The 109,771-nt window shown below is 62.8% G+C and carries 117 protein-coding genes, 3 tRNA genes, 1 other RNA gene and 1 pseudogene (2 of these 122 cut by a window edge); 60 read left to right on the forward strand and 62 right to left on the reverse strand.

Going from position 1 to position 109,771, the window contains the following annotated elements; all coding sequences use genetic code 11:
* Positions 1 to 265: the final stretch of a squalene/phytoene synthase family protein gene (locus tag K3756_RS07465; protein WP_259992455.1), read on the forward strand. It extends 500 nt beyond the left edge of the window; the window shows 265 of its 765 coding nt (coding positions 501–765); the start codon falls outside the window, past its left edge; its stop codon occupies positions 263 to 265.
* Here K3756_RS07465 and K3756_RS07470 read toward each other — a convergent pair whose 3' ends face one another.
* The gene (locus K3756_RS07470; RefSeq protein WP_259992457.1) at positions 266 to 1,483 is read right to left on the reverse strand and encodes an MFS transporter; all 1,218 of its coding nucleotides are present in this window, start codon (positions 1,481 to 1,483) and stop codon (positions 266 to 268) included.
* Positions 1,484 to 1,578: 95 nt separating this feature from the next.
* Between K3756_RS07470 and K3756_RS07475 the strand changes: the two genes are divergently transcribed.
* The 6 genes from K3756_RS07475 (at position 1,579) to K3756_RS07500 (ending at position 5,779) form a co-directional block, all read left to right on the forward strand.
* Positions 1,579 to 2,313, forward strand: a complete 735-nt coding sequence (locus K3756_RS07475; protein ID WP_259992472.1) for a precorrin-6A/cobalt-precorrin-6A reductase — start codon at positions 1,579 to 1,581, stop codon at positions 2,311 to 2,313.
* Positions 2,295 to 2,936 (forward strand): DNA-3-methyladenine glycosylase, encoded by a 642-nt coding sequence (locus K3756_RS07480; protein ID WP_259992474.1) that lies wholly within the window; start codon positions 2,295 to 2,297, stop codon positions 2,934 to 2,936. The genes K3756_RS07475 and K3756_RS07480 overlap by 19 nt, the downstream gene beginning before the upstream one ends.
* Positions 2,933 to 3,598 carry an alpha/beta hydrolase gene (locus K3756_RS07485; protein ID WP_259992476.1) on the forward strand — a complete coding sequence of 222 codons (666 nt, stop codon included), beginning with the start codon at positions 2,933 to 2,935 and terminating at the stop codon, positions 3,596 to 3,598. Before K3756_RS07480 ends, K3756_RS07485 begins: the two co-directional genes overlap by 4 nt.
* 133 nt (positions 3,599 to 3,731) lie before the next feature.
* Entirely contained in the window at positions 3,732 to 4,316 is a 585-nt protein-coding gene (locus K3756_RS07490) for an HNH endonuclease (protein ID WP_259992478.1), read from the forward strand.
* A complete protein-coding gene (locus tag K3756_RS07495; RefSeq protein ID WP_259992480.1) occupies positions 4,306 to 4,863 on the forward strand; it encodes a hypothetical protein in 558 nt (185 codons plus the stop codon). The genes K3756_RS07490 and K3756_RS07495 overlap by 11 nt, the downstream gene beginning before the upstream one ends.
* Before the next feature lie 31 nt (positions 4,864 to 4,894).
* On the forward strand, positions 4,895 to 5,779 hold the full coding sequence (locus tag K3756_RS07500) for a DMT family transporter (protein WP_259992482.1): 885 nt from the start codon (positions 4,895 to 4,897) through the stop codon (positions 5,777 to 5,779).
* A gap of 17 nt (positions 5,780 to 5,796) precedes the next feature.
* Here the strand turns inward: K3756_RS07500 and xth are convergent, their stop codons facing one another.
* Positions 5,797 to 6,606 carry an exodeoxyribonuclease III gene (gene xth, locus K3756_RS07505; RefSeq protein ID WP_259992493.1) on the reverse strand — a complete coding sequence of 270 codons (810 nt, stop codon included), beginning with the start codon at positions 6,604 to 6,606 and terminating at the stop codon, positions 5,797 to 5,799.
* Positions 6,607 to 6,667: 61 nt separating this feature from the next.
* Entirely contained in the window at positions 6,668 to 6,991 is a 324-nt protein-coding gene (locus K3756_RS07510) for an iron-sulfur cluster assembly accessory protein (protein WP_259992495.1), read from the reverse strand.
* 89 nt (positions 6,992 to 7,080) lie between these two features.
* Between K3756_RS07510 and K3756_RS07515 the strand changes: the two genes are divergently transcribed.
* From K3756_RS07515 to K3756_RS07550, 8 genes are all read left to right on the forward strand, one after another.
* Complete coding sequence (locus K3756_RS07515; RefSeq protein ID WP_259992501.1) at positions 7,081 to 8,226, forward strand: deoxyguanosinetriphosphate triphosphohydrolase; 1,146 nt, start codon at positions 7,081 to 7,083, stop codon at positions 8,224 to 8,226.
* A gap of 55 nt (positions 8,227 to 8,281) precedes the next feature.
* Positions 8,282 to 8,869: a hypothetical protein gene (locus tag K3756_RS07520; RefSeq protein WP_259992504.1), complete on the forward strand. Its 588-nt coding sequence runs from the start codon at positions 8,282 to 8,284 to the stop codon at positions 8,867 to 8,869.
* A 99-nt stretch (positions 8,870 to 8,968) separates the two neighbouring features.
* Positions 8,969 to 10,714, forward strand: a complete 1,746-nt coding sequence (gene argS / locus K3756_RS07525; RefSeq protein ID WP_259992514.1) for an arginine--tRNA ligase — start codon at positions 8,969 to 8,971, stop codon at positions 10,712 to 10,714.
* A 79-nt stretch (positions 10,715 to 10,793) separates the two neighbouring features.
* On the forward strand, positions 10,794 to 11,825 hold the full coding sequence (locus K3756_RS07530; RefSeq protein ID WP_259992524.1) for an SPOR domain-containing protein: 1,032 nt from the start codon (positions 10,794 to 10,796) through the stop codon (positions 11,823 to 11,825).
* Positions 11,822 to 12,829: a beta-N-acetylhexosaminidase gene (gene nagZ / locus K3756_RS07535; RefSeq protein ID WP_259992533.1), complete on the forward strand. Its 1,008-nt coding sequence runs from the start codon at positions 11,822 to 11,824 to the stop codon at positions 12,827 to 12,829. Before K3756_RS07530 ends, nagZ begins: the two co-directional genes overlap by 4 nt.
* Complete coding sequence (locus K3756_RS07540) at positions 12,822 to 13,604, forward strand: ScpA family protein (protein WP_259992535.1); 783 nt, start codon at positions 12,822 to 12,824, stop codon at positions 13,602 to 13,604. Before nagZ ends, K3756_RS07540 begins: the two co-directional genes overlap by 8 nt.
* A gap of 4 nt (positions 13,605 to 13,608) precedes the next feature.
* Positions 13,609 to 14,265 carry an SMC-Scp complex subunit ScpB gene (gene scpB / locus K3756_RS07545; RefSeq protein ID WP_259992545.1) on the forward strand — a complete coding sequence of 219 codons (657 nt, stop codon included), beginning with the start codon at positions 13,609 to 13,611 and terminating at the stop codon, positions 14,263 to 14,265.
* A complete protein-coding gene (locus tag K3756_RS07550; protein ID WP_259992547.1) occupies positions 14,255 to 14,548 on the forward strand; it encodes a hypothetical protein in 294 nt (97 codons plus the stop codon). The genes scpB and K3756_RS07550 overlap by 11 nt, the downstream gene beginning before the upstream one ends.
* 36 nt (positions 14,549 to 14,584) lie before the next feature.
* Here K3756_RS07550 and K3756_RS07555 read toward each other — a convergent pair whose 3' ends face one another.
* The 8 genes from K3756_RS07555 to K3756_RS07590 form a co-directional block, all read right to left on the reverse strand.
* The gene (locus tag K3756_RS07555) at positions 14,585 to 15,661 is read right to left on the reverse strand and encodes a 2'-deoxycytidine 5'-triphosphate deaminase (RefSeq protein WP_259992559.1); all 1,077 of its coding nucleotides are present in this window, start codon (positions 15,659 to 15,661) and stop codon (positions 14,585 to 14,587) included.
* Between the two features lie 64 nt (positions 15,662 to 15,725).
* Positions 15,726 to 15,802: transfer RNA gene (locus K3756_RS07560), tRNA-Pro, on the reverse strand.
* 69 nt (positions 15,803 to 15,871) lie between these two features.
* Entirely contained in the window at positions 15,872 to 17,020 is a 1,149-nt protein-coding gene (locus K3756_RS07565; RefSeq protein ID WP_259992569.1) for a MerR family transcriptional regulator, read from the reverse strand.
* Between the two features lie 4 nt (positions 17,021 to 17,024).
* Complete coding sequence (ihfA, locus tag K3756_RS07570; protein WP_259992579.1) at positions 17,025 to 17,327, reverse strand: integration host factor subunit alpha; 303 nt, start codon at positions 17,325 to 17,327, stop codon at positions 17,025 to 17,027.
* Positions 17,328 to 17,424: 97 nt separating this feature from the next.
* On the reverse strand, positions 17,425 to 18,396 hold the full coding sequence (locus K3756_RS07575; protein ID WP_259992582.1) for a beta-ketoacyl-ACP synthase III: 972 nt from the start codon (positions 18,394 to 18,396) through the stop codon (positions 17,425 to 17,427).
* Positions 18,393 to 19,472 (reverse strand): phosphate acyltransferase PlsX, encoded by a 1,080-nt coding sequence (gene plsX, locus K3756_RS07580; protein ID WP_259992591.1) that lies wholly within the window; start codon positions 19,470 to 19,472, stop codon positions 18,393 to 18,395. Before plsX ends, K3756_RS07575 begins: the two co-directional genes overlap by 4 nt.
* A gap of 42 nt (positions 19,473 to 19,514) precedes the next feature.
* The gene (gene rpmF, locus K3756_RS07585) at positions 19,515 to 19,721 is read right to left on the reverse strand and encodes a 50S ribosomal protein L32 (RefSeq protein WP_259992602.1); all 207 of its coding nucleotides are present in this window, start codon (positions 19,719 to 19,721) and stop codon (positions 19,515 to 19,517) included.
* A 199-nt stretch (positions 19,722 to 19,920) separates the two neighbouring features.
* A complete protein-coding gene (locus K3756_RS07590; RefSeq protein WP_259992604.1) occupies positions 19,921 to 20,475 on the reverse strand; it encodes a DUF177 domain-containing protein in 555 nt (184 codons plus the stop codon).
* Between the two features lie 88 nt (positions 20,476 to 20,563).
* Between K3756_RS07590 and K3756_RS07595 the strand changes: the two genes are divergently transcribed.
* Genes K3756_RS07595 through K3756_RS07605 form a run of 3 tightly spaced genes read left to right on the forward strand, consistent with a single transcriptional unit; the run spans position 20,564 to position 23,666 of the window.
* Positions 20,564 to 21,037 carry an outer membrane protein assembly factor BamE gene (locus K3756_RS07595; RefSeq protein ID WP_259992606.1) on the forward strand — a complete coding sequence of 158 codons (474 nt, stop codon included), beginning with the start codon at positions 20,564 to 20,566 and terminating at the stop codon, positions 21,035 to 21,037.
* Positions 21,038 to 21,096: 59 nt separating this feature from the next.
* A complete protein-coding gene (locus tag K3756_RS07600; RefSeq protein WP_259992608.1) occupies positions 21,097 to 21,819 on the forward strand; it encodes a GNAT family N-acetyltransferase in 723 nt (240 codons plus the stop codon).
* A 35-nt stretch (positions 21,820 to 21,854) separates the two neighbouring features.
* A complete protein-coding gene (locus tag K3756_RS07605; RefSeq protein WP_259992619.1) occupies positions 21,855 to 23,666 on the forward strand; it encodes an ATP-binding cassette domain-containing protein in 1,812 nt (603 codons plus the stop codon).
* Positions 23,667 to 23,747: 81 nt separating this feature from the next.
* Here K3756_RS07605 and K3756_RS07610 read toward each other — a convergent pair whose 3' ends face one another.
* Genes K3756_RS07610 through tyrS form a run of 3 tightly spaced genes read right to left on the reverse strand, consistent with a single transcriptional unit; the run spans position 23,748 to position 26,669 of the window.
* Entirely contained in the window at positions 23,748 to 24,503 is a 756-nt protein-coding gene (locus K3756_RS07610; RefSeq protein WP_259992621.1) for an SDR family NAD(P)-dependent oxidoreductase, read from the reverse strand.
* Positions 24,504 to 24,553: 50 nt separating this feature from the next.
* A complete protein-coding gene (locus tag K3756_RS07615) occupies positions 24,554 to 25,363 on the reverse strand; it encodes a GNAT family N-acetyltransferase (protein ID WP_259992623.1) in 810 nt (269 codons plus the stop codon).
* A 55-nt stretch (positions 25,364 to 25,418) separates the two neighbouring features.
* Positions 25,419 to 26,669 carry a tyrosine--tRNA ligase gene (tyrS, locus tag K3756_RS07620; protein WP_259992633.1) on the reverse strand — a complete coding sequence of 417 codons (1,251 nt, stop codon included), beginning with the start codon at positions 26,667 to 26,669 and terminating at the stop codon, positions 25,419 to 25,421.
* 73 nt (positions 26,670 to 26,742) lie between these two features.
* Between tyrS and K3756_RS07625 the strand changes: the two genes are divergently transcribed.
* Entirely contained in the window at positions 26,743 to 27,849 is a 1,107-nt protein-coding gene (locus K3756_RS07625; protein ID WP_259993515.1) for an anhydro-N-acetylmuramic acid kinase, read from the forward strand.
* Here the strand turns inward: K3756_RS07625 and K3756_RS07630 are convergent.
* The 4 genes from K3756_RS07630 to K3756_RS07645 are packed head-to-tail and all read right to left on the reverse strand — an operon-like array spanning position 27,833 to position 31,038.
* Complete coding sequence (locus K3756_RS07630) at positions 27,833 to 28,255, reverse strand: cupin domain-containing protein (RefSeq protein WP_259992635.1); 423 nt, start codon at positions 28,253 to 28,255, stop codon at positions 27,833 to 27,835. The genes K3756_RS07625 and K3756_RS07630 overlap by 17 nt on opposite strands.
* A complete protein-coding gene (locus K3756_RS07635) occupies positions 28,252 to 28,761 on the reverse strand; it encodes a GNAT family N-acetyltransferase (protein ID WP_259992636.1) in 510 nt (169 codons plus the stop codon). Before K3756_RS07635 ends, K3756_RS07630 begins: the two co-directional genes overlap by 4 nt.
* A gap of 58 nt (positions 28,762 to 28,819) precedes the next feature.
* Positions 28,820 to 30,094 (reverse strand): phosphopyruvate hydratase, encoded by a 1,275-nt coding sequence (gene eno, locus K3756_RS07640; protein ID WP_259992651.1) that lies wholly within the window; start codon positions 30,092 to 30,094, stop codon positions 28,820 to 28,822.
* 41 nt (positions 30,095 to 30,135) lie between these two features.
* Positions 30,136 to 31,038, reverse strand: coding sequence for a DMT family transporter (locus tag K3756_RS07645; RefSeq protein WP_259992653.1), 903 nt, complete (start codon positions 31,036 to 31,038; stop codon positions 30,136 to 30,138).
* Between the two features lie 95 nt (positions 31,039 to 31,133).
* Here K3756_RS07645 and K3756_RS07650 point away from each other — a divergent pair, with 95 nt between their 5' ends.
* Positions 31,134 to 32,192, forward strand: coding sequence for an AbrB family transcriptional regulator (locus tag K3756_RS07650; protein ID WP_259992654.1), 1,059 nt, complete (start codon positions 31,134 to 31,136; stop codon positions 32,190 to 32,192).
* Here K3756_RS07650 and K3756_RS07655 read toward each other — a convergent pair.
* The gene (locus tag K3756_RS07655; RefSeq protein WP_259992656.1) at positions 32,182 to 32,886 is read right to left on the reverse strand and encodes an NYN domain-containing protein; all 705 of its coding nucleotides are present in this window, start codon (positions 32,884 to 32,886) and stop codon (positions 32,182 to 32,184) included. The genes K3756_RS07650 and K3756_RS07655 overlap by 11 nt on opposite strands.
* Positions 32,887 to 33,191: 305 nt before the next feature.
* On the opposite strand from K3756_RS07655, the gene K3756_RS07660 reads away from it, so the two are divergent.
* A complete protein-coding gene (locus K3756_RS07660; protein ID WP_259992658.1) occupies positions 33,192 to 34,532 on the forward strand; it encodes a DEAD/DEAH box helicase in 1,341 nt (446 codons plus the stop codon).
* Between the two features lie 67 nt (positions 34,533 to 34,599).
* On the opposite strand, the gene K3756_RS07665 is transcribed toward K3756_RS07660, so the two are convergent.
* Entirely contained in the window at positions 34,600 to 35,442 is an 843-nt protein-coding gene (locus K3756_RS07665; protein WP_259992661.1) for a tellurite resistance TerB family protein, read from the reverse strand.
* A 126-nt stretch (positions 35,443 to 35,568) separates the two neighbouring features.
* On the opposite strand from K3756_RS07665, the gene K3756_RS07670 reads away from it, so the two are divergent.
* Positions 35,569 to 36,444 carry a DMT family transporter gene (locus K3756_RS07670; RefSeq protein ID WP_259993516.1) on the forward strand — a complete coding sequence of 292 codons (876 nt, stop codon included), beginning with the start codon at positions 35,569 to 35,571 and terminating at the stop codon, positions 36,442 to 36,444.
* A gap of 3 nt (positions 36,445 to 36,447) precedes the next feature.
* Here K3756_RS07670 and K3756_RS07675 read toward each other — a convergent pair whose 3' ends face one another.
* The 4 genes from K3756_RS07675 to mazG all read right to left on the reverse strand — a co-directional run bounded on the left by K3756_RS07675 (position 36,448) and on the right by mazG (position 40,138).
* Complete coding sequence (locus K3756_RS07675; RefSeq protein WP_259992663.1) at positions 36,448 to 37,854, reverse strand: YdiU family protein; 1,407 nt, start codon at positions 37,852 to 37,854, stop codon at positions 36,448 to 36,450.
* 14 nt (positions 37,855 to 37,868) lie between these two features.
* Positions 37,869 to 38,318 carry an N-acetyltransferase gene (locus K3756_RS07680; protein WP_259992665.1) on the reverse strand — a complete coding sequence of 150 codons (450 nt, stop codon included), beginning with the start codon at positions 38,316 to 38,318 and terminating at the stop codon, positions 37,869 to 37,871.
* Positions 38,315 to 39,256 (reverse strand): nucleoside hydrolase, encoded by a 942-nt coding sequence (locus K3756_RS07685; protein ID WP_259992668.1) that lies wholly within the window; start codon positions 39,254 to 39,256, stop codon positions 38,315 to 38,317. The genes K3756_RS07680 and K3756_RS07685 overlap by 4 nt, the downstream gene beginning before the upstream one ends.
* Positions 39,257 to 39,325: 69 nt before the next feature.
* Positions 39,326 to 40,138 (reverse strand): nucleoside triphosphate pyrophosphohydrolase, encoded by an 813-nt coding sequence (gene mazG, locus K3756_RS07690; RefSeq protein WP_259992677.1) that lies wholly within the window; start codon positions 40,136 to 40,138, stop codon positions 39,326 to 39,328.
* A gap of 61 nt (positions 40,139 to 40,199) precedes the next feature.
* Here mazG and K3756_RS07695 point away from each other — a divergent pair, with 61 nt between their 5' ends.
* The 4 genes from K3756_RS07695 to K3756_RS07710 are packed head-to-tail and all read left to right on the forward strand — an operon-like array spanning position 40,200 to position 43,732.
* Positions 40,200 to 41,369 carry a M20 aminoacylase family protein gene (locus K3756_RS07695; RefSeq protein ID WP_259992679.1) on the forward strand — a complete coding sequence of 390 codons (1,170 nt, stop codon included), beginning with the start codon at positions 40,200 to 40,202 and terminating at the stop codon, positions 41,367 to 41,369.
* Positions 41,370 to 42,332, forward strand: a complete 963-nt coding sequence (gene speB / locus K3756_RS07700) for an agmatinase (protein WP_259992688.1) — start codon at positions 41,370 to 41,372, stop codon at positions 42,330 to 42,332.
* Positions 42,329 to 43,276 (forward strand): agmatinase, encoded by a 948-nt coding sequence (gene speB, locus K3756_RS07705; RefSeq protein WP_259992695.1) that lies wholly within the window; start codon positions 42,329 to 42,331, stop codon positions 43,274 to 43,276. Before speB (K3756_RS07700) ends, speB (K3756_RS07705) begins: the two co-directional genes overlap by 4 nt.
* Before the next feature lie 45 nt (positions 43,277 to 43,321).
* Positions 43,322 to 43,732 carry a DUF1499 domain-containing protein gene (locus tag K3756_RS07710; RefSeq protein WP_259992697.1) on the forward strand — a complete coding sequence of 137 codons (411 nt, stop codon included), beginning with the start codon at positions 43,322 to 43,324 and terminating at the stop codon, positions 43,730 to 43,732.
* Here the strand turns inward: K3756_RS07710 and K3756_RS07715 are convergent.
* A complete protein-coding gene (locus K3756_RS07715) occupies positions 43,658 to 43,960 on the reverse strand; it encodes a hypothetical protein (protein WP_259992699.1) in 303 nt (100 codons plus the stop codon). The two genes, K3756_RS07710 and K3756_RS07715, sit on opposite strands and share 75 nt — an antisense overlap.
* 61 nt (positions 43,961 to 44,021) lie before the next feature.
* On the opposite strand from K3756_RS07715, the gene prfA reads away from it, so the two are divergent.
* The 3 genes from prfA (at position 44,022) to K3756_RS07730 (ending at position 46,677) form a co-directional block, all read left to right on the forward strand.
* On the forward strand, positions 44,022 to 45,071 hold the full coding sequence (gene prfA / locus K3756_RS07720; RefSeq protein ID WP_259993517.1) for a peptide chain release factor 1: 1,050 nt from the start codon (positions 44,022 to 44,024) through the stop codon (positions 45,069 to 45,071).
* 17 nt (positions 45,072 to 45,088) lie between these two features.
* A complete protein-coding gene (gene prmC, locus K3756_RS07725; protein WP_259993518.1) occupies positions 45,089 to 45,904 on the forward strand; it encodes a peptide chain release factor N(5)-glutamine methyltransferase in 816 nt (271 codons plus the stop codon).
* A gap of 212 nt (positions 45,905 to 46,116) precedes the next feature.
* Complete coding sequence (locus K3756_RS07730; RefSeq protein ID WP_259992701.1) at positions 46,117 to 46,677, forward strand: DUF4167 domain-containing protein; 561 nt, start codon at positions 46,117 to 46,119, stop codon at positions 46,675 to 46,677.
* 38 nt (positions 46,678 to 46,715) lie between these two features.
* Here K3756_RS07730 and rsmA read toward each other — a convergent pair whose 3' ends face one another.
* The 6 genes from rsmA to lptF are packed head-to-tail and all read right to left on the reverse strand — an operon-like array spanning position 46,716 to position 54,105.
* Positions 46,716 to 47,558 carry a 16S rRNA (adenine(1518)-N(6)/adenine(1519)-N(6))-dimethyltransferase RsmA gene (rsmA, locus tag K3756_RS07735; protein ID WP_259992711.1) on the reverse strand — a complete coding sequence of 281 codons (843 nt, stop codon included), beginning with the start codon at positions 47,556 to 47,558 and terminating at the stop codon, positions 46,716 to 46,718.
* Complete coding sequence (gene pdxA, locus K3756_RS07740; RefSeq protein WP_259992721.1) at positions 47,555 to 48,517, reverse strand: 4-hydroxythreonine-4-phosphate dehydrogenase PdxA; 963 nt, start codon at positions 48,515 to 48,517, stop codon at positions 47,555 to 47,557. The genes rsmA and pdxA overlap by 4 nt, the downstream gene beginning before the upstream one ends.
* On the reverse strand, positions 48,514 to 49,740 hold the full coding sequence (locus K3756_RS07745) for a peptidylprolyl isomerase (RefSeq protein ID WP_259992723.1): 1,227 nt from the start codon (positions 49,738 to 49,740) through the stop codon (positions 48,514 to 48,516). Before K3756_RS07745 ends, pdxA begins: the two co-directional genes overlap by 4 nt.
* Complete coding sequence (locus tag K3756_RS07750; protein ID WP_259992732.1) at positions 49,728 to 51,881, reverse strand: LPS-assembly protein LptD; 2,154 nt, start codon at positions 51,879 to 51,881, stop codon at positions 49,728 to 49,730. The genes K3756_RS07745 and K3756_RS07750 overlap by 13 nt, the downstream gene beginning before the upstream one ends.
* Complete coding sequence (gene lptG / locus K3756_RS07755) at positions 51,881 to 52,978, reverse strand: LPS export ABC transporter permease LptG (protein WP_259992733.1); 1,098 nt, start codon at positions 52,976 to 52,978, stop codon at positions 51,881 to 51,883. The genes K3756_RS07750 and lptG overlap by 1 nt, the downstream gene beginning before the upstream one ends.
* A complete protein-coding gene (lptF, locus tag K3756_RS07760) occupies positions 52,975 to 54,105 on the reverse strand; it encodes an LPS export ABC transporter permease LptF (RefSeq protein ID WP_259992734.1) in 1,131 nt (376 codons plus the stop codon). The genes lptG and lptF overlap by 4 nt, the downstream gene beginning before the upstream one ends.
* Before the next feature lie 154 nt (positions 54,106 to 54,259).
* On the opposite strand from lptF, the gene K3756_RS07765 reads away from it, so the two are divergent.
* From K3756_RS07765 to K3756_RS07775, 3 genes are read left to right on the forward strand one after another with little or no spacing between them, the layout of a single operon-like run.
* Complete coding sequence (locus K3756_RS07765; protein WP_259992736.1) at positions 54,260 to 55,732, forward strand: leucyl aminopeptidase; 1,473 nt, start codon at positions 54,260 to 54,262, stop codon at positions 55,730 to 55,732.
* 5 nt (positions 55,733 to 55,737) lie between these two features.
* Positions 55,738 to 56,196 (forward strand): DNA polymerase III subunit chi, encoded by a 459-nt coding sequence (locus tag K3756_RS07770; RefSeq protein ID WP_259993519.1) that lies wholly within the window; start codon positions 55,738 to 55,740, stop codon positions 56,194 to 56,196.
* A 59-nt stretch (positions 56,197 to 56,255) separates the two neighbouring features.
* Positions 56,256 to 56,387, forward strand: coding sequence for a hypothetical protein (locus tag K3756_RS07775; RefSeq protein WP_259992737.1), 132 nt, complete (start codon positions 56,256 to 56,258; stop codon positions 56,385 to 56,387).
* A gap of 12 nt (positions 56,388 to 56,399) precedes the next feature.
* Here the strand turns inward: K3756_RS07775 and K3756_RS07780 are convergent, their stop codons facing one another.
* The 3 genes from K3756_RS07780 to K3756_RS07790 are packed head-to-tail and all read right to left on the reverse strand — an operon-like array spanning position 56,400 to position 59,536.
* A complete protein-coding gene (locus K3756_RS07780) occupies positions 56,400 to 56,981 on the reverse strand; it encodes a TIGR02281 family clan AA aspartic protease (protein ID WP_259992745.1) in 582 nt (193 codons plus the stop codon).
* 48 nt (positions 56,982 to 57,029) lie between these two features.
* Entirely contained in the window at positions 57,030 to 57,674 is a 645-nt protein-coding gene (locus K3756_RS07785; protein ID WP_259992747.1) for a MarC family protein, read from the reverse strand.
* A complete protein-coding gene (locus K3756_RS07790) occupies positions 57,671 to 59,536 on the reverse strand; it encodes an ABC-F family ATP-binding cassette domain-containing protein (protein ID WP_259993520.1) in 1,866 nt (621 codons plus the stop codon). Before K3756_RS07790 ends, K3756_RS07785 begins: the two co-directional genes overlap by 4 nt.
* Before the next feature lie 101 nt (positions 59,537 to 59,637).
* On the opposite strand from K3756_RS07790, the gene ndk reads away from it, so the two are divergent.
* Positions 59,638 to 60,060, forward strand: coding sequence for a nucleoside-diphosphate kinase (gene ndk / locus K3756_RS07795; RefSeq protein ID WP_259992748.1), 423 nt, complete (start codon positions 59,638 to 59,640; stop codon positions 60,058 to 60,060).
* On the opposite strand, the gene K3756_RS07800 is transcribed toward ndk, so the two are convergent.
* Together K3756_RS07800 and K3756_RS07805 are read right to left on the reverse strand one after the other, a co-directional pair.
* Positions 60,057 to 60,461, reverse strand: coding sequence for a DUF4112 domain-containing protein (locus K3756_RS07800; RefSeq protein WP_259992750.1), 405 nt, complete (start codon positions 60,459 to 60,461; stop codon positions 60,057 to 60,059). The two genes, ndk and K3756_RS07800, sit on opposite strands and share 4 nt — an antisense overlap.
* A gap of 31 nt (positions 60,462 to 60,492) precedes the next feature.
* Positions 60,493 to 60,821: pseudogene (locus K3756_RS07805) on the reverse strand (TfoX/Sxy family DNA transformation protein).
* A 117-nt stretch (positions 60,822 to 60,938) separates the two neighbouring features.
* Between K3756_RS07805 and K3756_RS07810 the strand changes: the two are divergent.
* Positions 60,939 to 62,258, forward strand: coding sequence for a cytochrome-c peroxidase (locus K3756_RS07810; RefSeq protein ID WP_409202426.1), 1,320 nt, complete (start codon positions 60,939 to 60,941; stop codon positions 62,256 to 62,258).
* Here K3756_RS07810 and K3756_RS07815 read toward each other — a convergent pair.
* Positions 62,255 to 63,688: a CRTAC1 family protein gene (locus K3756_RS07815; protein ID WP_259993522.1), complete on the reverse strand. Its 1,434-nt coding sequence runs from the start codon at positions 63,686 to 63,688 to the stop codon at positions 62,255 to 62,257. The genes K3756_RS07810 and K3756_RS07815 overlap by 4 nt on opposite strands.
* A gap of 35 nt (positions 63,689 to 63,723) precedes the next feature.
* Entirely contained in the window at positions 63,724 to 64,989 is a 1,266-nt protein-coding gene (locus K3756_RS07820) for an ROK family protein (RefSeq protein ID WP_259992752.1), read from the reverse strand.
* A 213-nt stretch (positions 64,990 to 65,202) separates the two neighbouring features.
* On the opposite strand from K3756_RS07820, the gene xylF reads away from it, so the two are divergent.
* From xylF to xylA, 5 genes are all read left to right on the forward strand, one after another.
* Positions 65,203 to 66,240 carry a D-xylose ABC transporter substrate-binding protein gene (xylF, locus tag K3756_RS07825; RefSeq protein WP_259992762.1) on the forward strand — a complete coding sequence of 346 codons (1,038 nt, stop codon included), beginning with the start codon at positions 65,203 to 65,205 and terminating at the stop codon, positions 66,238 to 66,240.
* 117 nt (positions 66,241 to 66,357) lie between these two features.
* Positions 66,358 to 67,656 carry a sugar ABC transporter permease gene (locus K3756_RS07830; RefSeq protein ID WP_259992764.1) on the forward strand — a complete coding sequence of 433 codons (1,299 nt, stop codon included), beginning with the start codon at positions 66,358 to 66,360 and terminating at the stop codon, positions 67,654 to 67,656.
* Entirely contained in the window at positions 67,656 to 68,405 is a 750-nt protein-coding gene (locus K3756_RS07835) for an ATP-binding cassette domain-containing protein (protein WP_259992773.1), read from the forward strand. Before K3756_RS07830 ends, K3756_RS07835 begins: the two co-directional genes overlap by 1 nt.
* Entirely contained in the window at positions 68,402 to 69,838 is a 1,437-nt protein-coding gene (xylB, locus tag K3756_RS07840; RefSeq protein ID WP_259992781.1) for a xylulokinase, read from the forward strand. Before K3756_RS07835 ends, xylB begins: the two co-directional genes overlap by 4 nt.
* A 1-nt stretch (position 69,839) precedes the next feature.
* The gene (gene xylA, locus K3756_RS07845) at positions 69,840 to 71,141 is read left to right on the forward strand and encodes a xylose isomerase (protein WP_259992789.1); all 1,302 of its coding nucleotides are present in this window, start codon (positions 69,840 to 69,842) and stop codon (positions 71,139 to 71,141) included.
* A 53-nt stretch (positions 71,142 to 71,194) separates the two neighbouring features.
* Here xylA and K3756_RS07850 read toward each other — a convergent pair whose 3' ends face one another.
* Positions 71,195 to 71,557, reverse strand: a complete 363-nt coding sequence (locus K3756_RS07850) for a hypothetical protein (protein WP_259992790.1) — start codon at positions 71,555 to 71,557, stop codon at positions 71,195 to 71,197.
* A gap of 307 nt (positions 71,558 to 71,864) precedes the next feature.
* Here K3756_RS07850 and K3756_RS07855 point away from each other — a divergent pair, with 307 nt between their 5' ends.
* Positions 71,865 to 72,764 (forward strand): helix-turn-helix transcriptional regulator, encoded by a 900-nt coding sequence (locus K3756_RS07855; RefSeq protein WP_259992792.1) that lies wholly within the window; start codon positions 71,865 to 71,867, stop codon positions 72,762 to 72,764.
* 12 nt (positions 72,765 to 72,776) lie between these two features.
* On the opposite strand, the gene K3756_RS07860 is transcribed toward K3756_RS07855, so the two are convergent.
* The 5 genes from K3756_RS07860 to K3756_RS07880 form a co-directional block, all read right to left on the reverse strand.
* A complete protein-coding gene (locus K3756_RS07860) occupies positions 72,777 to 73,796 on the reverse strand; it encodes an ABC transporter permease (protein ID WP_259993523.1) in 1,020 nt (339 codons plus the stop codon).
* Complete coding sequence (locus K3756_RS07865; protein WP_259992795.1) at positions 73,796 to 74,728, reverse strand: ABC transporter permease; 933 nt, start codon at positions 74,726 to 74,728, stop codon at positions 73,796 to 73,798. Before K3756_RS07865 ends, K3756_RS07860 begins: the two co-directional genes overlap by 1 nt.
* An 8-nt stretch (positions 74,729 to 74,736) precedes the next feature.
* Positions 74,737 to 76,314, reverse strand: coding sequence for a peptide ABC transporter substrate-binding protein (locus K3756_RS07870; RefSeq protein ID WP_259992797.1), 1,578 nt, complete (start codon positions 76,312 to 76,314; stop codon positions 74,737 to 74,739).
* A gap of 191 nt (positions 76,315 to 76,505) precedes the next feature.
* Positions 76,506 to 76,580, reverse strand: a tRNA-Asn gene (locus K3756_RS07875).
* A 59-nt stretch (positions 76,581 to 76,639) separates the two neighbouring features.
* The gene (locus K3756_RS07880; protein WP_259992799.1) at positions 76,640 to 77,569 is read right to left on the reverse strand and encodes an MBL fold metallo-hydrolase; all 930 of its coding nucleotides are present in this window, start codon (positions 77,567 to 77,569) and stop codon (positions 76,640 to 76,642) included.
* A gap of 44 nt (positions 77,570 to 77,613) precedes the next feature.
* Between K3756_RS07880 and K3756_RS07885 the strand changes: the two genes are divergently transcribed.
* Positions 77,614 to 78,933 carry an ATP-binding protein gene (locus K3756_RS07885; RefSeq protein ID WP_259992807.1) on the forward strand — a complete coding sequence of 440 codons (1,320 nt, stop codon included), beginning with the start codon at positions 77,614 to 77,616 and terminating at the stop codon, positions 78,931 to 78,933.
* A gap of 74 nt (positions 78,934 to 79,007) precedes the next feature.
* Complete coding sequence (locus tag K3756_RS07890) at positions 79,008 to 80,210, forward strand: FAD-dependent oxidoreductase (protein ID WP_259992816.1); 1,203 nt, start codon at positions 79,008 to 79,010, stop codon at positions 80,208 to 80,210.
* Positions 80,211 to 80,243: 33 nt separating this feature from the next.
* Here the strand turns inward: K3756_RS07890 and K3756_RS07895 are convergent.
* Positions 80,244 to 80,320 (reverse strand) — tRNA-Ile (locus tag K3756_RS07895).
* 117 nt (positions 80,321 to 80,437) lie between these two features.
* Here K3756_RS07895 and purM point away from each other — a divergent pair.
* Genes purM through rnd form a run of 3 tightly spaced genes read left to right on the forward strand, consistent with a single transcriptional unit; the run spans position 80,438 to position 83,295 of the window.
* Positions 80,438 to 81,484, forward strand: a complete 1,047-nt coding sequence (purM, locus tag K3756_RS07900) for a phosphoribosylformylglycinamidine cyclo-ligase (protein ID WP_259992824.1) — start codon at positions 80,438 to 80,440, stop codon at positions 81,482 to 81,484.
* Entirely contained in the window at positions 81,484 to 82,080 is a 597-nt protein-coding gene (gene purN, locus K3756_RS07905) for a phosphoribosylglycinamide formyltransferase (RefSeq protein WP_259992833.1), read from the forward strand. Before purM ends, purN begins: the two co-directional genes overlap by 1 nt.
* 57 nt (positions 82,081 to 82,137) lie before the next feature.
* On the forward strand, positions 82,138 to 83,295 hold the full coding sequence (rnd, locus tag K3756_RS07910; protein WP_259992844.1) for a ribonuclease D: 1,158 nt from the start codon (positions 82,138 to 82,140) through the stop codon (positions 83,293 to 83,295).
* Between the two features lie 17 nt (positions 83,296 to 83,312).
* Here rnd and K3756_RS07915 read toward each other — a convergent pair whose 3' ends face one another.
* The gene (locus K3756_RS07915) at positions 83,313 to 83,837 is read right to left on the reverse strand and encodes a hypothetical protein (protein WP_259992846.1); all 525 of its coding nucleotides are present in this window, start codon (positions 83,835 to 83,837) and stop codon (positions 83,313 to 83,315) included.
* A 128-nt stretch (positions 83,838 to 83,965) separates the two neighbouring features.
* On the opposite strand from K3756_RS07915, the gene K3756_RS07920 reads away from it, so the two are divergent.
* A complete protein-coding gene (locus K3756_RS07920) occupies positions 83,966 to 84,376 on the forward strand; it encodes a SufE family protein (protein ID WP_259992848.1) in 411 nt (136 codons plus the stop codon).
* Here K3756_RS07920 and K3756_RS07925 read toward each other — a convergent pair.
* The 5 genes from K3756_RS07925 to bmt all read right to left on the reverse strand — a co-directional run bounded on the left by K3756_RS07925 (position 84,373) and on the right by bmt (position 87,606).
* A complete protein-coding gene (locus K3756_RS07925) occupies positions 84,373 to 85,008 on the reverse strand; it encodes a DUF1638 domain-containing protein (protein ID WP_259992850.1) in 636 nt (211 codons plus the stop codon). The two genes, K3756_RS07920 and K3756_RS07925, sit on opposite strands and share 4 nt — an antisense overlap.
* The gene (locus K3756_RS07930) at positions 85,005 to 85,160 is read right to left on the reverse strand and encodes a hypothetical protein (protein ID WP_259992852.1); all 156 of its coding nucleotides are present in this window, start codon (positions 85,158 to 85,160) and stop codon (positions 85,005 to 85,007) included. Before K3756_RS07930 ends, K3756_RS07925 begins: the two co-directional genes overlap by 4 nt.
* A 52-nt stretch (positions 85,161 to 85,212) precedes the next feature.
* Positions 85,213 to 85,731 carry an L-alanine exporter AlaE gene (gene alaE, locus K3756_RS07935; RefSeq protein ID WP_259992854.1) on the reverse strand — a complete coding sequence of 173 codons (519 nt, stop codon included), beginning with the start codon at positions 85,729 to 85,731 and terminating at the stop codon, positions 85,213 to 85,215.
* Entirely contained in the window at positions 85,695 to 86,393 is a 699-nt protein-coding gene (locus K3756_RS07940; protein ID WP_259992856.1) for a B12-binding domain-containing protein, read from the reverse strand. The genes alaE and K3756_RS07940 overlap by 37 nt, the downstream gene beginning before the upstream one ends.
* Before the next feature lie 196 nt (positions 86,394 to 86,589).
* Entirely contained in the window at positions 86,590 to 87,606 is a 1,017-nt protein-coding gene (gene bmt / locus K3756_RS07945) for a betaine--homocysteine S-methyltransferase (RefSeq protein WP_259992866.1), read from the reverse strand.
* Positions 87,607 to 87,797: 191 nt separating this feature from the next.
* Between bmt and purC the strand changes: the two genes are divergently transcribed.
* The 5 genes from purC to K3756_RS07970 are packed head-to-tail and all read left to right on the forward strand — an operon-like array spanning position 87,798 to position 92,656.
* Positions 87,798 to 88,559 carry a phosphoribosylaminoimidazolesuccinocarboxamide synthase gene (gene purC, locus K3756_RS07950; RefSeq protein ID WP_259992875.1) on the forward strand — a complete coding sequence of 254 codons (762 nt, stop codon included), beginning with the start codon at positions 87,798 to 87,800 and terminating at the stop codon, positions 88,557 to 88,559.
* A 52-nt stretch (positions 88,560 to 88,611) separates the two neighbouring features.
* Positions 88,612 to 88,842 carry a phosphoribosylformylglycinamidine synthase subunit PurS gene (gene purS / locus K3756_RS07955; RefSeq protein WP_259992883.1) on the forward strand — a complete coding sequence of 77 codons (231 nt, stop codon included), beginning with the start codon at positions 88,612 to 88,614 and terminating at the stop codon, positions 88,840 to 88,842.
* A complete protein-coding gene (purQ, locus tag K3756_RS07960; protein ID WP_259992894.1) occupies positions 88,842 to 89,510 on the forward strand; it encodes a phosphoribosylformylglycinamidine synthase subunit PurQ in 669 nt (222 codons plus the stop codon). Before purS ends, purQ begins: the two co-directional genes overlap by 1 nt.
* Before the next feature lie 37 nt (positions 89,511 to 89,547).
* The gene (locus K3756_RS07965) at positions 89,548 to 91,317 is read left to right on the forward strand and encodes an ATP-binding protein (protein WP_259992910.1); all 1,770 of its coding nucleotides are present in this window, start codon (positions 89,548 to 89,550) and stop codon (positions 91,315 to 91,317) included.
* Between the two features lie 4 nt (positions 91,318 to 91,321).
* Positions 91,322 to 92,656, forward strand: coding sequence for a sigma-54 dependent transcriptional regulator (locus K3756_RS07970; RefSeq protein WP_259992911.1), 1,335 nt, complete (start codon positions 91,322 to 91,324; stop codon positions 92,654 to 92,656).
* Positions 92,657 to 92,733: 77 nt separating this feature from the next.
* On the opposite strand, the gene K3756_RS07975 is transcribed toward K3756_RS07970, so the two are convergent.
* The gene (locus tag K3756_RS07975) at positions 92,734 to 93,033 is read right to left on the reverse strand and encodes a hypothetical protein (RefSeq protein ID WP_259992913.1); all 300 of its coding nucleotides are present in this window, start codon (positions 93,031 to 93,033) and stop codon (positions 92,734 to 92,736) included.
* Between the two features lie 569 nt (positions 93,034 to 93,602).
* Here K3756_RS07975 and K3756_RS07980 point away from each other — a divergent pair.
* Complete coding sequence (locus tag K3756_RS07980; protein ID WP_259992915.1) at positions 93,603 to 96,374, forward strand: ribonuclease E/G; 2,772 nt, start codon at positions 93,603 to 93,605, stop codon at positions 96,372 to 96,374.
* An 80-nt stretch (positions 96,375 to 96,454) separates the two neighbouring features.
* On the opposite strand, the gene K3756_RS07985 is transcribed toward K3756_RS07980, so the two are convergent.
* A complete protein-coding gene (locus K3756_RS07985) occupies positions 96,455 to 96,679 on the reverse strand; it encodes a sulfurtransferase TusA family protein (RefSeq protein ID WP_259992917.1) in 225 nt (74 codons plus the stop codon).
* 93 nt (positions 96,680 to 96,772) lie between these two features.
* On the opposite strand from K3756_RS07985, the gene K3756_RS07990 reads away from it, so the two are divergent.
* The 4 genes from K3756_RS07990 to K3756_RS08005 all read left to right on the forward strand — a co-directional run bounded on the left by K3756_RS07990 (position 96,773) and on the right by K3756_RS08005 (position 101,137).
* Entirely contained in the window at positions 96,773 to 97,525 is a 753-nt protein-coding gene (locus tag K3756_RS07990; protein ID WP_259992919.1) for a cytochrome c biogenesis CcdA family protein, read from the forward strand.
* A gap of 57 nt (positions 97,526 to 97,582) precedes the next feature.
* On the forward strand, positions 97,583 to 98,812 hold the full coding sequence (locus K3756_RS07995) for a hypothetical protein (RefSeq protein WP_259992921.1): 1,230 nt from the start codon (positions 97,583 to 97,585) through the stop codon (positions 98,810 to 98,812).
* The gene (locus tag K3756_RS08000) at positions 98,809 to 100,158 is read left to right on the forward strand and encodes a cytochrome P450 (protein ID WP_259992923.1); all 1,350 of its coding nucleotides are present in this window, start codon (positions 98,809 to 98,811) and stop codon (positions 100,156 to 100,158) included. Before K3756_RS07995 ends, K3756_RS08000 begins: the two co-directional genes overlap by 4 nt.
* 85 nt (positions 100,159 to 100,243) lie before the next feature.
* The gene (locus K3756_RS08005; protein ID WP_259992934.1) at positions 100,244 to 101,137 is read left to right on the forward strand and encodes a fructose bisphosphate aldolase; all 894 of its coding nucleotides are present in this window, start codon (positions 100,244 to 100,246) and stop codon (positions 101,135 to 101,137) included.
* Here the strand turns inward: K3756_RS08005 and K3756_RS08010 are convergent, their stop codons facing one another.
* The 9 genes from K3756_RS08010 to K3756_RS08050 all read right to left on the reverse strand — a co-directional run bounded on the left by K3756_RS08010 (position 101,138) and on the right by K3756_RS08050 (position 107,262).
* Positions 101,138 to 101,368 carry a ribbon-helix-helix domain-containing protein gene (locus K3756_RS08010; RefSeq protein ID WP_259992936.1) on the reverse strand — a complete coding sequence of 77 codons (231 nt, stop codon included), beginning with the start codon at positions 101,366 to 101,368 and terminating at the stop codon, positions 101,138 to 101,140.
* Positions 101,365 to 101,541, reverse strand: coding sequence for a DUF4169 family protein (locus tag K3756_RS08015; RefSeq protein WP_259992938.1), 177 nt, complete (start codon positions 101,539 to 101,541; stop codon positions 101,365 to 101,367). The genes K3756_RS08010 and K3756_RS08015 overlap by 4 nt, the downstream gene beginning before the upstream one ends.
* A complete protein-coding gene (gene fumC / locus K3756_RS08020; RefSeq protein ID WP_259992945.1) occupies positions 101,538 to 102,929 on the reverse strand; it encodes a class II fumarate hydratase in 1,392 nt (463 codons plus the stop codon). Before fumC ends, K3756_RS08015 begins: the two co-directional genes overlap by 4 nt.
* Positions 102,930 to 102,991: 62 nt before the next feature.
* Positions 102,992 to 103,492 carry an SspB family protein gene (locus K3756_RS08025; protein ID WP_259992953.1) on the reverse strand — a complete coding sequence of 167 codons (501 nt, stop codon included), beginning with the start codon at positions 103,490 to 103,492 and terminating at the stop codon, positions 102,992 to 102,994.
* Positions 103,493 to 103,582: 90 nt separating this feature from the next.
* A complete protein-coding gene (gene chrA / locus K3756_RS08030) occupies positions 103,583 to 104,818 on the reverse strand; it encodes a chromate efflux transporter (protein ID WP_409202427.1) in 1,236 nt (411 codons plus the stop codon).
* The gene (locus tag K3756_RS08035; RefSeq protein ID WP_259992963.1) at positions 104,815 to 105,618 is read right to left on the reverse strand and encodes a chromate resistance protein ChrB domain-containing protein; all 804 of its coding nucleotides are present in this window, start codon (positions 105,616 to 105,618) and stop codon (positions 104,815 to 104,817) included. The genes chrA and K3756_RS08035 overlap by 4 nt, the downstream gene beginning before the upstream one ends.
* A gap of 142 nt (positions 105,619 to 105,760) precedes the next feature.
* Positions 105,761 to 106,109: a transfer-messenger RNA gene (gene ssrA, locus K3756_RS08040) on the reverse strand.
* On the reverse strand, positions 106,110 to 106,463 hold the full coding sequence (locus K3756_RS08045) for a DUF4345 family protein (RefSeq protein ID WP_259992965.1): 354 nt from the start codon (positions 106,461 to 106,463) through the stop codon (positions 106,110 to 106,112). It abuts the tmRNA gene before it with no gap.
* A gap of 64 nt (positions 106,464 to 106,527) precedes the next feature.
* Positions 106,528 to 107,262, reverse strand: a complete 735-nt coding sequence (locus K3756_RS08050; RefSeq protein WP_259992969.1) for a FadR/GntR family transcriptional regulator — start codon at positions 107,260 to 107,262, stop codon at positions 106,528 to 106,530.
* Between the two features lie 148 nt (positions 107,263 to 107,410).
* Between K3756_RS08050 and K3756_RS08055 the strand changes: the two genes are divergently transcribed.
* The 4 genes in view from K3756_RS08055 to K3756_RS08070 are tightly spaced (at most 3 nt apart) and all read left to right on the forward strand, a layout consistent with a single transcriptional unit that may run on beyond the window.
* The gene (locus K3756_RS08055) at positions 107,411 to 108,133 is read left to right on the forward strand and encodes a DUF2182 domain-containing protein (protein WP_409202436.1); all 723 of its coding nucleotides are present in this window, start codon (positions 107,411 to 107,413) and stop codon (positions 108,131 to 108,133) included.
* A 3-nt stretch (positions 108,134 to 108,136) separates the two neighbouring features.
* Positions 108,137 to 108,844, forward strand: a complete 708-nt coding sequence (locus K3756_RS08060; RefSeq protein ID WP_259992972.1) for a DUF1326 domain-containing protein — start codon at positions 108,137 to 108,139, stop codon at positions 108,842 to 108,844.
* The gene (locus K3756_RS08065; protein WP_259992974.1) at positions 108,841 to 109,350 is read left to right on the forward strand and encodes a DinB family protein; all 510 of its coding nucleotides are present in this window, start codon (positions 108,841 to 108,843) and stop codon (positions 109,348 to 109,350) included. The genes K3756_RS08060 and K3756_RS08065 overlap by 4 nt, the downstream gene beginning before the upstream one ends.
* Positions 109,350 to 109,771: the 5' end (the start) of a dimethylsulfoniopropionate demethylase gene (locus K3756_RS08070; protein ID WP_259992976.1), read on the forward strand. It continues 682 nt past the right edge of the window; only the first 422 of its 1,104 coding nucleotides appear in the window; the start codon lies at positions 109,350 to 109,352; the stop codon falls past the right edge of the window. The genes K3756_RS08065 and K3756_RS08070 overlap by 1 nt, the downstream gene beginning before the upstream one ends.

Here is a 109,771-nt window from a genome sequence, read left to right on the forward strand (position 1 = left end):
GCTGGAGGCGGCGGGCCGCGTGCCTTTGCTCGACGGCACACCAGACGGCGTACGGGCCTTGGCGCAAACGGGACTGGCGCGGCTGGCGGACGCGCGTGCCGCGCGGGCGCAGGTCGCCCGCAGTGCGGCCGCGGCCTTCCTGCCGACCGCGGCTGCCGAACCTGTGCTCAAGGCCGCTGTGGCCGATCCGCGATGCGTGGCGGAGGGACGGCTGCCCGATCCGGGGCCCGCGGTCACCTTGCGGGTGGCGCTGGGCCGCTGGTGATCAGGCGATGCGCCGGTTGCGTGTCATCACCAGCCACACGAGCGACCCACCCGCGAGCGCCAGAAACGGGATCATCGCATAGTTGACCGCCTGCCAGCCCTCGACGGCGGATCCGCCCGAGCAATTCATCAATCCGCCGGATGCCAGCGAGGCCATCGTAACACCGCCGAAGACCAGCAGATCGTTGAGGCCCTGCATCCGGCCACGTTCGTGCGGCGCATGTGCGCCCGCCAGCATCGTCGTGGCCCCGATGAAGCCAAAGTTCCATCCCAGACCCAGCAAAATCAGCGCGACAAAGAAATTGCCCAGTTCCACGCCCTGCAATGCGACGACCCCCGCCACCGCAAGGATCGCAATCCCCAGCCCCATGATCCGTTCCACGCCGAACCGCGCAATCAGGTGGCCGGTAAAGAAGGACGGCGCAAACATGGCGAGCACGTGACCGGTCACCACGTTGGAGGCGTCCACCACGGTAAATCCGCAGCCGACAACGGCCAGCGGCGTCGAGGTCATCACAAGGTTCATCAATGCGTAGGATACCATGGCGCATATCACCGCGACCGCGATGCGTGGTGTGGTCAACAGCTCCCACCGGGTGCGGCCCCGTGGCGCATCCTGCGCAGGCACCGGCGGCTTGGGAATGTCGAGAAACACAAACAACAGCATCCCCAGCACGTTGAGCGCCATCGCCGCCAGATAGACCGGAAAGAACCGCATGACCGTGGCGTCGGGGGTGCTGCCGCTCAATATCCCGACCAGCTGTGGGCCGATGATCGCCGAAATAAGGCCGCCTGCCATGACATAGGAAATCGCCTTTGGCCGGAACGTGTCCGAGGCCGTGTCGGCTGCGGCAAACCGGAAAAATCCCTGCGATGACATGTAGATGCCGGTGATGAAGCTGCCGATCAGGAAAATCCAGAAGCTTTCGATCGTCAGCGCATAGGCGCTGATGCCCGCACCCAGCAGGCCGCCAACGGCCCCGATGATGAAACCGGTGCGCCGGCCAAGCCTCTGCATCACCGTCGACAGCCACGGCGCCGTTGTCATGGATCCGAAAACGATCATCGAAATCGGCAGGGTGGCCAGACACACATTGGGCGACAGCTGCTGGCCCGCCAGACCGCCGATGACGAAAATCATGGTAATCTGGCTGCCCAGAAACGCCTGCGCTGCGACCAGAACGGCAACGTTTCTTTTGGCCCGTGTATCGTCGATCATCTGAATGCCTTTCGCTTACGACGTATCGCTAGACCCAAGCCACCGTCGCGGCAACCCCTCTTGCGTGCGGGCGGTCTTGCGCTAATGCTGCGCGGATGACCACCTTGCCCCATATCCTGCTGCTTGCGGGCAGTTTCGAAGCCCGACAGGTCGCCGAAGCGCTTTGCGCGGCGGGCATTGCCTATACGCCTGTGGTGTCTGAATTGCCGCGCGGGGGGCAGCCCCTGCCAAAACCACCGCAACTGCGCGCCTTTGACGGGGCGCAGGGGCTTGGCGCCTTCGTGCAGGAGACAGGGCTGACCGCCATACTCGATGCCAGCCACGTTTTCGACCGCACACTCACCCAACAGGCATTCGGCGCGGCGCGGCGCCTGAACATGCCCTATCTGCGGCTTGAACGTCCCGCGTGGGACGACGCGCAATGCACCTTTGTCCCCGACGTGCGCACGGCCTGTGCTGCGATGACCGCGGGCGCGCGGGCGTTCTGCGCCACCGGTTGGGAAAGCCTGCCGGACATGGCCCGTTTCACCGGGGACCGGATATTCCTGCGCCAGACCCGCCGCCACGACCGGGCAGCCCCGTACCCCTTTGTCAGCCTCAGCTTTGGCGATCCGCCGTTCGATGTGGCGCATGAACGCGCGCTGTTCGCGCGGCTGCGCATTACGCATCTTGTGTGTCGCAACCTCGGGGGCCGCGCCAGCAGGCCGAAATTAGACGCGGCGTTGGCCATGGGGCTGGCGCCGATCCTGATTGACCGGCCGTCACCGCCCGCCGGGCTGCCGACCGTATCGCAAGTGGCGCAGGCCGCGGCATGGGCGGCGGCGCTGTGACGCGGCTCATCACCTGTGACGCGGATGTGGCCGAAGGGGCGGCGTGGCTGGCCGCCCGCGAGCCGCGTTTCGCGCAGGCGTTGGAGCAGATCGGCCCCTTGCCGCTGCGGCTGACGGGCGACGGTTTCGATGCGCTGCTCGGCAAGATCGTGAGCCAGCAGGTCTCCGTGGCCTCTGCCCGCGCCATCTGGGGCAGGGCGCAGGCCGCAGGGCTGACCACCCCCGCCGCCGTGCGCGCCGCGGATGACGCCGCACTCAGGTCCGTCGGGTTCAGCCGTCCGAAAATGAAATACGCCCGCGCACTGGCCGCCGCCGACATCGACTACGCTGCGCTGCGCGATGCCAGTGATGCGCAGGTGATCGAAACGCTCACTGCGGTTCCGGGGATCGGCGTCTGGACCGCGCAGGTTTACGCCATGTTCAGCCTTGGCCGCGCGGATGTCTTTGCCCCCGGTGATCTGGCCCTGCAAGAAGCGGCCCGCATGCTTTTCGCGCTCAACGCGCGGCCCACGCCCGCGGCACTGGCACGCATGGCCGAAGACTGGTCCCCGTGGCGGGCGGTTGCAGCGCGGCTGCTGTTTACGTACTACCGAAGCGAAAAGAACCGGGAAGGACTATCATGACACGGGTGTTGAATTCAGAGCGTCGCGAACCCATCAGCGGCGCGACGCGGTCAGTCGTGGTGTTTTTGCACGGCTACGGCGCTAACGGGGCGGATTTGCTGGGTCTCGCCGATCCGCTGGGCGAGCATTTGCCCGACACGCTGTTCGTGGCGCCCGATGCGCCCGAAATGGTGGCCGGCATGCCCAACGGGTACCAGTGGTTCCCGATCCCGTGGATCGACGGCTCGTCCGAGGAAGAATCCGCACGCGGCATGGCGCAGGCGGTCGAGGATCTGAATGCCTATCTCGATGCGCTGATGGTCGACGAAGACGTGCTGCCCGAACAGGTGGTGCTTTTCGGCTTTTCGCAAGGCACGATGATGTCGCTGCACGTGGCCCCCCGGCGCGAGGATGCGGTGGCGGGGATCGTTGCCTTTTCGGGGCGGCTGTTGTCGCCGGAGACGCTCAAGGACGAAGTGGTGGTGCGCCCGCCGGTGCTGCTGGTGCACGGCGATCAGGACGATGTCGTCCCCCCCCAATCGCTGCCGCAGGCCGCCGAGGCGCTGCAGGAGGCAGGCTGGAGCGATGTCTACGCCCATGTGATGAAGGGCACGGCACACGGGATCGCCCCCGACGGTCTGTCGGTCGCGCTGGCCTTCATGCGCGACAAACTGGGTCTGTAACGCGGCAAACTGCCTGCTGTCCGGGCACCGCGCGCCCTTCGGCTCAAGACTGCGACATCTTGTGGCAAAGCAATGCTTGCCAGCTTCAAACCACGAGATATAGTCAGGTCAAACGGGAAGAGGGCGGTGCAGGATGGACGGCGATTTCAGAACCGAATTTACGCGAAGTCCCAGTCGGCTGAAGGATCGGCCTGCGCTGGTGCTGAACGCCGATTACAGACCGCTCAGTTACTACCCGCTGTCGCTCTGGGCGTGGCAGGATGCGGTCAAGGCCAAGTATCTCGACAGGGTGGATATCGTGGCTGAATACGACGACTGCGTGCACAGCCCCACAACCACCCTGCGGATCCCGTCGGTTGTTGTGCTCAAAGACTATGTAAAACCCCAAAAGCGCGTGGCCTTCACGCGCTTTAATTTATTTCTGCGCGACGAATTCCGCTGCCAGTACTGCGGCGCGCGGGGGGATCTGACCTTCGATCACGTGGTGCCGCGCGCCTCGGGCGGGGTGACGAGCTGGCAAAACGTGGTGGCGGCGTGCAGCCCGTGCAACCTGCGCAAGGGCTCCAAGGCGCTGCACCAGACCGGCTTCAACCTGCGCAAACCACCGCGCCAACCGGGCGCCGAAGAGCTGCGCAACATGGGCCGCAAATTCCCGCCGGGCCACCTGCACGAAAGCTGGATGGATTTTCTCTACTGGGATGCCGAGCTTGAGGCCTGACGACCCGATCCGCGAACCGGCAGACGACCCTTCCAACAATCCCCGCTTTCTCGAGCTTCAGTTCGAGGCCGGCAACCAGCGGATCATGGCGGCGGTGCGCAAGCTCGACCTGATCGAATACGCCGTGATCATCGGCATCGCGGCCGTCTATGCCTTTGCCTTTACCGCGCCAAAGACGACGGGTGTGAGTATTTACCGTTTTGCCCTGTTTCTGCCTGTCGGACTCAGCCTGTTCGCGGCACAGCGCACGCATATGCAGATCCTCTATATCCACGCCTGCGCTGCATATGTGCGTCAGGTCGAACACAAATTGTCGGCGCATTTTGCGGCGTTCGGCCAACCGTTACACCATCAGGGGTGGGAAGAGTGGTACGCCACCCAGACCCACGTCCAGGCGGCCCACCGGCGCTACCGGTTCATCCTGTGGTTCGGGATGCTGGCCCTGACGACGGTGGTTGCCCTGACCTTCGGGTGCGCCACCCCGGCCTGCAACGTGACCGAATGGCTCGATGTGATCCCCAACCGGGCGGTCACGACACCCGATTGACCGCGCTGACCGCTTGCGGCACTTAGCGGGTATGAACACCGTATCCCAGACCACCCGCGCGACATTGATCGTGGTCCTTACGGGGCTGTTGTGGGGATTTTACTGGTGGCCGGTACGGACGCTGGAATCCCTCGGGCTGACGGGGGCGTGGGGGACCGTGGGCATTTCAATCGCGGGGCTGGCCGTGCTGATCCCGGTCGGGTGGCGCAAGCGGCACGTGCTGAGGCACGCGGACCGTATCGGCACCCTGTCGGTGTTTGTAGGGGGCGCGGCCTTCGCGCTGTACTCCATCGGGTTTATCTACGGGCGCGTGGCGCTGGTGATCCTGCTGTTCTTTCTCACGCCGGTCTGGAGTACGCTGATCGCACGGGTCGTGCTGGGGCGCAGCACACCGCTGATGCGGATGATGGCCATCGGCGTCGGCCTGGCAGGGCTGACCGTGATGCTCAGCGCGCAGGGCAATCTGCCGGTGCCGCGCAATCTGGGGGAATGGATGGGGCTGGCGTCGGGGCTGTTCTGGGCCATCGCGTCCACCGGCATCCGCGAACGCTCAGAACTCGGCGCGCCCGAGGCGGCGTTTGTCTTTGTCGCAGGGGCGGCCATCATGGCGGCCGTGCTGGCGCCGCTGCTCGCGCCCTTGCCGCAATCGGTCGAGGTGATGGCCGCCATCCCCGTCGCGGCGGTGACGGGCGTGATCTGGTGGGGCATCTCGATGGGATTGCTGATGTGGGCGACCGCGCGTCTGGATCCGGCACGCACGGGCATCCTGCTGATGAGCGAGGTGCTCGTCGGTGCGGCCTCCGCCGCCGTGCTGGCAAGCGAACACCTCAGCGCGCTTGAAATGACCGGCGGCGCGCTTGTGCTGCTGGCGGGCCTGCTCGAGGTCTGGCCCGAAAGAACCGGACGCGTGGCCTGATCCGTCAGGCCGCAGTCCTACAGATCCAGCTCGACCCAGATCGGAACATGATCGGACGGTTTGTCACGGCCGCGGACATTCTTGTCGATCTGGCAATCGCGCAGATGATCGGCGGTATAGGGACATAGCAGGAAATGATCGATGCGGATGCCGTTGTTGCGGTTCCATGCACCGGCCTGATAATCCCAGAAACTGTAGTGTCCGGGTCCCTGCGTGCGGGCGCGGAACGCATCGGTGAGACCAAGGTTCACCAGCGCACGCCACTTGCCCCGCGACGCGGTGCGAAACAACGCATCTTCGCGCCAGCTGTCTGGCTTGGCGGCATCCTCGGGTTGCGGAATGATGTTGAAATCGCCCGCCATGAGAAACGGTGTCTCTTCGGCCAGCAGCGCCTCTGCGCGGGCGTGCAGGCGGTCCATCCATCCCATCTTGTAGGCGTATTTGCCACCCGCCACGGGGCTGCCATCGTCGTTCAGCTCGACCGGATTGCCGTTGGGCAGATACAGACCACAGATGCGCACCGCATCGCGCGCCCCCACGACCGTCGCCTCGATATAGCGGGCCTGTTCGTCGTCCTCGTCACCGGGCAGGCCGCGCGTGACATCCTCCAACGGCAGTTTGGACAGCAGGGCAACGCCGTTAAACGACTTTTGCCCGTGGGTTTCGACGTTATAGCCGCGCTCTTCAAAAACCTCCCGCGGAAAGGCTTCATCGACCGATTTGATCTCCTGCAGGATCGCCACGTCCGGCTGCGCCTCGTCCAGCCACGCGGGCAGCGCGTCGATCCGGGCCTTGATGCCGTTGATGTTGAAGCTGGCGATTTTCATGGAGGGCTCCTGTCAGGTGTCCCTCATGCTTTGCCGCATTCGGCGCAGCGGGGCAAGACCGCTACATGGAGAACGACGTGCCGCACCCGCAAGACGACGTGGCATTGGGGTTCTCGATCACGAACCGCGCCCCGATCAGTTCCTCGGTGAAATCGATCACCGCATCGGTCAGAAACGGCAAGGACACGCTGTCGATCACGACCCGCTGGCCATCGCCCTCAAGGACCAGATCATCGGTTTTCGCGTCATCCAGTGCAATCTCGTACTGGAATCCCGAACATCCACCGCCCTCGACGGCAATACGCAGCGCCTTGCCCTCGTCGGCGGCACCGATTTCGGACAGACGCGCAAAGGCGCGGGGGGTAACTTTGGGTGGCAGGTTCATGGCGTCGCTCTTCGGTTTCCAAATCGCTGTAACTGCAATATAGAAACCCAGCAGACAGGCTACAAGCACATCGCGGGAGAAGATCACCCATGCGCGCCCCCTATGCTTCGGATCCTGCCACCGCCCGGGGACGGCGTGTGCCAGAGGACGAAAGCTCTTTCCGCTCGTGCTTCCAGCGCGACCGTGACCGCATCATCCACGCCAGCGCCTTCCGGCGGCTCAAGCACAAGACGCAGGTTTTCGTCGAACACGAAGGCGATTACTACCGCACACGCCTGACCCACTCGATCGAGGTGGCGCAGGTGGCCCGCACCATTTCGGGCGCGCTGCACCTGAACGCAGAGCTGACCGAGGCGGTGGCACTCGCCCATGACCTGGGCCATCCGCCCTTTGGCCACACCGGCGAGGACGCGCTGGAAAAGATGATGGCGCCCTACGGCGGGTTTGACCACAACGCGCAGGCGATCAAGATCGTCACCTCGCTGGAGCGGCACTATGCGGGGTTCGACGGGCTGAACCTGACGTGGGAAACACTCGAGGGGATCGCCAAACACAACGGGCCCGTGACCGGCGATCTGCCGCATGCGCTGGCGGACTACAACGCGCTGCATGATCTGGAACTGGACACCCACGCCAGCGCCGAAGCGCAAGTGGCCGCGCTGTCCGATGATATCGCCTACAACAACCACGACCTGCACGACGGCTTGCGGGCAGGGCTGTTCAGCGAGGACGAAATCGCCGCGCTGCCCATGGTGGGGCCTGCCTATGCCGAGGTAGACCGCGTGCATCCCGGGCTCGACAGCTACAGACGGCGCCACGAAGCCCTGCGCCGCGTGTTCGGTGTGATGGTATCGGATGTGATCGAAACCTCCCGCGCGCTGCTGGATGACGCCGGTGCCACCTCCGTGGCCGACATCCGGCATGTGGGCCGTCCGGTGATCCGCTTTTCCGACCCCGTCTGGGCCGAGCTGCGCGAGATCCGGCAGTTCCTCTTTACCCGCATGTACCGCGCCCCTTCGGTGATGAAGATCCGTGCCGAGGTGACAGAAGTGGTGGAGGAGCTGTTTGTCCTGTTTCTGGGCCGACCCGACCTGTTGCCGAAACACTGGGCGCGGGCCGTGAGCGCGGCTGGCGGGGACAAGCTGCTGCTGGCACGGATGGTCAGTGACTACATCGCGGGTATGACCGACCGCTTCGCCTTGCAAGAACACGCCCGCCTGATCGGTGACGGCTAGAACCCGCCCCGCCGCTGCGCTAGGCTGCGGGGATCAGAGACAAGGAAAGACACCGGTGAACGAACCAACATCCGTGACGGCGCAACGCCTGATTGTCGTGGGGGCCTGTGACGGGCTGGGCGAAAGCCTTGTGCGGGCGCTGATGGGCGATCATGCACAGGTCGTGGCGATGGACGCCGACGCCCGCGGCCTTGCCCGCCTGCAAGGGCCGGACGCCGCGCGCGTGCCGACGCTGCCGCTTAAGGGACCACCGGCCGGGGCGCTGGGCCGGATCGGCAACGCCTGGGGTGACGCGCCGCTGCATGGCGTGATCAACCTGATGCCGCTGCGCAGCCCCGGTGAGCTTGATCTCAACCTGTCGGTCTTGCGGGCCATTGCGGGCGGGTTTTATGCGGCACTGCGGGCGCACCGCGCGCAGGTCATCACCGTCGTGGCGCGGCCCGCGAACCCCTCGCAGCTGGCGCAGGCGGGGCTGCTGCCGATGATCCTGCAAGCACAGGACACGCTGGCCCACGATCACGATACACACCGTTTCAACACCGTCAGCCTGCCCAAGGGCGACACCAGCGCGGCGCATCCCACCGTCATGGCGCTTTTGCGCGGGCAGGCGGGGCCGCTGTCGGGCGCGCATCTGCGGCTGTGACGCGGACGGTCGGCCGCGAAACGCACCTTTGCACGCACATTCATTGACGCGGGCGGTGGGGGTGGTATTTGGGGCGCAACCAATCAGTAGAGCACACAAATGAACCTTTTCGCCGATATCCGCAGCCTTGTGATCGACACGCTGGACACGCTTGTCTCGCAAGGCCAACTGCCGCAAGGGCTGAGCTTTGACAACGTCACGGTTGAGCCGCCGCGCGATGCGGCCCACGGCGACATGGCGACCAATGCGGCGATGGTGCTGGCCAAACCCGCCGGGCTCAAACCGCGCGACATCGCCGACGCGATTGCGCAGGTGCTCGTGCAGGACGACCGGATCACTGCCGCTGACGTGGCGGGGCCGGGGTTTCTCAACCTGCGGCTGGCCCCTTCGGTCTGGCAGGGCGTTGCGGGCGCTGTGCTGGCCGCCGGAACAGGCTTCGGGCGCGGCAGCATGGGCGCGGGCAAACGGGTCAACGTCGAATACGTCTCGGCCAATCCCACGGGTCCGCTGCACGTGGGCCATACCCGCGGCGCCGTGTTCGGTGATGCGCTGGCCAGCCTGCTGGACTTTGTCGGCTACGACGTGACGCGCGAATACTACATCAACGACGGCGGGGCGCAGGTCGACGTGCTCGCGCGGTCTGTCTATCTGCGGTATTTGGAAGCCCACGGGCAGGAAGTGGCCTTCGAGGACGGCACATACCCCGGCGACTACCTCATCGCCGTGGGCGAGGCGCTCAAGTCACGGGTCGGTGCCGGCTATGTGGACCAGCCGGAAGACGTCTGGCTGGCCGATGTGCGGACCTTTGCGACCGAAGCGATGATGGATCTCATTCGGGCCGACCTGAAGGCGCTGGGCGTCGAAATCGACACGTTCTTTTCCGAAAAATCGCTCTACGGCACCGGTCTGATCGAAGGGGCCATTGCCGATCTGCAAAACAAGGGCCTGATCTACGAAGGCGTGCTCGAGCCGCCCAAGGGCAAAAAGCCCGAGGACTGGGAGCCGCGCGAGCAGACGCTCTTCAAATCCACCGATCACGGCGATGACGTCGACCGCCCGGTCAAGAAATCCGACGGCAGCTGGACCTACTTCGCCCCCGATATCGCGTATCACTACGACAAGGTGCAGCGCGGTTATGACCTGCTGATCGATGTGTTCGGTGCCGACCACGGCGGCTATGTCAAACGGATGAAGGCGGCGGTGTCGGCGCTATCGGGCGGGACGGTACCGCTCGACATCAAGCTGACGCAGCTGGTGAAGCTGTTCAAGAACGGCGAGCCTTTCAAGATGTCCAAGCGGGCAGGGACCTTCGTGACCCTGCGCGACGTGGTGGATGAAGTGGGCGCGGATGTGACCCGTTTCGTGATGCTGACCCGCAAGAACGACGCGCCGCTGGATTTCGATTTCGACAAGGTGCTGGAACAATCGCGCGAGAACCCGGTGTTCTATGTCCAATACGCCCACGCCCGCGTGTCGAGCGTAAAGCGCAAGGCCGCGCAGGCGGGCATCGACGTAGGCGCGGACGCGCTGGAATCTGCCGATCTGTCCAAGCTTGACCACGACGCCGAACTGGCCCTGCTGCGCAAAGTGGCCGAATGGCCGCGCCTCGTTGAAACCGCGGCCCGCACGAACGAGCCGCACCGCGTTGCCTTCTATCTCTATGAACTTGCAGGAGATTTGCATGGTCTGTGGAACCGCGGCAATGACGATCCGTCGCTGCGGTTCATTCAGGAGGACGATCCTGCAACATCACAGGCAAAAATCGCGCTGGCACAATCCGTAGCAATTGTAATTGCATCGGGCTTGGGTATTCTTGGCGTCACACCGGCCGAAGAGATGCGCTAGGCATCCGGCAGACCGGCGGACGAGCAACCCAAACGATCAGACCCGTGCGGCAATGTACCCTGCGGGCAGCGAGGCAACGATGGCAGATTTTACTCACGTCCCCGAAACCGGGGGCGCGCAAGGCTTTTACCATTCCGGTGCAGAACCCGTGTCGCGGACCGCAACACTTGGCAAGCTGACCAACATGGCCGGGGCCGCCGTGTCGCTGGCGCTGATCGCCGGGGTGTGCGTCTGGGGCTATAAACTGATGGTCCGGGATGTCAGCGGCATTCCTGTCGTGCGTGCGATCGAAGGCGATATGCGTGTGCGCCCCCTCGATCCCGGCGGGCAGCTGGCGCAGCATCAGGGGCTGTCGGTCAACGCTGTGGCCGCCGTGGCCGACGGACGCCCCGCCGACACGGTGCGTCTGGCGCCGCAACCCACCGATCTGGCCGAAGAGGACCAGCCCATGCCGGCGTTGCAGGTCGCGGATGCACCTGAAGTGGTCGATCCGCTGTCACAGGGCGCGCCCCTTGGCGAAGCAATTGCCGTTTCCGCCGATGCGCCGGCCCCCACCAGCGCCGAAATCACCGCGGCCCTGCAATCGGGCGAAGTGCAGGATCTCGTGGCACAGCTGACCGACGGTGTCGCCCCCTTGGCCGCGCTCGACACCGCGCCCGCCACCGTCGCCGCTCCGAGCACCGACGCGCAGGAAATCCCCACGATCACGGCCCCCGTGGATGCCGCAGGCGTGGTGCAAATCTCGCTGCGCCCGCCGGTTGCGCGCCCCACGCGCCCCACAGAGGCGCCGCAGACCGCCACACCCGCAGCCGCCTCCGCATCCGCAGGCAGTACCGATCTCGATCCCGCCAGCCTGCCTGCCGGCACCCGGCTGGTGCAGCTTGGCGCCTTTGACAGCGCCGACATCGCCCGCGAACAATGGGCGCGGCTCAACGGCAAATTCGGTCCCTACCTCGAAGGCAAAAGCCGCATCATCCAGAAAGCCACCAGCGGCGGGCGCACCTTCTACCGCCTGCGCGCGCATGGCTTCAGCGACATCGCCGATGCCCGCCGCTTCTGCTCGGCGCTCGTGGCCGAAAGCGCCGATTGCATCCCGGTGGTGACCAGATGAGCAGGTTCGGCGCGACAATCCTCGACGCGGACGGCCTGCGCCTGACGCGCGAGGAAAAAGCGCTGTTCCGCGATGCCAATCCTTTCGGGTTCATCCTGTTTGCCCGCAACATCGACACGCCCGACCAGGTGCGCGCGCTGACGTCGGATTTCCGCGATGCGGTCGGGCGCAATGCCCCGATCACGATCGATCAGGAAGGCGGGCGGGTGCAGCGATTGCGCGGCCCCACGTGGCGTGAATGGCTGCCGCCGCTGGATTTCGTGACCGCCGCCGGTTCTCGTGCCGCCGAAGCGATGTACATCCGCTTTCGCCTGATCGCGCACGAGCTCTGCGCGCTTGGCATCGACAGCAACTGCGCCCCGATGGTCGATGTTCCGGGGCCGGGGACGCATGAATTTCTCTACAACCGCTGCTACGGAACGGACGTCTCCACCGTCACGACCATGGGCAAGGCCGCGAACGACGGCATGCTCGACGGTGGCGTGCTGCCGGTGATCAAACACATCCCCGGCCACGGTCGCGCCACCGCGGACAGCCACTTTGACCTGCCGCGCGTCAGCGCCAGCCGCGCCAGTCTCGAGCGTGACGATTTCGCCCCCTTCCGCGCCCTGCGCGACACCCCCATGGGGATGACCGCGCATCTGGTCTATGACGCCATCGATGACCGGCCCGCGACACTGTCGCCCAAGGTCATGCAGGCGATCCGCGAGGACATCGGTTTCGAAAACCTGATCATGACCGACGACATCTCGATGAAGGCGCTCACCGGCTCGCTCACCGATCTGTCGCGCGGTGCGCTGGCGGCGGGCTGTGATGTGATCCTGCACTGCAATGCGCCACTGTCCGAACGCGCCGAGGTCGCCAATGCCGCAGGCGAGATGTCGGATGCTGCGCAGTCGCGTGCCGAACGGGCGCTTGGCTACCGCCGAACCCCCGATGATATTGACATTTCCGCCCTCGACGCGCAGCTTTCAAAGCTGTTGGGCGGAGCGGGGCATGGCTGAAACACTCTTTCAGGAAGACAGCCAATCGGTGGCCGAAAGGCTGGCCGCAGAGGCGCTGATCGTGGATGTCGACGGCTTTGAGGGCCCGCTCGATCTGCTCCTGACGCTCAGCCGCACACAAAAGGTCGATCTGCGCAAGATTTCCGTGCTGCAACTGGCCCGCCAGTATCTCGCCTTTGTCGAGAAAGCCAAACAGCTGCGGCTTGAACTGGCCGCCGATTATCTGGTGATGGCCGCGTGGCTGGCGTTCCTGAAATCGCGCCTGCTGCTGCCCCCCGATCCCGCCGAAGAAGGACCATCGGGCGAAGAGCTTGCCGCCCATCTGGCGTTTCAGCTCGAGCGGTTGCAGGCCATGCGCGACGTGGCCGCCCGCCTGATGGCGCGTGACCAGCTGGGGCGCGATTTCTTCGCCCGCGGTCAGACCCAGATGGTCGAGCGGGTGCGCAAGGTCACCTATACCGCGACGCTGCTGGACCTGATGCAGGGCTACGCGCGCATCCGGACCCGCGATGAATTCCGCCCCTTCGTGATGGACCGCGAGGCGGTGTTCACCATGGAACAGGCGCTGGAGCGGATGCGCGGTCTGATCGGCTATGCCGGCGACTGGTCGGACCTGACCAGCTATTTGCCCGAAGGATGGGAAAGCGATCCGGTCAAACGCCGCTCGGCCACCGCCGCGACATTTGCCGCCTCGCTCGAATTGGTGAAAGAGGGGCATCTGGAAATCCGGCAATCGGATGTCTTTGCCCCGATCCACCTGCGCAAGAAAGATTAGGATCATGTCGGAAGATATTGAAACGCCAGAAGAAAGCCTGTTCGAAGCCCCGCCGATGGCCGAACAGGAGCGCATGATCGAAGCCGTGCTTTTTGCCAGCGCGGAGCCGGTGACGCTGAATGATCTCGAGGCGCGCATGCCCCACGGCAGCGACGCCGCCGAAGCGATGGTGCATCTGCGCAAACGCTACGAAGGACGCGGCGTGCAGGTGATGCGCGTGGGCGATGCCTATGCCATGCGCACGGCCGCCGATCTGGGCTTTCTGATGCAAAAGGAAACGGTCGAGGTGCGCAAACTCAGCCGCGCCGCGATCGAAACACTGGCGATCATCGCCTATCACCAGCCCGTCACCCGCGCCGAGATCGAGGAGATCCGCGGTGTGTCCGTGAGCCGTGGTACCGTGGACCAGCTGCTCGAGCTGGAATGGATCCGCTTTGGCCGCCGCAAGATGACGCCCGGTCGGCCTGTCACGTTTGTGGTGACGCAGACGTTTCTGGACCACTTCGGCCTCGAAAACGCGCGCGATCTTCCGGGGCTTAAGGAGCTGCGGTCCGCGGGATTGCTGGAAAACCGGCCCCCCCCCGGCAGCATGCCCCGGATCGGCGAAGGCGAGGATGAGCCGGAAGCCGCCGAGGGGCAGAGCGAACTATTTGAAGACTGACCGCAAAATTGCCTTAATTGTCCCTATATTAGAAACGAACGAGCAAACGGCACCAAAAAGGGCTATCGAAATGAATCAGATTATCAACATGGTCACGCGCCTTTTCATGCGCAAACTGGTCAGCAAGGGTATCGATGCAGGCTTCAACAAGGCATCGAAGATGCGCAAACCCAAGGCAGACGGCGCGCCCCACGACGAACGCCGCCAGCGCCAGGCCGGCCGGCAGGGCGCAAAACAGGCCAAGCAGGCGATGAAAGTCATGCGCCGCGTCAACAAATTCTGAACGGCGTCAGCGTGACGGACGCAAACGCAAGGCGCCTCAGGGCGCCTTGAAGTGTTTGGACAGCTTCAAACCCTGTCCCTGATAGTTCGATGCGATCCCCGCCCCATATAGCTGGGTCGGCGCTTCATCCATCCGCTCGTAGACCAACCGGCCCACGACCTGCCCGTGCTCGAGCACGAAGGGCGCCTCGTGGCAGCGCACTTCCAGCACACCGCGCGACCCCGACCCGCCCGCCGCATCATGGCCAAAGCCGGGATCGAAGAACCCTGCGTAATGCACGCGGAATTCACCCACCATCGCCAGATAGGGAGCCATTTCGGCGGCATAATCGGGCGGGATGGTCACGGCCTCGCGGCTGACCAGAATATAGAATGCGCCGGGGTCCAGAATGATGTGGCCCTTGTCGCTGTGCACTTCTTCCCAGTAATCGGCGGGGGCGTATTCGCCGATCCGGTCCAGATCGATCACCCCCGTGTGCGGTTTGGCGCGGTATCCCACCAGCGTGGTCCCCGCAAGCCGCAGATCGACGCTAAAGCCCAACCCTTCGTCGATCACGGCCTCCCCGTCGACCAGTGGCGTCTGGGTATGTAGCGCGCGCAGATCTTCATCGCTCAGCTGGGCATCACCGGCGCCAAAGCGGATCTGGTTCAACCGCATGCCGGGCCGCACCAGCACCGAAAAGGACCGCGGGCAAATTTCGGCATAAAGCGGCCCGCTGTATCCTTCGGCGATGCGGTCGAATTCCGTACCGCCGTCGGTGATCGTGCGCGTGAGCAGATCGAGCCGCCCGGTCGAGCTTTTGGCATTGGCCACCGCTGAGATGTGCCCGGGCAGGTCCAGCCGCTCCATCAGCGGCACCACGTAAACACAGCCCTTTTCCAGAACGGCACCGTCGGTCAGATCGACGCGGTGCATTTCGAATTCCGACAGACGGTCGGCGACCTTGGCACCGTGACCGGCCAGAAACGACGCCCGCACGCGGTAGGCCACATGCCCCAACCGCAGATCAAGGCTGGCGGGTTGGATCTGCGCAGGCTCAACCGCAGGCTCGGCGGCGATCTGGCCCTCCGCGATCATCACTTCCAATTGCTGGTTCGGGATCACGCCGGGCATCAATGCATCCTTTTGATGTGCAAAACGCCCGCACCGGCAAGGTGCGAGCGTTTTGTGTATGTCGTGGTCGGGCTAGCAGGACTCGAACCTGCGACCTTCCGTCCCCCAGACGGACGCGCTACCAGGCTGCGCCATAGCCCGACATGGGGGCGTTCATACCCGATATGCCGCCGCGTGCAAGGGGGAATTGCGCCGAAAGTCATGCGCCGGTCAGTCTTTTTTGGGGGCCGATTGACGGCGTGCCGCCATCTTGTCACGCAGGGCACTCAACTGCTCGAGCAGGGGCGCCAGATCGGCCGCGGCTGCCGGTGTCACACGCCGCGCGCGGAATGCCGCGCTCAACGCGCCGCTTTCGGCGTGAAACTCTTCTTCGGCCAACATCGGGGGCATGCCGATGTCACGGGGCCGCGACGGGGCAGCCGGCGTGTCGGCGGTGGTTTCCGGCGCGGGCGCTTCTTGCGCTGTGTCGGCGTCCTCTTGCGCGGGGTCGTCCTCGGCAGGGGGGGCGACCGTCTCGATATCCTCCACCTCTGCGGTTTCGGCGGTCTGCGGCATGTCGCTCACATTGTCGGCGCTGTCTTGCGGCGGCGCGGGGGCGGCATCCTCTTCCGGAGCAATCGGTGTCGGTGCAGGCTCTTGCAAGAATGCGGGAAGGGGCGAGATTTCATCCGCATCCGCATCCGCATCCGCATCCGCATCTGCGACCGGCGCAGGGGCGTCGCGCGTCTCTTCCTCCGACGGCTCGGCCCTATCCTCAGACGCGTCCGCTGCGGCCACGGGGGCCTCCTCCGGCGCGGGGGCCGCAGGCGCATCACCAGTTTCAGAGGGGTTGACCTCGACAGTCTCGACCGCAAGTTCGTCAGCGTCAGCGTCAGCGTCAGCGTCAGCGTCAGCGTCAGCGTCAGCGTCAGCGTCAGCGTCAGCGTCAGCCTCAGCCTCAGCCGCGGGTATGTCTTGCGTCTTTTCTTCTTCGGGTGCGGCCACGCGGGCCTCGAAGGGCAGCACAACGCCTACGGGATCTTCCGCTTCGGGGGCTTCCGTCATCGGCGCGTCTTCGATCACCGGCGCATCCTGCGCCTCATCATCCAGCGGGATCGACAGCGCGGCAACATGGCTCATGCCTTCTTCGCGCAGGATCTTCTGAACACCCTTGATGGTCAGCCCGTCGTCGTGCAGCAGTTTCTTGATGCCACCGAGCAATTGCATGTCGGCAGGGCGGTAATACCGGCGGCCACCCGCGCGCTTGATCGGCTTCACCTGCGTGAACTTGCTTTCCCAAAAGCGCAGCACATGCGCCTGGATGCCCAGCCACTCGGCTACTTCGGAAATGGTGCGGAAGGCGTCGGGCGACTTGGACATCGGTTCAGTGCTTGTTGCCGTCCGCGACGCGGTCTTTCATCAGATGCGAAGGACGGAAGGTCAGCACTCGGCGCGGGTTGATCGGCACTTCCTCGCCGGTCTTCGGGTTGCGCCCGATTCGGGCCGACTTGTCGCGCACCGAAAACGTGCCAAAACTCGAAATCTTGACCTGTTCGCCACGCACCAGCGCATCGGACATTTCATCCAGAACGGTCTCTACCAGCTGGGAGCTTTCGTTGCGCGATAAACCGACTTCTCGGAACACGGCTTCACTGAGATCCATACGCGTCAATGTCTTGCTGGTCATAACGTCCCCCAATTTGAGATTGGGCAACTGTGTCGATCTTGGCTTTTGAAGTCAATATCAGTACATTGCGGACTGCGCTGCATTCAACCTATTGGGGTTACCAGCGCAAGACCACCGCACCCCAGGCCAGCCCGCCGCCGATCGCTTCGGTGACCAGAAGATCGCCGCGCTTGATCTGCCCGCGCGCGTGCGCCACCGACAAAGCCAGCGGAATGGAGGCCGCCGACGTGTTGCCGTGATCCTGCACCGTGACGACCACCTGTTCCATCGGCAGGCCCAGCTTTTTCGCGGTGCCCTCGATGATGCGGATGTTGGCCTGATGCGGCACGATCCAGTCGATATCGCCGTCGGATACACCCGCCCGCTCCATCGCGGTGGTGGCGGTCGCGGCCAGTTTGGAGACCGCGTGGCGGAACACCTGGTTGCCCTGCATGCGCAGGTATCCGGTGGTGCCGGTCGACACGCCGCCGTCCACATAAAGCAGATCGCGGTGGCTGCCGTCGGAATTGAGATCGGTCGACAGGATGCCGCGGTCCTGTGCGGTGCCGTCGCCGTCCTGCGCCTCAAGCAGAACCGCGCCCGCGCCATCGCCGAACAACACGCAGGTGCTGCGGTCGGTCCAGTCCATGATGCGGCTGAATGTTTCGGCCCCGATCACCAGCACGCGGCGCGCCTGTCCCGACAGGATCAGCGCGTTGGCATTGCTCAGCGCAAAGACAAACCCGGCACAGACCGCCTGTATATCAAAGGCGAAACCTGTTTTCATGCCCAGCTGCGCCTGTACCATCGTGGCCGCCGAGGGAAAGGTCAGATCGGCGGTGGACGTGGCCAACACAACGGCGTCGACGTCCTGCACGTCGGTTCCCGCCATCTCCAGCGCCGCGCGCGCAGCGGCGGTCGCCATGGAGGATGTCGTCTCGTCGGGGGCGGCGAAATGGCGCCGCTCGATGCCCGACCGGCTGCGGATCCACTCGTCCGTCGTGTCGAGCGATTTCTCGAATTCGGCATTCTCGACAACGCGTTCGGGCAAATAGTGGCCCACACCGGTAACGACGGCACGTAGTGTCATTCTGCCTCTTTCTCGTCTGAGGGGAGGGCCGCGGCCACGCGGGCCGCCAGCTTGTCGTTGAACCCGTTCTCTGCCAGTTGCGCGGCCAGCTTTATCGCGGCCGACACGCCGGTGGCATCGGCGCCGCCGTGGCTTTTGACAACTGTTCCGTTCAGTCCCAGAAACACGCCGCCGTTCACGCGGCGGGGGTCGATCTTGCGCCGCAGACGCATCAGTGAGGTATAGGCCAGCAATGACGCGAGCCGCGACAGCACCGAGTATTTGAACGCCTCGCGCAAGCGGTCCCCGATCAGGCTCGCCGTGCCTTCGCCGGTCTTGATCGCGACATTGCCGGTAAATCCGTCCGTGACGATTACATCGGCGGTGTTGCCGGAAATATCGCCACCCTCTACAAAGCCCACGAACTCGAACTGCGCGGTCTCCTGCTGGTCGCGAATCAGATCATAGGCTTCCTTGAGCTCGGTGCGGCCCTTGTGCTCCTCGGTGCCCACATTCAACAACCCGATGCGCGGCCGGTCGACGTTCAGACCGTTGCGGGCATAGGACATGCCCATCAGCGCAAAGCGCAGCAGATCATCGGCATCGGCCCGCACATCGGCGCCCACGTCCAGCATCACGTTGAAACCCTGGCTGTTGGACGAGGGGTACAGCACCGCGATGGCGGGGCGGTTGACGCCGGGCAGCTTGCGCAGCCGGATCATCGACAGCGCCATCAATGCGCCGGTGTTGCCGCACGATACGGCGACGCTGGCCTCGCCCGACCGGACCGCCTCGATCGCGGACCACATGGAGGTGTCTTTCCCCGACCGGACAACCTGGCTTGGCTTGTCGTCCATCGTGACCACGCCCACCGCCTCGCGGATTTCGCAGCGGTCGCGCAATTCGGGATGCTTGCCGACAAGCGTTTCCAGCTCGGCGCGGGGGCCGTGCAGGATGAACGCAATGTCGGAATTGATCTTGGCGGATATGAGGCAACCGGCAACCACTGCTGCCGGTCCCTGATCGCCCCCCATCGCATCCACCGATATGAGGGTACGTCCGGCTGTCGCGTTTTGCTGATCGGGCTGGGCCGTCATACGGGTGCGAAAGCCTTTGAGTTACCTTTGGTCAGACGCAGCTTATGCCGCGTCTTCGTCGAGATCAATCTCGTCGTTCAGGGCAACGATCTCGTTGTCGTCATAGTGGCCGCATGCCGCGCAAATGTGGTGCGGGCGCTTCAGCTCGCCGCAGTTGGAACATTCGTTGGGGTTCGCTGCACTCAGCGAATCGTGAGCACGACGGTTGTTGCGACGGGATTTGGAAACTTTATTCTGTTGGACAGCCATGTCTGGTGCCTTTGCTCTCGGGGCCATGAGGCAACGCACGATTGCGTCCCGGGCCGTGTTGAAATCGAACTCCCCTAACGGGCGTGGTGTGCGTTTAGGCAATGGCCCGCACGATGTCCAACGCTAATTGGGGGGAGGGCGGCAAAATACTGCGAAATTCTGCCGGCGCAAGCGGCATTTTCGGTGTTTTGCGGGGGTTTCAGCTGTCCTTGTCGTCCTCCAGCCGGGCCTTGAGGTCGGCCAGCCCGGCAAAGGGGCGCGCATCTTCGTCGGTCATCGGTTTCTTGCCCGGCTCGGTCACGGCGACAGAATCGATCCCGGCACCATCCTTGCGCGGATATTCGGGCAGGTTCAGCGCCAGTGCCTCCAGCATGATCGCGGCCGGATCGATGCTCGTGCCCAACGGCTCGCGGGTGTCGTCCTCGGGCATTTCGGCCTCTGGCTCATCGGTTTCGGTATAATCGCGCAGGAACGTGCGTGCCACCGGCGCCTCGATGCGGGTGGTCACGGGCTCCAGCGTCACCACGCAGGGCTGGATCACGGTCGCGCCCAGACGGGCCTGCAGCACCCAGTCGCTCTTGCCCTGGGGCCGCACGTCGCCCTCGAACGACAGCTTGCGCAGCCCGTCGAGCCCCAGCTCCTGCGCGATTGCCTGCAGCTGGGCCTTGTCGGGACGCAGGTTGAAAGCGGTCGGCCCCGACTGGGACAGATCGGAGACACGCAGACTTGTGGTGCTGGGGGACGTGGACGACATGATCTTGTGCTTTCGTTTCTTGAACCATCAACGCAATTTGGTATATGCGAGATAGAAGCCAAGGCGTTAAAGGGCAAGGGGCCGGACAATGCAGAAATATCGCAACGCACGCACCCTGCGTCACGTCATCGTCGCCACCGCTGCGGCCGTGGCCCTGTCGGCCTGTGCGCCGACGATCAAAAATCACGGCTACATTCCGCCTTCCGAAGATCTCGACCTGATCACCGTGGGCGTCGATACACGCGCCAGCGTCGAGGAAACGGTCGGCGCGCCGTCGACCGCCGGTGTGGTCAACAACAGCGGCTTTTACTACGTGCGCAGCCAGCGCAGCACGCTGGGCTTCCTGCCGACACGCGAAACCGAACGCGAAGTGCTCGCGATCAGCTTCGATACCGACGGTGTCGTCACCAACATCGAACGCTTCGGATTGGAACGCGGGCAGGTGGTGCCGATCTCGCGGCGCGTGACCGACGCGGGCGTCGAGAACAAAACCTTCCTGCGCCAGCTTCTGGGCAACCTGTCACGCTTCTCGCCTGCGGGTCTTGGCGGCGGCGGCACCTGATTGCAGCCAGCGCACATCACGGGCCATCGCCCGCATCTGCCGACGGTCGCGGTGGCGCAATGACGCCGCTGCACAAGGGGCGGTACGTATTGCACACAGGGGCCGGCGCAGACGATCTGGCGCAGGCGCGCGCCCTGCGGGCCCTGTGCTTTGGCACCCCGATGCCCGACGGCGACCGCTTCGATGCCGCCAGCCGGCACATGCTGATCCGAGATGCCGACACCGGCGCGCTGGTGTGCTGCTTTCGATTGCGCCTGCTGAACGGGGCCACCCTGCACGACAGCTACGCCGCGCAATTCTACGATCTCGGGCGGCTTGCCGCCTTTGACGGGCCGATGCTGGAACTGGGGCGGTTCTGCATCCACCCCGATTGGCAGGACCCCGACATCCTGCGGCTTGCGTGGGCGGGCATGACGCGGATCGTGGACCGCGATGGGGTGATGCTGATGTTCGGCTGCTCGTCCTTTGCGGGCACCCAAGCCGCCGTACACCGCGATGCCTTTGGCGTGCTGCACGCGCGCCATCTGGCCCCGGCGCGCTGGCGGCCCGGTGTGCACGCGGCCGAAACCGTGCCGCTCGGGACCCTGGGGTCCACGCCCCCCGATCAGAAAAAGGCGCAATCCGGCATGCCGCCGCTGCTGCGGACCTATCTGCTGATGGGCGGCTGGGTCAGCGATCACGCCGTCATCGACCGCGACCTTGGCACGCTGCACGTGTTCACCGGCCTCGAAATCGGCGCCATTCCCGAAAACCGCAAAAGGCTTCTCAGGGCATTGGTGTGATTGACCTTTGCCCCCGCAGGCCCTAGCTGGCGTGCATGGCACGTGCACCCCTTCTTCAGCTCACCGATATTTCACTCACCTTTGGCGGCGATCCGGTCTTTGACGACCTGTCACTCGTGGTCCAGCCGGGCGACCGCATGGCGCTTGTCGGGCGGAACGGATCGGGCAAATCCACCTTGATGAAGGTGATGGCATCCTTGGTGGAGCCCGACCGCGGGGCCGTTGTGACAGGTCCGGGCGTCAGCGTCGGCTACATGGAACAGGATCCCGATCTGGCGGGCTTCGCCACTTTGGGTGATTTTGCCGCCCACGGGCTCGAAGCCTCCGAGATGTACAAGGTCGAACGCGCGGGCGAGGGGCTGAAATTCGACCCCGCCCGCCCGGTGGAAACCGCCTCCGGCGGCGAACGGCGGCGCGCGGCGCTGGCCCGTCTGATGGCGGCCGAGCCCGAACTGATGCTGCTCGACGAACCGACGAACCATCTCGACATCGAGGCGATCGCGTGGCTGGAAACCGAATTGAAAACAACCCGCAAGGCATTTGTCGTCATCAGCCACGACCGCGCGTTCCTGCGCGCGCTCACCCGCGGCACGCTCTGGGTCGACCGGGGCGATGTGCGGCGGCAGGATGTGGGCTTTGACGGGTTCGAGGCGTGGCGCGACAAGACCTGGGAAGACGAGGACATGCAGCGCCACAAGCTCAACCGCAAGATCAAGGCCGAGGCGCGGTGGGCCGTCGAAGGCATTTCCGCACGGCGCAAGCGCAACCAGGGCCGTGTGCGCGCCCTGCAGGACCTGCGCGCCGAGCGCAGCAACCAGATAAAGCGGCAGGGCACGGCAGCAATGGCGCTGGACGCAGGGCCCAAATCGGGCCGCAAGGTGATCGAGGCCGAAAGCGTCGCGAAACGCTTCGGCGACAAACAGATCGTGCGGGATTTCTCGCTCACCGTCATGCGCGGCGACCGGATCGCGCTGGTGGGCCCCAACGGCGTGGGCAAGACGACGCTCCTGAACATGATGATCGGTCGCGAAACACCCGACAGCGGCACCATCAAACTGGGCACCAACATCGCGCTGGCGCTGTTTGATCAGGCCCGTGCCCAACTGGATGGCGACATGTCGCTATGGGACAGCCTGACCGGCGATCCCGACATGCGCGTGTCCGGAAAGGCCGATCAGGTGCTGGTGCGCGGCCAGCCCAAACACGTCGTCGGCTACCTCAAGGAATTCCTCTTCGACGAAGCCCAGGCGCGCGCGCCCGTGCGGTCCCTGTCGGGCGGCGAAAAGGCGCGGTTGCTGCTGGCCAAGATCATGGCCCGCGAAAGCAACCTGCTGGTGCTCGATGAACCGACCAACGATCTCGATGTCGAAACGCTCGACCTGCTACAGGAATTGCTGGGCACATACGATGGCACCGTCATCCTTGTCAGCCACGACCGCGATTTTCTGGACCGCGTGGCCGCCACCACTATCGCCATGGAAGGCGACGGGCGTGCCACGGTCTATGCCGGCGGCTGGTCGGACTATATCAACCAGCGCGGACAGGACGATTTCGCCCAAAGCGTGGTGAAATCCAAAACCGCCGCCCCCAAGGCGGACACCCCGGGCACAAAGCCCAAATCAGGCCTCAGCTTTACCGAAAAGCACCGCCTCGAAGCCTTGCCTGCCGAAATCGAACGGCTCGAGGCGGAGATCGCCAAGCTCGAAGAGCTGATGAGCGACCCCGAGCTTTTCACCCGCGAACCGGTGAAGTTCCAGAAAGCCACCGATGCGCTGGTGGCACGGCACGAAAAGCTCTCCTCCGCCGAGGAAGAGTGGATGCTGCTGGAGGAAAAAGCCGCAGGCTGACGCACGGGTCTTCATCTTGCCCCTAAACTCCGGGGGAGGGTCCGGCCCCGCCGGGCCCCGGGGGCAGCGCCCCCGCCACGCTCACCGCATCCGCAACGCCCCATCAAGCCGGATGACCTCACCGTTGAGATACCCCATGCCAACGATGAAGGCGGCCAGCCGCGCAAATTCCTCCGGATCACCCAACCGCGGCGGGTTGGTCACTTCGGCGGCCAGACTGTCCTGCACATCCTGCGGCAAACCGGCCAGCATGGGCGTCGCGAAAATGCCCGGTGCAATCGTCATCACGCGGATGCGGTCCTTGGCCAGATCCCGCGCCATAGGCAGGGTCATGCCCACCACGCCCCCCTTCGAGGCCGCATAGGCGGCCTGCCCGCGCTGCCCGTCAAAGGCCGCAATAGAGGCGGTGTTGATGATCACGCCACGCTCGCCCCGGGCGTCAGGGTCATTGCGGGCCATCGCGGCCGCGGCCACACGGGCCACGTTGAAGCTGCCCACAAGGTTGATATCGATCGTGCGCTGGAATGGCTCCAGCGGGTGCGGACCCTCGCGGCCCGTGGTCTTGATCCCGACGGCGATACCGGCGCAGTTGACGGCCGTGGTCAGCGCGCCCATCCGTTCGCGGGCCACATCGATTGCCTGTTCCACCGACGCGCTGTCGGTGACATCGGTCTCGATAAAATGGGCCCCGATCTCTTCGGCCACCGCGCGGCCGCGCGTCGCATCGCGGTCCAGCAGGCAAACCTGCGCCCCCTGCGCCGCAAAATGGCGGGCGGTTGCTTCTCCCAGACCCGATGCAGCGCCGGAAATGACCGCTGCCGTTGATTTGATATCCACCCTGAAGGCTCCTTATCTGAACGTGTGTTCAGATAACCACGGCGCGGCGCTCAGGACAAGGGCCGCCACCGCAGCCAGGTGCCACCGGTGACCTGCGCGCGCGCGCCCGCCCGGCGTTTGAACCGCGCAAGGCCCGGCGCCTGCGCGATGTCGGGGCCCAGATCGATCCGCGTCACGCCCAACCGGCGCAGCTGTCGCGCGGCCTGCCACAACAGCAACTGGTGCGCACCTTCGGCGGCTTCCATGCGGTGACCGATGTGATAGCTGGCCCTGCATCCGTGCTGGAGGAACACCATATGGGCCACCGGATGGCCCTGCCGTAGCGCGGTGAACAGATGCGATTGCGCGGGCGACAGGGCGCTGAAGGCCGCCGTCAGCGGCGCGGGCCATAGGGCATAGCCCCGCGCGCGCGCCTGCTGCGCGGCCAGCGCGATGACTGGGTGGTCGGGGGCAAGCGGCCGGTGCAACACCCGCAGCGGTCCCGCTTCCGCCCGGCGCAGCGCGTGCCGCCAATTCTGGTGTAGCGCGGCACGCCGCTCGGCCTCCTCCGGGCGCAGATCGAGCATCCACAGCCGCTTGGCCCGCGCCAGCGGCACACCGGGGTGCGCGGACAGGGGTGTTTCCGGCGACAGGATCAGGGGCAGACGGTGCAATCGCGCCGCGCGCAACAGGTGGGGCAAATCGGCAGGGGGGGCCGCGCGCGGCAGCATCGCCAGCTTTACCCCGAGCAGGCGGCGCACAAGCACCACATGACCACTGTCGAGCGTCACGGGCCGTTCGCCGCAGTGCCGCAACGCGGCCGCAAAGACAGGGTCCTGCAACAGGGCGTGATCGCTTTGGGCGGGGGCTGCGTCAAACATCGCCCCAGCATGGTCCGAAGGTGGTTAAGGCGCGGTTAAGCGCTGCCCGAGCGGGCTAGCCGATCTGCACCAGCGCATGGCGCTTTTTGCCCGCCGACAGCTTGACCGGCGAGGCAAGCGCCCCCGCATCCAGCATCAGGCCCGCGTCGGTCAGCGGTGCGTCGTCGATCCGGGCCCCGTTTTCCGAAATCAGGCGCTTGGCCTCCTTGCCCGTCTTGGCCAGACCGGCCTTGACGATCAGCTGCACAATGGAAATGCCGCCGGCAACCTCATCCGCGCTCAGCGTCAGCGTGGGCAGATCGTCACCCACACCGCCGCGCTCGAACACCTCGCGGGCCGTGGCCTCGGCCGCTGCTGCCGCATCGGCGCCGTGCAACAGGGTGGTGACCTCATTGGCCAGCCGCACCTTGGCCGCGTTAATCTCCGATCCCGCCAGTGCCCCCAGCCGGTCGCATTCATCCACCGGCATCTCGGTATAGAGCTTGAGGAAGCGGCCCACATCGGCATCGGTGGTATTGCGCCAGAACTGCCAGAATTCGTAGGGGCTCAGCATGTCGGGATTGAGCCAGATCGCACCGGATTGCGATTTGCCCATCTTCTTGCCGTCACTGGTGGTCAGCAGCGGCGATGTCAGCCCATAGACTTCTCCGTCGATGACCCGGCGGGTCAGGTCGATCCCGTTGACGATGTTGCCCCACTGGTCGCTGCCGCCCATCTGCAGGATACAGCCATAGCGGCGGTGCAGTTCCATGAAGTCATAGGCCTGCAGGATCATGTAGTTGAATTCTAGAAACGACAGCGACTGCTCGCGGTCGAGGCGGGACTTCACGCTCTCGAACGACAGCATCCGGTTGATCGAGAAATGCCGCCCGATGTCGCGCAGGAAATCGAGGTAGTTCAACCCGTCGAGCCATTCGGCGTTGTTGATCATCATCGCATCCGACGGACCATCGCCATAGCTCAGGTAGGCGCTGAAGACGCGCTTGATGCCCGCGATATTGTCGTCGATCTGTTCGGGGCCCAGCAGGGGCCGTTCGTCCGCGCGGAACGAAGGATCGCCCACCTTGGTGGTGCCGCCGCCCATCAGGGTGATCGGCTTGCCGCCGGTTTTCTGCAACCAACGCAGCATCATGATCTGGATCAGGCTGCCGACGTGCAGCGACTTGGCGGTGGCATCAAACCCGATATACCCCGGTTGCCCGCCCTTCAGCAGCGCCTCGTCCAAGCCCTGATAATCGGTGCAATCGGCGAGAAACCCGCGCTCCATCATCACTGCGATGAAATCCGATTTGGGGTGGTATGTCATGGCGCTTGCCCTTGTCGTGAATAACGGGGCATCTATAGGCCCACAGCAGCCAAAGGAAAAGGCCCGAGCGCGTATGGGAAGTGGCATTGCCAAGACAGGTGTGATTACAGCCGCAGGGGCGATGTCCGGCACGTCGCTCGACGGTGTCGATGTGGCGGTGCTGCGCACGGACGGTCACGACATCCACGGCTTCGGGCGCAGCGGCTACCGCGATTACACCGCGGACGAACGGGCCACGATCGCGGCCGGTTTCGGGCAGTGGCAGGGCACGGAGGTCACGGCGGCGGCCCGGATCGTCGAGGCGGCGCATCTGGAGGCGCTCGCACCTTTCGGGGATGTCGATGTGATCGGTTTCCATGGCCAGACCCTGTCGCACGCACCGCGCACGCATGGCACTTTGCAGGTGGGCGACGGGGCGCTTCTGGCGCGGCGTCTGGGCCTGCCGGTGGTCTGGGATTTCCGCAGTGCCGACGTGGAGCTGGGCGGGGAGGGGGCGCCGCTGGCACCATTCTTCCACCACGCCTGCGCGCGCCATATCGGGGCCGGCGCGCCCGTTGCCTTTCTCAATCTCGGCGGGGTCGGCAACATCACCTGGGTTGATCCGCAGGTCGCGGATCCCGCCGCCCCCGGGGCCTTGCTGGCCTTTGACACCGGCCCCGCAAACGCGCCCATCAACGATCTGGTGCACGAACGCCGCGGGCTGGCCTTTGACGCGGATGGCGCAATCGCGCGCAGCGGTACGGTGGAAACCGGCGCGCTGGAGCTGTTTCTGGCGGAACCCTATTTCGCACGGATGCCACCCAAGTCACTGGACCGGAACGATTTTGCGGAAATGATCAATCTGGTGCGCGAATTGTCGGATGCCGATGCCACCGCCACGCTCACCGCGATGTGCGCCGCGGGCGTGGCCGAAGCGATGCAGCATTGCCCGCAGCGGCCCGCGCGGGTGTTGGTCACGGGCGGCGGGCGGCGCAATCCGGTGTTGATGGAGATGCTGTCGGTCTCGCTCGATTGCGCGGTCGCTCCGGTAGAGGCGGTGGGGCTGGATGGCGACATGCTCGAAGCGCAGGCCTTTGCCTATCTGGCGGTCCGCGTGGCGCGCGGACTGCCGACGTCCTGCGCCAGCACCACGGGCGTGCGCGCGGCCGTGGGTGGCGGCACGATCAGCCTTCCGGAATGACCAGACCGGGATCGAGCGTAAAGCCCTCGAACCTGAAACCCGGCGACACGGTGCAGCTCACAAGGGTATATTCGCCCGTGCTGCGGGCACGCTGCCAATGGTTTTCGGGGACGATGATCTGCGGCGCGCCCGCGTCCAGATCCGGGGTCAGCAGGTGATCGCGCGCAGGCCCCGCGGCGGTCTCGGCAATGCCCAAAACTAGCGGCGCGCCCGCGTGATACAGCCAGATTTCGGTGGCATCGACGCGGTGCCAGTCCGATTGCTCGCCTGCCTTCAGCAGAAAATAGATGCAGGTGCCGGTGGGCCGACCGTCGTTTTGCGCGATCCATGTCTGCCGGTAATGCCCGCCCTCCGGATGTGGTGACAGGTCGAGCTTTTCGATGATCCGGTCGGCAGTCTGGGTCATAGGGGGGCCTCGAAGAACACAAGATGGGGCAGGGCGATTGCGGGGATATCCTGATAGGGCCCGCATTCCGCAAACCCGAGGCTGGCGTAGAGCGCCCGGGCTGGGTGCAGGTTTTTCGACGTATCGAGCACCGCGCGCGCAAACCCGTCCAGGCGGGCCTGCGCCATCAATTCCGTCACGATGCGTGCCGCCACCCCCTGGCCGCGGGCGACCGGATCGACGTAGATGCGCTTGATCTCGGACGTGTCGGGCGACAAGGCATGTGTCATCCCGCAGCCGACCGGCGCGCCATTGAGTTTAGCCAGCAAGATGAAGCCGGTCGGTCGCGCATGCGTCTGCGCCAGCGTATCCATCAGCTGTCGGTATTTCGGCACGGGATAGAAGGTTTCCGTCAGTTCCGCCTCTATGGGCGAGACATCGGCCAGATGGCGGCGGTAATCCCAGCACAGCCGCCGCACGGCGTCGAGATCGGCGGGCGATTGCGGGGGCGCAAGGGTCAGCGTCATTGGCGTGTCCGGAAAGGCGGGCGGCGGCAGGGTGCGGACCGTGCCGCCGCGCATGGGCTTACTTGAGAATGCCGCGGCCTGCGTATTGCGCGGTTTCGCCCAGTTGCTCTTCGATGCGGATCAGCTGGTTGTATTTCGCCAGCCGGTCCGACCGCGCGAGGCTGCCTGTCTTGATCTGACCGCAGTTCGTGGCGACCGCCAGATCGGCGATGGTCGCGTCCTCGGTTTCGCCCGACCGGTGCGACATCACGTTGGTAAAGCCTGCGCGGTGGGCCATATCGACCGCCTGCAGCGTTTCGGTCAGCGTGCCGATCTGGTTGACCTTCACCAGCATCGAATTCGCGGCCTTGCGGCTGATCCCGTCAGACAGGCGGGCGGGATTGGTCACGAACAGATCGTCGCCCACCAGCTGGACCTTGTCGCCCAGTTTCGCCGTCAGCGCGACCCAGCCGTCCCAGTCATCCTCGGACATGCCGTCTTCGATCGAGATGATGGGATAATCCGCACAGAGCGCGGCGAGGTAATCGGCGTTTTCCTCCGAGCTGAGCGTTTTGCCTTCGCCAGACAGGACATATTTGCCGTCCTTGTAGTATTCCGTCGCCGCGCAATCGAGTGCGAGGTGGATGTCATCGCCCGGTTTGTACCCGGCTTTCTCGATGGATTTCAGAATGAAATCAAGCGCGTCACGGGTGGAGCTTATGTTGGGGGCAAAGCCGCCTTCGTCGCCGACGCCCGTGGCCAGACCCGCTGCCGACAACTCCTTTTTCAGTGTGTGGAACACTTCGGAGCCCATGCGGACCGCCTCGCGGATGTTTTCCGCGCTGACGGGCATGATCATGAATTCCTGGATGTCGATGGGGTTATCGGCGTGCTCGCCCCCGTTGATGATGTTCATCATCGGCACCGGCAGCATCCGCGCCGAGGTGCCGCCCACATAGCGGTAGAGCGGTTGCGTGCAGAAGTCCGCCGCCGCTTTGGCCGTGGCCATCGACACGCCCAGAATGGCGTTTGCCCCCAGACGGCCCTTGTTGTCGGTGCCGTCAAGCTCGATCATGCTTTCGTCGATCTCGACCTGATCGGTGGCGTCCATCCCCACCAGCGCCTCGGCGATTTCACCGTTGACCGCGGCGCAGGCTTCCAGAACACCTTTGCCCATGTAGCGCGCCTTGTCGCCGTCGCGCTTTTCGACAGCTTCATGCGCCCCGGTCGACGCACCCGAGGGCACGGCCGCGCGCCCCATGGTGCCGTCTTCGAGGATCACATCGACCTCGACGGTTGGATTTCCCCGGCTGTCGAGGATTTCGCGGGCGTGGATGTCGATAATTGTGCTCATGGGAAGATTTCCTTTAAGTTAGCGCAAACGTCGCGCGTGTCTTAGCGTCCGGGGCCTGCTTTGGCCAGAGTTGCGGGGCGGGTGCCGCGTGTTTTGCGTTCGCGCCACAGGGTGTAGATGCCCGAACCGACGATGATCAGAGATCCCAGCAAGGTCAACGTGTCGGGCCGTTCGCCGAAAAAGGCAATGCCGATCATCAGCGCGAAAATCAGGCGGGTATACCGGAACGGCGTGACAAAGCTGACCTCGCCCACACGCATCGCGGCAACAATCGCGTAGTAGGCAAACACACCGATGCCAAGTGCCAGCGCGAGGAAGATCGTGTTCGTGGCCGTCATCGCCACGGGGGCGGTACCTGTGCCCAGCATCAGCACGGTCCCTGCCGGTACGATGGCAATGAACCCCAGAAAACTCAGCTGCATGGTGGAAAGGGTCTTGGGGATCTTGCGGGTGGCGATGTCGCGGATGGCCAGCCCGATCACGCCCCCCAGTGCAAACAGCGACAGCGGCGTGAACCCTTCCAGTCCGGGCCGAATGATCATCATCACGCCCATGAACCCCACGCCGATCGCGGCCCAGCGGCGCCAGCCCACCGTTTCGCCCAGAAACAGCGCCGCGCCCAGTGTGACGACCAAGGGCGTGGCCTGAAGGATCGCGGAGGCCGAACTGAGCGGCGTGTACACAATGGCCGAGATAAAGCACAGCGTGCCGAACATTTCGCCAAGGGCCCGGATGATGACTGCTGGCGTCAGCATCGCCCACTCGATCACCGCGCGTCCCTGCGCCAGCACAACCGCCCCGAAGATCACGCCACCGCCGATGCCCAGCATGACCATGATCTGGCCCACCGGCACATCCCCAGACATCCGTTTGATAAAGGCGTCTTCGATCGCAAATCCGAGCATCGACAACACCATGAGGGCGGCACCGCGCAGATTGTCCATTCAAAGACCTTTCAGGGGGAAGTGGCAGGGCATGTGCGGGGGTGATGCGCTTTTCGTGCTGGTTGTGCAAGGGTCTGCGTGATAGGTCAGGGGTTATGACTTTGATGCTGGGCCGCACCCGACAGACCGTGCTGACGCTCGCCATCGCCTGTATCGGCGCGGCGCTGGCGTGGCTGGCGGGCGCGCCGGTCTATATCCTGCTGGGGCCTGCCTTTGCGGTCAGCGTGGCGGGGGTTGCGGGCCTGCGCACAGGGATCGACCCGCATTTTCGCGACCTGTGTTTCGTGGTGATCGGGCTGGCCGTCGGGGCAGGGTTCGACCGCGACGCATTGGGCGCGATGATCCGCTGGCCGCTCGCTTTTGCCATGGTGGTCGTGCTCACATGGGCCACGATGATGGCGTGTCGGGCGCTGCTGGCGCGGCGCTTCGGCTACGGACGGCGCGCGGCCCTGCTGGCCTCTGCGCCGGGGCACCTGAGCTTTGTGATCGCCATGGCCGAAGAGGCGGGCGATGACGTGGCGCGTATTTCGATCACGCAATCGGTGCGGCTGGTGATGCTGACGCTGGCGGTGCCGTTCATCGCGATGGGCTTTGGCGTAGACATGGCGGGCTCGCTGGCGCCGCCGGGGCCTGCGTGGTCGGTCCGGACCGTCGCGGTGCTGTTCGTGGTGGCCGTGGCGGTGGGGCGCGTGTTCATGCGGCTGCGGGTGCCCGCGCCGCTGCTGCTGGGCGCGATGATCACGGCGGGCGGGGCACAGCTCAGCGGGCTCAGCAGTGGTGTCATGCCGCTGTGGCTGGTACTGCCTGCGTATCTGGCCCTGGGGGCGCTGATCGGGACACGGTTCTCGGGCGTCAGCCTGCGCTACCTGCGCGACAGCATCGGCGCGGGGCTCAGCATCACGGCCATTGCGGTGGTTTTCGCCGGATTGGCCAGCGTGCCTGTCGCAATGGCGCTCGGCATGCCCGCGGCGCATGTGCTGGTGGCGTTCTCGCCAGGCGGGCTGGAAACGATGGCGGCGATGGGCGTCGTGCTGGGCGTTGTGCCGGGCTTTGTGGCGGCCTGTCATATCACGCGGCTGATGGTGCTGAGCGTGCTGCTGCCGATGATGGCGGGGCGGCCCGATCCAGACCCGCAGGCGCGACTCAGGACTTGAGCCGCACCATCAGCCGATTGCCCGATTTCTGTGTCTCGAGCGCGTCGAGATCGCGCACCAGCGCAGACAGCTTGCCGTGACCATAGCTGCGGGTGTCGAAATCGGGGTGGGCGGCCTGAATGGTCTGGCCGATCAGACCCAGATTATACCAGTCGTCCTCCTGATCGTGCTTTTCCATGGCCGACACGATCAGGGGCAGGGCGGCCGCGGCCCGCTGGGTGCCCTGTGCGCCCTTGCGGTCACCATTGGCCAGATTTTCGATAAAGATGAACCGGTTGACCACGTTGCGCAGCGCCTCGGGCGTTTTCTGCTCACCGATGCCGATGACGGTCAGACCGTCCTCGCGCAGGCGGTTGGCAAGTGCCGTAAAATCGCTGTCCGAAGACACCAGTACAAAGCCGTCAAACCGGCGCGCGTGCAGGATGTCCATCGCGTCGATGACCAACCCGATGTCGGAGGCGTTCTTGCCCTTCGTGTTGGCGGTCTCCTGCACCGCGACCAACCCCAGATCCAACAGCTTGTCGGTCCACGACTTCAACCGCTCGCTCGACCAATCGCCATATACACGGCGCAACGCCGGCTCACCGATGCTGGTGATTTCCCGCAGGATCGCGCTGGCATGTTTGGCGGGGACATTGTCGGCATCAATCAGCACCGCCAAAAGCGGGCGGTCACGGCTGGTGCGGTCGTTCATGGTGGCGGTCTTTCTTTAAGGTGCCCAGAAGGATAGGGCGATTGTGTCGCACGGCCACAACGACACGTTGACTTTCCCCGCGCAAAGCCCCATGTGGGTCCCAGGCGATGCTTCCTGCCGCGTGAGCAGTTGCAGCACGAACCCCGTGACTGCCCCGAGAGGCCGCCTGTTGTTCCCAAAATCACGCGTGGGGCCAAAGCTGGCTGGACGGTTCAGGGCATGTGGCCTTGGGCCGCGATCCGTGCCTGCACGCAGATGATGTGGTTGCCGGTTCTCCCCCGTGCGGCCCAATAAGATTGAGATTTATGAGCGATTTTGACATGATGGAGCTGCCCGCAGCTCTGGTAAAACGACTGTCGGCGATGGGCATGACCGACCCGACCCCGATCCAGAAACAGGCCATCCCGCACGGGCTGAATGGCCGTGACGTGATGGGGCTGGCCCAGACCGGCACCGGCAAAACGGCCGCTTTCGGCATCCCGCTGGTGGCCCAGATGCTGGACATGCCGGGCCGTCCCGCCCCCAAATCCGTGCGCGGTCTGGTGCTGGCACCGACCCGCGAACTGGCTACCCAGATCAGCGAGAACCTGCGCGGTTTCGCCGAGAACACGCCGCTCAAGGTGGCAATGGTCGTGGGCGGGCAGAACATCAACACGCAAATCCGGCGGCTGGAACGGGGCGTCGATCTGCTGGTGGCCACACCGGGGCGTCTGCTGGACCTGATGGACCGCCGTGCCGTACGTCTCGATGACGCGAGCTTTCTGGTGCTGGACGAGGCCGACCAGATGCTCGACATGGGCTTTATCCACGATCTGCGCAAAATTGCGCAAGTCATCCCCGCCGAGCGTCAGACAATGCTGTTTTCGGCCACCATGCCCAAGCTGATGAACGAGATCGCCAACAGCTATCTCAAATCGCCGATCCGCATCGAAGTCTCGCCTCCGGGCAAGGCCGCGGACAAGGTCACGCAAGAAGTGCATTTCATCGCCAAGGCAGAGAAGAAAGAGCTGCTCAAGGAGCTGCTGGCCAAACATCCCGGTGAACGGGCGCTGGTGTTCGGGCGGACCAAACACGGGTGCGAAAAGCTGATGAAGGATCTGGTCAAGGCGGGCTTCGACGCGGCCTCGATCCACGGCAACAAAAGCCAGGGCCAGCGGGACCGCGCCATCGCGGCGTTCAAATCGGGCGATGTGACGGTGCTTGTGGCCACGGATGTGGCGGCGCGCGGGCTCGACATTCCCGACGTCAAACACGTCTATAACTACGAGCTGCCCAACGTGCCCGACAACTACGTGCACCGCATCGGGCGCACGGCACGGGCGGGCAAGGATGGCGCAGCGATCGCGTTCTGCGCCCCCGACGAGATGGGTGAGCTGAAAGACATCCAGAAGACGATGAAAATCTCGATCCCCGTGGCCTCGGGCCGTCCGTGGGAAGCGATGGAAATCCCCGACAAGCCCAAAGGCGGGGGCCGCGGGCGCGGTCGTGGCCGCGGGCGTGGTGGTGCAGGTGGCGGCGGTGGCGGTCGTCCGCAAGGTGCCGCTGGCGGTGGTGCAGCCGCCGGTGCCGGTGCCGGTAAACCCGGCGGTGGCCAGCGCAGACGTCGCGGTGGCGGCGGTGGCGGCGGCAAATCGCGTCAGGCCTGATAGACAATGCCAAAAGCCCCCGCTGCATCGGCGGGGGCTTTCGTTTTCGTGACGCCAGACGCCGCGCTCAGGTGTAAAGCGACGGCACACCCAGTTGCGCGTGAATCTCGTTGACCTGCGCGGGTTGCAGCCCATAGGCGCTCGCCAGCTTGTGCAGGTACTGCGCTTCCTCTCCGGTATCCAGATCAATCGCCAGCACGCTCATCGCATAGACCTGCTGGCCCATGCCCTCGGGGGTATCTGCAACCAGCGCCTCTACGTTCACCGGCGCCTGCATCTGGTCGCGCACAAAGGCGGCCTCGTCAGGGTCGATATCGCCCAGATGCTTGAGCAGCTTTTGCTGCTCGGCGTCATCAAACGTGCCGTCGGACTTCGCCGCCTGGATCATCGCGGCCAGCATCAGACCGGCCGTTGCTTCCTGATCCTGGCTCGGCTGTATTTCCGGCTCGGGCGTCTGGTCGAACTGGCTGTTGAGCACGGCACCAAAGCTGCTGTCGTTGCTCGGGGGCGCTTTCTTGACGGCGCCGGACATCCCGCCCAGCAAACCGCCCGCACCCGCGGCACCGGCCAGACCGCCCAGCAGACCACCAAGCCCGCCGCTGCCCGATGACGCGCCCTGCGCGCCGCCCAGACTTTCCAGCAAACCGCCCAGCCCGCCGGAGCCGAGCCCGCCGCCCGCGCGGCTACCGCCCAACATGCCACCCAGCATATCGTTCAGCCCGCCACCGGCGCCGGCACTGCCACCGGCGGCACCCGCCAGACCACCCAGCAATCCACCTAGACCGCCGCCGCCCGCCTGCGTCGTGCCGGTCTGGCCCTGCTGCTGGCGTCCGCGTTCCATCACGCTTTTCGCGCCCTTGGCCACGGCCACACCAATGGCCACCTTGGCCAGCGTTTTCATCAGACTCATCTCAAATGCCCTCCACTATGCGATTCTCTGTCAGCTAGTCTTGCACAGGCCTTTGGCAATCGCGGTGTGAAAAGGCCCGGGCCATTCACATTGACATTTCTCCGCCGCCCGCAACTGATGCGCAGGATGGAGCGCAAATCACATATTGATACCTTCGGTGCCGTGGCCCTCACGGCCTTCGCGCTGCATCTGGCGTTCAATCAGGTGGTGATCAAGGTAACCGCGGGCGGCTTTGGGCCGGTGTTTGCGGCCGGTCTGCGCTCTGCGGGGGCGGTTCTGGTACTTATGCTGTGGATGCAACTGCGCGGGGTGTCGTTTCGCATCGCCCCACAGGCGCGGCTGTGGGCGGTGGCGTCGGGCGCTCTTTTTGCCTTTGAATTCATGTGTATGTACACCGCTCTTGATCTGACGACGGTCAGCCGGAGCTCGGTGATCTTCTACTCGATGCCGGTCTGGCTGGCGCTGGCCTCTACCGTGCTGATCCCCGATGAGCGGCTCACCCGGCGCAAGGTGCTGGGGCTTGCGCTGGCGATGGCGGGCGTGGCGCTGGCCCTGTCGGACCGCTCTACCGGAAACGCATCCTGGGCGGGGGATCTGCTGGCGCTTGCCGCCGCGCTCAGTTGGGCCGGCATCGCCCTTCTGGTGCGGGTCACGCCACTGGCCGACGTGCCGCCCGAACACCAGCTGATGAGCCAGGTGCTCATCTCTGCCCCGATCCTGCTGCTGCTGGCGCCTTTCGCGGGCGATCTGCTGCGCGACGTGGCGCCGATTCACATTGCGGGCATGGCGTTCCAGATCATCGGCGTGGCGTCGCTGGGCTTTCTGGTCTGGTTCTGGCTGATGAAACGCTATCCGGCCAACAGCGTCGCGTCCTTCAGCTTCATCTCGCCGGTGGCGTCCGTCATCTTCGGCTGGCTGCTGTTGGGTGAACAGATCGGTGCAAGTGTCTGGATTGCCTTGGGGTTGGTCACGGCGGGGATCACCCTGATCAACCGGCGCTGACGCTCAGGTGCCGCAGAACGTGGCGGCCACGATCTCCGATGGCGCGGGCGGTTTGGCCAGTTCCGCATCCGTCTGCTCGAACGGCGTGGCAAGTGCGGCCATCAACCGCTCGAACGGGGCCATGTCGCCCGCAACGGCGGCCTCGATCATCTGCTCGATCCGGTGATTACGCGGGATCACGGCAGGGTTGGCCGCCCGCATCACGCCCGCCGGATCAGGCTCATCCGCGATCCGGTCCGCATGCGCCGTGGCCCATGCATCATACGCGGCCCGATCGGTGAACTGGTCGCGTGCAGCATCGGTGCCCAAAGCCCTGAAACTGTTGGTGAAATCGGCGCCGTCTTTCTGCATCAGATCCAGCAAGCGCTGCACCAGATCCACATCCCCGTCGCGCGGCGTGCGGATCCCGATCTTGGCCGCAAACCGGCGCGCCCATGCTACCTCGATCCGCGCGGGCATGGCGTGAATGATCGCCGTTGCGGCTTCCACGGCGGCGTCCTTGTCCTCGATCTGCTGGATCAGCGCGGTTGCGAATTGGGCCATGTTCCACACCGCAATATTCGGCTGGTTGCCAAAGGCATAGCGGCCCTGCTGGTCGATAGACGAAAACACCCGCCCCATGTGGAAATCATCCATGAATGCACAGGGGCCATAGTCGATCGTCTCGCCCGAAATGGTGCAATTGTCGGTGTTCATCACCCCGTGGATAAAGCCGAAAGACATCCATGCCGCGATCAAGTCGGCCTGCCGGTCGCAAACGTGTTGCAACAGCCCCAGCGGCCCGTCCGCTTCGGGCGCATGACGGGCGATGGCGTAATCGGTCAGGGTCCGCACGTCGTCGATCTGGCCGCGGTGGGCAAAAACCTGAAAACTACCCACCCGCAGATGGCTTGACGCGACCCGTGTCAGCACCGCGCCCGGCAGCATGGTTTCGCGCGCGATGTCCTCGCCGGTGCGCACGGCGGCCAAGGCGCGTGTGGTGGGCACGCCAAGCGCGTGCATCGCTTCCGACACCACGTATTCGCGCAGCACCGGCCCGACCCAGGCGCGCCCGTCACCGCCGCGCGAATAGGGGGTGCGGCCTGAACCCTTCAGCTGAATATCGCGGCGCAACCCATTGGTATCTATCACTTCTCCCAAAAGGATGGCACGCCCGTCACCAAGCTGCGGATTGTAGTTGCCAAACTGGTGCCCGCTGTACAGCTGCGCCAGCGGCGCCGCACCCTGGGGTATCTCGTTACCGCCAAAAACGCGGGCCACCAGTTTGGGGTCAGCCCCCGATATGCCCAGCTCCGCCGCAAGGTTTTCGTTGAAAGCCAGCAGCTTGGGCGACGCAACGGAAGTCGGCTGCAAGCGGGTATAAAACCCTTCCGGCAGGGTAGCATAGCTGTTGTCGAAAGGAATATGCATCACGGTGGTTCCGGTTACAGGCGTTTCGACATGAACATGTAATTGTCGCGCACGGCAAAGCCAGCGCGCTTATAGAGATTGAGCGCGCGGGTATTGGTCTTGTCCACTTCAAGGTGGATCGCCCGCAACCCGCCACCCGCCAGTGCGCGGGGCAGCGCGATCAACGCCTCTGACGCGATGCCACGGCCGCGCACACCGGGTCGGATGAACAATTCGTCGACAATCGCGTCAAGCCCGCCGAATTCCACCGACCAGCCGAATGTGATCACGATATAGCCGATGGGCGCACGCGGCGGGCCCAGCAGGTACACACATCCGTGCGGAATACCGTCCAGCAGTGGTGCGAGGCCCGCGCGGCGCGCCTCGTCGGTCAGCTCGATCCCGGCCTCCGCGTGAAAGGCCGTGACCAGCGCCACCAGCTTTTCCAGATGCTCCGGCGTGGCAAGCGTTAGCGCGGCGCTCATAGCCGGGCCAGCCGGTCGGTCAGCAAGGCAAAGAACCCGTCCGCATCCAGATCACCGATGAACAGGGCGTTGGGCGTGCGGTCGGTCACGCCCCACCAATCGACGACCGTCATGCCCATCGTCAATTCCGATCCTGTCTCGATCTGCACGTTGACACGTCGGCCCGAAAACAGCTCGGGCGCCAGCAGATAGGCGGTCACACAAGGGTCATGCAGCGGCGCGCCCTCGGAGCCGTATTTCGATTTGTCGAACCGCTCGAAAAAATCCGTCATCTCGGCCACCGCGACACCGGCAGGTGTGCCAAGCGCGCGAAACGCATCGTTGCGCGGTTTCGTCACCAGCGCCTTGTGCGTGACATCCAGCGGCATCACCACGATGTCTATGCCGGAATTGAATACGATATCAGCGGCTTGGGGATCGACGTAAATGTTGAATTCTGCCGCGGGCGTGATGTTGCCCACCTCGAAATAGGCACCGCCCATCAACACGATCTGCTGCACCCGTCCGGCAATGTCGGGGGCGCGCTGCAGGGCGGTGGCGATGTTGGTCAGCGGCCCCAACGGGCACAGGGTGACCGTGCCCGCCTCTGCCGCGCGGAGCGTGTCGATGATGAAATCCACCGCGTGACCCTCGGCCAGCGGCATCGTGGGGTCGTCCCAATCAGGACCGTCCAGCCCGGTTTTGCCGTGCACGTGTTCCGCGGTGACCAGCGGCCGTTCCAGCGGCACGTCACATCCGGCAAACACAGGCATGTCGCGTCGCCCCGCCAGCTCGCAAATGATGCGGGCGTTTTTCTCGGTCAACGCCAGCGGCACATTGCCCGCCACGCAGGTGATGCCCAGCACCTCAAGATCCCCGGGGCTGGCCAGCGCCAGCAGAATGGCAACCGCGTCGTCCTGTCCGGGGTCGGTGTCGATGATGATCTTGCGTGGGGGCATGGGCGTGGTCCGTTACTTGGTCGGCGCACCCTGACAAGGGGGCGCGGGCTTGTCCAGCGGCGCGGCCAGTTATGCGCGCTCGTCCGCTTTGACCGCATCCCACAGCGCGTCCATCTCCGCCAGATCGCTTTGGGCCGGGGTCTTGCCCTGTGCCGCCAGCTTGGCTTCGACACCGGCAAAGCGGCGGGTGAACTTGTCATTGGCCGCGCGCAGGGCGGCTTCGGGCTCCACACCCAGATGACGGCCAAGGTTGGCCATGACGAACATCAGATCGCCGAATTCCTCGGCCACCGCATCGGGGCCCAATGTGTTACGGGCCTCGACCAGTTCGGCCGCCTCTTCGCGGATCTTGTCGATGACCTGACCGGTGTCGGGCCAGTCAAATCCGACACGGGCGGCGCGTTTTTGCAGCTTGTAGGCGCGCAACAGCGCGGGCAGCCCCACGGCCACCCCGTCCAGCGTGCCTCCCTGGGCGCGGCCCGCCCGTTCGGCCGCCTTGATCGCTTCCCAGTCGTCAACCTGTTGGGCTGCGGATTTGTCGCGGCTCTCGTCGCCGAAAACATGCGGATGGCGGGCGACCATCTTGTCCGAAATGGCGCGCACCACCGTTTGAAACGAAAACAGGCCGCGCTCCTCTGCGATGGCCGTGTGATAGACCGATTGCAGCAGCAGATCACCCAGCTCGCCTTCCAGATCGGGCCAGTCTTGCCGCGCGATGGCGTCGGCAACTTCGTAAGCCTCTTCAATGGTATAGGGCGCGATGCTGTCGAAATCCTGCTCGATGTCCCACGGGCAGCCACTCTGGGGATCCCGCAACCGGCGCATGATGTGAATGAGCCGGTCAATCCCGGCGTTTTCATCGTGGATCAGGTCGTCTGGCATTGCGGCCCCCGTGTGTTCATGGTCATCTAGATCAACACCAGATTGCATCAGGAGTCGACCCATGCCCATCGTCAACCGCATCGCGGATTTTGCCGCCGACATGACCGCGTGGCGGCGGCACCTGCATACGATCCCCGAACTGGGCTTCGATCTGCCCAAAACCTCTGCCTTCGTGGCCGAGCGCCTGCGCGAAATCGGCGTTGACGAGCTGCACGAGGGCATCGCGCAGACCGGCATGGTGGCCATCATCAACGGGCAGGGCGATGGGCCGACCATCGGGCTGCGGGCCGACATGGATGCACTGCCGATGAGCGAGGCGACCGGTGTCGACTACGCCTCCACCCACGCGGGCAAGATGCACGCCTGCGGCCACGACGGGCACACCGCGATGCTGCTGGGCGCGGCGCGCTATCTTGTCGAGACGCGCAATTTTTCGGGCCGTGTGGCGCTGATCTTCCAACCCGCAGAAGAGGGCGGCGGTGGTGGCGATGTCATGTGCCGCGAGGGCATCATGGACCGCTTTGCCATCTCGCAGGTTTACGGCATGCACAACGCGCCGGGGCTGCCGTTCGGCGAATTCCACATGAAGCCGGGGCCAATCATGGCCGCGGCTGACACGTTTCACATCCACATCACCGGACGCGGCGGTCACGGTGCCCGCCCGCATGAGGCCGCCGACCCCGTGGTTGCGGCCTGCGCCATCGTTCAGGCGATCCAGACCATCAGCAGCCGCAATCTCGATCCCGAACAGCAACTGGTCATCTCGACCACGCAGATCCACACCGGCACCACCGATAACGTCATCCCGGGCGAGGCGTATATCAACGGCACCGTGCGGACCTTTGACAAGGAAGTGCAGGCGATGGTGGTACGCCGCATGGGCCAGATCATCGACGGCATGGCCGCCAGCTTCGATCTCGAAGCGCGGCTCGATTTCGAATACGGCTACCCGCCCACGGTGAACGACGCGGCCAAGACCGAATTTGCCGCCGAAGTGGCGCGCGATGTGGCGGGCGACGCGGCCGTGAACCCCGACATGGCCGCGATCATGGGCGCCGAGGATTTTGCCTATATGCTGGAAGAACGGCCCGGTGCCTACGTCATGCTGGGGCAGGGCGACGGGCCATCGGTCCACCACTCCGAATACAACTTCAACGACGATATCGCGCCCATCGGGGCATCGTATTTCGTGCGGGTCGTGGAACGCGCACAGCCGGTCGGGGGCAGGTAAATGGCGCTCGAAGATGCCAAGAGCCAGGTCGATCAGGCCTTCACCCGTGACGATCTCAAGGGGCTGAGCTTCGAGAACGCCTTTGGCGGGGCGCCGTCCTTCCTGCGGCGGCGCTACACCAAGGACTTGCGCGGTGTCGACATCGCGGTGACGGGCGTGCCCTTCGATCAGGCGGTGACCAACCGCACCGGCACACGTCTTGGCCCCCGCGCCATCCGCGAGGCCAGCGCGCTGCAACCCTTCGATCCGCCCTACGGGTGGGATTTCGATGTGCTCAGCGAATTTGCCATCGCCGACTACGGTGATCTGGCGTTCGACTATGCGCAGGTCTCGGCCTTTCCCGACACGCTCACCGATCACATCCGCACCATCCTCGACGCCGGTGCCGCCAGTGTCGTGCTGGGCGGTGATCACTACATCAGCTTTCCCATCCTGAAGGCCTATGGCGAAAAATACGGGCCGATGGGGTTGCTGCAATTCGATGCCCATTCCGACACATGGCCCGACGACGACATGGACCGCATCGACCACGGCACGATGTTCTACAAGGCGATCAAGCTGGGGCTGGTCGATCCGGCGCGGTCTGTTCAGGTGGGCATCCGCACCCATAACGCGGATACGATGGGTGTATGTACGATCGGTGCACAGGATGTGCACACGCGGGGTACGGCCGATGTGGTGGCCCAGATCCGTGATATCCTCGGCGATCATCCGACCTATCTGACCTTCGATATCGACGCGCTCGACCCCGCTTTTGCGCCCGGCACCGGCACGCCCGTCTGGGGCGGTCTGGCCTCTTGGCAGGTCGCGGCGATGCTGCGCGATCTGGCCGGGATCAACATCCGCGGCGGAGATGTGGTCGAGGTGTCACCGCCCTTCGATACCACCGGTGCCACGGCCATCGCGGGCGCACATGTGGCGACCGAACTCCTGTGTCTGCTGGGGGCGAGGATGCGCGCATGAGCCCCAAGAACCAACCGCTCGGCGGCAACGAACTGGCGCGCTTTTCGGGGCCGGGCACCTTCATGCGTCTGCCCGCCGTGAATGACCTCAAGGGGCTTGATGTGGCCGTGCTCGGCGTGCCCATGGACATCGGCACATCGTGGCGCTCCGGCACCCGTTTCGGTCCCAAACAGATCCGCGCCGAAAGCGCGATGCTGCGCCCTTATAACATGGCCACCGGTGCCGCGCCGTTTGACAAGCTGCAAGTCGCCGACATCGGGGATCTGGCGATAAACACATTTTCGCTGTCCGATAGTTTGCGCATCATATCAGAGAGTTACGATCAAATCCTGACGTATGATGCGATGCCTGTCGCGATGGGGGGCGATCATTCGATCACCCTGCCGATCCTGCGGGCGATGGCCAAACGGCACGGGCCGGTGGCATTGATCCACGTGGACGCCCATGCCGATGTCAACGACGAGATGTTCGGCGAGCGCGAGACCCACGGCACCGTTTTCCGCCGCGCCTACGAAGAGGGGCTGATCCGCCCCGAAAAGACCTATCAGATCGGGATACGCGGCACCGGCTACGGCGCCGATGACTTCAAGGAAGCCGCCGGATGGGGGTTCCAGCAATGGCCCGCGGAAGAGCTCTGGCACCGCAGTCTGGCGCAGCTTTCGGGCGAAATACGCCGCGACATCGGGGATGTGCCTGTGTATCTGACCTACGATATCGACAGTCTCGATCCTGCCTATGCGCCCGGCACGGGCACGCCCGAAATCGGCGGGCTTACAACGGTTCAGGCGCTCGAGCTGATCCGCGGTCTGGCGGGGTTGAACATCGTCGGTTGTGATCTGGTCGAGGTATCACCGCCCTACGACACATCGGGAAACACGGCGCTGGTTGCCGCCAATCTGATCTACGAAATGCTGTGTGTCCTGCCGGGCGCCGCCCCGCGCTGACCCGCCGGATCGCACAGGCTCCAGAAAGTGAAAAGGAAGCGTATCATGCTGTATATATTGGCTTTTGCCGTCGTTGCCGGGCTGGCCTATGTGCGGCTCGCCCCCATTGACGCGGACCGCTGGCACAAGCCTGTCGGCCCCGCGGAAGACGCCACCGGACAAGGCTGGGCCGCGCGTGTCGTCACCGATGCGCCGGGCCTGCTGAGCGATTTGCATCAGGGCATGCTGGCGCTGCCACGCACCGAGCTGATCGCGGGCGGTGTGGGCGACGGGCGGCTGACCTATGTGACCCGGTCCAAATGGATCGGCTTTCCCGATTTCACCACGATTGAACAAGACAACGGGCAGATCAAGCTCTACGCCCGCCTGCGGTTTGGCAAATCAGATCTCGGGGTAAACGCCAAACGACTGGAGGGGCTTCTGGAGCGGGTCCGCGCCAAGCGGTCCAAGGGATGAGCTGAGGCATCCCTCCTGCGTTTCGCGCCACATCGGCACATTGAGGGACATCTGGCACTGCGCCATGAACATGCGCCCGTCCACCTGCAGGCAAATCGTCTCGCCCAGCTCGATGCGGGCGCCGCCACTGTCGGTGCAATAGCAATCAATCGTCTTGCCCTGCGGCGTCAGCACATCGGCCAGTGCGGGCAGGGGCATAAGGGCGAGCAATAAAGCAATTTTCCTCATGGCCTTAATCTAGCACGCGGCGGGCCTTGACCAAAGACCTTTGATGGGTCACTTCGATGCCATGATACCCATGGACCGCCTTGCCCAGATTGTTGACCGTTTCGAATACCTCGAGGCGGCGATGTCCGCGGGCGGGGGTGATATTTCGAAATTAGCGAAAGAATACAGTGATCTGCGGCCCGTAGTTGAGGAAATCAACGGCTACCGAACGATGCTGGAAGGTCTCGAAGGCGCGCGCGAAATGCTGTCCGATCCCGACATGGCGGACCTTGCACGCGACGAAATCGCGCAGATTGAACGGGCTCTGCCCGACGCCGAAGCATCGCTTCAGCTGGCGCTTTTGCCGCGTGACGCCGCAGATGCCCGGCCTGCAATGCTCGAAATACGGCCCGGCACCGGCGGCGACGAAGCGGCGCTTTTCGCGGCAGATCTGCTGCGGATGTACCAGCGGTACGCCGAGGCCCGCGGCTGGAAGTTCGACCTGATCGAGGAGCAGGCGACAGAGCTTGGCGGCATCAAGGAGGTGGTGGCGCATATCACAGGCGAGAACGTCTTTGCGCGCCTGAAATACGAAAGTGGCGTGCACCGTGTGCAGCGCGTGCCGTCCACCGAAAGCGGCGGGCGTATCCACACCTCGGCGGCCACGGTCGCGGTTCTGCCAGAGGCCGAAGACGTCGACATTCACGTCGATCCCAACGATATCCGCATCGATACCATGCGCGCCTCCGGTGCGGGTGGCCAGCACGTCAACACAACCGATTCCGCGGTCCGGATCACCCATATTCCCACCGGGATCGTCGTCACCAGTTCCGAAAAATCACAGCACCGTAACCGCGAAATCGCGATGCAGGTGCTCAAGACGCGGCTCTACGATGCAGAGCGTCAGCGGGTCGACAGCGAGCGCTCGGAGGCGCGTGCGGCACAGGTCGGCAGCGGTGACCGCTCCGAACGCATCCGTACCTATAATTTCCCGCAGGGCCGGATGACCGACCACCGGATCAACCTGACGCTCTATCGCCTCGACGCGATCATGCAGGGCGATCTGGACGAAATGGTCGATGCGTTGACGGCAGATGCGCAGGCGCGGATGCTGGCGGAGATGGGGCAGTGACCACGGCCGCCGTTGCAATGGCCGCCGCCACGGCGCGGTTGCGGGCGGCCGGGGTGCCGGACCCTGCGCGCGACGCGCGTATCTTGCTGGCGCATGCCGCGTCGATCGATGCGGCCCGCGTCACGCTGATCGCACCGGAAGAGATTTCCGAGGATATTTCCGATCGCTTCGAACATCTGGTCGCGTTGCGCGCCGTGCGTGTGCCGGTGTCGCATCTGGTGGGGGAGCGGGCCTTTTACGGGCGGCGCTTCAAGGTAAGCGCCGATGTGCTCGACCCCCGTCCCGAGACGGAGACGCTGATCGAGGCCGCACTGGCCGCACCGTTTGACCGTGTTCTCGATCTGGGGATCGGGTCGGGGTGTGTTCTGGTCAGCCTGCTCGCCGAGCGGGAGGAGGCGACGGGGCTGGGCGTGGATCTGTCGCAAGCTGCCTGCCTTCAGGCCAGTGCCAACGCAGTGCTGCACGGTGTTGCGGATCGCATAGACATCATCCAGTCGGACTGGTTCGCCGCCGTCGAGGGGCGGTTCGATCTCATCGTGTCCAACCCGCCCTATCTTGCCCAGTCGGAAATGGCGGATATCGCACCGGAGCTGGCCCTGCACGAACCCGAAATGGCGCTGACCGACGGGGCCGACGGGCTGAGTGCCTACCGCGTGATCGCAGATACGGCGCAGCAATACCTGAGTGCCACGGGCCGGGTCATGGCGGAGATCGGTTGGATGCAGGGCGCTGACGTGCGGGGCATCTTTGCCGCTGCGGGCTGGGCCGACATAACGATTCTGTCCGACCTGGACGGGCGCGACAGGGTTGTGGTTGCGCAAAACCCCGCCTGAGCGGCCCGGATACGTCAAAAACCGCAGGTCCGGGGCATTTCCCCTTGCCCCTGCGGCGCAGGCATGGTTATTCAAAGGTGTTGCAGCGGTGATGCCAGATTGGCGCTCCCGCGCGGCGTCATGCCCAACAATGAGACGAGCCAGCAGTATCCGCGCCTTATTATGCGCCCGCTGGCCACAGGATAAACAGCACCAAAAGGCTGAACCCATCTATGAAACCCTCGAGATCGCGCTCGCGCAACAAGAACAACCGTAACCGTGGTGGCAATCAGGGTGGCAACGTCGTCAACCGTGTGTTTGACAGCTCCGGGCCTGAAGGCAAAGTGCGCGGCACGCCGCAGCAGGTGATCGAAAAGTACAACCAGCTGGCCCGTGATGCGATGCTGTCCAATGACCGCGTCGCGATGGAGAACTTCCAGCAGCACGCGGAGCATTACCTGCGCCTGCTGTCCGAGGCCCAGAAAGAACAGGAAGCCAAGCGCGAAGAGCAGGAACGCCAGAACCGCGAGCGGCAGGCCGAACGCGACCGCGAGCGGGCCGAACGGCAGGAACGCGAAAACGCCCAGAAGCAGGAGCGGCAGGCGGCAGAACCCGATGCTGCGCCGGAGGACGCGGAAATACCCGCCGAGACCGCAGAGGACAGCAATCTGGTCGAGACACCAGAGAGCAAGCCCAAAACGCGCCGGGCCCCGCGCCGCAAGCCCAAGCCCAAGGCCGACGATACCGCCGAGGCCCCGAAGGGCGATGGCGAACAGCCCGAAGCGGCAGAGTAAGACAAATCACAAAGCCCCGCAGGATGCGGGGCTTTGTGTTAGCTCTTGGCGATCTCGCGGGCCAGCGCACAAAACCCTTCCAGCGAAATCTGCTCGGCTCTTTCGGTGGGTTTGATCCCGGCCGCCAACAAACGGTCCTCGATGTCGGGGGCCGTCCCCTTGAGCGCGGCGCGCAGCATCTTGCGCCGTTGATTGAAGGCGGCGGCGACAACCCTGCTGAGCGTTGCGGCGTCTGCTTCGAATTTCGGCTGTTCGAGCGCGGTCAGATGCACCACCGCGCTTGAAATTTTGGGCGGCGGCGTAAAGGCCTCTGGCGGCAGGTTGACCACGATCCGCGCATCCGTGCGCCACTGGGCGAGAATAGCCAGCCTGCCATAGGCCTTGGACCCCGGTTGCGCCACGATCCGTTCGGCGACTTCACGTTGGAACATCAGCGTCAGGCTTTGCCAGAACGGCGGCCATTCCGGCGGGGTCAGCCATCGGACAAGCAGTTCGGTCCCGATATTATAGGGCAGGTTGGCCGCCACGCGGATGGGCGGGGTCAGATGTGCCAGCGGGTCGATCTCGAGCGCGTCGCCTTCGATCACTTGCAATCTGTCGCCATAGTGCTGCGCAATTTCCGCCAGCGCGGGCAGACAGCGGCGATCCTTTTCGATGGCCAGCACACGGCGCGCCCCTTCGGCCAGCAAACCGCGGGTCAGGCCACCGGGACCGGGGCCGATTTCCAGAACGTCGCATTGCGTCAAATCACCTGCCTGTCGGGCAATCTTGGCCGTGAGGTTGAGATCGAGCAGGAAATTCTGGCCCAGTGATTTGCGCGCCCGCAGATCATGGGTGTTGATCACGTCGCGCAGGGGCGGGAGGCTATCGATGGTGCTCATGCGCAGGCCATATCATAAGCCATGCGGATGGCGCAGGTCATACTGGACGGGTTGGCGACCCCTTTGCCGGCGATGTCAAAGGCAGTGCCGTGGTCCGGTGACGTGCGGATGAACGGCAGACCCAACGTGACATTGACGCCGCGGTCGAAATCAAGCGTCTTGATCGGGATCAGCGCCTGATCGTGATACATCGCAATCGCGGCATCATAGGTCTGGCGGGCGGCGGCATGAAACATCGTGTCCGCCGGCAAAGGCCCGCGCAGATCAAAACCTTCGTCGCGCATTTGCGCCAGCAGCCCCGCGATCCAGTCAAGCTCCTGCGTGCCCATTGCGCCACCTTCGCCCGCATGGGGGTTCAACCCCGCCACCGCCAGCCGGGGGGCCGTGATTCCGAATTGGGTGCGCAGGCCTTCTGCGGTAATTTCGATGGTGCGGCGCAGCAGATTGGGCGTCAGCGCCGCGGGCACGTCCTCCAGCGGAATGTGGATGGTGGTTGGCACAACCCGCAGCGCGTCGCTGGCCAGCATCATCACCACGTCCGACTGACCCGCCAGCGCAGCAAGGTATTCGGTGTGACCGGGATAGGCAAAATCGGCGCCGTCCTTGAGCGCCTTCTTGTGTAGCGGCGCCGTGCAAATGGCGGCGGCGTCTCCGGTGCGCACCAGATCCACCGCACGGGCGATCACATCGATCACCCCTTGGGCGTTACGCGGATCGGGCGTGCCGGGGGTCGCATCGCCCGCAAAGGGGTGGGCCAACACGGGCAATGCGCGGCCCGATACGTCCGCGGCTTCCGAGGGATGGTCGATGACCTTGTACACCGCATCCGACGGCAGGTGGCGCGGATCGCCCAGCCAGAGCATCGGCACCTTATCGGCCAGCGCCGCCCAGGCGCGGGTCGCAATTTCGGGGCCGATCCCTGCGGGTTCTCCGCAGGTCAGGACGATGGGTCGGCTCATGGGCGGCTGATACGGGCGTCGGCGCGCAATTCGGCCAGCAGGCTGTCGGCGAAACCCGACAGGCGGCGCTGGCGGATGTTGGCGGCGACATCTTCGCGGCTGACGTCGGCGTTCTGCTCGGCGGTGCGGCCGCACAGCATCAGAAAGACCAAAGCCTGCCCATCGGAGCGTGTGAGCGCGGTCGATACCTCGCCCTCGTCCAGTTTGCTCAGCTCGATGGCGAAATCGTCCGGCAATTCGGCGGGGGCCTTGACCTCGCGGTCAAGCACGCCTTCCGGCTGGCCCTTGGCGAAGGCGTATAGGTCATCGCAAACGTCGACCTGCGCGCGCAGGTTTGCTGCCTGTTGCAGCGTCTGCTCGGAGCGTCCGCCCTGCATGTAATAGGCTGCGTATTCGATGGCGGAATAGGTCTGCTGAGGCGCGCCCGTTTCCTCGATGTCGCGCAGCTGGAACAGCGCGACCGCATTAGGGATCTGCAAGGGCTGCGTCACCTCACCGGGCGACAGGGCGAGGATCAGCGGTTGCAACACCGGCGGCAGATCGGACAGTGCCTGCCACGGCAGACGCCCTCCCGCGCCGCGGGTGGCGGTCGCGGAATACTGGCGCGCGGCGGCGGAAAACGCGTCGACAGTGCGCATCTGGCTGATGTTCGTGGCAATCTCGTTGACCTGTGCGGCGCGGGGCGGCGGGGCCGGGATAATGATCTCGGACACCAGCACGCGGATGTTGGAGCTGCCGGTGCTTTGCGTGGCAAGCGCGCGGTCAATCTCGTCCTCGGTGATTTGCACACGGCGGGCGTAGCGGGCGCGGATCAGGTCGCGCCACAGGCTGGCGTTGACCACGAAATCACGCATCGTTTCGACTTCGACACCGTTCTGGTTGAGCACGCTGAGAAACTCGTCAAGCTCCAGACCGGCGCGTCCGGCAAATTCCGTGAGCGCCTGGCGCACACCGTCTTCGGATATGTCGATGCCCGCATCGGTAAACGCTTCCTGACGCAGCCGTTCGTCGATCAGCGCTTCGATCACCGTTTCGCGGCCCGAACCGGGGGCGCGCAGCAATTGCAAGAAGCGCGCGCGCTGCTGGACCTCGTATTCGGTGACCGGTTTGCCATTCACCGTCGCGACCGGTGCAAACAGGTTTTGCGCGGCAACGGGGGCGGCCCCGGCCAATCCGGCCACAAGACCGAGGACCGCAAGCGGCTTGGAAATCATTTTGAACATGATCTGACGTATCTTTCTGTTCCGGTGTCAGCGGCAAAGCCGCGCAGGCCTACGTTAAACCCGAAACTTGTGGAAGGCTCAATACTTGTCGAGGAGGTGTAGCGGCGCTTTACGCTCAGCCCGACGGTGACACATTCGTTCTGGTAGGTGAGGCCCAATCCGGCTTCGGCCGCACGGTCGGAGGCTGCGTCATAGCGCCAGTCGGCGCTCGCCAGCCACGTGCGCGAAATCTTGTAGGCCCCCTCGAGCGCAAATTCGGAAACCTCGTTGTCGCGGTCTTCGGCCGCGTCTTCCTCGAGCCAGACATAGGTGCCGCCGAATGTGCCGCGTTTGAAGAGGTAATCCCCGCGCAGTTCCGCCTTCGACAGGCTCAGATCCGCTTCGAAAAGACTGCGCCCCGTGAGCATCAGGCCACCGGGAGTCGCGATCTGAGCGGCAAGCAGCACGTCCGAGCTTTCTCCGTTGAGCCCCGACGTATCGGTAAAGGCCGGATCGGCATCGTTGCGGAATACCTGTCCCAGCGTGACATGGGCGTTCCAGCCATCCGCGTCGAAATGCGACCAGTTGACCCCGATGGCGGCTGCGGCACCGCGCTCGCGGCGGTCGGCACGGGGAAACCGCGACAGGCTCAACAGGTTGCCCTGATCGAATTCGACACGTGTGCTTTCCTCGTTGGGCACATTCAGCCGGTCACCATCGGTATAGGCGACCTGGACCAGCGGTTCCAACACCTGCCGCGCGCCGTTTTCGGCGGTGCGCACCAACGGATAGCGCAGGGTAACAACGGCATGCGAGGTCAGCTCGCTGGGGCTGACCGGAAAGGTCGCGTCCTGACTGATCTTGTAGCTGGCAAAGGCCGCACCCAGCTGCACATCCGTGCGCAGCCCGAAATCGAAGACGTGACTGCGCAGCCAGTCGATCTGGCCATAGACGCGCGCGATGTCGCGCCCATCCACAATATCGTCGGGGTCGTCGCTGTCGATGTCGAGCGAGGATCCGCGCCGGTGGCTGTGGCCGAGAAGGCTCGCGCGGATTTCACCCCCGATGGCCTGCGGGAAAAAGCGGCGCTCGTACTGCCCCTCAAGCACAAGTGTCGGCAAGGTTTCGTTCACCTCGTCGTCGCGCAGGGTTTTGAAGTTGATGATGCTGGCCCCGATGAACTCATCACGCCGCGCACGGCTGATACGCAGTTCGGTGCGCAGACGGTCGGCATCGGAATATCCGTAATCGACGAGATAGGCGTCATCGCTGACGGTCTCGACGTCAAACCGCAGCACAAAATCGCGTGGCAGGGCAAAAACGCCGCGCCCGAACAGGTATCCGCGCGTCTCGCTTTCGCGCAGGTCGTCGCGTGTGATCGCGCCGTTGAACCGGATGCGCCCGTTGCGGTAGGCCTGCCTGTAGCGGAATTCCAGCGTGGTCGTGGACGACGACAGATAGGGGGTGACCGTCAGGTCGCGCTTGTCGCTCAGCCGGAAGAAGTAGGGGATCTTGACGCCAGTGCCCAACTGCGACGTGGAGCGGACCGAGGGCACCAGAAAGCCGCTCGCGCGTTCGACCGTGGGGCCGGGCAAGCGCAGCCGCGGCAGGTAGAACACGGGCACCCGCCCGATGCGAAACTGCGCTTCGTCGAAATAGAGTTGCTGTTCGACCTCGTCGTGAATGATCCGTTTGGCCCTGATCTGCCAGAGCGGCGGTTTGCCGTCGTCGCAGATGTGGCAGGACGTGACAGAGGTCTTGTAAAGCTGGTTGTACCGGCCATCGACGCGGTCGATTTGCACCGCGGCAAGCTGCAATTGCTCGTTCAGCACCAGCCGCGCGCCCCGCAATATGCCGTCACGCAGACCGCGCTCCAGCTCTGCCGCTTCGGCGAGGATGACCGTCCCATCCCCGTCGGTAATCGTGATCGGGCCCTCGATGATCAGCCTGCCGTCGGACTGCGCGTAGCGGATGGAGGTCGCGCGCAGTCGGGTGCCGTTCTGGAACGCCTCGACGTTGCCCTGGGCCACCAGCTCACGGTCGCGGGTGATGAAAATCTGGTCGGCCACCAACAGGGCCGGCGCATCGGGCGCTGCGGTATCCTGCGCCGCAAGATGCAAGGGCAGCAATGCCAGCAGCAGACCCAGCAGAACACGCCGCATCAGCCGTCCTCCCGGTGCAGCACGAGGCCCATCGCCAGCAGGATCGCGGCCACGGGCGGCGCCCAAGCGGCCAGCAGAACGGGGATCTGCCCGTTTTCCCCCAGAATCTGCGCAAAACTGCGAATGAAATACAAACCGAACCCCAAGAGCACTGCCGACAGCACCGCGATGCCTGTACCGCCCGAACGGGTATGACGCATGGTAAACGCGCTCGCAACAAGAACCATCGCCATCAGGAACAGCGGGCGGGCCAATTCCGTTTGCAGCCACACCTGATGGCGTCTGGGGCTGAAGCCGGAAAATTCCAGCTGGCGGATGAAGGCGGGCAGATCGTAGATCGAAATGGAGCCCGCGTTGCCGAAACTGTCGCGGATACGGTCGAGCGTGAGGCTGGAGGGCAGGGTGAGTTCTGCCACGGTTTCGGCATTGCCTTCGGAATTGATACCGGCCTGCAACGGCCAGGTCTTTGCATTGCGCAACTGCCAGCCGTCGGGGCCGAGTGCCGCGCTTTGCGCCTCGATCCGCCGGATCGGACCGCCGTCGGGAGCGTAGGAGATGAACGTCACATCATAGAGGATCGAGCCGTCGAAGTTGGACCGCCAGGCCCGGATCACCGTTTGCCCCTCTATGGTGCCCTGACGCAGCCACAGACCTTCCTCCGAAATCGATAGGGCAGATGCACCGCCCGACCGGAAGCTGTCCGATACCTGTTCGTAGCGTTTCGACGTGGCGGCCACGATCGGGTTGAACATTGTCACGATCAGCCCCCCGATGATCAGCGCCACGAACAGCGGCGACATCAGCGTCATCAGCGCCGAGCGCCCCGACGCCCGGGTCACCACCATCTCCGAGGACCGTGCCAGCGCAATGAAAAGCACGACAGTTGCCAAAAGCATGTTGAGCGGCAGGATCGCATTGATCTTCTGGGGCGTATCGAGCAGCGTCAGCCGCAGCATGTCCCCGAACGAAAGCGTGTCCGCAAAGGACCGCTGCGCCTGTTCGATGAGGCCGGTAAGGACGATCAGCGTGAACAGGATCACGGTGATCAACACGAAGCTCATCGCGAAGCGGCGGGCAAAGTAGAAATGCAGGATCATGCGGCAGCCTCGCGTCTGAACATCCGCTTGTGCCAGCCCGGATGGGCCGATTGCCACAGCATCGCGGCGGCAATCGCCAGCCCGATCAGCGTCGGCAGGTACAGGACCGGCCACAGCGCCGCATCATCGCGCACCAGCCGCACCAGCGGTCCACGCAGCCCGTCAAGCACCAGCAGCAGGCCAAAGGCGATCACGATCTCGCGCCAGACCCCGAACCGCGAGAACCCGCCGATCAGCAGCGTTGCAAACCCCACCATCGCCGCAGCCAGACAGAACAGGGGCTGCGCGAACCGCGCGTGGACTTCTTCGGCTACCGCGCCGGTCGAGGTGTCTGCGCCGCGTGCGATCTCGTCCCAGCCGACCAGCAGATGGGGCGTGACCGTATGACGAATGTTGTCGATTGTTGCATCCGGTTCCGACATCAGATTACTGATGTCGAAGGAAAAATCCTGAAATTTCGCGGTTGAGAGCTTGTTCGTGGTCGTTTCGAGCCGTTGGGCCAGCCCGTCCACCATGATCAGGGTCGTGCTGTCACCGTCGCGCAGCAGATAAGCCTCCGCGGCAGTATATATGACACCCTCGGACGGATTGCGCCGGTCCGATACGAACACATCGCGCAGAATGCCGTCTTCGTCGATGGCACGGGTGTAGAAGGTGACCTGATCTGTCGGGTGCAGGAATTCTCCTTCGGTCAGCAGGCGGGCACTGACGTTCTGGGCAATCTCGGCCTCGCGCTCGGTCAGCTGCCCTTCGGCCATCGGGACCAGAAAATGGCTGAGCGCGGACATCATCAGCGCGACAATCAGTCCGAATAGCGCGAGCGGACGCGCCAGACGCCACGGCGAAGTGCCCGTCGATTGCAGCACCGCCAGTTCGCTGTCACTGCTCATCCTGTTGGTGACATAAACGGCGGCGGCAAATGCGGAAATGGGCAGGACCGTGGTGATCAGCCCCGGCAGGCCAAGGGCCGTGAATTCAAGGAATACCAGCGCCGTCTGCCCGTTGCCGATCAGCCTGTCAAAAAGAACCACGGCGCGGTTGATCCAGAAAATGGCCACCAGCACGAGCGAGAAAAAGCCGAAAAGAAGCAGCAGCTGCGACAGCACATAGCGGTCGAATCTGGCCACCCGATTCCTCCTTTTTTTCTAGCCTGCTCGGCGATTGGCACTGTCTTACCGCAAAAGGCGCTCTGCGAAAACTGCTATCTGCGCTTAGGTGTGGCGTTAGCCCGCGTGCCGCGCTAGGTCTGATGGAACACTTCAGTTGCAAGAGGCATCTCCGATGACATTGACCCCCGTTTCCTTCACCGACACCGACATTGACGCCATTGCCGATTTCACAGGGAAGGTGGCGATTTGCGTGGATGGCGAGGGCCGGATGGATCCCGGGGCGCGGCGGGTCAACAAGCTGACCAAGGGGGCGGTGGCGCGTCTGCTCGATACGCCGCGCTGGGGCAAGCTGAGCGATGGGGACGCGGTCACGCTGGCCTATCCGGTCGGCATGGCGGCGGATGCGGTCCACGTGATCCGGATCGAACGCGCGGCAAAGTCGAAAGCGGCGCGGCGCGCCGGTGCCGCGGTGGCCAAGGCGCGGGCGGGCAAGGGCGACATGCTCGTGCTTGCCGGTCCATTGCGGCGCCCAGAAGAGCTCTGCTTCGGTCTTGCCATGCGCGACTATACTTTCGACAACCACAAGACGGGCAAGGAAAGCGCCGACGGCAGCTATACCGTGATGCACGCCAAGTCATCCGAGCTGGAGGCCGCCGCGGCCCCGCTGATGGCCGTGGCCGAAGGGGCCCATATGACGCGGGACCTGACCAATGAACCCGCCAATGTGCTGACCACCACCAACTACATGGAACGGCTGCGCGAGATGGAGAGCCTCGGGCTCAAGATCGAGGTGCTCGACGAGGCGGCGATGGAAAAGCTGGGCATGCGCACGCTGCTGTCCGTGGGGCAGGGCAGTGACAGCCCCTCCTACACCGTCGTGATGCGCTGGGACGGCGGAGAAAAGGACGCGGCCCCGCTGGCGCTGGTCGGCAAGGGCGTTGTGTTCGACACCGGCGGCATCAGCCTGAAACCCGCGGGCGGCATGGAAGACATGACGATGGACATGGGCGGCTCTGCGGTGGTCGCGGGCACCATGCGGGCGCTGGCATTGCGCGGCGCCAAGGCCAATGTGGTCGGGCTGGTCGGGCTGGTCGAAAACATGCCATCGGGCAACGCCACGCGCCCCGGCGACGTCATCACCTCCATGAAGGGCGACACGGTTGAGATCATCAACACCGACGCCGAGGGCCGCTTGGTGCTGTGCGATGTGATGTGGTACGCGCAGGAAACCTTCAAACCCGCCGCCATGGTCGATCTTGCCACGCTGACGGGTGCGATCATCATCGGTCTGGGCCACGAGAACGCGGGCGTTTTCTCCAACAATGACGATTTCTGCGGCACGTTCCTGAAAGCGGCAGAAGCCGAGCACGAAGGCGCGTGGCGGATGCCGCTGGGCACCGCTTATGACAAACAGATCAAGAGCCGGATTGCCGATATGAAAAACGTCGGCGGCCGCCCGGCAGGGTCGATCACGGCCGCGCAGTTCCTGCAGCGTTTCGTGAAAGACGACTGCCCGTGGATCCACCTCGATATCGCCGGTGTCGCATCGGTCAAATCCGAAACCGCATTGGCACCTGCCGGGGCCACCGGTTGGGGCGTGGCCGCTCTCAACCGGCTTGTGGCGGACAACTACGAGACCGAGTGATCGCAATGGGCGCGGCCATGTTCTATCACCTGACGCAGCGGCCCTTGGTCGACACGTTGCGCATGCTGCTGGAAAAATCGCTGGCAAACGGCTGGCGTGTCGCGGTGCGCGGCACCGACACCGCCGCGCTCGAACAACTGGACGAGGCGCTTTGGCTGCGTCCCGAAGACGGGTTCTTGCCGCATGGCATGGCCGGTGGTCCGCATGACGCGCAGCAGCCTGTGCTGATGGGAACGGGCGACATTTCGGCCAACGGTGCCCAGTGCCTGATGGTCGTGCATGCCGCGGACGTCAGCGCCCCCGAGGTCGCGGCGTTCGAGCGGGTCTGCATCCTGTTCGACGGGCACGACGAAGCCGCCTTGGGACACGCGCGCAGCCAATGGAAAACGCTCACCGGGGCAGGTGCCTCGGCGCAGTACTGGTCCGAAGAATCGGGACGATGGGAGAAAAAGGCGCAAAGCTGAGCGACGGAGTTCCGCCGCCCACCCGTATCATACACCATGACCCCGGTGGAGTGGTTCGGATGTCGCGTTGTATTGCCTTGATCTTGCTGTGTCTGTTGCCCGTTGTCGGGGCGGCGATGCGGTCTGCGCCCGATAAATGCACCGATCCCGTTTATGTCACGGACGCGGCCGTTGTGTTCGGCTGCGATTAAGCGAGCGTCACGCTAGCGGGTCAGCACCAGTTCGCCATTGGCAATTTCGATCCGGCCCCAGCGTTCCAGATACCCCATGCCCAGCAGCGAGCCGTTCATGTCACCGCTGTTGACCGACGCCCGCACGTTTGTATCGGTCACATCGCCCAGACGCACGGTGCCGATGCTGACAGGTGCGGTTCGGACCTGGCCGTTGGCGGTGTTGGCGACGCCGATATAGTTCAGGCTGTCGGGGTCCAGACCGGCGCGGGCGGCATCGGCGCGGGTCAGCACCATTTCGCTGGCCCCTGTGTCGACCACAAAACGCACCGGCGTGTCATTGAGCGACAGGGTCAGGTAATAATGCCCGTCCGGTTGGCGTGGAACCGCGATCTGCCCCTGACCGATCTGGCTGATCTGGTTGCGCATCGTTGTGCGTTCGATATCGTTCCAAAGCCCGTAGGCCGCGACCACACCCAGAAAGATAAATCCCCAGATCATCGCCTGCTGCAGCATCTTGCCCATGCCGTCGCGGCTGGAGATCAGGAACCAACCCGCGATGCCCACGCCTAGAAGCGCGAGGTAGATCAGGCTGGCGGTGTCATCGGACGTCATCGGTCTCTCCTCATGGTGCTGAGGAATATAGGGGAGGGCCGCGTGATTTCAGCCTGCGCCTGCCACAAATCCGAATTCGGCAAGACCGTCGAATACAAATTGCACCGAAAGTGCGGCCAGCAGCATGCCCAGAATACGCGTAAACACGTTGATCGCGACCTTGCCCATCACGCGCTCGAGCCTGCCTGACATGCGCAGGGTAATGACCATCGCCACAAGCGTGAGCGCCGTGACACCCAGCACGGTGATCAGACCTTCGCCCCCGGGCTTTTCACCCGTCAGCAGGATCACCGATGCAATGGCGCCGGGGCCCGCCAACAGCGGGATAGCGAGGGGAAACACGGATGGGTCGTCGTGGTCTTCGTCCGCTTCGTGCTCCGCCGTGCGGCCCTCCCGGCGCTTGGTGCGTTTTTCCGACAGCATGTCGAGCGCGGTGAGGAACAGCAGAATACCGCCCGCCACACGGAACGCGGCCATGGAAATGCCGATAAAGCCCAGAACCGCCTCGCCCAGAAAGGCGAAAAGCGTCAGCACAAAACCCGCCACCAGAACCGCGCGATGTGCGATGCGCGCGCGCTGTGCGTCTGTCATGCCGGGCGTCAGCGCCAGAAACACGGGCGCGATCGCAATCGGGTCGATGACGACAAACATCGTCACCAGCGCCGTGATCATATAGGCTGTGTCAAACATCATGGGTGCTCTGCCTTTTCAAGCTTTTCGAGGGCGCCCATCCAGAGGGCCTCGGCCCGGTCGAGCGCCTCCATGACTTCGGCATACTTCTTGTTCCAGACCTCAAGTTCGCCGACCTTGTCGTTCTCGTAAAGCGCGGGATCGGCGAGCTTCTTGGCCAGCTTGTCGCGCATCTCGTTGATCTTGGCCACGCGGGCCTCGGATTTGCGCACGTCCGACCGCAGGGCAAGGATTTCGTCGCGGGTGGCGCGCTTCGCCTTTGGGGCTTCTGCCTTGGGTTTGGCATTCTTGCTGACCGGTTTTTCGACCGTCAGCAGCATCTTGCGATAGGATTCCAGATCGTCGTCGTAGGGTTTTACCGTGCCGTTCGACACCAGCCAAAGGCGGTCCGCCACCATCGACAAGAGATGCATGTCGTGGCTGACAAGGATCACCGCACCCGAATAGCGGGTCAGCGCCTCGACCAGCGCCTCGCGGCTTTCGATGTCGAGGTGGTTTGTAGGCTCATCGAGGATCAGCAGATGCGGCGCGTCAAGCGTTGCCAGCAACAGCGACAGGCGCGCCTTCTGGCCGCCCGACAGCCGCCCGACTTCGGTTTCGGCCTGATCCGGGCCCAGCCCGAAGCCTGCCAGCTGTGCGCGCAGTTTGGACGGCATGATGCCGGGGCGCGCCGAAATCATGTGCTGCAACGGGGTCTCGTCGATCATCAACTCGTCGACCTGATGCTGCGCGAAAAAACCGATGCGCAGCTTGTTGGCGATGATGGCCTTGCCGTTGAACAGAACCAGCCGGTTCGACAGCAGTTTGGAGAGCGTGGATTTGCCCTGTCCGTTCTTGCCCAACAGGGCGATGCGGTCGTCCTGATCGATGCGCAGGTCAAGCCGCGACAGCACGGGCGTGTCCGCGTCGTATCCCGTCGATCCGCCCTCGATGCTGATGATCGGTGGCGACAGTTCTTCGGGTTCGGGGAAGGTGAACACCTTGCGCGCCGCTTCTTCAGGGGGCGTGATCATGTCCATCTTTTCGATCATCTTGAGACGGGATTGGGCCTGTTTGGCCTTCGAGGCCTTGGCCTTGAAGCGATCGACAAAGGCCTGCATGTGGTCCTTGCGGGCCTGCTGCTTTTTGGCCATCGCGGCCTGCACCGCGCGGCGCTCGGCGCGTTGACGGGCGAACTGGTCATAGGGGCCCTGATAATAGGTCAGCTTGCGGTCCTCGAGGTGCAAAATACCCCCCACCGCGCGGTTCAGCAGGCCGCGGTCGTGGCTGATGATGATGACCGTGTGCGGGTATTTGGCGAGATATTGTTCGAGCCAAAGCGCCCCTTCGAGATCGAGATAGTTCGTCGGCTCGTCGAGGAGCAACAGATCGGGCTGGGCAAACAGCACGCCGGCCAAGGCCACGCGCATCCGCCAGCCACCAGAGTACGCCGAGCAGGGCTGCTGTTGGTCGTCGTCATCGAACCCCAGACCCTTGAGGATGCTGGCGGCGCGGCCTTCGGCACTCCACGCGTCAATATCGGCAAGCCGCGACTGGATATCGGCGATGCGGCCCGGGTCGGTCGCGGTTTCCGCCTCGGCCAGAAGGCCCGCCCGTTCGATGTCGGCGGCCAGCACCGTGTCGATCAGCGACACGTCGGATGACGGCACTTCCTGTGCGACGCCCCCGATGCGGGCGCGGCTGGGCAGCGAAATATCACCACCGTCCAGCCCCAATTCGCCGCGGATGATGCGGAACAGCGTGGTCTTGCCCGCACCGTTGCGCCCGACCAGACCCACCTTGTGGCCTTCGGGAATGGTGGCGGATGCCTCGTCGAACAGCGGGCGGCCTTCGACGGAATACGAGATTTCTGAGATGCGTAACATGGGCGCGGTGTGGACCATGCACGCGCCCCCGTCAATCGCCGCTTTTCATGTGGCGGACCGCGTGTTAGGAGGCGCGCAAATCACACCCAAGGAGACGACCCATGGCTCTTGAGCGCACATTCTCGATCATCAAGCCCGATGCAACCCGCCGCAACCTGACGGGCGCTATCAACAAGAAATTCGAAGACGCCGGTCTGCGGATCGTTGCGCAAAAGCGCATCCACCTGACCAAGGCGCAAGCGGGCGCTTTCTATGCCGTTCACGCAGAGCGTCCTTTCTACGACGAACTGTGCGAATTCATGGCCTCCGCCCCGATCGTGGCACAGGTTCTCGAAGGTGAAGGCGCCATTGCCAAAAACCGCGAAGTCATGGGTGCGACCAACCCTGCGGACGCCGAAGCGGGCACAATCCGCGCTGAATTCGCCGAATCCGTTGGCGAAAACTCCGTCCACGGCTCCGACGCGCCAGAAACAGCCGCGGTCGAAATCGCGTACTTCTTCTCCGGTCTCGAACTGGTCGGCTAAGCCTGACTGTCTTGACTGTCCGGATAGGGGGCGGCCTTTGGGTCGCCCTTTTTCGTGGCCGATTGCGCCGCGACATGGCGGTGCAGCAATTCGACGTTGCGGGTATTTGCCTTCCACCCGACGTCGAACAGATCGCCCAGAACGGGGATCGCGCCGATGGCGGTGTCTATCCCGATGTTCAGCCCCATCTTGGCCAGCACGCTCGGCGGTGCGCCCAACCGGTACGATTCCTTAACGATATAGCCGGCAGGCGCCAGCGCGAGCACATCCCCGATCCCCGGCACCAGCCCCAATACGGAATCCCACCCCACCCGCACGCCGACGATCGGCAGTCGGAAAGCGGTATCCATGCGGTGGGCGAGTTTGCGCAGGCGGACGAGATCTGGATGGTCAGTGTCCATCCAGTCTAACCTGTGGCGCAGGCGACCGTGATCAAGGGCTGTCGCGCACACCGATCAAATCCATCATCCGTTCGAACTCGGATGTCTTGGGGTCGTGCGCTGCCGCCTTGATCGCATCGAAGCGTTTGCGCAGCGCGGTTTTTTCCGCCCCTTTGCAGTCGTTCCACGGGCGGCCCTGCAACGCCATACCAGTACGTAGTAGCCGATGAAATGGGGCTTTGTGCCCGCTTTCAGCATGCGCGCCTAGGCCTCGTCCGCGCCCAATGCGCGCAGCGCTTCGGCGCTGTGGATGCCGGCGGCTTCGGCCTGTGCGGCAAAGGCGGGCCCGATGTTTCGGATCTCGGTCAGGGGCGTGGACATGGGCACAGTTTACGCGGACGATCCCAGCGGGGAAAGTGGGTTGGGCAAAAGAATGACTCGCCTGCAATACGGGTTTTGCGGTAGAGTTTTGCGGGATGAGGAGCGCGGTATAAATCTATGAAATTGCTTGTATTCATGCTGGTAATGGCGGCTGCGACGCAGGGTGTGCACGCCGGTGGCGTTCTGCCGCGCGCCGTGACCGATGCCGATTATGCGCCCGTTCCCGCAGCGGAGGCGGAACTGGGCCAGTTGCTCTTCTACGATCCGATCCTGTCGGGCAACAAGACGGTTGCCTGTGCCACCTGTCACCATCCGAAATTTGCCACCGGCGACGGTGTTGCGCTGTCCTTCGGGGATGGGGGGATCGGGCTTGGGCCCGCGCGCAGGGCCGATCCCGACAATCCGCCCGAAAAGCGTATTCCGCGCAACGCGCCAGCGCTGTTCAATCTGGGCGCGGCCGAATTTACCGTGATGTTCCACGACGGGCGGCTGGAAGCCGACGCCGGGCAGCCCGGTGGCATACGCACGCCGATGGATGCGGATATGGTGGCGGGGTTCGCCTCTGTCCTGTCGGCGCAGACCATGTTCCCCGTGCTGAGCCGTGATGAGATGGCAGGCTCCTACAACGAAAACGATGTGGCGCGCGCGGTGCGACAGGGGCGCATCACCGGTCCGGGTGGAGCCTGGGACCAGCTGGCCCGCCGTGTGTCGGCAATACCGGCCTACGCGGATCGTTTTAAAGCCGTCTATCCCCACATATCGGCGCCCGAAGACATTGGTTTTACCGATATTTCGAACGCAATTGCGGGGTTCATGGCGGTTGAGTGGCGCTCGGACACCGCGCCATTCGATGCCGTTTTGCGCGGCGATGCGCAGTTTGAGGGTTCGGCCGCGCGGGGAGCGGACCTGTTTTACGGCGCGGCGGGATGTGGGGGCTGTCACAGCGGCCCGTTCCTTACGGATCACGGATTTCACGCAATGGCCGCGCCGCAGATCGGGCCCGGCAAGGCCGCAACCTTCCAGCAACACCAGCGCGATGAGGGCCGGTTTCGGGTGACCGGGGATCCGGCCGACCTGTTTGCGTTCCGCACGCCGAGCCTGCGTAATGTGGCGCTGACCGCGCCCTATGGTCACGCAGGGGCACACCGCGATCTGGCGCAGTTCATTCGCGATCACGCAAACCCGCGCGCGGGTCTTGCGCGGTTCACGCCCGCACAGCTGACGTTGATCGACCCGTCCGCGGGCGATTTCACCATAATGGAAAACGCCGAAGAAGTCGCCGCCATTGCACGGGCAGTCACCGCCGCACCCGTCGATCTGAACCGCGAAGACGTCGCGGCAATTCTGGCGTTTCTGGAGACGCTGACCGATCCGGCGGCCGTGGAGGGCAGGTTGGGTGTGCCGCAAAGCGTGCCGAGCGGATTGCCGGTGCCCTAGGGTTTGTGCAGTGTCACCGCCCTGTCGGCATCAACACTGTGAACCGACCGTGTGCCATCGGGCCAGGTCACCGTCACGTCCACCGTCGACAGTGCGCCAAGGCCCACATGCAGACCGAAAAGCTGCCCGCCCGCATGCCCGCCGCCGATGGTGTGCTGCAGGGTTTGCCCGGCGAGCGTGACGATGGCTCCAATGGCATCGCGGTTGCCACCCTGTTGCCGCAGCACGATGCGGAGCCAGTGACCGGTGTCCGCTGTCTCGTTTCGGTAAAGCTCGAGCGGCGCGCGGCGGTTTGACACCAGCAGATCAAGCCGGCCGTCACCGTCGAAATCGACCAACGCGCCGCCACGGCTGCGGGCGGTGCTGGCCACACCCGCGTCAGCGGACGCTTCGTTGAAGGTGCCGTCGGGCCGCTGCATCAGCAGATTGTTGGGATCTCGCGTCGCCATGCCCGGCATCTGGTCCACGTTGCCCTTGGCGATGAACAGATCGGCGCGCCCGTCGTTGTCGATGTCGCCGAATTCCGCGTGCCATCCGGTGGAGGGTCGCCCATCGCCGCCGACATGCGGGCGCTGAGCGTAGGTTCCGACAGAATAGGGCGCGGCGGCATAGGTCCCGTCGGATTGGGCAATCTGCAGCACCTGATCGCCCATCGAGGTCAGCATCACCTCGTCGCGCCCGTCGCCAGTGACGTCACGGCTGGCAATTCCCATCCCCCAGAGGGCAACTTTTTCCCAGCCATCGCTTTGGGTTAGAAAGCGTTCTTCACCTATGTCCCACATCTGTTCGAAGCCGTCCTTGACGTAGTAATGGCGGTCGTTCGACACGCGCAGCCGCATGGCCCCCGACGCGTCGCGCGCGGCAAGCATGGACAAGGGGCAAAACCCCGGTTGCAAAGGGGCGGCCATGTATCCGTCATCGGCGGGGCGCAGCAGCGTGTTGTCGTCGCAGCTCTCGAACGGGCCATCGGGATCGTCGCGGTCGACATAGTTTCCAACCGCCATTGTGGGGTGCTCTTGCCCTGCGTCCCACCATGCCGAAAACGCGGTGCTCCATTTGTTGTCTATGGGCACGCCCCACGCACGGGTCGCATCGGTGAACAAGCAGTCCGGCCCCCCGCTCAGCACCACATTCGCGCCCGAACGCAGGATGAACAGATCGGTGTGCCCGTCCGCGTTCATATCGATCGGATAGGCCCCCGTGACACCGGTCAGGTCAGGGATCGCGCCCGCGGCGAAGGAAAATGCGCCGGTGTTGATGATCAGTTTCGCCGGATCCGCACCGCCCGCCGCAAAAATATCCGGCAGCGCATCACCGTTGCAGTCGAAAACCGCAACGCCGCCGCCGACAAAATGCTCCCACCCCCCGGTGTACGCATGCGCGGGCAGGGTATGTGATTGATCGGTAAAGACCGGACCGGCCTGCGCCATGCCCGCCGTGACCAGCACTGCTGCAACCGCAACCTTCACGCCGACGCACTCTCGCCACCGATCAACGTATCGGTAAGCGCCGACAGCGCCAGCGCCGTTGCCCCGCGCGCCCAGACCAGATCGCCCCACGCGTGGATCGCCACCTTGCAGGGCGTGCGGCCTTCCTTGAGGGTCAGCTGTTGCATTTCGTGCAGCACGTCCTCGGCATAGAGATAGTCGTATTGCATCCGTTCGCCCGACAGGATGATGAGGCCCGGATCAAACAACTGGATCACATTCGACAACCCCAAGGACAGATAGCGCCCCGCGCGGCGAAAGATCGTTTCGGCCGCGCTGTGGCCCGCCTTGGCCTGTTGGAAAAGCGTCTCCATGATTTCTTCGGGCGACTGTGCGCTGTCGACACCGCGGTCCAGGGCCGTTGCGGCCTCGCGGGTGAGGGCATAATCCGCCAGATAGGCCTCCAGACAGCCGCGCTGCCCGCATCTGCACAGCGCGCCATCCAACTGGACCTTGGTGTGCCCAAGCTCCAGCCCCATGCCGCGGGCGCCGCGGTAGAGTTGGTTGCCAAGGACGAGCCCCATGCCCACACCGCTTTCGATCGTGACAACGGCAAAATCGGATTTGGCGCGCCCCGCACCGAACCACAGCTCTGCCAACGTCAGCAGGTTGGCGTCATTGTCGAGCACGAGCGGCATATCGTGGCGCGCGGTAAAGGCACGGCCCAGATCCTGATCGCGCTCCGCGAGCAGGGATGACCAGACAACCGTGCCGCTCACATGGTCTATGATACCGGGCATGCCAATGCCTACAGCGTCGATCCGCGGGGCAGGTGCGGGCACTGTCGCAAGCAGTTCCGCCATCAACGCGTCGATCTCGGCCATCAGCGCGTCGAGACTGCGGCGGTGGTCGGTGGCGGGCAGGGCGGCTTCGGCCACGATGTTGCCCGCAAAGTCCGTCAGAACCGCAGAATGGCGTTTGAAGGCCAGCTTGATCCCGATGACGTGGCCGGCATCCGGCACCACCTCGAGCGCAACACGCGGGCGTCCGCGTCCGTGCTCGCGCGCCGGGCCTTCGACTTCGCGCAGGTATCCCTGACCGATAAGATCGGCGGTCAGCGTGGTCACCGAACCGGCCGAAATGCCCAGATTGCGGGTGATATCTGCACGCGCTGCCGTCCCGCGGGCGCGGATGAATTCAAACACCAACTGCCGGAGCGAGCGCGCACCGCCGCGGGTATCGTGCAGCAGGGGTCCGCATCCTTGGTCGACTGTTTCGGTCGGGGACGGGGCGGTGTCGGCCAATAGTTCAATCCCTAAAATTAATTCTGCACTGCAGCATCGCCACAGCGACGATCCGGCGGAAAATCTGCGCCACACTTCCGTTTCTAGCGATGTAATTCGCCGGTTGTCCATTTTTTATTTTGACAACTAAAATAAATCGTAGGACGCTGGGGCAACCGGGCAAAGTGACTCGGCCTCTGCCCCAAGACGGCAGAAAACCACTGGGAGGAACTCATGAAAAAACTGTTTATGGCAGCGGCTGTGGCTACTGCATCTTTCGGCGCGACAGTGGCCTATGCCGACGGGCATGCGGTGACGGTCGGCGTCAGCTGGTCGAACTTTCAAGAAGAGCGCTGGAAAACCGATGAAGCGGCGATCAAGGGCGCGTTGGAAGCGGCCGGTGCGACGTATGTCTCTGCAGACGCGCAGTCTTCTTCGGCCAAGCAGCTGTCGGATGTCGAGAGCCTGATCGCACAGGGTGTTGATGCCCTGATTATCCTCGCCCAAGACAGCGCAGCGATCGGTCCGGCCGTGGATGCCGCCGCTGCCGAAGGCATTCCGGTGGTTGGCTATGACCGCCTGATCGAAGATCCCCGCGCATTCTACCTGACGTTCGACAATGTCGAAGTGGGCCGGATGCAGGCACGCGCCGTGCTAGAGGCCGCACCAAAGGGCCGTTATGTCATGATCAAGGGCTCGCCCACCGATCCCAACGCCGATTTCCTGCGCGGTGGCCAGCAAGAAGTGCTGCAGGCCGCGATTGACGCCGGTGACATTACCATCGTCGACGAAGCCTATACCGATGGCTGGCTGCCTGCGAATGCGCAGCGCAACATGGAGCAGATCCTGACGGCCAACGACAACGGCGTTGATGCGGTTGTGGCCTCCAACGATGGCACCGCGGGCGGTGTAGTTGCTGCACTCACGGCACAGGGCATGGAAGGCATCCCTGTATCGGGACAGGACGGCGATCACGCCGCGCTGAACCGGGTGGCCTTGGGCACGCAGACCGTATCTGTGTGGAAGGATGCACGCGAATTGGGCAAGGCCGCAGGTGAAATCGCCGTTTCGCTGGCCAAGAGCGATGGCGACATGAGCGCGGTCGACGGTGCGTCCGAGTGGACGTCGCCCGGCGGCACCACCATGACGGCCAAGTTCCTCGCGCCGGTCCCTGTGACCGCGGACAACCTGTCGGCTGTCGTCGATGCCGGCTGGATCGAGAAAGACAAGCTGTGCCAAGGCGTGTCGGGCGGTCCGGCACCCTGTAGCTAAGGGTTCTCCCTCGTCCGGTCCGCTATCTTCGGGCGGGCCGGACGCTTTGACTGTTTTCCCTTTTTCGATGATGTCACCCTGCGCCCCGGTCGAGGCGGCGCCGACAGGAGCAGCTTCATGTCAGACACCGCAGATACCACGGCACCGGCCACCGCCAAACGCGGCCTATTCCAACAGCTTGAATTGGACACGCGCCTGCTTGGCATGATCGGGGCGTTTGTTCTGGTGGCACTGGTCTTTAACGTGCTGACAGACGGGCGTTTCCTGACCCCGCGTAACATTTTCAACCTTACCATCCAGACGGTCAGCGTGGCGATCATGGCGACCGGCATGGTCTTTATCATTGTCACCCGCCACATCGATCTGTCGGTCGGCGCGGTTCTGGCGGCCTGTTCGGCGCTGATGGCGATGACGCAGGTGCGCATCCTGCCGGGGACCTTCGGGTTCGAAATCGGACATTGGGCCATTCCCTGGATCGCCATTGCCGCGGGGCTGATCCTCGGCACGCTGATCGGTGCGTTCAACGGCTGGCTCGTCGGGTATCAGGGCATTCCGGCCTTCATTGTGACACTGGGCGGTTTCCTGATCTGGCGCAATGTCGGCTGGTACCAGACGGCGGGCCAGACCATCGGCCCGCTCGACAAGACGTTCATGACCTTCGGTGGCATCAACGGGACCCTGGGCGGACCGCTCAGCTGGGCTGTGGGCGTCGCCGCGATGGTCTTCACGCTGGTGGCAATCTTCAACGCGCGCCGGGTCAAGCAGGCGCACGGGTTCGCCGTCAAACCGATGTGGGCGGAAGTGACGCTTGCCGCGCTCGCGGTGGCGGCGATCGGCGGTTTCGTGGCAATCCTGACCAGCTACGGCGTGCCCGAAAGGGTCGTGGCGCGGGATCCGTCGAAATACGGCTGCGCCAGCGCAGAAGGCTGCACACCAGTCTACGGGTTGCCGATCTCGGTACTCTTGCTGATCGCCATTGCCGCGATCATGACGCTGATCGCGCGGCGCACGCGTTTCGGGCGGTATATCTTTGCCACCGGTGGTAACCCCGATGCGGCAGAATTGTCGGGCATCAACACACGGTTCCTGACGGTCAAGATCTTTGCGCTGATGGGGGCGCTCTGCGCGATTGCGGCGGTCGTCGCCTCCAGCCGCTTGGCGAACCACTCAAACGATCTGGGCACGCTCGACGAGCTGCGCGTGATCGCCGCGGCCGTGATCGGCGGAACCGCATTGTCAGGCGGCATCGGCACGATCTATGGCGCGATCCTTGGCGCGTTGATCATGCAATCGCTGCAGTCGGGCATGGCGATGGTCGGGGTCGATGCGCCGCTGCAAAACATCGTCGTGGGTGCGGTGCTGGTTTTCGCGGTGTTTATCGACATTCAGTACCGCAAGCGTCTGGGGGGTAAGTGATGTCCGCACCATTGGTTGAAATGAAAGACGTCTCGATCGCGTTCGGCGGGGTTCAGGCGGTCGACAAGGTGTCGATCTCCCTGAACGCAGGCGAGGTCGTCGGCCTTCTGGGCCACAACGGCGCGGGCAAATCCACGCTGATCAAGATGCTGTCGGGCGCCTACAAGATGGACAGCGGCGAAATCTACATCAACGGGGAGCGCGCGCATATCACCACCCCCCGTGATGCCCGCGACCATAATATCGAAACGATCTACCAGACGCTCGCGCTTGCCGACAATCTGGATGCGGCAAGCAATCTCTTTCTGGGCCGGGAGCTGACAAACCGGCTCGGTCTGGTCGACGATGACCGGATGGAGGCCGAAACCCGCAAGATCATGGCCCGTCTCAACCCCAATTTCCGAAAGCTGAAAGAACCTGTCTCCGCGCTTTCGGGGGGGCAGCGCCAATCTGTCGCGATTGCGCGGGCGGTGTATTTCAATGCCAAAATCCTGATCATGGACGAACCGACCGCCGCGTTGGGCGTGCACGAAACCGCGATGGTGGCGGAACTGATCCAGGAGTTGAAAAAGCAGGGGCTCGGCATTTTCCTGATCAGCCACGACACCCGCGAGATGATGGATTTGTGTGATCGGGTGGCCGTGATGAAAAACGGCCGCATGGTTGGCACCGAGCGGGTCGAGGATGTCACCGAGGACGATATCCTGTCGATGATCATCCTTGGCAAGAACCCGAAGGCCGCCGCGTGAGCTTTATCGGGCTTGATCTCGGGACGTCCTCGCTCAAGGCAGTGCTGTTGTCGGATGACGAGACGCTATTGGCCGAGCATAGTGTGCCGCTGACGGTAACGCGGGCGCAGGACGGCTGGTCGGAGCAGGACCCTGACAGCTGGTGCGAGGCCGCGACACAGGCGTTGCGCGCTTTGGCGAGCAAGGCCGACTGCAGCGCAGTGCAAGGCATGGGGCTGGCCGGTCACATGCATGGCGCGACACTGATCGGTGCCGATGACAGGCCGTTGCGCCCGTGCATGCTCTGGAACGACACCCGCAGCCATGCCGAAGCCGCCGAAATGGACGTAACGGCCCTTTTCCGGGACACGACCGGCAACATCGTTTTCCCCGGCTTCACCGCCCCCAAAGTGGAATGGGTGCGCAGGCATGAACCCGGCGTATTCGATCAAATCGCCAAAATCCTGCTGCCCAAGGACTACTTGCGGCTTTTCCTCACCGGAGAGCATGTCTCCGAGATGTCGGACGCGGCGGGGACCGCGTGGCTGGACACAGGCGCGCGGGACTGGTCCGACGCCCTGTTGGCGCATGCAGGGCTCGCGCGTGCGCAGATGCCCGATCTTGTGGAGGGATCGGCGCCTTCGGGTCGGCTGCGCGCCGATCTCGCTGCGGATATCGGATTGCCGCAGATGGTGGTTGCAGGGGGGGCTGGCGATAACGCGGCCGCCGGCATCGGGGCAGGGGTCGTGCGCGACGGCAGTGCGTTTGTCTCACTTGGTACGTCGGGTGTGCTTTTCGCGGCCAACGACGGGTATCGGCCCGATCCGGCAACGGCGGTGCACACATTTTGCCATGCCGTGCCGCAGACATGGCACCAGATGGGGGTGATCCTTGCCGCGACCGACGCCCTGAATTGGCTGTCCAATCTGACCGGCCAGCCCGCCGCCGTTCTGACCCGCGATCTGGGCGAGGTCCAGGCACCGGGAAAGACCTTGTTCCTGCCGTATCTGGGGGGCGAACGCACCCCGCACAACAACGCCGCCGTGCGCGGACAGTTCCTGAACCTCGAACATGCCACAGACGCGACCGAAGCCGCCCGCGCGGTGCTGCAAGGCGTCAGCTTTGCCTTTGCCGATTGCCACGATGCCCTCGCAGCGACGGGGACCCGCATCTCCCGTGCGCTGGCGCTCGGCGGGGGCGCGAAATCCGCGCATTGGCTCGATATGCTGGCCTGCACACTTGGGATCGAACTGGATGTGCCGCAGGCCGGTGATTTCGGTGCCGCCTTGGGGGCTGCACGGCTGGGCCGGATGGCCAGCACCGGGGCAGGTGCCGAAATTGCCACGCAACCGCCGATCGCCAAAACCGTATCTCCCGACCCGCGGCTGGCGGACGCGATGGCTCAAGGCCACGCCCGCTACCGTCACGCCTATCGTGTTCTGAAGGACCTTTGACATGACCGATTTTTTCAAGGGCATCGCGCCCGTCACCTTTGAAGGCGCACACAGCGACAGCGAATTTGCCTTTCGCCACTATGACCCGGACGAAATGGTCATGGGGAAGGCGATGAAAGACCATTTGCGCTTTGCCTGCGCCTATTGGCACAGCTTTGCGTGGCCCGGGGGCGACCCGTTCGGCGGCCAGACGTTCGAGCGGCCCTGGTTCGGCGACACGATGGATCTGGCACGCATGAAAGCCGACGTCGCATTCGACATGTTCCAGATACTCGGCGTGCCCTATTTCTGTTTCCATGACGCGGACGTCCGCCCGGAAGGCGCCGATTTCGCCGAGAGCACGCGTAACCTTGAGGCGATTGTCGACTACTTCGGCGAAAAGATGGATGCGACCGGGCTCAAGCTGTTGTGGGGTACGGCGAACCTCTTCAGTCACCGCCGGTTCATGGCCGGGGCGGCCACCAACCCCGATCCGGAGGTTTTTGCCTTTTCGGCCGCAACGATCAAGACCTGCATGGATGCGACGCACAAGCTGAACGGCGAGAATTACGTGCTGTGGGGCGGGCGCGAGGGATATGAAACACTGCTCAACACCGACATGGGCCGTGAACGCGCACAGGCAGGCCGGATGCTGCAGATGGTTGTGGATTACAAACACAAGATCGGCTTCGACGGCGCGATCCTGATCGAACCGAAGCCGCAAGAGCCGACCAAGCACCAGTATGATTACGACGTGGCGACAGTCTACGGGTTTCTCAAGGACTTCGGGCTGGAGGATGAGGTAAAGGTGAACATCGAACAGGGCCACGCGATTCTGGCAGGTCATTCGTTCGAACACGAATTGGCGCTGGCCCGCGAATTGGGGATATTTGGCTCCATCGATATGAACCGCAACGATTATCAGTCAGGATGGGACACAGACCAGTTTCCGAACAATGTGCCCGAAATGACCTTGGCCTATCTCGAAGTGCTCAAGGCGGGCGGCTTTGCCACGGGCGGTACGAACTTTGACGCAAAACTGCGGCGCCAGTCGCTCGATCCCGAGGATCTGATCCTCGCGCATGTCGGCGGTATGGACGCCTGCGCTGCAGGGCTCAAGGCCGCGGCGGCAATTCTCGAGAACGGTGCCCTGGAAGAGGCGCGGGAGGCGCGGTACGCAGGGTGGAACGGCGATCTGGGACAGTCCCTGATGCAGTCCGGTCTGGCAGAGATCGAGGCGATGGTCCGGAGCGAAAACATCAACCCGGACCCGCGCTCGGGGCGGCAAGAGCGGTTGGAAAACCTGATCAACCGCTTTCTATAGCCGGTGAGAGACAACCGGCGCACCCGAGGGAGGTGATGCGCCGGTCAGTCATTTCAGGCGGCGACGGTGTCTTCGGATTTGTGCAGGCTGACGACTGCCAGAACCGTGGCACCGATGACGAAGTAATATGCCGCGTCAATGCCTTGGAAGCCCAGTGCAATCGGCGCGATGACAAAGGCCGCACCGACCGCAAAATCGACCGCGAGGTGCAGCCGGTAGGGCAGAACCCGGAACACACCCAGACGGTGATCGGTGAACACCGTCATCACCAGTGCCGCGATGCCTGTCAGCAGCGATAGGCCGAACGCCAGCGGATGGGACTGACCCAGACCCAGCAGGAACGGCATGACAATCAGGCCAAGAGCCACGGGGTAATCGAGGTACGCGTGCAGGGATTTCGTGATGAAGTTGGGCATGTGAAGAGGCTCCTGAAGAGTTTGGTTTAAATTGATTTGGCGGCTCGGGGACGTTAGTGCCGTGTGACTGATATAGAGAAAGGAACCAATTGGTTCAAAACACATGTATGTGAGTTTTGTAACAATCGGTTCCAAACGAATTTCCGCCGATCTGCCTAGTTTTTCATCATCACCTGCGCACGTGAGGAAAAAATGGCCGTCGTGTAAGCCTGTGGTGAAATTGTGAAAAACAACGCCGAAAATTTGAAATAGTTTAGCGTCAGAGAGGAACATTCGCTGCTATTGTCAGGCATCGAAGGAGGCGTCGTTGCAGGATTTCAATACGATACCGGATCGATCACCGCTCGAGCCGGAAGCAGATGGATTTTCTGTGACGCTTGACGGGGTGGTCATCCGCCGCGTGTTGTCCAGCGATCTGCACCGCCTCGAGGCCGGCAAGACGCCCGTGTTGATCCTGCCGCTGGAACCGATGCAGATGACCGTATCCTCCGTAGATGTAGGAACCCGTGTCCTTGCGCTGGCCGCGCATATGCCGGCGCTGTTCTGCGCGCGCAAAACCTACAGGTTCGAATGCGAAAACGGCGCCGCCTTGCTGCATCTGGCCTTTGACACGAAATGGTTCGAGGAATTGCGCCGCCGCTGCGAACTCGGCCCGGATCAGGTGCCGCGGTTCATCGAAACCTGCAGGCACAGTGATTTTTCTTTTATTACGCGCATGCTGCTTGACCATATGACCCGTCCCGACACGTGGCCACCGACAGTGATCGCGCTGTGCGCGGAACTGATCATCTGCCGTTTCCTGACCGAACTGAGGGACCAGATCGACGAAACCGGCACCCGTGATGTCCTGAGTGATGCCGCGCTCTATGATGTGATGGCAGTTGTCGAAAAACAGCTGTCGGGACCGATCAAGGTGGCCGAGCTGGCGCGCACCGCCGCGATGAGCAACGACCGTTTCTCGCGGGCCTTCAAGGCAAAGACCGGAAAGTCGCCGCGCACCTATATTCTGGAACGCCGCGTGGAAATGGTGATCGAGCTGATGGCAGAGACCGATCTTTCCCTGTCTGACATCGCGTTTGCGGCCGGTTTTTCCAGCCAGTCCCATATGACCTATGTTTTTAACCGCACCATCGGATTGCCGCCCGGGCAATACCGGGGGCTCGAGGCTGTCGAGGATATATCCCCGCTGGCGGCACGGCGCGCCTGACCCCGGCATCCTCTATCCCAGATAGGACGGTTTGCCTGTGCGTGTCAGACTGTTGGCCAACGCAAACACACTTAGCACCAGTCCCACGAGAACGACCGTTGCCGCGATCAAGGGCAGGGGGCGGCTGTCCATTTGGGCGGCGGCGTCGGCGATAAAGGTGCCCAGACTGATGTACGGCTCCTGCAGTCCGAGCGCCAGAAAGGAAAGCGCGCTTTCCTGTGTGACGGCCCGCGCGAATGTGACCGCAGCAAACGGAGCCAGCACCACAGCCATATTGGGCAGGATATGGGTACGGATTAGCCGCAGGGGGGATTGACCCAAAGCGCGGGCGGCCTGCACGAAGGGTTCGGATTTTAGCCCGAGCGCGGCGCCACGGCACACACGCACGGCATCTTGCAGCTCAACCAGCGCGACCAATAGTGCCAGCGCCAGCACGGAGGGCCCGAAATACAAAATGCCCAACGCGACGACGATGTAGGGCGGCAACGCATAAAGCATTTCGAGGCCGCGCATGATCGTGTGGTCGGCCCACCGCGGTCCGAACGCGGCAGCCGTTCCCAGAAAAGCCCCGAGCGCCAGAACAAAAAGCGTCACCAGTCCTGCAAACAGCGCGGTAGTGCGCGCGCCATGCACGAGCCTTGCCAGCTGGTCGCGGCCCAGCCGGTCTGTTCCCAACGGATGTCGCTGGCGTGTGATGTCGGCCTCGATCACCTTCGGATCATCCGTCCCGCGCCAGCGCGACAGGGCGCCGGGCTGCTGGTTCAGGAAAGCGAGCATTTCGGAGGGTTGCTCCAGCGGCTTGGGCAACCGGACCGTCGCGTGCGGCGAAGTGAGGGTCACGGCCGCCTCCGCGACCCCGATCGCGGACAGGGCGCGCCGCGCCTGTTCTTCGATCTGCGGCAGAGGCGGGCGCTGTGACATACTGGCAGGCAAATAGGTTCTGCCAAGATCCTGACTGCGCGGATCATGCGACACTGCGGCAGGCAACACGGTGACGGCAAGGATCAGCCCCAAAAGCACCAGCGCTCGCATCACCCGGCCCGCTCCAGCCGCGGATCGAGCAAAACATAGGCGATGTCGACACATACGTTCACCGTGATGACCACGAGTGCGGTGATGATTGTCGCGGCGGACAGCACTGGATAATCGCGGGCAATTGCTGCGTCGATAAAGACCCGCCCCAGACCCGGAATATTGAAAACCGTCTCCACGATTGCAGCCCCCAACAACACACCGGCAATCAGTGTCCCCGCATAGGAGAGCGTCGGGATCAATGCACGGCATAGGGCATGGCGGTGTACAGTCTGTGCACGGCTGGTGCCTTTGGCCCGGGCCGTGCGGACGCTTTCATGGCGCAGCGCGTCCTGCAGCGCGGGCGCACAGAGCATATAGAGCGCGGCCGTCAGGGGCAGGGCCAGCGCAATCACGGGAAGGATCAGGCCGCGCGCTGCGCTGTCGGCGGTCCCCGAGACGGGCAGCACCTGCAACCACACCCCGAACACCAGCGAAAGAAGCGGCGCCGTGACAAAGACCGGAACGCTCGATGCGGTAGCGGCCAGCACCAGAGCCCGACGCCGTGTGCGTTCAAGCCGCGTAGCCACGAAACTGGCACTCAGAAGCGCCCCGATCACCGCAATAACCAGTGTGGGTATGGCGATCATCAGCGTCAAGGGCAGAGCGTTTGCCACGATCGACACGACCGTTTGGCCGGAATAGACGTAGCTTTCGCCGAAATCCCCGCGCAACGCGCTGCTGAGCCAGCTTGCGAATTGCTGCGTCAGCGGTCGGTCTGCACCAACGGCGCGCCTTGCGTTTTCGATGCGGGTGCTATCGAGAAAAACGCTGTTGAACGGCCCACCCGGTACGGCCCGGCTGATGAAAAACGACAGGGTCGCGACGGCGGACACCGCAAGTGCCGACCACAAGAGCCGCCCGAGGATATACCTGAATTGAGCGGCTGCCATCTCGTGACCTAAGGCACGATGCTCAGGTGGCGCGTGAGCCGGGGCCCGCCGCCCAGCCGTTGGCGCCCCTGAACGCGTTCGCTGATCAATTCCGCCAGCCGCACGCTCACAAGCGGAAGCACGGCATGGCTGTCGAGTATGTCTTGCTCGGCTTCGACCAAAAGGGCGGCCCGCGCGGCTTTATCCGTTTGCGCGGCCGCGCGGGCCAGCAGGCGATCGACCGTATCGGATGTCCGGTTCGAAATATTTCTGGAACCACCGATCAGAAAAAGCTCGAGAAAGGTGGTTGCATCTGAGTTGTCCGACAGCCAGCCAAAGGTTGCCACGTCGTAGTCGCGGTTGGCGTCGAACATTTCGTAATGCGCGGCAAAATCACGGATCGAGAATTCGACATTGATGCCGTAGCGCCCCCAGACGTCGGCCACATGAAGTGCGATCGGTCCTTCATCGGGAATGGCACTGTGAGCCAGCGTCAACGTCAGCGGCGATTGCGGTGAGATGCCCGCAGCCCTTAAAAGGCGCTGCGCTTCTTGCGTACGCTCGAATCGCGTCATGTCGAGAAAATCGAGCGTCGGACCGGGATCGGGATAGTTCAACACGCCTGCCGGAACGATGCTGCGCAGGGGCGGCATGAGCCCGGCCAGAACGTCGCCCGAGATCACGTCGCGGTCAATCAGCAGATCAAGGGCGCGCCGCACGGTCCGGTCATCCAGCGGCGGCCGCGTGACGTTCAGCGCATAGTAATAGGCCGAAACCGTTTCGGGCGTATACAACTGCGCGCGCAGGGCGTCATCCATCGTGATCGCCCGATCGGTCGGGATATAGGGGCATATATCAATATCGCCGACGCGGAACAGCCGCACGCAGGTGTCGGCGTTTTCGATGACCTGATAGGTCAGCCGGGTGATGTCGACACCCGCGGCATCGCGGTAATGCGGATTGGCCACAAGCGTGTACCGGTCGTTTGCCGTTTGATCGACCAGCATGTAGGCGCCGCTGTAATGGACATCGGGCCCCGCGCGTGCTGGCGTTGCGGCAGGCAGGCTCAGCAGTTCCTCCAGATAGGTGACCGGCGTGTCCAGTTCGATGCGCAAGCGCTCCGGCGACACGGCGATGACGCCCAGCGTTTCGGGGTCGGCAGTGCCCGCGATGATCGCTTGCGCGCCCGTGATCGCATTCAGGGACGCGGCATAGGGCGATGCGGTGTCGGGGAGAAATAGCAAGCGAAAACCGCGCACGAAATCGCCCGCTGTAATCCGTTGGCCGTCCGACCAGCGCGCCTCTGGATCGAGCTCGAACTCCCAGCTCAGCCCATCCTCCGCGACCTCCCACGCCCGCGCCACGCCCCGCGCGGCGGCGCCTGTCTGATCGGTGCTGAGAAGCCCTTCGTGCAGATCCTGTACAACGAAAAATTCCTGATCCAGCGATATCTTGCGCGGATCGAGCGTTCGCGGCGAGGCGACCAGCGCAAACCGTGCCTCGCTCCCCTCGGCCCGCCCATCCGCAGGCAGACAGCAGAGCAGGGCAACGGCAATAGCCGCGGCTCGAAATGGCGTCGGAAAAAGCTGTGAAAAAATGCGGTTCATGAGCGAAACGATACCGGTGCGGTGGCCTTAGGCAAAGCGTTTTTCTTGGGCCGCGATGCGTGGATCTGAGGTTGGATCAGGTCCTCGATACAGGCGAACTACGACTGCGAAGAAACGGGTGTTCGGCGTCAGGGAAAATCCCAGCAGACGCAAAAAAACCGTCTAAGGTGATTGCCCTAAACGGTTTATTATGGCTCCGACGGTAGGGATCGAACCTACGACCAATTGATTAACAGTCAACTGCTCTACCGCTGAGCTACGTCGGAACGGTTCGCACCGTATAGCGATGGTGATTTGGCGCGTCCAGTGGAATTTTTGCGCAAAATCAGATTTTTTTCGCCGGGGTTGCGAGGGCAAAATCCGCTTCACTGTGCAGCGGGCCATGCGGGTGAATATGCCCGCGTTTATGCAGATCGATCAGGTGCGCCAGCACGTTGCGGGAGGCGGCATTCAAGAGCGCGGGTGGCGCGTCATTGTAGATTAGGGTGGCGAGTGCTGCGGCATTGGCAGGACCGCGTTGCAGGTGGTCGAGTATGGCGGCTTCGCGACCCTTGCGGTGCGACACCAGCCAGTCGAGGCGGGCGTTCGGGGTGTCGATCTGCGCGCCGTGGCCGGGGTAGAACACACGCCAGTTACGGTTTTGAAGCATGACGCAGGAGGCCATGAAGTCGGTCAGATCGCCGTCTGGCGGAGATACAATTGACGAGGCCCACCCCATAACATGGTCCGCGGTAAAGCAGGCGTCGTTCCAGCCAAGGCAGATGTGATTGCCCAAATGGCCGGGTGTGTGCAGGACATCGAGCTGCCAGTCCGCGCCCGTGATCCGGTCACCATCGCGCAGCGTTGTGTCAGGTACGAAATCGGTGTCGATGCCTTCTCCGCCACCGAGGTTTTCGCGGGCTGCCAATTCGGCCATAACATCTGACCGTCCAGCGGTCGCATCTCCGAAAGCCAGAACCGGCGCACCGGTCCGTTCAGCCAGCGGGCGGGCGAGCGGGGAGTGGTCGAGATGGCTGTGCGTCACGACGATATGGCTGATGCGCTGGCCAGGCTCGAGGGCCGAAAGGATCGCCGCCAGATGGTCGTCATTGTGCGGACCGGGGTCAATCACGGCAAGATCGCGCGTGCCCAGCAGATAGGTGTTCGTGCCCCGGTACGTCATCGGCGACGGATTTGGCGCCACGATGCGCCGCAGGCCTTCCTGAAGCCTTTCGGGAACGCCGACGGGGGGATCAAAGTCATCAGGTGGCGTCACGTTTGGACCTTTCACAAAACCGCGTTGCTGCGTAGGTTTAGCCCATGTCCTTTGCATGGCTCAAACGATATGTCCCGCGCGGAATTTACGGCCGCGCCGCGTTGATCCTGATGTTGCCGGTCGTGTGCCTGCAACTCGTGGTGACCGTCATTTTCGCGCAGCGCCATTTCGAGGGCGTCACCCACCAGATGGCGGACGCGGTGGTGCGCGAGCTGGCGCTGGTCCAGCAGGTCGCGGCTCAGGCCGGCACAGCCGAGGATATCCCGGCCGTCATCGGGGAGGAGCTGGCACCGTTGCAAATGTCGGTCCTGCCCGCGACCGATGTGCCGATGACCAATGAACGCGTTTGGTACGATTACTCGGGCCGCGTTCTTATCGCGCGGTTGCAAGACCGTTTGGCGGGGTTCCGCGCCGTTGATCTGACTGATCTGTCCCAAGTGACGTTGTGGATGGAGACGGGCAATGGGCCGGTTCGGGTTGTCTTTGAACGGCGCAGGATTACCGCGTCCAACCCACACCAGCTTTTTGTTTATACGATTGTTTTCGGCATGATCATGACGCTGATTGCATCGGTTTACCTGCGCAACCAACTGCGCCCGATCAAACGGCTTGCCCGCGCCGCGGATGCGTTCGGACGCGGGCAGCACATGCCCTATACGCCTGCGGGTGCGGTTGAGTTGCGTGCGGCGGGCGCGGCGTTCGTGGCGATGCGCGCGCGGATCGAGCGCCATATCGAACAACGCACGCTGATGCTGTCGGGGGTGAGCCATGATCTGCGCACGCCGTTGACCCGCATGCGGTTGGGTCTTTCGATGATGGATGACGAAGAAGCCGCACCGCTCTTGCGCGATGTGGAGGACATGCAGGGGATGCTTGATGAATTCCTCAGCTTTGCCAAGGGCGCGGCAGAGGGGGAGCCGGAGAAGCTTGACCCGATCGCATTGGTGCAGGAGGTGGTTGCCGATGCCAAACGGGCAGGGCGGGACGTGACGCTCTTGCCGATCGAGGGCGATGGGGACGGGACCATGCGGTTGCGCCGCGGTGCTATCGTGCGGGCAATCGACAATCTGATCTCGAATGCCGTGCGCTATGGCTCGCGGGCGCAGGTCTCGGTGATGCTGAGTGACAAGGTGCTGCGCATCCGCGTTGACGACGATGGGCCCGGTATCCCGCAGGACCAGCGTGAAGATGCAACACGCCCCTTTACCCGGCTTGATGTAGCGCGCAACCAGAACAAGGGCGGTGGCGTCGGATTGGGGCTGGCAATTGCAGTCGATGTCGTGCGCGGCCACGGCGGCGTTTTGCGGCTGGGCGAGGCAGACGAGCTCGGCGGTTTGCGGGCGGATATCGTGATCGGCCGTTAGCGGCAGAATGACGCTGGCGGAACGAACAGCTGTGCCGTCGTGTTTCCTTTCCATAGAGAGATAGGAGATCCCCCATGGTAAAAAGTGCATTGATTGCAGGCGCAGGTGTTGCAGGGCCGACGACAGCGTATTGGCTTGCGAAACACGGATGGGACGTAACGGTGATTGAACGCGCAGGCGATTTGCGCCTCGGTGGGCAAAATATCGATATTACGGATGCCGCCCGCGACATCGTCGAGCAGATGGGCATCGAAACCGCGATCAAGGACAAGCACACCGGCGAGAAGGGATTGATGTTTGTGGACACGGACAATGTCTCCAAGGCCGAATTCCCCACACAAAGCAAAGGATCGCTGACGCGCGAGATCGAGATTCTGCGCGGCGATCTGGTCAAAATCATCGTCGACGCGACCCCCGAAAGCGTTTCTTACCGTTTCGACACGACGATCAAGGCTCTCGATCACAAGGAGGATGGCGTCGGGGTTACTTTCGACGATGACACGACCGAGGAGTTCGACATTGTCATCGCGGCAGACGGGATGAATTCGCGCACCAGACCGATGATTCTGGGCGAGGGTGACTATACGGACTACCTTGGCGTCTGGTCGTCCTATTTTACCGTGCCACGCATCGAGGCCGACAATGACTGGTGGCGCTGGTATACCAGCCCTTCGGGTGTGATCGCCTTCCTGCGGCCCGACAACAAGGGGACGATGCGCGCCTCTGTCAACTTCCAGACCGACGACAATGATCCACCCCACATGACGCTGGAGGATAAGAAGGACCGGCTGCGCGCGCGACTTTCAGGGGCAGGATGGGAATGCGACAGGCTGGCGAAGGCGCTGGATGACGTCGAGGATATCTTTCTGGGCCCATTGCACCAGATCAAGGCGGACAGCTGGTCGCACGGGCGCAGTGTACTGGTCGGCGATGCTGCCTATTGCCCGACGCCCTATACCGGAATGGGCACGACGATCGCGATCATCGGCAGCTATATCCTCGCCAACGAATTGGCCACACACGACGACCACGCGGCCGTATTCGCAGCATACGAAGAAAAATTCAGGGCCTTTGCCAAACAGGCGCAAAAACTGCCACCCGGCGTGCCGGATGCAGCTTATGCCAATTCGATGTTCAAGGTGAAACTGGTCAATTCCGGCGCTGCATTGGCTGCCTCAACGCCGGTGCAATCGGTTCTGTCGCTGTTTGGCGGCGGGGATGAGGAAAAATCCAATGACTTCGATCTGCCCCAGTATGAGACCGCACGATCAGCCTGAGCGTGATCGCATGATTGAATACAGCGGTGGGAATGGTAGGCCCGGCAGGACTTGAACCCGCAACCAAAGCGTTATGAGCGCTCTGCTCTAACCAATTGAGCTACAGGCCCGCCATGGGCTTTGGGTATTGTGCGGGCGCGGCGGCGTCAAGACTTTGCGTTGCGACTTTCGGCACAATCATTTAGGTCCGGCGCAACGCAAACAGTGACGCGCAAAAGGGCCCTATCATGCCAGAGCAAAAAAACGGGATCACATACGCAGACGCCGGTGTGGACATCGATGCAGGCAATGCGCTGGTCGAACGGATCAAGCCCGCGGCCAAGCGCACATCGCGGCCCGGTGTCATGGCCGGACTGGGTGGATTTGGTGCGCTTTTTGATCTGAAAGGCGCAGGCTTTACAGATCCGGTGCTGGTCGCGGCGACGGACGGCGTGGGTACGAAACTGCGCATTGCGATCGATACCGGCAATGTCGACAGCGTGGGCATCGACCTCGTGGCGATGTGCGTCAACGATCTGGTCTGCCAAGGCGCGGAGCCTTTGTTTTTCCTCGATTACTTTGCCTCGGGTAAGTTGGAGATCGATCACGCCGCGCGGATCATCGAAGGCATCGCAAAAGGCTGCGAATTGTCCGGTTGTGCCCTCATCGGGGGGGAGACGGCGGAAATGCCCGGCATGTATGCTGAAGGAGATTTCGATCTGGCGGGATTCTCTGTCGGCGCGATGGAACGGGGGGCGGGCCTGCCCACAGCGGTACAACGGGGGGACGTGCTGCTGGGGCTGGCGAGTGACGGCGTCCATTCCAACGGCTTCAGTCTCGTCCGCGTCATCGTGGAACACTCCGGTCTTGGCTGGGATGATCCATGCCCGTGGGATGGGGGTACGCTTGGTGAGGCATTGCTGACACCGACGCGGCTCTATGTGAACGCCGCGCTCGCGGCCCACCGTGCGGGTTTCGTCAATGCGCTTGCGCATGTGACGGGTGGCGGTCTGACCGAAAATCTGCCGCGCGTCCTGCCCGAGGGGCTGGGCGCGCGGATCAACCTTGATGCATGGGAGTTGCCTCCGGTTTTCCGCTGGCTGACCGCCCATGGCGGCATGGACGAAGCGGAACTGCTCAAGACCTACAACTCGGGGATCGGCATGATCGTTGTCTGCCCGGCCGACAAGGCAGATGCGGCAGCCAAGCTTCTCGAGGATCAAGGCGAAACCGTTTTCACCATCGGTGAAGTCGTCAGCGGTAACGGCGTGTCCTACGAGGGCTGCCTCGTCTGATGACACGCGTTGCGGTCTTTATTTCCGGTGGCGGCTCCAACATGGTCAGCCTGCTAGAAGATATGGCGCGGCCGGGCCATGCGGGCCGACCATGTGTTGTGCTGTCCAACACTGCCAGCGCAGGCGGGTTGGCCAAGGCGCAAGCGATGGGTGTGACTACGGCCGTCGTTGACCATCGTCCGTTTGGCGGCGACCGCGCAGCATTTGAAGCGGCGCTTGATGCCGCTCTGGCCCCTTTTGAACCCGATCTTATCTGTCTGGCAGGTTTCATGCGCAAGTTGACAGCGGGGTTTACCGACCCAAGGGCGGGCCGGATGATCAATATCCACCCGTCGCTGCTGCCCAAGTACAAGGGCCTTCATACCCACGCCCGGGCGCTTGACGCTGGCGACGGGGTGCATGGCTGTACCGTACACGAGGTAACCGCGGCGCTCGATGACGGGCCGATTTTGGGACAGGCCCAGGTGCCTGTCTTGCCCGGTGACACGCCGGACACATTGGCAGCACGGGTTCTGGTGCAAGAACACCGCCTCTATCCGGCGGTACTGCGCCGTTTTGCCGCCGGGGATCGCACGCCGCTCTTCTTGGAAAGCTGACTGGTAAAAGCCCGCGCTTTTCGATACCCCTTGGAAAAGCCTTGGGAACATCTGTTTATGCGTACCATTACGACCACCGACGCGCTGCGGGACTATTGCGAAGAAGCAGCCAAGCACGATTATATAACGGTGGATACGGAGTTCCTGCGGGAGCGGACCTACTATTCCAAGTTGTGCCTGCTGCAACTGGCGATGCCCGGCACGGATGACAGCAACGCGGTGTTGGTCGATCCGCTGGCCAACGGTCTGTCGCTTGAGCCATTGTACGAGCTCTTTCGCAACAAGGCCGTGGTCAAGGTGTTTCATGCCGCGCGGCAGGATCTCGAAATCTTCTTTGTCGACGCACAGGTCTTTCCCGAGCCGTTGTTCGATACGCAAGTGGCGGCCATGGTGTGCGGCTTTGGCGAGCAGGTGGGCTACGAGACGCTGGTGCGCAAGATTGCAAAGCAGTCGCTGGACAAGACATCACGGTTCACTGACTGGTCACGCCGTCCGCTGACCGATGCGCAAAAGCAATACGCAATTGCCGATGTCACGCACCTGCGCCAGATCTATGAGTTTCTGGCCGAGCGGCTGGACGAGACCAGCCGTCATAAATGGGTCGCGGAAGAACTGCGTATTTTGACAAACCCCGATACCTACATCACCAAACCGCGCGATGCGTGGAAGCGGGTAAAGACACGGACCAATTCGGGACGGTTTCTTGCGGTTGTCCGCGAGCTTGCCGCGTTTCGCGAGCAATTCGCGCAGGACCGCAACATCCCGCGTAACCGCGTCTTCAAGGATGACGCAATGGTGGAGCTCGCCTCCAACAAGCCCAAATCACTCGAAGAGCTTGGCCGGTCGCGCCTGTTGTTGCGCGAAGCGCGCAAAGGGGACATCGCCGATGGCATCCTGAAGGCTGTGGCGGACGGGCTGGCCGTTTCTAACGACGATGTGCCCCAGCCGGACCGGTCGCGCGAAAAGCTGCAGGTCAATCCGGCGCTGGCCGATCTGTTGCGGGTTCTGTTGAAGGCAAAGACCGAAAGCGCGGGCGTTGCGGCCAAACTGATTGCCACGGCGTCGGACCTTGATGCAATCGCCGCGGGTCAGCGCGATGTGCAGGCCCTGAGCGGCTGGCGTAGGGAAGTGTTTGGCACCGATGCGATCAAATTGTGCGAAGGCCAGATCGCTTTGACGGCTGTCGGATCATCCGTGAAGGTTGTCGAGGTTTAGGCGCCGCTGCGCAGGCCCTAGCGCCGCACCACCTGGGCATTGCGCAGCCCTTCGACACGAATGGTGCGCACGCCCCGCAGATCCTGATCGGTGAGTTTGCGCGCAGCGGTCACTTCGCGCGTGGCCTGTGCGCCGACCCGTGTCGGATCTTCCGGGCGCAGACCCTCAAGCCGGTAGGTCAGAACACCGTCAACGGGCGTTTCGTCTTCTGTGGCCGGCGTCAATTGCACGTCATAGATGCCTTGCCGCGCAGCCAGCCCCGTGGCCCGGACAATAGCACCCCCCGGCACACGCTCGATGCGCAGACCGGTGACCTGATCGAAGGGCGTGCCTGCATAGACAACTCCCGTGTCCGCCCGGCGCGAGAAAAAGCCTGTCGATTGCGGGATAAGCGGATTGACCGGCTTTGCATCGCTTTCGACGACAGGTTCCGACTGCGCGCGGCCGAACCAGTTGAAAGGATTGATATTGCTATCGCGCACAACGCCACAGGCGCCGAGGGTCATGGTTGCGACCAAAAGGGCGGAGAGGGTATTGCGCATGGAACCTGCCAAAAGTCTATGTTCGTTCCAATCGGACTACCGCATCTGGACAGGCTTGGGAAGGGGCTGGACGTTTGGCGGTGCGGCAACTAACTGGAAGCTGGACGCACATCGCAAGGAGACGCTGCATGGCCACGCCCGCCTTCGAAGACCTGGTTGAGGATTTTGAATTTCTCGACGATTGGGAAGACCGTTACCGCCACGTGATCGATCAGGGCAAGGCAATGGATGCACTGGCCGAAGAACTCCGCGTGCCGGCGACAAAGGTCGATGGCTGCGCCAGCCAGGTTTGGCTTCATGCGGAAATGCAAAACGGCAAACTTCATTTCGATGGTGCGTCGGATGCGATGATCGTTTCCGGCCTCATCGCTGTTTTGCGCCAGCTTTACAATGGCTTGACGCCCGCGCAGGTCTTGGCCGTAGACGCACGAGCGGAAATGGGCCGTTTGGGTCTGAACGACCATTTGTCCGCACAACGCTCAAACGGTCTGACCGCTATGATCGAACGGGTGCGCGAAACCGCAGCCGCTTCCGCCTAAAGGGCCGAGAGGCTGCGCGCCAGATCGCCGTAGCCGGTAAAGCGGCGTTCGAATGCGAGGCCCAGACGCTGTGCGCATTCTTGCGCTTTGCCGGTCAGCGTAGGGTCATCCGTCTGTGCCTGATAGACCAGCTTGGTATAGTTGCCGAAATACATGTCGCGCAGTTCGGGGTGTCGGTCGAGCCCCATCGGTTTCATGATGAAGGCATCGAATTGGCGCACTAGGAAATCAGTCAGATAGAAGGTCGTGATTTCATCTTCCGAGATTTCGGCAAATTTGGCGTTGCCTTCAAAAAAGCTGTAGCAGTGGGGGCCCGCGATCATCTCTATTCCCAGCTCGTCACATGCGGATTTGAGCAGGCCACCGGTGCCGCAATCCGCATAAGCCACAAAAATAGCGCTGTAGGTGGTACGATGCCTGGCCACCGTATCGCGGACCGCATCGGTGATCCGTTCGGGGTACAGATGCAATTTGGCAGGCAAGCAGGTCAGATCGATGTGATCCCATCCGCTGATCCGCTTGAGATCCAGAATTTCGCGCGCCAACGCGCCACAGGCGATCACCAGAACGCGCCCCGCGGGTCGGGTCAGCGGCAGACCTGTTTCAGTAAGCGCGCTGTCATCAAGCGTCATCGGGTGAACCAGCGGACCGCGACGGCAAGGATCATGAAGGCGGGCAGGGCCGCCACAAGCAGTGCGGCGCTGCATTGCGAAAGCAGCCAGACGGTCACGCCGGCGGCCACGATGACGAGAGCAAGAATGAAGATCAGATGGCGCAGGGGCATGGCGGTTCCTTTCGCTCACAATATAGGGGGTGATGTGGCGCGGGAAAAGATATCAGCCGCCCAATGACATCGGCGCCTGCCCCCGACCGGTGACGCCCATGCGGGCTCGGACCCATTCGAGGAACATCCCATAGGGTCGGCCCAGCACAAGCATCATGACCGAAACGCCAAGGGCGCCGCGCGTGATCTCCGCGCCCTCTGCACCCCCAAGAACGATGATCGCGATGTAGATCGGCACCTGAAACACCAAAAGCGCTGCCCCGTCCCAGAACAGCAGCCGAAGGCCGCGGGGCTGCCCCGCGATCCGCAGGACAAAATCGCGCCACATGCCGTATGGCCGAGCCGTCAGCACCATCAACGGCGCCCCGATCAGCCGCGCATCGAGTACTTCGGCCCAGTCCATACCGGCGATGAACCGTTCATTGATGATGCCGGTGCAGGTGAAAAACACGACCAGCGCAAGCGTATCCGCAAAAAAACCGCGCCAACCCAAGGGGGATCGCGCGGTTTTCTGGTTGTCGATCATCCGACGGATCAAGCTGTCTTGCTGTTGTGCTTGCGTCCGACCCATTCCTTCGCCGTCTCCACGGCAACCGCAGCATCGCGGCAATAGGCATCGGCGCCGATGGCCTTGCCGAATTCTTCGTTCAACGGCGCACCACCCACCAGCACGATATAGTCGTCGCGCACGCCTTGTTCGACCATCGTGTCGATGACGACTTTCATATAGGGCATTGTGGTCGTCAAAAGGGCGGACATGCCCAGGATGTCGGGCTGTTCGGCCTCCAGCGCTTCCATGTAGTTTTCGACGGGATTGTTGATGCCCAGATCAACCACCTCGAAACCGGCCCCCTCCATCATCATCGACACGAGGTTCTTGCCAATGTCGTGGATGTCGCCTTTGACAGTGCCGATCACCATCTTGCCCACGCGCGGGGCGCCGGTTTCGGCCAGAAGCGGTTTGAGGATGAACATGCCGCCTTTCATGGCGTTGGCGGCGAGCAAAACCTCAGGAACAAACAGAATACCGTCGCGGAAATCGTGGCCGACGATCGTCATACCGCCGACCAGAGCCTTGGTGAGAATGTCGTAAGGGGCCCAACCGCGTTCCAGCAGGATGTTGACCGCCTCTTCGATTTCCTCCTTCAGACCATCGTAAAGGTCGTCGAACATCTGTTGGACAAGTTCGTCGTCGTCCAGCTCGGACAGGATGATATCGTCTTCTTCGGACATCTGCTTTTCCTTCTGATCGCGGGCCCAATTCGCCCACCCGTCGAATCCCTTTTGTCAGAGATGCGTGATTTTACTAGGCGGTTTGCGACACGTCCCTGACGCAGGGCGACGTGGCCGGATGAATTGTGATCGCGTTTGCGTGTGGTGTGGGAGCGCCGTGCAGGAGCAGCGAAAAATGCTGCGCGCGCACAGAGGGTTAAGCCACGCGGCGGCGTCCCCGGCGGGGGCTGCGGGTGGGGCCTGCGCCATCGGTGCCGTCGCTGTCCGAAGAAAACGCACCCAATGCGGCCGTTATCTGTGGCAGCGAGGGGGCGGTCCCGGGCGCAGTGGTGTCGAGCGCTTCGCGCATTTTTTCAAGGTGTTCGGGCATGGTGCCGCAACAGCCGCCGATGATCCGCGCACCGCAATCGCGCGCCATCACCGCATAGGTGGCCATCAATTCCGGTGTGCCATCGTAATGGATGTGACCGTCGTGATATTTCGGGATGCCCGCGTTGCCCTTGGCGATCAAGGGCAGGTTGGCGTCCGCTGCGGTAAAGCCCAGAACCGTGCGCAGCAAATCCGAGGCGCCGGTGCCGCAGTTCGCGCCGAATGCGAGCGGTTTATGCGAAAGAGCGGCGACCATCTCGACCATCGCGGCAGAGGTCATACCCATCATGGTGCGTCCGGCCGTGTCGAAACTCATGGTGCCTGCCCATGGCAGACCCGCACGTGCAAACCCCTCGGCCGCGGCCCGGAATTCTTCGGGGGCGGAGATGGTCTCCAGCCAGCCGATATCGGCACCACCGGCTTTAAGCCCATCGGCTGTTTCATGAAACATTTCCACCGCATCAGCGTGCGTCAGGGTGCCCACAGGCTCCATGATGTCACCGGTGGGGCCCACGGATCCTGCCACGATCACGGGGCGCCCGGCCTTGTCCGCAATCTCGCGACCTAATTCGGCAGCAACGCGGCTCAGCTCGTGCGCGCGGTGCTGCGCGTCATGCAACTTGAGCCGCGAGGCGTTCGCCCCGAAGCTGTTGGTCAGGAACAGGTCCGATCCGGCATCGACCGCGCCACGGTAGAGCGTGCGAATTTTCTCGGGCGCGTCCGTGTTCCACAACTCGGGGGCGTCGCCGGACATCAGCCCCATGTTGAAAAGGTTCGTGCCCGTCGCACCGTCCGCCAGAAGGGTGCCTTTTTCTTCCAAAAGCCGTTCAAATACGGACGTCATGGCGCGTCTCCTTGGGGTAGGTGTGGGATTTTGTCTTCCCATGCAGCGGCTGATCTCACAAGATTCATAATCTTCATCTTGATTATGAGCCTTGGTCACATAGCCGCCGCTTGCAGCAGAGCGACCCTTGCACTAAGAGATGCCCAACGGGCGCGAGACCCCCTCGCGCCCAACGTCAGAAGGGTCTGCAGATGGCGCGCCGCAAGAAAATCTACGAAGGCAAAGCGAAGATTCTCTACGAAGGCCCGGAGCCCGGCACCATCGTCCAGTACTTCAAGGACGACGCAACCGCATTCAATGCCGAGAAGAAAGACGTGATCGACGGCAAAGGCGTGTTGAACAACCGGCTGTCCGAATACTTCATGACCGGCCTGAACCAGATCGGCGTTCCTACGCATTTCATCAAGCGTCTCAACATGCGCGAACAGCTGGTGCGCCAGGCCGAGATCGTGCCGCTCGAGGTGATCGTGCGCAATTACGCGGCAGGCACCATGTCGAAGCGGCTCGGGATTGACGAGGGCACACAGCTGCCGCGCCCCATCGTCGAGTATTGCTACAAGGATGACAGCCTCGGCGATCCGCTGGTCACCGAAGAGCATATCGCCGCATTCGGTTGGGCCAGCCAGCAGGATATGGATGATATTCTCAGCCTCGCCCTGAGAGTGAATGATTTTCTGTCGGGCATGATGCTGGCGGTCGGTATCCGGCTTGTCGATTTCAAGATCGAGATCGGACGGGTGTATGATGGCGATTTCCAGCGTCTGATCATCGCGGACGAGATTTCTCCGGACAGCTGTCGCCTGTGGGACATCGAGACCGGCCAGAAACTGGACAAGGACGTTTTCCGCCGTGATCTGGGGTCGCTGACCGATGCGTATACGGAGGTTGCCAGTCGTCTCGGGGTGATGCCCCGCACGTCGACACCGGTCACCAAACCGACGCTGATCAACTGACGCAGGCGTCGGAATTGAGTTTATTTTGCAAGATGAAGCAGGGGACGTTGCCATGAAAGCGCGGGTGCATGTGATGCTGAAGAACGGGGTTCTGGATCCTCAGGGCGAGGCGGTGCGGCACGCCTTGGGCGCGATGGGGTTTGATGGTGTCGAAGGTGTCAGGCAGGGCAAGGTCATCGAGCTTGATCTTGCGGAGGGTGCTACCGAGGCCGATGTGACGCGGATGTGCGAAAAGCTGTTGGCCAATACGGTCATTGAAAGCTACTCCATCGAGGTGGCGTGATGCGCGCGGCTGTTGTCGTTTTTCCGGGGTCCAATTGTGACCGCGATCTTGCTGTTGCGCTGGAGCGTGCCGGTGCGGATGTCTCCATGGTATGGCACAAGGATGATGCGCTGCCCGAGGGTGTCGACATCGTCGGCGTGCCGGGCGGTTTTTCCTACGGTGATTATTTGCGGTGTGGCGCGATTGCGGCCAATTCACCGATCTGCAAATCCGTAGCCGCGCATGCGGAACGTGGCGGTTATGTCCTGGGCATTTGCAACGGGTTTCAGGTTTTGACCGAAACCGGTTTGCTACCGGGGGCCTTGCTGCGCAATGCGGGGCTGAAATATATCTGCAAAACGGTCGGTTTGCGGGTCGAAACCTCCGCATCCGACTATACCTGCGGATACAACGCCGGCGATGTGATCGATATTCCGATTGCCCACCACGATGGCAACTATTTTGCGGATGCCGAAACGATAGCGATGCTGCAGGGCGAAGACCGTGTTGCTTTCACCTATACCGACAATCCGAACGGGGCACAGGCCGATATTGCGGGTATTCTGTCGCAAAACCGCCGTGTTCTGGGGATGATGCCGCATCCCGAGCGGGCGGCGGATGATGGCCACGGCGGCACCGATGGGGCGGCGCTCTTCCGCGCATTGGCCGGGGTACTGACAGCCGTCTGACTTGAGCCTGCAGACCCGCCCCGTTAGGGTGCGGTGAATGAACACGAACGGCGCGTCAACCAGCCCTTTGCGGCCAAACGGTATCGTCAGCTGGCGTTTGCGCGCGGGTCTTGTGGTTCTGCTTGTCCTGGCTGTTCTGGTGATTTCGGTGACCAACCGGTTGCTGACCGACAGGTTCACCGAAACCACGCGCAACCGTGCAGAGCTGCGGATTGCGCTTTATGGCGGCAACCTGTTGGCAGAATTGCGCCAGAACGCGATCGTTCCGCAATTGCTGGCGCGCGATCCCACGTTGATTACGGCTTTGCAGACGTCAAACTATTCGATGTCGACGCAGCGTTTGATTTCGTTTGTCGAGGAGATCGGTGCCGCGTCCCTGATGCTGTTTGATACGGACGGACGCACGGTTGCTGCGACGGACCGCAACCGGCTCGGATCTGCCCATCGGTCGGAGCCCTATTTCGTTGACGCGATCCGGTCCAATGCGACCATCTTCAGCGTGATCGAGCAGGAAACGGGCGGCTTCCGGTTTTTCTATTCCCGCCGTATTCAGGATGGTGGCACGACAGCGGGCGTGATTGCCGCCGAGGTGGATCTGCAAAAGTTCGAGCGCGCCTGGGCCGGAATTTCGGACGCCGTGATTGTCACCGACAGCACAAACCGTATCATTCTGGCGACGGAACCGCGTTGGCGGGGGCGCACCGAGGAAGAGGCCCTGGCCAACCAGACCCCCTTGAGTGCGATTGAACGGGCCATTCAGGCCACCGCGGATTGGACTGCATTGCCGCCCGATGCCTATTTGCAAGGCGAGGCGGTCATGCGTCTGGACGCGCGGGTGAATTTCCGTGGATGGCGGATGGTGAGCTATACGACCTACGCGTCCGTGCGCGAAAAGGTCAACGGGGTGCTGGCGCTGGAAGTCATGGGGTTTGCGATTCTGCTGGCGCTGAGTTTCTATGCGTTGAACCGGCGTACGGCGGGCAAGGCGCTGCTCTTCCAGCGGGAATCGGCAGAGCTTCGCGCATTGAACGCGGCCCTGCAGCGTGAAATCGCCGAGCGTAAACGCGTACAGCAAACGCTTGCCGTGGCCGAGCAGACGCTGGAGCAATCGAGCAAGCTGGCAGCACTTGGCGAAATGTCGGCGGCTGTGAGCCACGAGCTGAACCAGCCGCTGGCCGCAATGAAAACATATCTGGCGGGGGCGCGGTTGTTGTTGCGCCGTAACCGGCATGACGAGGCGCTGAGTTCATTTGGCCGGATTGACGATCTGATCGAACGGATGGGCGCGATCACGAGACAGCTGAAAAGCTATGCCCGCAAGGGGCAGGAGAGTTTTTCACCTGTAAACATGGGCGACGCGCTTGCCTCCAGCCTTTTGATGATGGAGCCGCAACTCCGGCAACGGCAGATCCAGATTTCGCGTATCCTGCCGGAAAACCCTGTTTACGTTCTGGGCGACCGGATGCGCATCGAACAGGTTTTGGTCAACCTCTTGCGCAATGCGCTTGATGCGACCAAATCCGAACGCAACCCCAGTGTTGAGATTATACTCAGTGCCGGAGAGACCGCGACCCTCACGGTGCGCGACAATGGCCCGGGTATCGAGGACCTAGATGCCCTGTTTGAGCCGTTCTATACAACAAAGCAGCCCGGTGACGGTGTCGGGCTGGGGCTTGCGATCTCTTCGGGGATCGTGGCTGACCTGGGTGGGCGGTTGACCGCACGCAACGGTCAGGCCGGTGGCGCGGTATTTGAAATGCAGTTGCCCATCTATGAGGGTGACAAGGAAGTGGAAGCGGCGGAGTAGAGATATGGCGCAAGCTATGAAAATCGCGATCGTGGACGACGAACAGGACATGCGGCAATCGATCAGCCAGTGGCTGGCGCTGTCTGGCTATGACACGGAGACCTTTGGCAGTGCGGAAGACGCGCTCAAGGTGCTGGGCCCCGAATATCCGGGAATTGTCATTTCGGATATCAAGATGCCCGGCATGGACGGCATGCAATTTCTGAAAAAATTGATGGGTAGTGACAGCGCATTGCCGGTAATCATGATCACCGGTCACGGTGACGTGCCGATGGCCGTGGAAGCGATGCGCGTGGGTGCGTTCGACTTTCTGGAAAAACCCTTCAATCCGGACCGGATGTCAGAACTGGCCAAGAAGGCAACCGCGACGCGCCGGTTGGTGATGGACAATCGCGTTTTGCGCCGCGAGCTGTCGGATGGCGGCCAGCTGATGAAAAAGCTGATCGGTCAGTCCCCCGTGATGGAGCGGTTGCGCGAGGATATTCTCGATCTGGGTCAGGCCGATGGGCATGTGCTGATCGACGGTGAAACCGGCACCGGCAAAACGCTCGTGGCGCATGCGTTGCACGCAGCCGGCGGGCGCGCTGGCAAGAAGTTCGTTCTGATCAGCTGCTCTGCCTTCGAGGAAGACGCGCTGAGCAAGCGGCTTTTCGGCCCCATGAATCCCGAGGACGCGCAATTGCCCGCGATCGAGGAAGCCCGCGGCGGCACGCTTGTTCTGGAAGATATCGAAACCCTGTCGGAAACTCTGCAGGCCCGATTGCTTTCGGCAATAAACGAGCAAGGTACGCCCGCCGAAACCCGTATCGTCGCCATCTCGAACCTGCAGGAAGCGGGACGGACATCCGAGGATGCCTTGCGCTCCGATCTGTTCTATCGGCTGGCCGCCTTGCGCATCACCGTGCCACCGCTGCGCCAGCGCGGAGAGGATATCCTGACGTTGTTTACCCGTCTGTCCGAGCAGTTCTCGGATGAATACGGCTGTGATGCACCCCAAGTGTCTGCGCAGGAAGCGGCACAACTGCTTCAGGCACCGTGGCCCGGCAACGTGCGCCAGTTGATTAACGTGGCCGAACGCGCGGTGCTGCAATCGCGGCGCGGCTCCGGCACGATTGCGTCCTTGCTGATGTCGGATCACGAGGAAATGCAACCCGTGATGACCACCGAAGGCAAACCGCTGAAGGAATATGTCGAAGCATTTGAACGGATGCTGATCGATAACACGATGCGTCGCCACAAAGGGTCGATCGCCAGCGTGATGGATGAGCTGTGCCTGCCACGCCGGACATTGAACGAAAAAATGGCGAAATACGGCTTGCAGCGGTCCGATTATCTGTAGGAACTACATACCAACATGAAAAAGGCCAGCGGCGGTTTTCCGGCGCTGGCCTTTTTCTATTCGCTTATGTGTCGTGATCAACCCGCGCCGAGCCTGTACAGCTGGGTCGCCTTGCCGTCGTCGTCCGTGCGGCACATCCAGCGATCACCGGTCGAGGGCACGTCAATGATGTACTGGTTGATTTCGACCACCGGCAACGTCGTATTGAGCACGGCTGCGCGGTCACCTGTCTGGTCTGCAACGGCGTTCGTGCAGGTGCGGTTGGCGCGGGCGTCGCGGCGGACGTCGGGATCGCTGTCGAATTCGGCGGGGTCGCAGGCGGCAAGTGCCAGCGCAGCGGTGCAAAGAAGGGTGGCGGGGCGCAAGATGTTCAGCATGGTGTCTCCTAGGTGCGGCAGTCGGCCCGCAGCGGCCGTGTGTTCGGCGCGACCGTAGTGCGAATTTCTGAACACGGCAACCGCCCGCTGGTCCGGCTTGTCCGCCGTCCGGGGCGCAGATTGGTGTTTGAGGGGAAAATGCAACCGATGGAAGAGATTGCCCATTGTCATTGGCCGCCCGCTGGCCTTATCTAAGGGGATGGACAGTGGTGCCCATAGACGTGGCGCCATTTCCATGACGAGTTTCGCTGCCGCGCCCGAGGCCAAGAACCTTGGTGCATGGCAGACCGATTGGGCCGGAAACGGCCAACGAACCGCTGATGGCTGTCGAGGGCAGGGCCCGAGACGACACAGTATAAATGGATGTGTTGATCGCCGGGCACTGCCCAGATCGCGGCGACACGTCGGAGAAGAACCGCGATGACGCGCGCAGAGGCAACTAGCAGCTTACCACACGCCCCCTTGGGGCGCGGTGCTGCGCCGTTTCCCATCGCCCTGACAAGACATAAGCCGCTCCAGTCGGGACCCCCGAGGTCACCGGCCCAGCTGCGGTTGTGCACAAGAGACCTATGCCAAAGAAAATGCTTATCGATGCCACCCACGCGGAAGAAACCCGCGTCGTGGTGGTGGACGGAAACAAGGTAGAAGAGTTCGACTTTGAATCCGAAAACAAACGGCAGCTTGCCGGAAATATCTATCTCGCCAAAGTAACACGCGTCGAACCCTCGCTGCAGGCAGCGTTCGTTGATTATGGCGGCAACCGCCACGGTTTTCTCGCGTTTTCCGAGATCCACCCCGATTATTACCAGATCCCGGTTGCCGACCGTGAAGCGCTGCTCGAGGAAGAGCGCGCCTACGCCGAGGCGCAGGCAGCACGTGACGCCAAGGAAGACGAGGACCCGAAGCCCAAACGCCGGTCCCGTTCGCGTAGCCGCAGCAAATCCAAGGCCGAGGATGTCGCGACAGACGATGCAACGGCATCGGCAGACATTGACGGTATGGAAACGGTCGATCTGACCGATGGCGACGATGTCGAAGTGTCCGAGGACGAGGCGTCATCGCCGATGGAGCGTGTCAAAGAGGCACCCGTCGACAGCCCGGACGACAGTGACGATACCAGTGATGTATCGAGCGACGAAACGGACGACGGCGACGATGCAGATGCACCGGCGTCGAAAGGATCCGATGCGGCGGCCAAGGACGACAGTATCGAATCGGTCGCGGATGACGACGATCAGGACGATATCCGCCCCGCGCGCAAACCCCGCCCGCGCCGCTACAAGATTCAGGAAGTGATCAAGGTGCGCCAGATCCTTCTGGTGCAGGTCGTCAAGGAAGAGCGCGGCAACAAGGGCGCCGCTCTGACCACGTATCTTTCGCTGGCGGGGCGCTACTGTGTCCTGATGCCGAATACCGCACGTGGCGGTGGCATCAGCCGCAAGATCACCAACGCCGCCGACCGCAAGAAGCTCAAGGAAATCGCGACTGAAATTCAGGTGCCACAGGGCGCCGGTCTGATCGTGCGCACTGCGGGTGCAAAGCGGACCAAAGCCGAGATCAAACGCGATTACGAGTACTTGCAACGGCTCTGGGAACAGATTCGCGAGCTGACGTTGAAGTCGATCGCTCCGGCGAAGATCTACGAGGAAGGCGACCTGATCAAACGCTCGATCCGCGACCTTTATAATCGTGAGATCGACGAGGTGTTCGTCGAGGGTGAACGCGGTTACCGCATCGCCAAGGACTTCATGAAGATGATCATGCCGTCCCACGCCAAGAACGTGAAACGTTACGAGGACCAGCTGCCGCTCTTTGCCCGCTATCAGGTGGAAAGCTATCTGTCGGGCATGTTCAACCCCACGGTCCAGCTGCCATCGGGGGGCTACATCGTGATCGGTGTGACCGAGGCGCTTGTCGCGGTCGACGTGAACTCCGGTCGTGCGACCAAGGAAGGCTCGATCGAGCAGACGGCGGTCAAGACCAACCTCGAGGCCGCAGACGAAGTGGCCCGCCAGTTGCGTCTGCGCGATCTGGCCGGTCTTATCGTGATCGACTTCATCGATATGGACGAACGCAAGAACAACGCGGCCGTCGAGAAGCGGATGAAGGACAAGCTCAAGACCGACCGCGCGCGTATTCAGGTTGGCCGCATTTCGGGCTTTGGCCTGATGGAGATGTCGCGCCAGCGTTTGCGTCCGGGTATGATCGAGGCGACAACGCAGCCCTGTGGCGCGTGCCACGGCACTGGCCTGATCCGGTCGGACGACAATCTGGCGCTGTCGATCCTGCGTCAGATCGAGGAAGAGGGCACCCGCCGCCGGTCCCGCGAGGTGCTGATCAAAGCGCCTGTGGGCATCGCGAACTTCCTGATGAACCAGAAGCGCGAGCACATCGCCCATATTGAAGCACGCTATGGTTTGTCCGTGCGCATCGAGGGTGAGCCGCATCTGGTCAGCCCGGATTTCTCGATGGAGAAGTTCAAGACAGCCACACGTGTTGTCGTGCAGACAGAAGCGGTTGTATCCGTCGATACATCGCTAATGGACCAGATTGACGAGGACGAAGCGGCCAGCGACGCGGAAGAGGATGAAGCGCCGCAAGCCGAGCAGTCCCAGACGCATGAGCATGGTGACGACGGTGAAGATCGGCCCAAGCGTAAACGGCGTCGTCGGCGTCGCAGCCGCGGCGGTCGCAACAAGGACGGCGATCAGCATTCAGAAGGCGAGAACGGGTCATCTGATGCCGCGGTCTCCGAAGAGGGCAGCACAGCGGATGCACCGGCAGAGCCGAGCGCTGAAGCGGGTGAGGAACAACCGGCGAAGCCCAAGCGGAGCCGGTCGCGGACGCGCAAGCCCAAGGAAGCGGCAGCGGATGCTGATGCAGGGGCCGATGCGACAGTTGCAGATGCTCCCGCTGACACACCCGCCGAGGAGGCAGAGACCGCCGAGGATGCGCCGGTAGAAAAACCCAAGCGCAAGCGGGCACCGCGCAAGACCAAAGCGCAAAAGGACGCCGAAGCGGAAGCGGCAGCGGCAGCGTCGACTGCTGATGCGGCAGAGACCGAGGAAGCACCCGCCAAGCCAAAACGCACCCGCCGCAAGAAAGCCGAACCGAAAGCGGAAGCGCCCGTCGCGGCCGCTGAAGCTCCGGCAGAGGAAGTGGCGACTGTTGCGCCGGAAGTCGAATTACCACCGGCACCGGAACCCGAAGCCGTAGCAACGCCAGAGCCCGCTGCCCCTTCTGCGCCCGCGCCAGAGCATGTCGTTGTAGAGGCTGCCCCTGAGCCCGAGGCCCCGAAAAAGCCAAAACGCAAGGGATGGTGGTCTTTGGGCAGTCGGTGATCCGCAGGTTCACTGCTTGATAAACGAAAGGCAGGCCAAGCGGCCTGCCTTTTGCGTTTCATCAGAATGGCGGATTATTGTTAGCCGCTTTTTTCGATCAGATAGACCTGCGCATTTCCATCCTCATAGCTTTCCACCAACTTGTGGCCGCTCTCCATGCAGAAATGTGGCACGTCGATCACTGCGGCGGGATCATCGGCCCGCATGCGCAATCTGTCCCCCGCAGTCATGGACTGCAGGCGTTTGCGGGCTTTGAGAACGGGAAGGGGGCACAGCAGCCCTGTGGCGTCAAGATCTGTGGTCATGTGCCAACAGGTAGGCCGGATGTTACAGCCTGTCCACAGCCTTGTGACAATCTGGCAGGTGACGGCAGACCCCGGCGAGTATAGCTGTGAGGCATGTATGGAATCGACATTATCGACGCGAGCTTGCTGCCGGCCATTGCGGTCGCCCTTGTTGCGGGCGTCATCAGCTTTCTTTCGCCCTGCGTGTTGCCCATCGTGCCGCCGTATCTTGCGTATATGAGCGGTGTGAGCCTCAACGACATGAGCTCCGAGGCTACCGCACGACGTCGGGCTTTCGTCGCTGCGCTGTTCTTTGTGCTGGGGCTGAGCACCGTATTCTTGATCCTCGGCTTCACCGCTTCGGCCTTCGGGGCGTTCTTTTTGCAGAACCAGACCCTCTTTGCGCAGATCAGCGGCGTGGTTGTCATCATTTTCGGTCTGCATTTTCTGGGCATTTTCCGCATTCCGTTTCTCGATCAGGAAGCGCGATTGGACGCGGGCGACAAAGGCGGATCGTCTTTCGGGGCCTATATCCTGGGACTTGCGTTTGCTTTCGGATGGACGCCTTGCATCGGTCCACAGCTTGGCGCGATCCTGTCGCTTGCCGCCTCCGAGGCCTCGGTCACGCGGGGGACACTGCTGCTGGGTATCTATGCCTTGGGTCTTGGCATCCCGTTCCTGCTCGCCGCGATGTTCATCAGCCGGGCCACCGAGGTCATGAACCGACTTAAGCGTCACATGAAACTCATCGAGCGCGTGATGGGTGTTCTTTTGGTCATTGTCGGTCTTGCATTGCTGACGGGTGCATTTTCGACCTTCAGTTTCTGGCTCCTGGAAACCTTCCCCGCGCTTGGTGCGCTCGGTTAAGCCTTACTTTGGTCGAAAACCCGCGCTAGCATGGTGAAAAGCCAAAAAGCGACGGCCATGAGCAGTAACCAAACCATCGCCAAACGGCGGGTATTTTACATACCGGGCTATGACCCGATCCATCCGCGTCGCTACCGCGAACTGTACCGCAGCGAGGGTGCCGCCCAAGCCGCAATTTCCGGATACGAGATCGCCCTTAAGGGCCAGGCGGGCCGCAAAACATACGGCTGGGATGTTACCGCGACGATCGATGGCCAAACCGTATCGTCACGATTCGACGTGCTCGTCTGGTCCGACATTGTCCGCGATAGCATGGCGACATCAATTCTCGCAACGTACACGCAACTTTTCAAAACCGCTTATATCTACATGTCTACGGGCGCGCTCTGGCGGCTGATGCGGTTGCGCAAAGGGCCCGTTATCACGGCGCTTTATCCGGTGGTGATGCTTCTGGGGCAGCTCGCACTCGCGATCGCTTTGGCGGTCTTGCTGGGGCTGGCAGGAGGCGCGTTGCTTGGGCCGGCGATGGGCGTCGTGGGGGATGTAATCGGGTACACCATCGGCATAGGGGCAGCTTACGCGCTGATGCGCTGGTTCAAGAAAAAGGACGGCCGGTTTTTCGCGTACTACCTGATGCACGACTATGCCTATGGCGCGTCAACGCGGGGGGCATACGCCAACCCGTTGGAGCGGCGGCTGGCCGCGTTCAAGGTTGCCGTGGCCGATGCACTGAACAGCGATGTCGACGAGGTGCTGGTCGTGGGCCATTCGTCGGGCGCGCATCTGGGCGTGTCTGTGCTGGCGGATTTGCTGCGCGAGGACGGCCCGCCAGCGACCGGTCCGCAACTCGCGTTTCTGACCCTTGGCCAGGTGGTGCCGATGTTGTCGTTCCTGCCCGATGCGAACCGGCTGCGCGGCGATCTGCGGTATCTCAGCGGGCATGAGGCGGTGTGCTGGATTGACGTCTCCGCGCCCGGTGACGGCTGCGCTTTTGCGCTGTGCGATCCGGTGGCGGTCACAGGGGTCGCACCACCGGACCAGCGCTGGCCTCTGGTATTTTCAGCTGCATTTACCAAGAGCCTGAGTGCCGAGAGGTGGAAAGAACTCCGCTGGCGGTTCTTCAGGCTGCATTTCCAGTACCTGTGTGCGTTTGACCGGCCCCGGGACTACGATTATTTCCAGATTACCGCGGGGCCACTGGCGCTTGCGACACGCTACAAAGACCGCGGTCCGTCGAAATCCCGGATCACATCACCGATCAATCGCTACACGGGCACGTCGTCATGATGCCGCCGAAGCCTCCGGCGCGCCCTGACAAGGTGTCGCTTTGGCGCTACGCCCGTCTGTTTCGCAGCGACATCCTGTCGGCCCAGCCGGCGCGATTGTACCGCGCGTGGATGGCCGAGTTCCGCACGCCATTTTTCCGCAGCTACCTGCTGAACCAGCCCGAACTCGTCAAAACCGTTCTCAAGGACAGGCCCGACGCGTTCCCGAAATCCGATAGGGTCGGGGAAGGGCTGCGCCCGCTTCTTGGCAATTCGGTTTTTGTCACCAACGGAGCGACGTGGAAGCGCCAGCGGCGCATCATTGACCCTGCCTTCGAAGGGGGCCGCCTGCGCGAGACGTTTCCGGCCATGTGGGCCGCATCCGAGGCCGCGGCAGCGAGACTGGAGACAGTGACAGGTGGTAATGTGGAAGTAGAGGGGATCGCCAGCCATGCGGCCGCCGACGTCATATTCCGCACGCTGTTTTCCATCCCCATTGACCATGACATCGCTCAGGCGGTTTTTGACGAATTTCGGGTGTATCAACGCAGCCAGCCGATCCTGAATATCGCGGCGCTTCTGCCTTTGCCCAACTGGATGCCGCGGCTGTTTCGTCGCGATACCAAGCGCAGCGCTGCACGGATCAGGTCGCTGATTGCGCAGTTGACGGCACAGCGCAGCATCGCGATCTCGCAAGGGGATGCGCCCGATGATCTGGCCACCAAGATCATGACCACCCCCGATCCGGAAACCGGCGACACCTTCAGCACAGAGGAGATGGTCGATCAGGTGGCGATCTTTTTTCTGGCAGGCCATGAGACTAGCGCCTCTGCGCTGGCGTGGGCGCTGTATCTCGCAGCACTTTACCCCAACTGGCAGGACCGCATCGCCAGCGAAGCAAAGGTGCTGGACGAATGTGATTTTGGCGTGATGTCCAAATTGCGGATCAGCCGTGATGTATTCCGCGAAACCCTGCGGCTTTATCCGCCCGTCCCGATGATGGTGCGCGAAAATCAATGCCCCGAGACGCTGCGGGACCGTGCCGTCAGACCGGGGTCGCAGCTGGTGCTCAGCCCGTGGCATCTGCACAGGCACAGCCGTCTTTGGGATGATCCCGACGGGTTCAATCCTGATCGGTGGGCGACGGAGAATGGCAAGGCCTGCATGCGTGATGCCTATATTCCCTTCAGCGCAGGCGCACGAGTATGTCCGGGGGCGGGGTTTGCAATGATCGAGGGGCCCTTGATCCTGAGCCGTATCCTGCGTGACTTTCGGGTGACTTGCGTCACCGGAAAAACGCCGGTTCCCGTGGCGCATCTGACGGTCCGCTCTGACGCCGGCATCTGGCTGCGTTTTGACCGGCGCTAACGGTTTGCGCAAACAATCTGGTCAGCCTTTTGCGAATGATCTACTGAAAGTTTAGATACAAAAGCAGCAGAAAAGGGCACCTTCCATGGCCATCCAAGATGCGCAGCGCAGCCAGATTGCAAACGGAAAAGGCTTTATTGCCGCATTGGACCAATCGGGGGGATCAACACCAAAGGCCCTCAGCCAATACGGCGTTGAACCCGACGACTACAGCGGCGATGCAGAAATGTTCAAGGCGATGCACGACATGCGCGCGCGCATCATTCTTGCCGATCAATTCACATCCGAGCGTGTTCTGGGGGCGATCCTTTTCGAGCGTACCATGAACGAGACGATCAATGGGGTGCCGGTGCCGGAACTGTTGTGGTCTACACGTGGCGTGGTGCCTTTTTTGAAGGTCGACAAAGGGCTGGAGGATACGGCGAACGGCGTCCAGATGCTCAAACCCATTCCGGATCTCGGCGAGCTGCTCGCCCAGGCAAAGGACAAAGGCATCTTCGGGACGAAGAAACGGTCGGTCATTCACGAGGCAAACGCCGAAGGTATCGCGGCGGTCGTGGCACAGCAGTTCGATCTGGGCCGTCAAATCTCGGACGCGGGTCTGGTCCCGATCATCGAGCCGGAGGTGAACATCACTTCCCAGACCAAGGCCGAAGCCGAAGAAATGCTGGCAGCCGAGATCGCCCAACAGTTGGATGCCCTGCCGGAAGACGTCACCGTCATGCTGAAGCTGTCATTGCCCACGAAGGCCGGCATCTATGACGCGTTTGCCGATCATCCGCGTGTGTTGCGGGTTGTCGCCCTGTCCGGGGGCTATTCCACACAAGAGGCCAGCGCGTTGCTCGCGCAGAACCATAAAATGATTGCGAGCTTCAGCCGCGCCCTGACAGAGGGACTGAACGTAAAGATGTCAGACCCCGAATTCAATGTGGCCTTGGGGCAGAATATCGGCCGCATCTACGAAGCGTCGATCGCCTGATCAAATGTCTTCTGGCTGCGCTTTCAGCGTAGCCAGAACGTACACGCGAATGGCAGAGGCAAGCCCGCTTTCCATGCCGCGATCTGCATCAATTTCGGCGACCAAGGCATTGATAGGTATGCCTTTATCTTGCGCGATGCTGCGCAGTTCGTGCCAGAATGCGTCTTCCAGCGATATGGAGGTACGGTGCCCGCGTAGCGTGACCGAGTGTTTGACCGGACGCGCGCTCATGGTTCACGCTTGTGTGCATCCAGATCCCGGGCTGCCTTGGCTGACGATGTCTCTTGCGCGTTCTTCTCGGCCTTCGTGCGCCCGAATTTGACTGCATTAACGTCTCCCGCGGCGCGTTTTTCCAAACGCGCCTTGTCCTTTCGGACGCGGGAGAGGTTAATCGGTTTGCTCACTTGGGGCCGATCATGTTTTCGGGCCGCACAACGCGTTCGAAAGTCTCGGCATCCACAAATCCGAGCGCAATCGCTTCTTCCTTGAGCGTGGTCCCGTTTTTATGCGCGGTCTTTGCCACTTTCGTTGCGTTGTCATAGCCGATTTCAGGAGCCAGCGCGGTGACCAGCATCAGGCTTTCGCGCATCAGCTTTTTGATACGGTCCGCATCCGCTTTCAGCCCATCCACCAGATTGTCGGTAAAGGCCGAGGCGGCGTCACCCAGAAGCTGCATGGATTGCAGAACGTTATAGGCCATCATCGGTTTGTAGACGTTGAGTTCGAAATGACCTTGGCTGCCTGCGAAACCGACGGCGGCATCGTTGCCCATGACCTGTGCACAGACTTGCGTCAGCGCTTCGCACTGTGTCGGGTTCACTTTGCCCGGCATGATCGAAGACCCCGGTTCGTTTTCCGGCAGCACAAGTTCGCCCAGACCGCAGCGGGGCCCCGAGCCGAGAAGCCGGATGTCATTGGCGATCTTGAACAGGCTGGCCGCTACAGTTTTCAAATGGCCGGAGATTTCGACCATCGCGTCATGGGCGGCCAGCGCTTCGAACTTATTCGGGGCGGTGACAAAGGGCAGATCCGTGATCTGCGCCATATTCTCGGCGACGGTCTCCGCCCAACCGGGTGACGTGTTCAGGCCCGTGCCGACGGCGGTGCCGCCCTGCGCAAGTTCGTAAATCCGGCCGAGGCCTTGCTCCACACGCGCGATGCCCATGGCCACCTGATGGGTGTAGCCGGAGAATTCCTGGCTCAGCGTGAGCGGTGTGGCGTCCTGGGTGTGGGTTCGTCCGATCTTGATGATGCCGTCGAATTCCTCGACCTTTGCCTGCAAGGCCGCGTGCAGCTTTTTCAGCCCCGGCAGCAGGACGTCGCGTGCCGTTGTCGCGGTGGCAATATGCATCGCGGTGGGGAACGTATCGTTCGAGGACTGGCCCATATTGCAATGGTCGTTGGGATGGACCGGATCTTTGGAGCCGATCGTGCCGCCAAGAATTTCGATGGCCCGGTTCGCGATGACTTCATTCGCGTTCATGTTGGACTGGGTGCCTGAACCCGTCTGCCAGACGACAAGCGGAAAGTTGTCGTCGAACTTGCCCGCCACGACTTCGGAGGCCGCTTGCACGATGGCATCGCCAAGCGTCTTGTCGAGCTTGCCGTTCGCGATGTTCGCTTGGGCACAGGCCTGCTTGATAACGCCGAGCGCGCGGACGATGGCGACGGGCTGTTTTTCCCAGCCGATGGGGAAGTTGATGATCGAGCGCTGTGTCTGGGCGCCCCAGTATTTTTCCGAAGGCACCTCGAGCGGGCCAAAGCTGTCGGTTTCGGTGCGGGTATCGGCCATGGGGTGCTCCTGATCAGAATTTGTCAGGGGCTGTTTAACGGTCGGCGCAGCCGCGCGCAAACCTATGTTTTGCGAAAGCTGTCCAGCGATACGATTTCGGCCGCTTGGGGTGTGTCGTCTTCGGATGCGTCGGCCGCATCTTCGGCAGCGGGCGACGGATCGACATGCGCGAGTTCTGTGCCGGTGTCACCCACGATCTCGCTGTCTTCGTCCTGTTGTTCGAACCGCAGGCCAAATTCGACGGACGGATCGACAAAAGTGCGGATCGCATCATAGGGGATGTAGAGGGGTTCGGGCGCATCACCGAAATTCAGGGTGATTGCAAAACCGTCCTCGCCCACGTCCAGATTGTCGTACCAGTGCTGCATCACAACCGTCATTTCGCCCGGATACCTGTCGGACAGCCAGTCGGCCAGTTCCGCGTCGGGGTGGCTGGTGTCGAATGTGATAAAGAAATGGTGGGCCCCGGGCAGGCCGTTGTCCGCCACATCCAGCAGCACATTGCGGATCAGGCTGCGCATGGCATCATGCATCAGGTTGCCATAGTCGATGCTGCGGGTCATCTTTTTCCCCTTGGTGGTCGGTGCAGACATTCCAACCATACCCCAATCTGCGCCGAGCGAAAGGGGGCCTGAACGCGGTTTTTGCCGCACCTAGACGAGCAGCCCCGCAAGCGCCACGATCGGCAGTGTCATGACGAAACTCAGCTTGCGCCAGAGCATCAGCAGACCGGCAAGACCGCATAGGGCAATCGCGGGCCCGTTGACGCTGGACCAGACCGGCCAGGGCATTGCCGAACCGCCAAGCGTTCCGACGGATGCAAAGGCAACGTGCACCGCGAACCAGAGCGACAGATTTGCGATGACGCCCACGACGGCGGCGGTAATGGCGCGCAGGGCGCCAGCCACACGTGCGTTCGCACTGATCTGATCGAGAAACGGACCGGCGAGGAATATCCACAAAAAGCACGGCACAAAGGTCACCCAAAGTGCCAGCAATCCCGCGCTGAGTGCGCCGGATACGCCGGTCTGGGCATGTCCGGCCAGCATCGCGACAAATTGCGTGACCAGTATCAGCGGTCCCGGGGTGGTTTCGGCGAGCCCCAGCGCATCAATCATCTGCTGCGTGTCGAGCCAGCCAAGATCGGTCACGACCGTTTGCGTCATGTATCCCAGAACGGCGTAGGCACCGCCGAAGGTGACAACCGCCAGCTTTGAAAAGAACACGCCGACCTGCAACATGAATTGCGCGTCCATTGCCCACAACAGCACCAGCGGCGCGGCCCATAGCGTCAGCCATAGAACGATCTTGAAGGGGTTCAGCGATTGGCGGGCCTTTATTGCGGGTACGGCGTGAGTGACCTGCGCCCGAAATGCGCCCCACACCCCCGCCAACAGGATCAGCAGAGGGAAGGGCAGGCCAAGGACAAACAGAACGGCAAAGCTGAGTGCGGCGATGACAGGACCCTCGGTGCCGACCAATGCTTTTCCGGCGACTTTGGACAAAGCCTGAAATACGACGATGACGACCGCGGCTTTTACGCCGAGGAATGCGGCCTGAACCAAAGGCAGTTGGCCGTACTGCAAATAAAGCAGCGCCAACACCCCGATCACCGCTGCTCCGGGCAGCACAAACAGCGCACCCGCCACGATACCGCCCATCGTCCCCCGCATCCGCCATCCTGCGTATGTCGCCAATTGCATGGCCTCGGGGCCGGGCAGCAACATGCACAGGCTGAGTGCGCGCAGGAAAGTTTGTTCGTCAAGCCAGCGGTGCCTGTCGACCAATTCGCGGTGCATCAGGGCGATTTGCGCTGCAGGGCCACCGAAGGACAAGAGCCCAATGCGCCCGAAGACCGCGACCATCGTGCGCCAGTCGGGGCAAGTCACGCCGCGTCGTCCACGAATGAACGGTGGGTTTCATCCGTACCATCACGTGCCCAGCGGTAAAGGGCGTCGTAGATCATAAATCCTGCGTTCATTTGCGCCACGTCATCGCGAAATTGTCGGGACAAGCCGACCGATATTGCCAACAGCCCGGCGGCCTGAGCGCAGATTTCAGGCGTGCCGGTGTCTGCTGCGCGGATCACCTTTGCCATCCGTGCAAGCGCTGGTGTGCACAGTCCGAATTCGATGAGCATTGTGTCGAAGGTACAGTGGTCCCCCCGATGGGACCAGAAAGCATCGGCCGTGTCGAACGGTTGCGCATCGAAGCGAAGGGCAACATCCTCTACCTCGGCGGCAGGAACGAACAGGATGTCAGCAGCCGGATTGATAAAACGACGTATCAGCCAGGGGCAGGCGATGCGATCGATCTTGGGGCGTTGGCGCGTTACCCAGCAGCCCGCAGACGCTACATGTTCAGCCGGAAGGCGTGGCGCGCCCTTGGTGTCCCGCCAGCCGTGGTTCCCGCCTTCGAGAACTTGCGCCGCAATACCGCGTGCACGCAGACGCGCGGCGGCGCCGTGGCTGAGCTTGCGCCCCTTCTGGCAAATGACGACTGCCCGACGATCTTGCAGGTAGGCACACATGGCATCAGTGTCGTCAAAGGCAAACCGGCGGGCCGTTGGTATCAAGAAGGGATCAGCGGCAAAATCCGCATCGGTCGTGACGTCGATCAGCGCTGGCGCGTCAGGCAGGCCAATCTGGCGCATCAATTGTGGCGGGGTTATTTCGTTGAAAGCAACCATGGGGCATCCTCTGGGGGTCTTGTACAGGGATGCGACTTTGGGCTGGCGCCTCACGGGGCAGTCGCAAGATTACGCCCCACACCGCACAATCGTCAAAATTGCGCCGGGCTGTCAAGCACATGCGAATAAGGGGCAATTTGAAAATGCAGGTTTCTGTTGCCAGGTACCTGCGAACCCCGCCTAAAGCTGCAAAGCCCTAGGACTTAGATTTCAGTATCTCCGGTCGCTTACGCGGCCATTGCTACTGGAGCACGATTGTCATTTGCAATTGTACAGTTTTCGCCGATAACGGTGGCAGACAGCCGAGACAAAGCAAACACCTTTAGACGTTCGTCGATCCTATTTCGGCCCCATGATCCCCAAATGAAGGATGTTTGGTGGAGCCGCCGGGTACCGCCCCCGGGTCCGATCCGCTTATTACGAGCGCGTTTATGTCCATAGTCCCGAAGGACGTCCCTTAGGTAGAAGGGTTTGGGTGCGATTTCAAGGGGTCACAGGTTAATCCCGAGCGCGATTGCGGCAACGGCAACTTCGCTGGCGGCGAAAATCCATTTTGTGCGGGTCTGGCCATCCAGCACGAGCGATGTGATGCGGCCCAACGCGCCACCCGCCCAGATAAAGCCGATCATCGCGAATGCGGCAGCAGACCCGATGATCAATGCACCGACGCCCGCCATCACGAACAATGCGCCCGAGGCCGCGCGCACCTCCGAGGTGCCCATGGTCGAACCCTGATCTTTCAGGTCCACCTTTTCCATCGTATAGCGCGGGGCGAGCCATCCCATTGCGCCAAAACCGATACTCAACAGGGCAAGTGCCCAGTTGATCCAAGTTACATAGTCCATGCAGATTGCCTCGCGTTGTGCTGTGCTGCGGATGAACGCGCCAGCGGGGCAATGGTTGCACCGATTATGCGGGGCGAGTGGATTTCCGGGCAAACAGGCCCTGCGCGAGGTGCAGTGTTTCCGCCTCCAGCGCGTTCAGACCAGAGTTGATGGCGGGACCGTCCGCGGCCTCGGCCGCGTCGGCGATCTGTCCATGCAGGGCCACGATACGGGCCCGGTCACGCGCCGTGAATGTGATCATATTCATCAACGGCTGCATCGCTTCGACCGCACCGGCAAGCTGATAACTCAGAACCGGATTTCCGGCCCCGTCCACAAGAGCGCGGTGGAATGCAACGTCGGAAGCGCAGAAGGCTTCGTCCGTGAGCCCGGGCTGTGCCTGACGGTGCACCTCGGCGCGCATTGCGGCAAGATGATCGGCGCTTCGCCGTGCCGCTGACAACGGCGCGCAGGCCCGCTCGAGTGCAAATCTGGCCTCGCAGGCGGTCTCGAAACTGACAGCATTCATCGACAGCAAGAGCGTTGAGGTTGTGATCTGCTGGGCGTAGGCCTCTTCGAAAGAGATGCGGTTGACGAATGCGCCGCCGGAGGCGCCCCGCTGGGTTCGGATCAGCGATTGCGCCGCTAGCCGTTTGAGCGCTTCGCGCACGGTAGGGCGGGACACATCAAAATGGTCTGCAAGCTCTGCCTCGGACGGCAGCCGCTGATCCACGATCAGCCGCCCCGCAATGATTTCGTCGCGGATGGCACTGGCAATCTGGGCCGATAGGTCGGCAGAGCTTTGCGGGTCAATTTTCATATGTCATACATTTAATGTTTGTCGCGACAGTAAATGTCTGACATTAAGTTTGCAATCCGTGATTCAGGCCTGGGAGGGTCGTGTGCCGCATCTACTTCGCTCAACGCTTTGGCTCGGCTTTTTCGGGCTGATCCTTGTATCGTGGTGGATGATGATCACCATGAGCACGTCGATGGGGCTGGACGTTCTGGGCCGTCCGGACGCGATGGCCGAAGCGATGCGGCGCATGGATCCGCGTATGGATATGAAAATGCCGATGGCGGAATTCTGGCCCTTGGCGATGATGTGGGCGGCGATGATGGCGGCCATGATGCTGCCGACGCTGGTGCCGACGCTGCGGGCCTACGAGGACCTTATCGCCAGCGCCAATGGGACACGCTCGGGATGGTTGGGCGTTCTGCTGGGGTATTTTGCGGTCTGGATCATGGCGGCGTTGGCACTTGCGGGTGTCCAGCTTGCCCTGCTTTTCGGCGGCGTGATCGACATGCTGGGCATTGCGACCTCTCGGTGGTTTGCGGCCGGTTTGTTGCTGGCGGTGGGGCTGTTTCAGTTCACCCGTACCAAGGAAATCTGCCACGGAGTTTGCCACGCACCGGCAATGTATTTCCTCGGTCACTGGCGCACAGGTTTTTCCGGTGGTCTGCGGATGGGGCTCGGTCTCGGGGTGTTCTGCGTGGGTTGCTGTTGGGGCTTCATGGCGCTGGGCTTTGCGGGCGGCGTGATGAACCTTGCCTGGATGGGATTGGCCACGTTTTTCATGATACTGGAAAAACTGCCACAGATCGGACATTACATAACAAAACCGATGGGCTTTGCCTTGATCCTCGGCGCGGGCGTCGTGGCAGGGTGGCCCATCATAGCGGGAGGATAGACAATGGCGACACGCAAGAAAGCGGATGCGGACCGGCTGCCGATAAGTCAACGTATCGACAGCAGAATGCCAAATCCAAAGCGCCGCGACGCGACGCCGACAGAGTGGAAAATAAAGGGCGAGCTGTTCCTGAACTGCTCGTGCGAGGTTTTCTGCCCCTGTGTCGTCAGCCTCGGGGCGCATCCTCCTACCGAAGGGCATTGTCACGCATGGATGGCCATCGCAATTGACGAAGGTCATTACGAGGGCGAGGACCTGTCGGGCCTCAATGTCGGTCTGTTGGTCGATATCCCCGGGCGTATGGGCGAGGGCAACTGGAAAGTCGCGGCCTACGTCGACGAGCGTGCCAGCGGTAAGGCTTACAACGGTATTCTCCAGATATTCTCCGGCGCGGCCGGGGGGACAACGGGGTTGTTCACGATGCTCGTGTCGGAAATCATCGGGGCCGAACGGGCGCCCGTCGAGATCATCCGCGAGGGCAATAAGCGGTCTATCCAGATCGGTCGCAAGATCGCAGGCGAGATCGAGATGATCGCTGGCAAGTCGCCCGACCATCCTGTCATGATCAGCAACTCCAAATACTGGATGGGTCCCGACATCATCGCGGCAAAAGGTCTGAAAAGCCGCGTGCGCGACTATGGCCGCGTGTGGGATTTCAGCGGCAAGTCCGCAGAGATCTGCCCCATCGAATGGCAAGGCCCCAAACCATGATCCAGAAGGGCTATGTCCTCGAGATGGCCCGCTATAATGCATGGCAGAACAACCAGTTGCGCAAGGCAGTGGAAGCGTTGGGTGAAGCGGCGGTCAGACAAGAGCGCGGTGCGTTCTTCGGCTCGATCTTCGGCACGCTCAACCATTTGCTGTGGGCGGATACGATCTGGATGAGCCGGTGGTGCAGTGATGTGCCCGCGCCGGGGGGCAGTATCCCCGAGAGCGCCGAATTCACGGCGACGCCGGGCGTTTGGGATGCTGAGCGGTTCCGGATGGACGGGCGTATCCGGATCTGGGCGCAGACACTGTCAAACATGGATCTGCAATCGGTCCTGAGCTGGTATTCGGGCGCGATGGGCCAGAATGTCAGCCGCAGGCTCGACCATTGCATCGTGCATATGTTCAACCACCAGACCCACCATCGCGGTCAGATCAGCCAGATGATTGCCGAAGCCGGGGTGGCGGCACCTGTTTCCGATCTTTTCATCATGCCGGAGGATGTCTGATGGCCCTGATTTCGCCCTCGCGCAGATTGCGCCGGACCCCGTTTTCCGAAGGTGTCGAAGCAGCCGGTGTGTCTGCCTACACCGTTTACAATCACATGCTGCTGCCGACGGTTTTCCGGTCGGTCGAGGAGGATTGCGCGCATCTGAAATCTGCCGTTCAGGTTTGGGATGTCGCCGTAGAGCGGCAGGTTGAACTGCGCGGTCCCGATGCCGCGCGCCTGATGCAGATGCTGACGCCCCGTGATCTGCGCGGCATGTTGCCCGGGAGATGTTTTTATGTGCCAATCGTCGATGAAACCGGCGGCATGTTGAATGATCCGGTTGCGGTCAAGCTCGCAGAAGACCGCTGGTGGATTTCGATCGCTGACAGTGATTTGTTGTTGTGGGTCAAGGGGATCGCCAACGGCTACAGGTTGGATGT

Origin of the sequence: Sulfitobacter sp. S190, assembly GCF_025141935.1 — a bacterium.
In the GTDB taxonomy this organism is placed as follows: domain Bacteria; phylum Pseudomonadota; class Alphaproteobacteria; order Rhodobacterales; family Rhodobacteraceae; genus Sulfitobacter.

What these genes read in the sequence shown, in the direction of transcription:
- K3756_RS07470 (WP_259992457.1), bottom strand. Translation starts at nt 1,483, where the DNA reads ATGATCGACGATACACGGGCCAAAAGAAACGTTGCCGTTCTGGTCGCA.
- K3756_RS07475 (WP_259992472.1), top strand. Translation starts at nt 1,579, where the DNA reads ATGACCACCTTGCCCCATATCCTGCTGCTTGCGGGCAGTTTCGAAGCC.
- K3756_RS07480 (WP_259992474.1), top strand. Translation starts at nt 2,295, where the DNA reads ATGGGCGGCGGCGCTGTGACGCGGCTCATCACCTGTGACGCGGATGTG.
- K3756_RS07485 (WP_259992476.1), top strand. Translation starts at nt 2,933, where the DNA reads ATGACACGGGTGTTGAATTCAGAGCGTCGCGAACCCATCAGCGGCGCG.
- K3756_RS07490 (WP_259992478.1), top strand. Translation starts at nt 3,732, where the DNA reads ATGGACGGCGATTTCAGAACCGAATTTACGCGAAGTCCCAGTCGGCTG.
- K3756_RS07500 (WP_259992482.1), top strand. Translation starts at nt 4,895, where the DNA reads ATGAACACCGTATCCCAGACCACCCGCGCGACATTGATCGTGGTCCTT.
- xth (WP_259992493.1), bottom strand. Translation starts at nt 6,606, where the DNA reads ATGAAAATCGCCAGCTTCAACATCAACGGCATCAAGGCCCGGATCGAC.
- K3756_RS07510 (WP_259992495.1), bottom strand. Translation starts at nt 6,991, where the DNA reads ATGAACCTGCCACCCAAAGTTACCCCCCGCGCCTTTGCGCGTCTGTCC.
- K3756_RS07515 (WP_259992501.1), top strand. Translation starts at nt 7,081, where the DNA reads ATGCGCGCCCCCTATGCTTCGGATCCTGCCACCGCCCGGGGACGGCGT.
- argS (WP_259992514.1), top strand. Translation starts at nt 8,969, where the DNA reads ATGAACCTTTTCGCCGATATCCGCAGCCTTGTGATCGACACGCTGGAC.
- K3756_RS07530 (WP_259992524.1), top strand. Translation starts at nt 10,794, where the DNA reads ATGGCAGATTTTACTCACGTCCCCGAAACCGGGGGCGCGCAAGGCTTT.
- nagZ (WP_259992533.1), top strand. Translation starts at nt 11,822, where the DNA reads ATGAGCAGGTTCGGCGCGACAATCCTCGACGCGGACGGCCTGCGCCTG.
- K3756_RS07540 (WP_259992535.1), top strand. Translation starts at nt 12,822, where the DNA reads ATGGCTGAAACACTCTTTCAGGAAGACAGCCAATCGGTGGCCGAAAGG.
- scpB (WP_259992545.1), top strand. Translation starts at nt 13,609, where the DNA reads ATGTCGGAAGATATTGAAACGCCAGAAGAAAGCCTGTTCGAAGCCCCG.
- K3756_RS07555 (WP_259992559.1), bottom strand. Translation starts at nt 15,661, where the DNA reads ATGCCCGGCGTGATCCCGAACCAGCAATTGGAAGTGATGATCGCGGAG.
- K3756_RS07565 (WP_259992569.1), bottom strand. Translation starts at nt 17,020, where the DNA reads ATGTCCAAGTCGCCCGACGCCTTCCGCACCATTTCCGAAGTAGCCGAG.
- ihfA (WP_259992579.1), bottom strand. Translation starts at nt 17,327, where the DNA reads ATGACCAGCAAGACATTGACGCGTATGGATCTCAGTGAAGCCGTGTTC.
- K3756_RS07575 (WP_259992582.1), bottom strand. Translation starts at nt 18,396, where the DNA reads ATGACACTACGTGCCGTCGTTACCGGTGTGGGCCACTATTTGCCCGAA.
- plsX (WP_259992591.1), bottom strand. Translation starts at nt 19,472, where the DNA reads ATGACGGCCCAGCCCGATCAGCAAAACGCGACAGCCGGACGTACCCTC.
- rpmF (WP_259992602.1), bottom strand. Translation starts at nt 19,721, where the DNA reads ATGGCTGTCCAACAGAATAAAGTTTCCAAATCCCGTCGCAACAACCGT.
- K3756_RS07590 (WP_259992604.1), bottom strand. Translation starts at nt 20,475, where the DNA reads ATGTCGTCCACGTCCCCCAGCACCACAAGTCTGCGTGTCTCCGATCTG.
- K3756_RS07595 (WP_259992606.1), top strand. Translation starts at nt 20,564, where the DNA reads ATGCAGAAATATCGCAACGCACGCACCCTGCGTCACGTCATCGTCGCC.
- K3756_RS07600 (WP_259992608.1), top strand. Translation starts at nt 21,097, where the DNA reads ATGACGCCGCTGCACAAGGGGCGGTACGTATTGCACACAGGGGCCGGC.
- K3756_RS07605 (WP_259992619.1), top strand. Translation starts at nt 21,855, where the DNA reads ATGGCACGTGCACCCCTTCTTCAGCTCACCGATATTTCACTCACCTTT.
- K3756_RS07615 (WP_259992623.1), bottom strand. Translation starts at nt 25,363, where the DNA reads ATGTTTGACGCAGCCCCCGCCCAAAGCGATCACGCCCTGTTGCAGGAC.
- tyrS (WP_259992633.1), bottom strand. Translation starts at nt 26,669, where the DNA reads ATGACATACCACCCCAAATCGGATTTCATCGCAGTGATGATGGAGCGC.
- K3756_RS07625 (WP_259993515.1), top strand. Translation starts at nt 26,743, where the DNA reads ATGGGAAGTGGCATTGCCAAGACAGGTGTGATTACAGCCGCAGGGGCG.
- K3756_RS07630 (WP_259992635.1), bottom strand. Translation starts at nt 28,255, where the DNA reads ATGACCCAGACTGCCGACCGGATCATCGAAAAGCTCGACCTGTCACCA.
- K3756_RS07635 (WP_259992636.1), bottom strand. Translation starts at nt 28,761, where the DNA reads ATGACGCTGACCCTTGCGCCCCCGCAATCGCCCGCCGATCTCGACGCC.
- eno (WP_259992651.1), bottom strand. Translation starts at nt 30,094, where the DNA reads ATGAGCACAATTATCGACATCCACGCCCGCGAAATCCTCGACAGCCGG.
- K3756_RS07645 (WP_259992653.1), bottom strand. Translation starts at nt 31,038, where the DNA reads ATGGACAATCTGCGCGGTGCCGCCCTCATGGTGTTGTCGATGCTCGGA.
- K3756_RS07650 (WP_259992654.1), top strand. Translation starts at nt 31,134, where the DNA reads ATGACTTTGATGCTGGGCCGCACCCGACAGACCGTGCTGACGCTCGCC.
- K3756_RS07655 (WP_259992656.1), bottom strand. Translation starts at nt 32,886, where the DNA reads ATGAACGACCGCACCAGCCGTGACCGCCCGCTTTTGGCGGTGCTGATT.
- K3756_RS07660 (WP_259992658.1), top strand. Translation starts at nt 33,192, where the DNA reads ATGAGCGATTTTGACATGATGGAGCTGCCCGCAGCTCTGGTAAAACGA.
- K3756_RS07665 (WP_259992661.1), bottom strand. Translation starts at nt 35,442, where the DNA reads ATGAGTCTGATGAAAACGCTGGCCAAGGTGGCCATTGGTGTGGCCGTG.
- K3756_RS07670 (WP_259993516.1), top strand. Translation starts at nt 35,569, where the DNA reads ATGGAGCGCAAATCACATATTGATACCTTCGGTGCCGTGGCCCTCACG.
- K3756_RS07675 (WP_259992663.1), bottom strand. Translation starts at nt 37,854, where the DNA reads ATGCATATTCCTTTCGACAACAGCTATGCTACCCTGCCGGAAGGGTTT.
- K3756_RS07680 (WP_259992665.1), bottom strand. Translation starts at nt 38,318, where the DNA reads ATGAGCGCCGCGCTAACGCTTGCCACGCCGGAGCATCTGGAAAAGCTG.
- K3756_RS07685 (WP_259992668.1), bottom strand. Translation starts at nt 39,256, where the DNA reads ATGCCCCCACGCAAGATCATCATCGACACCGACCCCGGACAGGACGAC.
- mazG (WP_259992677.1), bottom strand. Translation starts at nt 40,138, where the DNA reads ATGCCAGACGACCTGATCCACGATGAAAACGCCGGGATTGACCGGCTC.
- K3756_RS07695 (WP_259992679.1), top strand. Translation starts at nt 40,200, where the DNA reads ATGCCCATCGTCAACCGCATCGCGGATTTTGCCGCCGACATGACCGCG.
- speB (WP_259992688.1), top strand. Translation starts at nt 41,370, where the DNA reads ATGGCGCTCGAAGATGCCAAGAGCCAGGTCGATCAGGCCTTCACCCGT.
- speB (WP_259992695.1), top strand. Translation starts at nt 42,329, where the DNA reads ATGAGCCCCAAGAACCAACCGCTCGGCGGCAACGAACTGGCGCGCTTT.
- K3756_RS07710 (WP_259992697.1), top strand. Translation starts at nt 43,322, where the DNA reads ATGCTGTATATATTGGCTTTTGCCGTCGTTGCCGGGCTGGCCTATGTG.
- K3756_RS07715 (WP_259992699.1), bottom strand. Translation starts at nt 43,960, where the DNA reads ATGAGGAAAATTGCTTTATTGCTCGCCCTTATGCCCCTGCCCGCACTG.
- prfA (WP_259993517.1), top strand. Translation starts at nt 44,022, where the DNA reads ATGATACCCATGGACCGCCTTGCCCAGATTGTTGACCGTTTCGAATAC.
- prmC (WP_259993518.1), top strand. Translation starts at nt 45,089, where the DNA reads ATGGCCGCCGCCACGGCGCGGTTGCGGGCGGCCGGGGTGCCGGACCCT.
- K3756_RS07730 (WP_259992701.1), top strand. Translation starts at nt 46,117, where the DNA reads ATGAAACCCTCGAGATCGCGCTCGCGCAACAAGAACAACCGTAACCGT.
- rsmA (WP_259992711.1), bottom strand. Translation starts at nt 47,558, where the DNA reads ATGAGCACCATCGATAGCCTCCCGCCCCTGCGCGACGTGATCAACACC.
- pdxA (WP_259992721.1), bottom strand. Translation starts at nt 48,517, where the DNA reads ATGAGCCGACCCATCGTCCTGACCTGCGGAGAACCCGCAGGGATCGGC.
- K3756_RS07745 (WP_259992723.1), bottom strand. Translation starts at nt 49,740, where the DNA reads ATGTTCAAAATGATTTCCAAGCCGCTTGCGGTCCTCGGTCTTGTGGCC.
- K3756_RS07750 (WP_259992732.1), bottom strand. Translation starts at nt 51,881, where the DNA reads ATGCGGCGTGTTCTGCTGGGTCTGCTGCTGGCATTGCTGCCCTTGCAT.
- lptG (WP_259992733.1), bottom strand. Translation starts at nt 52,978, where the DNA reads ATGATCCTGCATTTCTACTTTGCCCGCCGCTTCGCGATGAGCTTCGTG.
- K3756_RS07765 (WP_259992736.1), top strand. Translation starts at nt 54,260, where the DNA reads ATGACATTGACCCCCGTTTCCTTCACCGACACCGACATTGACGCCATT.
- K3756_RS07770 (WP_259993519.1), top strand. Translation starts at nt 55,738, where the DNA reads ATGGGCGCGGCCATGTTCTATCACCTGACGCAGCGGCCCTTGGTCGAC.
- K3756_RS07775 (WP_259992737.1), top strand. Translation starts at nt 56,256, where the DNA reads ATGTCGCGTTGTATTGCCTTGATCTTGCTGTGTCTGTTGCCCGTTGTC.
- K3756_RS07780 (WP_259992745.1), bottom strand. Translation starts at nt 56,981, where the DNA reads ATGACGTCCGATGACACCGCCAGCCTGATCTACCTCGCGCTTCTAGGC.
- K3756_RS07785 (WP_259992747.1), bottom strand. Translation starts at nt 57,674, where the DNA reads ATGATGTTTGACACAGCCTATATGATCACGGCGCTGGTGACGATGTTT.
- K3756_RS07790 (WP_259993520.1), bottom strand. Translation starts at nt 59,536, where the DNA reads ATGTTACGCATCTCAGAAATCTCGTATTCCGTCGAAGGCCGCCCGCTG.
- ndk (WP_259992748.1), top strand. Translation starts at nt 59,638, where the DNA reads ATGGCTCTTGAGCGCACATTCTCGATCATCAAGCCCGATGCAACCCGC.
- K3756_RS07800 (WP_259992750.1), bottom strand. Translation starts at nt 60,461, where the DNA reads ATGGACACTGACCATCCAGATCTCGTCCGCCTGCGCAAACTCGCCCAC.
- K3756_RS07810 (WP_409202426.1), top strand. Translation starts at nt 60,939, where the DNA reads ATGAAATTGCTTGTATTCATGCTGGTAATGGCGGCTGCGACGCAGGGT.
- K3756_RS07815 (WP_259993522.1), bottom strand. Translation starts at nt 63,688, where the DNA reads ATGGCGCAGGCCGGTCCGGTCTTTACCGATCAATCACATACCCTGCCC.
- xylF (WP_259992762.1), top strand. Translation starts at nt 65,203, where the DNA reads ATGAAAAAACTGTTTATGGCAGCGGCTGTGGCTACTGCATCTTTCGGC.
- K3756_RS07830 (WP_259992764.1), top strand. Translation starts at nt 66,358, where the DNA reads ATGTCAGACACCGCAGATACCACGGCACCGGCCACCGCCAAACGCGGC.
- K3756_RS07835 (WP_259992773.1), top strand. Translation starts at nt 67,656, where the DNA reads ATGTCCGCACCATTGGTTGAAATGAAAGACGTCTCGATCGCGTTCGGC.
- xylA (WP_259992789.1), top strand. Translation starts at nt 69,840, where the DNA reads ATGACCGATTTTTTCAAGGGCATCGCGCCCGTCACCTTTGAAGGCGCA.
- K3756_RS07850 (WP_259992790.1), bottom strand. Translation starts at nt 71,557, where the DNA reads ATGCCCAACTTCATCACGAAATCCCTGCACGCGTACCTCGATTACCCC.
- K3756_RS07860 (WP_259993523.1), bottom strand. Translation starts at nt 73,796, where the DNA reads ATGCGAGCGCTGGTGCTTTTGGGGCTGATCCTTGCCGTCACCGTGTTG.
- K3756_RS07865 (WP_259992795.1), bottom strand. Translation starts at nt 74,728, where the DNA reads ATGGCAGCCGCTCAATTCAGGTATATCCTCGGGCGGCTCTTGTGGTCG.
- K3756_RS07870 (WP_259992797.1), bottom strand. Translation starts at nt 76,314, where the DNA reads ATGAACCGCATTTTTTCACAGCTTTTTCCGACGCCATTTCGAGCCGCG.
- K3756_RS07885 (WP_259992807.1), top strand. Translation starts at nt 77,614, where the DNA reads ATGTCCTTTGCATGGCTCAAACGATATGTCCCGCGCGGAATTTACGGC.
- K3756_RS07890 (WP_259992816.1), top strand. Translation starts at nt 79,008, where the DNA reads ATGGTAAAAAGTGCATTGATTGCAGGCGCAGGTGTTGCAGGGCCGACG.
- purM (WP_259992824.1), top strand. Translation starts at nt 80,438, where the DNA reads ATGCCAGAGCAAAAAAACGGGATCACATACGCAGACGCCGGTGTGGAC.
- purN (WP_259992833.1), top strand. Translation starts at nt 81,484, where the DNA reads ATGACACGCGTTGCGGTCTTTATTTCCGGTGGCGGCTCCAACATGGTC.
- rnd (WP_259992844.1), top strand. Translation starts at nt 82,138, where the DNA reads ATGCGTACCATTACGACCACCGACGCGCTGCGGGACTATTGCGAAGAA.
- K3756_RS07915 (WP_259992846.1), bottom strand. Translation starts at nt 83,837, where the DNA reads ATGCGCAATACCCTCTCCGCCCTTTTGGTCGCAACCATGACCCTCGGC.
- K3756_RS07920 (WP_259992848.1), top strand. Translation starts at nt 83,966, where the DNA reads ATGGCCACGCCCGCCTTCGAAGACCTGGTTGAGGATTTTGAATTTCTC.
- K3756_RS07925 (WP_259992850.1), bottom strand. Translation starts at nt 85,008, where the DNA reads ATGACGCTTGATGACAGCGCGCTTACTGAAACAGGTCTGCCGCTGACC.
- K3756_RS07930 (WP_259992852.1), bottom strand. Translation starts at nt 85,160, where the DNA reads ATGCCCCTGCGCCATCTGATCTTCATTCTTGCTCTCGTCATCGTGGCC.
- alaE (WP_259992854.1), bottom strand. Translation starts at nt 85,731, where the DNA reads ATGGGTCGGACGCAAGCACAACAGCAAGACAGCTTGATCCGTCGGATG.
- K3756_RS07940 (WP_259992856.1), bottom strand. Translation starts at nt 86,393, where the DNA reads ATGTCCGAAGAAGACGATATCATCCTGTCCGAGCTGGACGACGACGAA.
- bmt (WP_259992866.1), bottom strand. Translation starts at nt 87,606, where the DNA reads ATGACGTCCGTATTTGAACGGCTTTTGGAAGAAAAAGGCACCCTTCTG.
- purC (WP_259992875.1), top strand. Translation starts at nt 87,798, where the DNA reads ATGGCGCGCCGCAAGAAAATCTACGAAGGCAAAGCGAAGATTCTCTAC.
- purS (WP_259992883.1), top strand. Translation starts at nt 88,612, where the DNA reads ATGAAAGCGCGGGTGCATGTGATGCTGAAGAACGGGGTTCTGGATCCT.
- purQ (WP_259992894.1), top strand. Translation starts at nt 88,842, where the DNA reads ATGCGCGCGGCTGTTGTCGTTTTTCCGGGGTCCAATTGTGACCGCGAT.
- K3756_RS07965 (WP_259992910.1), top strand. Translation starts at nt 89,548, where the DNA reads ATGAACACGAACGGCGCGTCAACCAGCCCTTTGCGGCCAAACGGTATC.
- K3756_RS07970 (WP_259992911.1), top strand. Translation starts at nt 91,322, where the DNA reads ATGGCGCAAGCTATGAAAATCGCGATCGTGGACGACGAACAGGACATG.
- K3756_RS07975 (WP_259992913.1), bottom strand. Translation starts at nt 93,033, where the DNA reads ATGCTGAACATCTTGCGCCCCGCCACCCTTCTTTGCACCGCTGCGCTG.
- K3756_RS07980 (WP_259992915.1), top strand. Translation starts at nt 93,603, where the DNA reads ATGCCAAAGAAAATGCTTATCGATGCCACCCACGCGGAAGAAACCCGC.
- K3756_RS07985 (WP_259992917.1), bottom strand. Translation starts at nt 96,679, where the DNA reads ATGACCACAGATCTTGACGCCACAGGGCTGCTGTGCCCCCTTCCCGTT.
- K3756_RS07990 (WP_259992919.1), top strand. Translation starts at nt 96,773, where the DNA reads ATGTATGGAATCGACATTATCGACGCGAGCTTGCTGCCGGCCATTGCG.
- K3756_RS07995 (WP_259992921.1), top strand. Translation starts at nt 97,583, where the DNA reads ATGAGCAGTAACCAAACCATCGCCAAACGGCGGGTATTTTACATACCG.
- K3756_RS08000 (WP_259992923.1), top strand. Translation starts at nt 98,809, where the DNA reads ATGATGCCGCCGAAGCCTCCGGCGCGCCCTGACAAGGTGTCGCTTTGG.
- K3756_RS08005 (WP_259992934.1), top strand. Translation starts at nt 100,244, where the DNA reads ATGGCCATCCAAGATGCGCAGCGCAGCCAGATTGCAAACGGAAAAGGC.
- K3756_RS08010 (WP_259992936.1), bottom strand. Translation starts at nt 101,368, where the DNA reads ATGAGCGCGCGTCCGGTCAAACACTCGGTCACGCTACGCGGGCACCGT.
- fumC (WP_259992945.1), bottom strand. Translation starts at nt 102,929, where the DNA reads ATGGCCGATACCCGCACCGAAACCGACAGCTTTGGCCCGCTCGAGGTG.
- K3756_RS08025 (WP_259992953.1), bottom strand. Translation starts at nt 103,492, where the DNA reads ATGACCCGCAGCATCGACTATGGCAACCTGATGCATGATGCCATGCGC.
- K3756_RS08035 (WP_259992963.1), bottom strand. Translation starts at nt 105,618, where the DNA reads ATGGTTGCTTTCAACGAAATAACCCCGCCACAATTGATGCGCCAGATT.
- K3756_RS08045 (WP_259992965.1), bottom strand. Translation starts at nt 106,463, where the DNA reads ATGGACTATGTAACTTGGATCAACTGGGCACTTGCCCTGTTGAGTATC.
- K3756_RS08050 (WP_259992969.1), bottom strand. Translation starts at nt 107,262, where the DNA reads ATGAAAATTGACCCGCAAAGCTCTGCCGACCTATCGGCCCAGATTGCC.
- K3756_RS08055 (WP_409202436.1), top strand. Translation starts at nt 107,411, where the DNA reads ATGATGATCACCATGAGCACGTCGATGGGGCTGGACGTTCTGGGCCGT.
- K3756_RS08060 (WP_259992972.1), top strand. Translation starts at nt 108,137, where the DNA reads ATGGCGACACGCAAGAAAGCGGATGCGGACCGGCTGCCGATAAGTCAA.
- K3756_RS08065 (WP_259992974.1), top strand. Translation starts at nt 108,841, where the DNA reads ATGATCCAGAAGGGCTATGTCCTCGAGATGGCCCGCTATAATGCATGG.